Below are 112126 nucleotides of genomic sequence, written 5' to 3' on the forward strand. Positions count from 1 at the left end.
TGCTGGTCATGGACCCGTTCAACGGCGGGCGCCCGCTGGACATCGACGAGTTGCGCCTGCGGGCGGCGGCGCATCTGGGCGGGATACCGCCCGACGACGACGCACTGGCCGCGCTGCTGCGCCCGGCCACGGCACGCGCGACGGTGATGCGGGTCCTGCGCAATCTGCATGCGGGCTATCGCGAGGCGGGCGACTGGGCACGTGCGGCGCGTTGCGCCGATCGACTGCTGACCCTGCATCCAGGCACGTGCGATGCACTGCGCGATCGCGGACTCGCCTATCTGGCCCTGGGACACGTGCCGGGGGCGCGCGAGGACCTGACGCGCTACCTGCAGGCGGCCCCCGAGGCCGAGGACGCCGATGTGATCCGCGAACGGCTGGTCGAGGCGGGCCTGCGTCGCCATCGCGCGCACTGACCGGCCGCGAACGTGTGGCCGGCATGCCGCTGTGCGGTTCAGAGCACCATCATCTCGAAGTCATCCTTGGTGACGCCGCAGTCGGGACAGGTCCAGGTCTCGGGCACATCCTCCCAGCGCGTCCCCGGCGCGATGCCTTCGTCGGGCAGGCCTGCGGCCTCGTCGTAAAGGAAGCCGCAGACCACACACATCCAGGTGCGGTAGGCGGTCTGCGTCGATGTGTCGTTCATCGGATAATGGCGGCTGCAGCGGTGTCGGTCCGGAGCCGCATTGTCCCATCGCGTCCCGTGGACCGGAACCCATGCCGATGAACGCTTCCCCGACCGAGCCGCCGCGCGGGCTGTACCTGCTCACACCCGACGAGATCGACACTGCGCGGCTGCTGGCGCGCGTCGCCAGCGTGCTGCCGCATGCGACCTGGCTGCAGTACCGCAACAAACGCGCCGACGCGGCGCTGCGCCGGGAGCAGGCCAGCGCATTGTTGGCGCTGTGCCGGGCCACCGGCGTGCCGTTGCTGGTGAACGACGACTGGCGGCTGGCGGCCGAGCTCGGCGCCGACGGTGCGCATCTGGGCGAAGACGACGGCGCGCTCGTCGAGGCACGAACGGCGCTGGGGACGCAGGCGATCCTCGGTGCGTCCTGCTACGACGACGGTGCCCTGGCGGTGCGCGCGGTCGAGGCCGGCGCCAGCTACGTCGCCTTCGGCAGCTTCTACCCCTCGCCCACCAAGCCGGCGGCGCGGCGCGCACGTCCCGCACTGCTGCGCGAGGCCGCCGCGCTGGGCGTGCCGCGGGTGGCGATCGGCGGCATCACCCCGGACAATGCGCGCACGCTCATCGCGGCCGGCGCGGATCTGGTCGCCGTCGTCAGCGGCGTCTTCGATGCGCCGCACCCCGCCGGCGCCGCACGCGCCTACCGCGCCTGCTTCGGGCTCTGAGCCCGCCCCTTCTCTGGAGTCGTCATGGATACCGCCCGTTCGCTAGCCCTGTTCGCCCGCGCCCGCACGCTGCTGCCCGGAGGCGTCAACTCGCCGGTGCGCGCGTTCAAATCCGTGGGCGGCGAGCCGTTCTTCGTGCAGCGCGCCGATGGCCCGTACCTGTTCGACGTCGACGACAACCGCTACATCGACTACGTCGGCTCGTGGGGCCCGATGATCGTCGGCCACAACCACCCGCAGGTGCGGCAGGCGGTCAAGCGCGCGATCGGCGACGGCCTGTCCTTCGGCGCGCCGTGCCCGGCGGAGGTCACGATGGCCGAGCGCATCACCGCGCTGGTGCCCTCCTGCGAGATGGTGCGCATGGTCAACTCGGGCACCGAGGCCACGCTGTCGGCGATCCGTCTGGCGCGCGGGGCGACCGGTCGCAGCTGCATCGTGAAGTTCGAGGGCTGCTACCACGGCCACGGCGATTCGTTCCTGGTCAAGGCCGGCAGCGGCGCGCTGACCTTCGGCGTGCCGACCTCGCCGGGTGTGCCCAAGGCGCTGGCCGACCTCACGCTGACCCTGCCCTACAACGACTTCGACGCCGCCACCGAGTTGTTCGCGCGCGCCGGCGACCAGATCGCCGGGCTGATCATCGAGCCGGTGGTCGGCAACGCCAACTGCCTGCCGCCGCGCGAGGGCTATCTGCAGCACCTGCGCGCGTTATGCACGCAGTACGGTGCGTTGCTGATCTTCGACGAGGTGATGACCGGTTTCCGCGTCGCGCTCGGCGGCGCGCAGGCGCGCTATGGCGTGACGCCGGACCTGAGCACGTTCGGCAAGATCATCGGCGGCGGCATGCCGGTGGGCGCCTACGGCGGCCGGCGCGCGTTGATGGAACAGATCGCGCCTGCCGGCCCGATCTACCAGGCCGGCACACTGAGCGGCAATCCGGTCGCGATGGCGGCCGGGCTGGCAATGCTCGACCTGATTTCCGAGCCGGGCTTCCACGCCGCGCTCGAGGCGGCGACGCACACGCTGTGCGACGGCCTGGAGGCAGCCGCGCGCGAAGCCGGCGTGCCGTTCACGACCACCCGCGTCGGCGCGATGTTCGGCCTGTTCTTCACCGACCAGCCGCGTGTCGACACCTACGCGCAAGCCGTCGCCTGCGACACCGCGGCCTTCAACCGCTTCTTCCACGGCATGCTCGAACGCGGTGTGTTCCTCGCGCCCTCGGCGTTCGAGGCCGGGTTCCTGTCCGCGGCGCACGATGCCGATGTGATCGACGCGACGATCGCCGCGGCCCGGGAGGCGTTCGCCGACATCGCCGCGTGAGCCCGACGCTGCCGCGGCTGGTGCTGTTCGACTTCGACGGCGTGCTCGCACATTACGCGCACGAGGCGCGCCTGCGTGACTTGGCGCGGGTCGCGGGGTGCGCGCCCGCCCGGGTCGCCGCCGCACTGTTCGAGTCGGGCCTGGAGCGCGCCTACGACAGCGGCGCGATCGACACCGCGGCCTACCTGCTGCAGCTCGGCGACGCACTCGATTGCACGATCGACGAGGCGGCGTGGATCGCCTCGCGCGTGGCCTCCAGTCGCGTGGATCCCGCGGTCCTGGCGCTGGTGACGTCGGTCGCGCAGCGCGTGCCGATCGGCGTGCTCAGCAACAACGGTGCGCTGATGGCCGAGGCGATGCGTCACATCGTGACGCCACTGTTCCCGGCGCTCGACGGCCGTGTGCTGTGCAGCGGCGCGTTGCGGGCGCGCAAGCCCGAACGCGCGATTTTCGAACTGGCGCTCGCGCATTTCAGCGTCGCGGCGCGGGATGTGCTGTTCCTCGACGATCTGTTCGCCAACGTGCGCGGCGCCCGCGCCGCCGGGCTGCAGGCCGACACCGTGCACGACGCGCGCTCACTGCGGCGGGTGCTGCGGCGGCATGGGCTGGGCTAGCCGACGAGACGATGCAGGCAGCGCAGCGCACCCCGCCGGTGATCTCACCCCGCCGCGAAGTGATCGACCAGCGCGGCGCGCAGGCGCGCCAGCCCTTCGGCGATATCGCGGTCGGTGATGTTGAGCGCCGGCACGAAGCGCAGCACGTCCGGCCCGGCCTGCAGCAGCAGCAGGCCGTGGTACGCGGCGCGGTCGAGGATCGCGGTGGCCGCTCCGGCGTGCTCGGGCCGCAACACGGCGCCGAGCATCAAGCCGCGGCCGCGCACCTGGGAAAACACCTGGAACTCGGCGTCGAGCGCGGCCAGGCCTTCGCGCAGCGCGCGGGACTGGCGCGCGACGTTCTCGGCAATCTGCTTTGAAGCGAGCTTGCGCAGCGCGACGCGCGCGACCGCAGCGGCCAATGGATTGCCGCCGAAGGTGGTGCCGTGGTCGCCGAACTGCATCGATTCGCTGACCTTGGGGCCGGCCAGCAGCGCACCGATCGGAAAGCCTCCGCCCAGCGCCTTGGCCAAGGTCATGATGTCGGGCGTCGCGCCGTCCTGCTCGAATGCGAACAACGTGCCGGTGCGTCCCATGCCGGACTGGATCTCGTCGAGCACCAGCAACGCGTCGTGGCGGTCGCACAGCGCGCGCACGGCCGCCAGGTAGCCTTCGGCGGCAGGCATGACGCCGCCTTCGCCCTGCACCGGCTCGAGCATCACCGCGGCGACGTCGCCGCCGGCCATCGCGGCTTCGAGCTGCGCGATGTCGTTGAAGTCGACGTAGCGGAAGCCGCCGGGCAGCGGCTCGTAGCCGGCCTGGTACTTGGGCTGCGCGGTCGCGGTGACGGTGGCCAGGGTGCGGCCGTGGAAGCTGCCACGACAGGTGACGATCACCCGGCGATCGGGGCTGCGGCCCTGCGCCGCGGCCCACTTGCGCACCAGCTTGATCGCCGCCTCGTTGGCCTCGGCGCCGGAGTTGCACAGGAACGCGCGCGTGGCGAAGCCGCTGGCCTCGACCAGTTCGGCCGCCAGCTGCAGCGGCGGCGCGCTGTAGAACACATTGCTGGTGTGCCACAGCTTGCCCGCCTGCTCGACCAGGGCGGCCACGAGGTCGGGATCATTGTGGCCAAGGCCGCACACGGCGATGCCCGCCGACAGGTCCACGTACTCGCGGCCGGCGTCGTCCCACAGACGCGAGCCCTGACCGCGTTCGAGCACAAGCGCGCGCGGCCGGTACACCGGCAGGACGTAACGGGCCAAGGACAGGGGGGCGTCGGTCGCGGTGCTCATGCCAGAGGAATCTAGGGGAAGTGGAATCGCGCATTCTCGCGCATTCGGGCGCCGACAGGACCGCCGATGCGCGGGCTCAGCGGGGCGAAGGCGCACGCGTGCGCTTACAGGAACAGGTCGGGCAGCAGGGGCTGGCTGGGATCGAGCGCATAGTGCGAGAAGTCCTCGACCCCCGCCTCGCGCAGCACCTCGTCGTCGATCAGGAACTGCCCGTGGAACCCGGCGGCCGGACGCACCAGGATCGCGTGCGCCGCGTCGCCCATGATCGCCGGGCTGCGGCCGTTGCCGCGTTCGACCCCGGGAATCATGTTCAAGGCATCGGTGCCGATCAGCGTACGGGGCCACAGCGCATTGACCGCGACCCCCTGCGGGCCGAACTCGGCCGCCAGGCCGAGCGTGACGAAGCTCATGCCCATCTTGGCCAGCGTGTAACCGGTGTGTGGCGCCCACCATTTGGGATCGAGCGACGGCGGCGGGCACAGGGTCAGGATGTGCGGATTGGGGGCTGCGAGCAGATGCGGCAGGCAGGCCTGCGCGCACAGGAAGCTGCCGCGGGCGTTGACCTGCTGCATCAGGTCGAAGCGCTTCATCGGTGTTTCAAGGGTGCCGCGCAGCCAGATCGCACTGGCGTTGTTGACCAGGATGTCGATGCCGCCGAAGGCGTCAACAGTGGCGGCGACCGCGGCACGCACCTGGTCCTCGTCGCGGATGTCGCATTTGAGGGCCAAGCCCCGGCCGCCCGCCGCGTTCACCGCCTCGGCCGCGCTGTGGATGGTGCCCGGCAACCTGGGGTTGGGCACCGACGACTTCGCGGCGATCGCAACGTTGGCGCCATCGCGCGCAGCGCGCAGCGCGATCGCCAGACCGATGCCGCGCGAGGCGCCGGTGATGAAAAGTGTCTTGCCGGCGAGTGTGGGCATGTCTGGGGTCCGGTCGATGAGATCGCAGGCATTATGCGCGTGGCGCTGGCCGCATTCAGGCCGCGGCGCGATACTGGCCGGCCCTTCCGCCACAGGTCCTGTCGATGCGCCCCACTATCGCCCTCGCATTGCTCGCACTGTCGCTGGCCGCCTGCGGCGATGCAGCGCCCGATGCCGCCAACCGCGACGTCCCGGTCGCCCGGCCGGCTGCGCAGTCCGCGGCGGAGACCGGGTCGATGCCGGCACCGATGGCGCCCGAAGCGATCGCCGACGGTGATGACCTGGTGGTGGGCCCGGCCTCGGTCTGGCAGGGCGACCTGTCGCCTTGCCGCACCGCCGCGACGGCGATCGACGCCTGCCTGCTGTCGACCATGCAGGCCGGTGACGCCTCACCCGAGGCGTTGGCGGCGACCACCCGCCTGATCGCACTCGGCGACCCCGGCCACGTCAGCGGCTGGCGCTCGGTCGACGGTGTGGGTTACGCGCAGATCACCTATCCGTTCCGCGCCAATACCAACGAGGGCGTGTGGTTGGTCGATGCCGACGGCCACGCGGTGGACGTGGACGAGGCCGTGCTGCCGGCAGGCGCAAGCCGGATGCGCGACGCGCTCAAGCCGTTCCTCGATGCGCATCCCGATGCGATGCCGTTCGCGCCGGCCAAGGCCGCCGGCAGCGAGGCCCTGGCCGACGGCGGCCTGCGGTTGCGTTTCGAGGTACCGATGCGCAACTGCCACGCCTGCGCGGATCTCGGCACGCTGGTGTTGGGCTACGACTTCGACGCCGATCGCCAGTACACCGGTCGCACCCTCGTCGCGGTGCGCGCGGCCGACTGACGGGGCGCGCCAGCCGCCGGCGCGCTCAGGTGTAGGCGCGCACCTGCCGCCGGAGCAGGTGCGGCACGATCAGCCGATGGATCGGCGCGACGGGCTGCATGTACAGACGCCCGAACGCATTGTGGACGTGCACGACCGTTGCCACCTCGAGCATCTCCTCGCCATGCCATTGCACCGCCACTTGCACACGCAGGTGGCGGTCGTCGTCTTCAAGCACGATTGCCGCGTCGCACAGCGCCTGCAACGTGAAGATACCGATGCGCTCGCCCGGCCGCGGCGTACCGGCCGACGGCACCGCGCGCAGCGCGCCCAGGTCCTTCATGCCCAGCAGCCTCAGCCCCCGATTGCGCACCGCCATCAGGCCGTCGAATCAACCCGGCACGGCGGCAGCGAAGTCGCGATAGGCCTGCAAGGCCGTGCGGCCGCCACGTACAGTCTGGACCCGGCTGGCATGGCGGAAATCGGCGCCGGGCAGCTGCGCATACAGCGCAATGCGTGCATCGGGCACGCCGGACACCACACGCGGCTTCAAGGCTTCGGCCCTCGACCCTCGTTATCTTCCCACTTGAGCAGCTTGCGGGTGACCACGCGATAGACCGGCTTGCCGGTGCGGAACCACAGATCGCGCACCCAGGAGCGCCGCCGCAGCAGGCGCTGCTCGACCGGCGTGAGCGCGGCGCGGCAATAGGTGCGCTTGTGCTTGAGCAGGTGACGCAGGTCCTCGCGCGCGAGCAGCCGCATCCAACGCGAACGCGGATCGCCGACGACGGCGAGCTGGAAGTCGATGATCGCCGGGCGGCCATCGTCGAGCACCAGCCAGTTCGCCTCTTTGGCCAGGTCGTTGTGCGCCAGGCCGCGCCGATGCAACGCCTGGAGTTGCCGCCGCGCGTGACGGAAGTACGCCAGATCGCCGTGCGGCGGGCGCTGGTACATCGCCGCGCCAGCCATGTAGCTGCGATCGAGCCGCCGCCCGTCCCAGCGCAGCAGCTGCGGCACATCGGCCATGCCGCGCACGCGGGCCAGTCCGCGCGCCTCGCGACGCGCCAGCCACCACGCCGGCAGCCGCAGCCACAGCGGCACATGGCGCAGGTCCCGGCGCACGAACAGGCTGCCGTCGGCGCCGCGCATCAACGCGATGCGGCCGAAGCTGTCGGACTTGAGCGCATGCAGCTCGATGGCGGGGTCGGCGGACGATGACATGGCCGCATTGTACGGATCGCGCCCGGGTTAACGTCGGCCGACGCGAGGGTGGGGACGCGGCGGGCTGGGCGCGATGCCCTGCCATAATGGCGCGATGCTCAGCGAATTCTTCAATAGCCTCATCGGGTGGGTCGGCGACCACCCGGTCGCGGCCGGCATCGTCGTCTTCCTGATCGCCTTCTGCGACTCAGTCATCGTGCTCGGCGCCATCGTGCCGGCGCTGCCGCTGCTGTTCGCGATCGGCGTGCTGATCGGCCTGGGCGAGATCTCCGGCCCGTACGCGGTCGCCTGCGCCACGCTCGGCGCGATGGCCGGCGACGGGCTGAGCTATTGGGTCGGCCGACGCTGGGGCCACGGGCTGCGGACGGTGTGGCCGTTCCACAAGTTTCCGCAATTGCTCGACCGCGGCGAGAACCTGTTCCGCCGCAATGCCGTCAAGAGCATCCTGATCGCACGCTACGTCGGCGCCATCCGGCCGTTCGTGCCTGCGATCGCCGGCATCGCGAAGATGCCGTTGCGGCGCTACCTGCCGGTCAGCGGCGTGGCCTGCCTGTCATGGGGTGCGCTGTTCTTGGCCCCGGGCTGGCTGTTCGGCGCGTCCTACGATGCGGTCGCCGCGGTCGCCGACCGGCTGGCGATCGTGCTCGGCGCGCTGGTCGCGGTGCTGGCGCTGGCCTGGGCCATCGTGCTCTACACCTATCGCTGGTTCGACGCGCACGCCAACAGCCTGCTCGCCCGCCTGCTCGGCTGGACCCGCCAGCATCCGCGGCTGGGCCGCTACGCGGTGGCGCTGGTCGATCCGCGGCGCCCGGAATCGGCCTCGCTGGCGATCCTGGCGGTCTGCCTGCTGGCGATTGGCTGGGCCTGGTTCGCGCTGCTGGCGACAGTGATCATGCGCGGCGAGCCGCTGCTGCTCGACCAGACCGTGTTCCAGTTCATGTACGAGCTGCGCAACCCGCTGGCCGACCGGCTGATGGCCGGCCTGGCCTCGATCGGCGATGTGCATGTGCTCGGTCCGGCGGTCGCGTTGACGCTCGGCTGGCTGATCTGGCGGCGCCGCTGGCTGGGCGCGGCGCACTGGCTGGCGGCTCTGGCCTTCGGCATGGCGCTGACCGCGCTGCTGGGCGCGGTGATCGACATGCCCAGGCCGCCGACCGCGCACGGCGGCTTTGGCTTCCCCGCGGTCGAGATCACGATGGCGACGATCGTCTTCGGCTTCTTCGCGGTGCTGATCGCACGCGAGCTGCCCGGGCGCTCGCGGGTCTGGCCGTACCTGGTGTCAGGCGCGGTGGTCGCGGTGCTGGGCTTCGCGCGGTTGTACCTGGGCGCGCATTGGCTCAGCGACATCGTCGGCGGCATGCTGCTGGGCATCGTCTGGCTGCTGGTGCTGGGCATCGCCTATCGCCGCCACGTGGACCGCTCATTCTGGATGCGTCCGGTGGCGACGATCTTCTACGTCACCTTCGTGCTGGCCGCGCTGTGGCATGCGCCGCGCGCAGTCGATCCGCTACTGGCACGCTTGGTCGCCGCCCCGCCGGCGCGGACGTTGGCGGTCGGCGACTGGTGGGCGCGCGACTGGGCGCAGCTGCCCGGCCAGCTGCGCGAGCGCGACCCGGCCCACCGCTGGCCGCTGGATCTGCAGGTCGCCGGCCCGCTGGCGCCGCTGCAGGCCCGGCTCCAGGCGCAAGGCTGGCAGGTGCAGCCGCAGGCCGACTGGATGCAGGTGCTCAACCTGCTCGACGACGATGTGCCCGCCGACGACAAGCCGGTGCTGCCGGCCACACTCGACGCCAATGCCGAATCGCTGTTGATGCGTCGGGTCACCGACGAATCCCGGATCGAGGTCCTGCGCCTGTGGCGCGCGCCGGTGCAGCTCGACGATGCCCAACCGCTGTGGCTGGGCACCAGCCAGTCGATGCTGCAGACCCGACCGTTCGGCCTGTTCAGCCTGTGGCAGCCGCAGCCCGATGCGCACGGCGTGCATCGCGGCTTGCGCGATGTGCTGACGGGCTTCGAATGGCGCGAGGACGTGCACCCGCAGTCGGGCGTACCGACCTTGCGGCTGCGCATCGCCGGCGACGGCTCAGTCGTCGACCAGCCGCAGTAGCGTCTCCAGGCGGACGTCGGGATCGTCCTGCTGCAACAGCTGCTGGCGCTGCGCGGCGGCCAGCGGCAGCAGTTCGGCCAACCGCCAGCCGACCCAGGCCGCATCGTCGAACCGTGGCTCGGGGAAGGCGCGGTCGGCGCCGTCGATGCGTTCGAGGATCTTGCGCAGCACCACACCCAGCAGGGCATGTTCGGGCTGCAGCTCGATCTGCGGATCGGGGGCGCACCAGTCGACATCGGCGACCACCAGCCCGTTGTCGCGGACGCGGGTGCGCTCGACGCGGAAGCGTCGCGCGCCGCGCACGCGCAACCGCAGCAGGCCATCGACGCCGGTGTCGAAGTCTTCGATCACCGCCTCGGTGCCGACGCTGGCCGGCGTCGCCGGCCCACCGACCTCCCCGCCCTCGAGAATCAGGCAGATACCGAAGCCGCTGTCGCGTCGACCGCATTCGCGGAGCATGTCGAGATAGCGCGACTCGAACACACGCAGTGCCAGCGACGCGCCGGGCAGCAGCACGGCATCGAGCGGAAACAGCGGCAGCGTCGCGGATGTCGTCATGCCGGCCATCCTAGTGGCTGCACGATGAAATCGTCATCCTGCGTGAGGCGCAGGGCGCGAAGCACCCGCGTGCCGGCCCGTTGCCTGGCCGGCGTGCAAGGTGCTGTGCTTGCGATCAGAAGCTGTACTTGATGTGCGTGTGCACGCGCTGCAGATCGCCTTCCAGGCCGTTCTCCAGGCGACGATCGGCCCAGCTCAGTTCGCCGCCGACATCGAGGTTGCGGGCCGGCGAATAGATCATGTTGACGCGGAACGATTGCGCACGCTCGGTGACGCTGCCGCCGGTCAACAGCGGATCGTTGTCGAGCGAGGCCAGCGAATAGATGACATTGCTGCGCAGCTTGGGCGAGAACGCGTGCCGCCATGCGGCGAAGCCGCCGTAGCCGCGCTGACTGTGCAGGCGGCCGTCGGCGTCGAGCACGGTGTCGCTGCCGAGCGCGAAGCCGAGATACCGGCCGATGCCGTCGCCGCCGCTGACCATGTAGCGGATGTCGTCGTTGGCGCCGAGGTTGAACCGGCCCGAGACGCTCAGCGCCGCGCCCGAGGTGCTGGCATCGCCACTGCGGAAGCGACGCGCCAGCCCGGCGACGGTGAAGTGGCCCCAGTCGCCGCGGGTGATCCAACGCGCGGTGACGTCGGGCAGCCGGTCGTCGCCGCTGTTGAAGCGCGCGGCCCGCGACAGGTACGGCGTCACCGTGGTCTGCGGGTTCTCCACCGAGACCGACCACGGGCCGCGCGTGTAGCGCAACTGCGCCTGGCGGTTGAAGACGGTGCCTTCGGACGGGCCGGTGAAGTCGACCGCGTCGGGCAGCGCCGCGACATCCTGGAAGTTCGACCACGTCTGGCCGGCGAGCCAGCCGTTGTAGCTGACGTAAGCCTGGCGCAGGGTCAGCGCGTAGGTGTTGGTGATCACCTCGTTACCAGCCAACGCGTTGCTGCCGCCGCCGTACATGTCGGCCTCGATGTAGGCCTTGATCGTCTTGCCGCTGTCGGTGACGGTGTCGGCGCCCAGCCAGAAGCGCGAGAACTGCGCGTGTACATCGCTGTAGGTGCTGCTCTGGCCCTGGCCGTCGGCCGCGACCGGGGTGGCGCCGGGGAAGTAGAACAGGCGGCCGGGTGAGCCGTCGGCGATCTGCCCATCGCTGGTGCGCGTGGTCATCGCATCGAACTTGATGAAACCGCCGAACGAGAACGTGGTGCCGGGCGCCGCGCCGGGCATCATCGGGTTGCGGGCGGGCGTCGCGCTGCCCGTAGGCGCGGGCGCCGTGGTCGCAGTGGCGGTCGCGGTCGCGGGCACCGCAGCGGGCGTAGCCGCAGGCGTCGCGGTGCCGCGATGGCTGTCGAGCAGCGCGCGCAGTTCACGCATCTCGCGCTCCATCTGGCCCAGTCGCGCCTCGACCGCCGCGACGTCGACGTCCTGCGCCGACACCGGCGCGATGCAGGCGGCCGCAACGGCCAGGGCGATCGGCGACAGCCATCGCTTCGCGTTGGATCTGGACATGTGGTTCCCTCTCCCAAGCAGCGGCCCGCCCCGGGCTGGGGCGGCGACCGAAAACAGCGGCGCCGGCGCATCAGCCGGCGCGGCGGCTCAGACGAAGCGCAGGCCCGTCGAGCCGAGTCCGTCGATGCGGACCTGGACGTTGTCGCCCGCCTCGACGGCGACGGCGGCGGTGATCGCGCCCGAGAGCACGACGCTGCCGGCCGGCAGCGACTGGCCGCGGGCGTGCAGCATGTCGACCAGCATCGCGACCGCGAGCGCGGGATTGCCCAGCACCGCGGCGCCTGCGCCGACCTCGACGACCTGGCCGTTCTTCTCCAGCACCACACCCGTGGTCTCCAGGTCGAGGCCCTGCGGCGCGGTCGGGCGCGAGCCGATCACGTAGCGCGCGGCCGAGGTGTTGTCGGCGATCACGCTCGGCAGGTCGAAGCGGAAGTTCTCGTAGCGCGAGTCGATGACCTCGATCGCCGGCAGCAGGCACAGCGTCGCGGCCATGACCTGCTCGGGCGTGCAGCCCGGCCCCTGCAATGCATCGCGCATCACGAAGGCGATCTCGGCCTCGACCTTGGGATGGATCAGCCGCGCGGCCTCGATCTCGGCGCCATCATCGACTGCGTTGTCGCTGCCCAGAAAGCCGTAGATCGGCGTCTCGACGCCCATCTGCTGCATCTTGGCGTACGAGGTCAGGCCCATCTTCATGCCGACGCAGCGCACACCGCGCGCCTGCTTGTGCGCGCGCAACGCATCCTGGATGCGGTAGGCGTCCTCGATCGACAGGTCGGGGTGCGCGTCGGTGATCTTGACCGTGTCGCGCACGTCGCGCTCGGCATCGTGCAGCAGGGTCGCCAGCTGCGCGATCGTCTCCGGTGACAGGCTCATGCCGTGGCCTCCCGGCGGGCGTCGGCACTTTCGCGCGCGCGCACCATGTCGAGCGCGACGTCGACGATCATGTCTTCCTGGCCGCCAACCATGCGCCGCTTGCCCAGCTCGACCAGGATGTCGACCGCGCTGATGCCGAAGCGCTCGGCCGCGGCTTCCGCGTGGCGCAGGAAGCTCGAGTACACGCCGGCATAGCCCAGCGCCAGGGTTTCGCGATCGACGCGCACCGGACGCTCCTGCAGCGGGCGAACGATGTCGTCGGCGGCGTCCATCAGCATGCGCAGGTCGCAGCCGTGCCGCCAGCCCAACCGCGAGGCCGCGGCGATGAACACTTCGAGCGGCGCATTGCCGGCGCCTGCGCCCATGCCCGCCAGGCTGGCGTCGATGCGGTCGCAGCCTTCCTCGGCCGCGACGATCGAATTGGCGACGCCGAGCGAGAGGTTGTGGTGGGCGTGGATGCCGGTCTGCGTGCGCGGATCGAGCACGTCCTTGAACGCGCGGAACCGTGCGCGCACGTCCTGCATGCCCAGCGCGCCGCCCGAGTCGACGACATACACGCACGAGGCGCCGTAGCTTTCCATCTTCTTCGCCTGCTCGGCGAGCGCAGCCGGTTCGGCCATGTGGCTCATCATCAGAAAGCCCACCGCATCCATGCCCAGGGCATTGGCCGCCTCGATGTGCTGACGCGAGACGTCGGCCTCGGTGCAGTGGGTGGCCACGCGCACCACGCGGGCGCCGGCGGCATGGGCGTTCTTCAGATCGTGGACCGTGCCGATGCCCGGCAGCAGCAGGGTCGCGACCTTCGCGTGTTGCACGGTCTCGGCGACTGCCTCGATCCATTCGACATCGCTGTGCGCGCCGAAGCCGTAGTTGAACGACGCCCCCTGCAGGCCGTCGCCGTGCGCGACCTCGATCGAATCCACGCCCGCAGCGTCGAGTGCGCCGGCGATCCGGCGCACCTGGTCCAGCGTGTACTGGTGGCGCACCGCGTGCGAGCCGTCGCGCAGGGTGACGTCGGAAATGGTGAGCTTGCGGTCGTTCATCGGGTCGGCTCCGGCTGCGCGGCCGCCAGGCGCGCGGCGATGCGCTCGCCGGTGGCCAGGGCCGCGGAGGTCATGATGTCGAGGTTGCCGGCGTACGCCGGCAGGTAATGCGCGGCACCCTCGACCTCGAGGAACACCGAGGTCTTCAGGCCGGTCGTCGGACCGACCCCCGGCACGTTGCAGGGACGCTCGATGCGTTCGAACTGCACGGCCTGCTTGAGCCGGTAGCCGGGCACGTGGCGCGCCACGTCGGCGACCATCGCCTCGATCGCCGCGGCGATGCGCGCGGTGTCGGCCTCGTCGGACAGCACGTAGACGGTATCGCGCATCAGCAGCGGCGGCTCGGCCGGATTGAGCACGATGATCGCCTTGCCCTTGCGCGCGCCGCCGACCGCTTCGATCGCGCGCGAGGTGGTCTCGGTGAATTCGTCGATGTTGGCTCGCGTGCCCGGTCCTGCGGAGCGGCTGGAGATCGACGCGACGATCTCGGCGTAGTGCACCTTCGCCACGCTGGCGACGGCCGCGACGATCGGGATCGTCGCCTGTCCGCCGCAGGTGACCATGTTGACGTTCGGCGCGTCGATATGCGCGTCGAGGTTGACCGTCGGCACGCAATAGGGACCGATCGCGGCGGGGGTGAGGTCGACGACGCGGATGTCCGGCCGTGCCTGGCGCAACACCGCATCGTTGCGCACGTGCGCGCCGGCGGATGTGGCGTCGAACACCACCTGCACGTCGTCGAACAACGGCGAGGCGACCAGCCCCTCGACGCCCGCGTCGCAGGTCTGCACACCCATCGCACGCGCGCGCGCCAGGCCGTCGGAGGCCGGATCGATGCCGACCAGCGGGCCCATGGCCAGGTGCTGGCCGTGGCGCAGGATCTTGATCATCAGATCGGTGCCGATGTTGCCGGGACCGATCACGGCTGCCTTGACGGGCATGGGGACTCCTCGAAGCGTTGAAACGGACGTGGGGAAGGGCGGACGCGACGGGCGTCGGTCAGTCGAAATGCAGATCCAGCGCGCCGAGGCCGCCGACCCGCAGGCGCAGGTGATCGCCGCGCACGACCGGGGTCAGCGGGACCAGCGCACCGGAGAGCACGGTGTCGCCGGCGCGCAGGCCGTCGCCCAGGCGCCCGAGCTGATTGGCCAGCCAGACCACGCAATTGAGCGGCGAGCCCAGCGCCGCGGCGCCGGCGCCGGTGGACAGCAGCGCGCCGTTCTTCTCGAGCACCATGCCGCAGGTGCCCAGGTCCAGGTCGCGCAGCGCGACCCGCGTGCGCGAAGTGACGAAGGCCGCGGCCGAGGCGTTGTCGGCGACGGTGTCGAGGATGCCGATCTTCCAGTCGCGGATGCGCGAGTCGACGATCTCGAAGCACGCCGACACCGACTCGGTCGCCAGCAGCACGTCATGCAGGCCGATGCCAGGGCCGGCCAGGTCGCGCTTGAGGTGGAATGCGATCTCGCCTTCGGCGCGCGGCGCGATCATGCCGGCCACCGCGACCGCACCGCGGTCGGAGTGATCCATGCGATCGGTCAGCACGCCGAAGTCGGGCTGGTCGACGCCGAGCATGCGCTGCACGGCGGCGCTGGTCAGGCCGATCTTGCGACCGACCACGCGTTCGCCCTCGGCCACGCGCCGGGCGATGCCGGCCTGCGCGATCGCGTAGGCACCGGCGAGGTCCAGGCCCTGCACGCGTCCGGTCAGCGGCGCAATCGGCGCGGCCTCGCGCAACGCGGCGTGCAGCGCATCGGCATGCACGGTCGGATCGGCGCTCATGCCGTCCCCCCGGCGGGCGTCGGCGGATCGCTCTTGAGCGTGGTGCCCACGGCGAAGCGGTTGGCCGGCACTTCGGTGACCATCACGCGGATCGAGGCGAGCGGCGCGTCCAGCGTCTCGCTGGCCACGCGTGCGACCTCGCGGATGCAGCGCTCCACGCGGGCGGTGTCTCGGCCTTCGACCAGGGTGATCTGGATGATGGGCATAGCGTGTCCTTCAGGGGTGTCAGGCGAGCTCGCGACCCTTGGTCTCGGGCAGGAACAGCCAGACGATCAAGCCGGCCAGCGCGAAGAACGCCGCCGTGGTCACCAGGCCGCTGCCGACGCCGTAACGGGTGGAGATGAAGCCGATCAGGAACGGCGCGACCGCCGCGATCGCGCGGCCGCCGTTGTAGACGAAGCCCTGCGCGGTGGCGCGGATCGAGGTCGGGAACAGTTCGGCGAACGTCGGCGCAAAGCCGCTGTAGAAGCCGGTGCCGAAGTAGGCGACCACGATGCCGAACACCATCAGCATGTCGGGCGAGCGGATCGTCGCAAACACCGGCACCACGACTGCCGAGGCCAGGAAGAACAGCAGGAAGGCCTTCTTGCGGCCGATGCGGTCGGCGAAGTATCCGAAGGTGATGAAGCCGGCGGCCGCGCCGACCTGCATGATCACGATCCAGATCGTCGACTTCACCAAGTCCAGTCCCGGGCCGCCGTCGGCCACGGGCGTCGCCAGATAGGTCGGGATCCAGGTGAACAGCCCCCAGTAGCCGCACATCGCCGCGGTCGTGAACGCCAGGCCGATCCAGGTATTGCGGGCGAACGGCCCGCCGAACAGTTCGCGCACGGTCTCACCAAAGCCCAGCCGCCGGGTCTGGTTGCGCCAGATCTCCGGTTCCTCGACGTGGCGGCGCACATAGAACGCCAGCAGCGCCGGCAGCAGGCCGACCGCGAACACCCAGCGCCAGCCACCGACCGGGATCACCAGCGCGGCGACCACCGCGGCGGCGGCGTAGCCGGCCGCGAACGCGCTCTGCACCCAGGCCATGACCTTGCCGCGATGCTTCGCAGGCCAGGTCTCGCTGACCAGCGCCGAGCCGGCCGACCATTCGCCGCCGACGCCCAGGCCGACGATGATCCTAAACAGCATCAGCTGGCCGAGGGTGTCAGCCAGACCGCACAGGGCGGTGCCGATCGAGTAGCAGATGATGCTGAGCATCATCGAGCGCGCCCGGCCGAGCCGGTCGGCGAGGAAGCCGAAGACCAGGCCGCCGGCGGCGGTGGCCATCAACGTCGCCGACATCACCAGGCCGGCCGACGACTTGTCCATGCCCAGGTCGACGATCACGTACTTGATGACCATCGCGAACAGCATGAGATCCATGATGTCGAGCATCCAGCCCAGATAGGCCGAGTTGAACGCGCGCCATTGCTGCTTGCTCGCGCCCTTCCACCAGCGCTCGCCGATCTCCTGCCCCGCACCTGTCGTGTTCTGCGCCATTGCACGCCCTCCCGAGGCGATTGAGGGGGTGTGCCCCCGGCTGCTTGTATCGTTGCTCGATACCCAAGTATCACTATACGATAAGTCTCGACTGAAGAGTCAAGACTTGAATTTTGTATCGATCACCGAAACAAGGAACCGCCATGTCCAGCCTGATGCTGCGCCTGTTCGAAGACGAACTGCCTGCCCACTGCCCGCCGATTTATCTGCCGGCCGCCCCGCGCGCGCTGTACCTGGCGCAGGGCGAGGCCACGGTGGAGGACGCGGTCTCGGGCACCCTGCTGTTGCAGGGCGCGGCCTGGGTCGGCGAGGACGCGCTGACGCTCAACATCGGCGCCGCGCCCGTCCGCATGTGGCGCTGGGAGCTGTCGACCGCCGCCACCGCCGCACCGGGCCTGCCCTCGGCGCCGGCGACCCGCACGGCGCTCAAGCTCGAAGCGCCGGTCGAACTCGATCCGGGCTTCGACTGGCTGATGCGCTGCGACGAAGTGGGCTTCCCGCCCGGCGGCGTCGCGCTGACCCATGTGCACCAGGGCCCCGGCATCCGGATCTGCGCCGAGGGCGAAATCGGGATCGAAACACAGGGCCGGGCGCAACGTCTGGGACCGGGCCAGGCCTGGTTCGAGCTGGGCCCGGCGCCGGTGTTGGCGCCGACCACCGAGCGCGAACCCACGCGTTTCGTGCGCTGCTTCCTGCTGCCGCGCCAGCTCAAGGGCCGCAGTTCGATCCGCTATGTGCGCCAGGAAGACGCCGACGCGCCCAAGGTGCAGACCTATCGGGTTTTCGCGGAGCGATACATCCGTCTACCTCAGTGACATCGCCTCGGGGTACCCTGATGGGCGCGGCCCTGCCGCGTTCATCGGCTTCACCGCACAGGACGACCCCCATGGCCCAGGCCGGCCCCGCCTCCGACGACGCCGCGGACGCGTCGCTTCCCACCGCCATCGTGTCGCTGCAAGTCATCGACGCGCTGTCCAACGCGCCCCAGGGGCTGGGGGTCACCCAGCTGTCGCAGCAGCTGGGCATGCCCAAGGCGCGCGCGCACCGGCATCTGCGTGCGTTGCGCGATCACGGCTACCTGCTGCAGGACCCGGTCACCAACCAGTACCGGGTCGGCTGGAAGCTCTATCTGCTGGGCAAGGCCTGCGTTGGGCGCTTCGACCTGACCACGCTGGCGCGGCCGGCGCTCGAACGCCTGCGCGACGCCGTCGGCCAGACGGTCGTCATCGCCTCCTATGCCGAGCAGGAGGTGGCGGTCATCGACGTGTTGCGCGGCACCTCGCCGTTGGAGATCAGCCTGCGGCCGGGCAGCCGCTTTCCCCACCACGCCAGCGCCCAGGGCAAGCTGGTGCTGGCCTACGGGCCGGCCGCGCTGCGCGAGCAGTATCTGGCGCAGCCGCTCGAGCCCGAGACGCCGCGCACGATCACCACGCATGCGCGCCTGCGCAACGAACTCGACCGGGTCCGCGACTGCGGCTGGGCCGACGCGCCCGAGGAACTGTTCACCGGCATCAACGCGCTCGCCGCGCCGCTGTTGCAGGCGGGCGGTGCGCTGTTCGGCACCTTGGCCATCGTCGGCTCGATCCACTATCTGCCGGCCACGCCCGATCCGGCGCATGTGGACGCTTTGCGCCGGACGGCCGCCGAACTGTCGACGATGATGGGTTACGCCGGCACCTGACCGGGCTGCAGTCCGGCGAGGAAGCGCCGCGGCGCGCCGTCGAAGCCGCCGTTGGACATGAACACCACATGGTCGCCCTCGCGCGCCAGCCCGGTGAGGACCTCCAGCAGTGCATCGGTATCGGGCACCGTGCGCGCCTGCCCGCGGACCGCCTCGACCACGCGCCGCGCGTCCCAGGCCAGTTCCGGCCGGTGCAGAAAGACCACCGCATCGGCGGCGTCGAGCGACGGCGCCAGGGCCTGGGCATGTGCGCCCAGGCGCATCGAATTGCTGCGCGGCTCCATCGCCACGACGATCCGCGCATCACCGACCTTCGCCCGCAGCCCGGCCAGCGTGGTCGAGATCGCGGTGGGGTGGTGCGCAAAGTCGTCGTAGACGGTGACCCCGCGGACGCAGCCGAGCAGTTCGAGCCGGCGCTTGACGCTGCGAAAGCGCGCGAGCGCCGGCAGCACGTCCGCCGGATCGACGCCCACCGCCGCGCAGGCCGCCAGCGCCGCCAGCGCATTGAGCACGTTGTGGTCGCCCAGCAGCGGCCAGTCGACGGTACCCACGTCGACGCCGCGCCGGCGGACCCGGAACGCGCTGCCGTCGGCGACGATGCGTTCGGCGCTCCAGTCGAACGCGGGATCGAAGCCGAAGCGTTCGACCGGCGTCCAGCAGCCCATCGCCAGCACCTCGTCCAGGCGCGCGTCATGGCCGTTGACGATCAGCCGTCCGCGGCCGGGCACGGTGCGCACCAGATGGTGGAACTGGCGCTGGATCGCGGCGACATCAGGGAAGATGTCGGCGTGATCGAATTCGAGGTTGTTGAGGATCGCCACCGTCGGGCGGTAGTGCACGAACTTGCTGCGCTTGTCGAAGAACGCGGTGTCGTACTCGTCGGCCTCCACCACGAACAGCGGTCGCGCCGGCGCCTGTGTGCCTTTGCCCGCCTGTGGGGACGCAGGATCGGCAGGGCCGCCCAACCGCGCGGAGACGCCGAAGTCCTCGGCCACACCACCGATCAGAAAGCCCGGCGCGCGGCCGGCGGCCTCGAGCAGGAAAGCCAAAATCGTCGTCGTCGTGGTCTTGCCGTGAGTGCCGGCGACCGCCAGCACCTCACGTCCGGGCAGCACCTGCTCGCTGAGCCACTGCGCGCCCGAGGTGTAGGCGCGGCCGGCGTCGAGCACGGCCTCGACCGCGGGGTTGCCGCGCGAGAGCGCATTGCCGATCACCACCTGGTCGACGTCCGCGCCGATGTGCGCCGGGTCGTAGCCCTGGCGCAGCGCGATGCCCAACTGCTCGAGCTGGGTCGACATCGGCGGATAGACCGCCTGGTCGCTGCCCTCGACCGCATGGCCGAGTTCGCGCGCGAGCGCCGCGACGCCGCCCATGAAGGTGCCGGCGATGCCGAGAATATGGAGTTTCACGGGCTGGAGGTCCTGGACGGGGCCGCACTGCACCGGGCGGCTGCGGCGCGCGCGGACGACCGACGGCCGCGCCGAAGGAAAGCAGGCACCGTGGCGCGCCGCCACCGGACCCGGCGGCGCGCTCGGCGCGGTTCAGGCTGCGGCGTCGGCCTTGCCGATCGCCGCGACGATGCGCGCAAACACCTCGTCGAGCGGACCGACGCCGTCGACCACCGTCAGCTGGCCGTGGTCGCGGTAGAAGCCGATCACCGGCGCGGTCTGCTGGTCATAGACCTTGAGGCGGTGGCGCACCGATTCGGGACTGTCGTCGGCGCGCCCTTCCGCCTTCGCCCGGCCGGCGAGCCGCTCGACGATCTGCTCGTTGTCGACCTCCAGCTGCACGGCGGCATCGAAGGTCTGGCCCAGCTTGGCCAGCAACGCATCGAGCGCGGCGGCCTGGGCGAGGTTGCGCGGGTAGCCGTCGAGGATGAAGCCGGCGCGGGTGTCCTCGCGCGACAGGCGGTCCTCGAGCATGCCCAGCAGGATCTCGTCGGAGACCAGGTCGCCGCGGTCCATCACCGCCTTGGCCTGAAGACCCAGCGGCGTGCCGGCGGCGACTTCGGCGCGCAGCAGATCGCCGGTGGAGATGTGCGGCACGTGCAGGTGCTCCTTCAGTCGTGCGGCCTGCGTGCCTTTGCCCGAACCGGGCGCTCCGAGAAGAACCAAACGCATCGAACGCTCCTGCAAGTGTGGGGAGCCCTCCGGTCCTGCGACTACACTCGGGCAGGGCGGCGAACGGCCGCATCAGCTTAACGTATCCCGCCACGACCCGAATCGACGAGGCCCTGCGATGCCCTCCGGAACCCTGCTCTACGCCCAGTCGGGCGGCGTCACCGCCGTCATCAACGCCACCGCCTCGGCCGTCCTGCAGGAGGCGCGTGCGCAAGGCGTCCGCGTGCTGGCCGCGCGCAACGGCATCCTCGGCGCGCTGCGAGAGGACCTGGTCGACGCCTCGAAGCTGCCGATCTCCGCGGTCCGGGCGCTGGCGCACACCCCCGGCGGCGCCTTCGGCTCGTGCCGCCACAAGCTCGGCACGCTCGAGGCCGACCGCGCGCGCTACGAGCGCCTGCTGGACGTGCTGCGCGCGCACGATGTGCGCTGGTTCCTCTACAACGGCGGCAACGACTCGGCCGACACCGCGCTCAAGGTCTCGAAGCTGGCGCGGGCCTTCGATTACCCGCTGACCTGCATCGGCGTGCCCAAGACCGTCGACAACGACCTGGCGGTCACCGACTGCTGCCCGGGCTTCGGCTCGGCGGCCAAGTACACCGCGGTGTCGGTGCGCGAGGCCGCGCTCGACGTCGCCGCGATGGCCGACACCTCGACCAAGGTCTTCGTCTACGAGGCCATGGGCCGCCATGCCGGCTGGCTCGCCGCAGCCGCGGGCCTGGCCGGCCAGGGCCCGGACGAGGCGCCGCAGTTGATCCTGTTCCCCGAACGCGCGTTCGACGAGGCCGACTTCCTGGCCAACGTGCGCCGCGTGGTCGAGCGCGTGGGCTGGTGCGTCGTGGTCGCAAGCGAGGGCATCCGCACCGCCGATGGCCGCTTCGTCAGCGACGCCGGCGGCGGCCGCGACGCCTTCGGCCATGCCCAGCTCGGCGGCGTCGCCGCGCATCTGGCCGGTCGGGTCAAGGACGCGCTGGGTCTGAAGGTGCACTGGGCGCTGCCCGATTACCTGCAGCGCTCGGCCCGGCACCTGGCCTCCAAGACCGATGTCGAGCACGCGATGGCGGTCGGTCGCGAGGCGGTGCGCTTCGCGCTCGCCGGCCGCAACGCGACCATGCCGGTGATCCGGCGCACCGCCGACGCGCCGTATCGCTGGAAGATCGAAGCCGCACCGCTGGAGAAGGTCGCCAACCACGAAAAGACCATGCCCGCCGGCTTCATCCGCCGCGACGGCTACGGCATCACCGCGGCCGCCCGCCGTTATCTCGAACCGCTGGTGCGCGGCGAGGCGCCGCCACCCTATGGGCGCGACGGTCTGCCGAAATACGTGACCCCAGCGTTGACCCCGGTGCCGCGCACCCTGGCCGACTGGGACGGCTGACGGCATCGGCGGCCTCGCCGCGCAGGATGACCGAGTCATGACGTGCCATTGAATCGCCGGCACCACCCCCGATCTTGGTCGGCACCCCCGACGCCAGCCGCGCCCGATGCCCGAACTGCCCGAAGTCGAAACCACCCGTGCCGGCCTGGCGCCGCATCTCGAAGGTCGCCGGATCGTGGCGGTCCAGATGCGCCGGCCCGACCTGCGCTGGCCGATCCCGCCGGAAGTGGCTGCACAGTTGCCCGGTCAGCGCATCGACGGCATCCGCCGCCGCGCCAAGTACCTGCTGCTCGACACTGCGGCCGGCAGCGCGCTGCTGCATCTGGGCATGTCGGGCAGCCTGCGCGTACTCACGCCCGAGGTGCCGGTGCGCGCCCACGACCATGTCGACATCGCCTTGGATTCGGGCCGGGTGCTGCGCTTCAACGACCCCCGGCGGTTCGGCTGCCTGCTGTGGCAGGCGCCGGGCCAGACTCATGCGCTGCTGCAGGACCTGGGCCCCGAACCGCTCGGCGACGCCTTCGACGGCGACCATCTGTTCCACGCCAGCCGCGGCCGGCGCGCGCCGGTCAAGGCCATGCTGATGGACCAGCGCATCGTCGTCGGGGTCGGCAACATCTACGCGGCCGAAGCACTGTTCGCGGCCGGCATCTCGCCGCTGCGCGAGGCCGGCAAGATCTCGCGCGCCCGCTACGCGCGCCTGGCCGACGAGGTCCGCCGCATCCTCGCCTATGCGATCCGGCGCGGCGGCACCACGCTGCGCGACTTCATCAGCCCCGACGGCGCGCCGGGCTACTTCGAGCAGGAACTGTCGGCCTACGGCCGCGGCGGCGCGCCGTGCCCGCGCTGCGGCGGCGTGCTGCGCCAGGCCTCGATCGCCCAGCGCGCGACCGTGTGGTGCCCGCGCTGCCAGCGCTGAAGCGCTACAACGGCAGCTCGGGCTGCGCCGGTTCGATCCGGCCTTCGCCGCGCACGATGCGCTTGAACTCGGCCCGGCTCACCGACACGTAGCGTTCGTTGCCGCCGATCTCGACCTGCGGGCCGTCGTGCACGGCGTAGCCGCGCTCGTCCACGCGCACGGTCATCGTCGCCTTCCTGCCGGTGTGGCAGATGGTCTTGATCTCGCTCAGTTCGTCGGCCCAGGCCAGCAGCGCCTGGCTGCCTTCGAACAGCTCGCCGCGGAAATCTGTCCGCAGGCCGTAGCACAGCACCGGAATGCGCAGCGCATCGACGACCTCCGACAGCTGCCAGACCTGGGCGCGGGTCAGGAACTGGGCCTCGTCGACCAACACGCAGTCGATCCTGGGCACATCGTCGCCCGTGCCCAGCGCGCGCACGCAGGCGAGCAGGTCGTCGTCGCGGTCGAACGCGATCGCCTCGGCCGACAGCCCGATCCGCGAGGCCACCCGCCCGACCCCGGCGCGGTCGTCGAGCCGCGGGGTGAGGATCGCCACGCGCATGCCGCGCTCGCGGTAGTTGTGCGCGCTCTGCAGCAGCGTGGTGGTCTTCCCGGCGTTCATCGCCGAATAGTAGAAGTAGAGCTTGGCCATCGCCGGATTCTACCGGCCCAGGGGCCGGCGCCGTCGGCCGGTACACTATGCGTCGCTAGACAGACGCCCCACCCGATGTACGGTCTGAACCCCCAACAAGCCCAGGCTCTCGGCCACGTCGAGGGCCCGCTGCTCGTGCTGGCCGGCGCGGGCAGCGGCAAGACGCGCGTGATCGTGGAGAAGATCGCCCATCTGATCCAGTCCGGGCGCTACCCGGCCAAGCGCATCGCCGCGATCACATTCACCAACAAGTCGGCCAAGGAGATGCGCGAGCGCATCGCCAAGCGCCTGCGCGGCGACGCCGCCGATGGGCTGACGATCTGCACCTTCCACGCCCTGGGCCTGAAGATGCTGCAGATCGAGCACGCCAAGCTGGGGCTGCGTCGCGGGTTTTCGATCTTCGACGCCGACGATGCCGCCGCGCAGATCAAGGACCTGCTGCCCGGCGCCAAGCCCGACGTGGTGCAGGCGATGCAGGGCCTGGTCTCACGCGCCAAGAACGCCGGCCTGTCGCCCGAGCAAGCGCACGCGGCCGCGACCAGCGCGCGCGAATTCGAGGCCGCCGCGCTCTACGCCCGTTACCAGGAGCGTCTGGCGGCGTTCAACGCGGTCGACTTCGACGACCTGATCCGCTTGCCGGTGCAACTGCTCGAATCCGACGAGGACGCGGTGCTGGGCTGGCGCGAGCGCATCGGCTATCTGCTGGTCGACGAGTGCCAGGACACCAACGACGCGCAGTACCGGCTGCTCAAGGCGATCGCCGGGCCCAAAGGCAACTTCACCTGCGTTGGCGACGACGACCAGAGCATTTACGCCTGGCGCGGCGCCAATCCCGAAAATCTGGCCGCCCTGGGGCACGATTACCCGACGCTGCGCATCGTCAAGCTCGAACAGAACTACCGCTGCAGCAACCGCGTCCTGCGCGCGGCCAATGCGCTGATCGCCAACAACCCGCACGAACACCCCAAGACGCTGTGGAGCGCGCAACCAGACGGCGAGCGCATCCGGGTGTGGGAGTGCCGTGACAGCGCGCACGAGGCCGAGAAAGTCGCCGGCGAGATCCACTTCCTGCAGTCCGCGCGCAAGGCCGAGTGGAGCGAGTTCTGCATCCTGTTCCGCAGCAATCACCTTTCGCGGCCGCTGGAAAAAGCGTTGCAACTGCTGCGCGTGCCCTACCACCTGAGCGGCGGCACCGCGTTCCTGGACCGCGGCGAGGTCAAGGACGCGATGTCGTGGCTGCGCGTGCTGGCCAATCCTGACGACGACTCGGCGTTCCTGCGCGCGGTGCAGTCGCCCAGCCGCGGTGTCGGCCAGACGACGCTGGCCAAGCTGGCCGAGCTTTCGCGCAGTGCGCAGATGCCGATGTCGCGGGCGATCGAATCGATGGGGCTGCTCAAGCAGCTGACCCCGCGCGCGGCCAATGCGCTGAGCGAGTTCGCCGACATCCTGCGCGAACTGCGCGACGACGCGCGCCACATGCTGCCGGGCGATCTGGTGCGCAAGCTCAACGAGCGCTCCGGCCTGATCGCGATGCTGCAGGCGCAGTGCAAGAGCGAAGAGCTGTTCCGGATCCGCCGCGGCAATCTCGACGAACTCGCCGACTGGTTCGAAGGCGCGCGCGGCGCGGGGCCGGGCGAACTGGCTTCGCAGCTGGCGCTGCTCACGCATGCCGACAAGGGCGATGCCGGCAACCAGGTGCGGCTGATGAGCATGCACGCCGCCAAGGGTCTGGAGTTCCGCTATGTGTTCATCATCGGTATGGACGACAACACCCTGCCGCACGAATCGAGCATCGACGAGGGCCGCATCGACGAAGAGCGCCGGCTGCTGTACGTGGGCATCACCCGCGCCAAGGAACAGCTGTGGCTGTCGTATCCGCGCGAGACCCAGCGCTGGGGTCAGAAGCTGCGACTGACCCCCAGCCGGTTCTTCGAGGAACTGCCGGCCGCCGAGATCCAGCGCGATGGCGCCGACCCGGTCGCCGACGCGCAGCGCAAGCGCGAGCGCGCCAACCACGGCTTCGCCTCGATCAAGGCGCTGCTCGACAGCTGAGCGACGGCGGCCGCTGCGGCCACCGTCGCGGCGGCATCAGGGCGTGACGTCCCCAGCCGGCGCGAGCGCGGCCAGGGCCTCGCGCAGCGCCGCGACCTCGGCCTCGAGCGCCTCCACGCGCGCCACCAGCGCCTCGTCGCTGCGCGCGGCCTCGCCCCGTGGCTCGGTCATCGGCAGGCTCTCGACATCGACCGGCCCGCACAGCAGATGCGCGAACCGTTCCTCGCGGCGGCCCGCGCCCGGCGGGATGCGCACCAGCAGCGCCTTGGCCGCCATCCGCTCCAGATGGTGGCGCACGTCCTCGATGTCGCCAAAGGCATGCAGCCGCTCGCTGCGCGCCTGCAACTCGTGCGCGGTCTGCACGCCGCGCAGCAGCAGCACGGCGAGCAGCGCGATCTGCGGCGGCGGCAGGTCCAGCACGCTGCCCACGCTGTGCTCGTAGCGCTCGGCGCGCGACGAGAACGACTGCCGCGCCAGCCGATGCTGCTCGAGCTGGCGCAGAGCGTGGTGGGTGTCGCCGAAGCTCAACGCCATCACCGGCTCGCGCGCGGTCTTCTGGTTGGCCGCCGACTGCGCAGCGTTGACGGTCAGCGGATAGACGTCGGGCGTGGTCGCCTGTTTTTCGATCAGGCAGCCGAGCACGCGGGCCTCGGCGGGACTCAGTTCCGGCCAGCGGACGGTCTGGTGCATGTCGGCTCCTGTCGAACGGGGCGGGCATGATCGCCCGAGTGCGCCGGGATGTCATGCCGGCGTGAAGACCTGCGGTTACACTCCCCGGCCGATCGATCCACAGGCGTTCCGCGATGCGCACCACGTTCTCCGCCATGCCCCTGCTCGCCAGCGCGTTGCTGATCGCGGCCTGCAAACCCGTGGCCGCGCCCGCCGACGCCCCCGCGGCCGCGCCGCAAGCCGCCGCGACGCCCGCCACCGACGCCAGCGCGCCCGCCGACAACCTCAATGCGGTGCTCTGGGTGCAGCGTTCGGAGGAATACCGCGCCAACAGCCTGTCGCTGTTCCGCGCCGCCGCCGACCACCTCGATGCGGCCCTCGCCGAGCCGAACTGGGACGCGCTGGTGCCGGCCGAGCGCGAGTTGGCGGGCGACGCACGCGCGCTGCCGCCGGCGGTGATCATGGACATCGACGAAACCGTGCTCGACAACTCGCCCTACCAGGCACGCCTGGTGCACAACGGCCTGGAGTACGACGAGGTCAGCTGGGCGCAATGGGTCGCCGAGAAGAAGGCCCGCCCGGTCCCCGGCGTGCTCGAATTCGCCAAGGCCGCCGAAGCCAAGGGCGTGACCATCCTCTACCTGTCCAACCGCGCGCAACACCTGCAGGAAGCGACGCTCGCCAACCTGCGCGCCGAAGGTCTGCCGGTGAAGAACGACAGTGTGTTCCTGGGACTGGGCACGCACGTGGAAGGCTGCGAACAGCACGGCAGCGAGAAGACCTGCCGCCGCCGCCTGGCCGGACGCCAGTACCGGGTGCTGATGCAGTTCGGCGATCAGCTCGGCGACTTCGTCGAAGTGCTCGCCAACACGGGCGAGGCGCGCACGCAGTTGCTCGACGAGTACGGCGACTGGTTCGGCGAGCGCTGGTGGATGCTGGCCAATCCGACCTACGGCGGCTGGGAACCGGCCCAGTTCAACAACGCCTGGGACCAGCCCGCGTCGGCCAGGCGTGCCGCCAAGCGCGCGGCCCTCGATCTGGCGCCCTGATCGAAGGCGCAAGGCTGCCTCGCCCTCAACCACTTAGGTCGCAAACCTGAAGCATTGCGTCAGCTTGCTGGACCCGTTAAGCTGAACAGGTCAACACCGAGTCCTCCGGCATCGTCCGGTTCAGGGAGACCCCACGGGTCTCCCTTTTTTTGTCCCGCGGTGCCACGCGGCCACGCGCCAGTCCCGACGGATGGCTCTGCACCGCGATCGCGCGATGCGGCACCGTCGCGACAGTGGGTAGATGCAGCGTGCGCCTCGTCTACCTGTCCGCCCCCCTGGGGTTGTCCCCAGGTGTGGGCGTCAAAGCGTTCGGCTACCTTCGGGGGGTCCGGCCTGCACAGCCGACCGGGTCATCCCGAGGCCTCGTCGTGTCGCACTTCGACTCCATCGCAGATCGCGTCTCATCCGACCGGAGCAGAGTTACTGCGCTGCTGAACAACGGGCCGGGCGGACACGGTCTTGATATTGGTCCGCGGTTGGCGAACGCGTTCTCCGACACCATGAAATTGCTGACGGGCCAATTGGCTCAACAACAGTTCCCCGGCGTGAACTTCGTGAACGGGGCTCGCCCCTGGGACGGCGGCGCGCCGGTGGCGGATGCACGTCCGGGCTCCACCACGCTCCCTGGCGGCCTTCCGGTCCCGCCGCCCCCGCCGCTGCCGGCACTTCACGGCGGACAACCCATCCACAATGCCTGGAACGGCGGTCATCTCCACTCCGGTCATCCTTTCGGTCCGAACGTTGCACCCCCTAACGGCATTCCCGCCGGTTCAGGGAACGACCTCGCCCCGGTCGCGCCCCGACCCGAGGGCAGTCATATGCCCCCTCTGCCTGCACCCAGCATCCCGGCACCGCCCCCAAGCCAGACCGGCGTGCTGCCGGCGCTAAGCAACCTGCTCGGCAATGCCCTACAGGCCGTCCACCAGTTGCTATCACCCGGCGCGGTGACGACGCCCACAGTCGTCCAGCCAGGCCTGCCCGGCGGCGGCCCGCTCTCGACGCCGCAGGCCCTGCCGACGCCGATCACATCGGCTGCCAACCAGGTCGTGCGCGCGCTCAGCAATGCAGTGCCGGCCACCCCTCCGCCGACTGCCAGCATCACCACGCCTAACGCCGCGACGACGAACACACCACAGATGGGGGTCCCGAGCCAGGCAACCACCGCGCAGGCGATGCCGGCGCAGCAGGCGACCGCACCCGCACAGACGCTCGCGCAGCAGGCCGCGATTCCGCAGGTGCCGCAGACGACGACCGCACAGCCCGGCCCACCGGCCCCCGGCACGGCGGCGTCGGTGCAGCCAGGGCCGGCGTCGGTGCCCGTGCAGGCGCCGCTTGCCCAGCCGCAGCGTACGGACGCCGCCGTGGTGCCAGTAGGCAACCCAGCCGCCGAGCGCAGCGCAGCGCCGCCGCAGACCGCCCCGCCGTCGCAGCTCGCGATCGCCAATACGCCTGCCGGCACAACGCTCGCCGCCGTACCGGCGGCGGTGATGGCGGCCCAGACACCGCCCGCGCAACAGGTGGCCGGCAATACCCAGATCGCAGGCAATCCCCAGGCAACGACACCGGCCGCCGGCGAACGCGGCGGCCCTTCGCGTGTCGACCTGGTGGCCACCGGCGTTTACACCGCCGACGGCCCGGGCCTGCGCCGCCGCAACTGGCTCAAGGTCGGCCCCGCCGACATCGGCCAGTGGATGCTCGCGCTGGCGCAGGGCCGGCGAGTGCTGATCCGCCCCCAGGACGATCTGCCGGCCGAAATCGCGCGTGCAATGCAGTGGCTGTTCTGGACACTTGCCCTGGTGGCCTACGGCTGCCTGGGCCTGGTGCTGGTCAGCGTTCTGCTGAACGTCAGCGACGTGCCGACTGTCCCTGCGATGCGACGCTGGAGCAGCGAACTCGCGTTCGCGGGCCTGGCGGCCGCCTGCGGTGCATGGTGGCTCGCCCGCCGGCTCAACGCTCCGGCACGCGGCTCGGCCGGCCCGCTCCGGCGATAGACCCGCCAGCCGCGCGACCCGGCGCGCTCCCCGGTCCTGACCGCGCTCAGCGCGCGACCAGGCCGTCGTCGGTCAGTTCGATGCGCTGCAGATCGATGCCACTGCCCTGCAGGCCTTTGCGCGCCGCCGAGGCCAAGGCCGCCAGCGCTTCGCGATTGCCCTGGCGCTTCATCGTCTGGTACGACAGCGCCGAGACCATCGTCAAATAAGCCGTGCGCTCGGCCTGCGCCTGCTTGGCCGCATCGCTCATGCCGGCGATCTGCGGCACGGCGGCCAAGGGACCGATCAACTGACGACGGACCGCGCGCTGTCCCTCCGGTACACGCGCCGAGTCGCGGTCGTTGGCGACCTCCCAGGAGATCAGCAGGTGCGCGGCCAGCACGTCGCCGAGATTGGTCGGGTCGTATCCGTAGCGCCGCAAAATGCCATCGAACTGGCGCAGCAACTCGCCCGAGCCGATCACCTTTTCCAAGTCGGCGACCTGCTGCGGATCGCGCCCGAAGGCCTGGATGGTTTCTTGCTGCACCCGCTCGCTGATGGCGCGATCGCGCCGGAACGATAGGGTCTGGACCGCCTGTGCATCGACCTGCGCGGGCGCCGGTCGCGAGACCGCCTGTTGCAATGCGCGCTGGACAGCCGCGTCGCCATCGGCGCCCTGTCCCGTGGCCGCGGCGAGCAGCATCGCCCCGCACATCAAAAGCCCGGCGACAGCGCGGACACGGGATTTCGAACGATCAAACATCACGAACCTCCCTGCGATGCGGCGTCCTGGCTGGACTGGAAGCCCGCGCCGGTCAATTCGATGGTGGCGAGATCGTTCCCGGTCTGCCGTTGAAAATCCTGCCGGATCGCCTGCGAGAACGCGGCCTGCGCGCGCGCCTGGCCGCGCATGCGATCGACCTGCCGCCCCAGGGCGGCGGCGACCAGTTCGTAAACGCGCTGGCGGTTGGCGAGCGCCTGCGTATCGCGCGCCTGCGCCCCCTGGCGCGCCCAGTGCGCAGCCATCTGCTCACGCAGGCCCGCCGCTTGCGACGGTGTCGCACGCACGCCGTGGAAGGCCTCCCAATGCACGAGAAAGAGCAGCGCATTGGCATCGACGATGTCGGTCCCGGGATAGCCAAGGGCCCGGTATCGTGCCTGCAGCCAGGCGTCCGCATCGCCGGAGTTCACGAACTGGGAGAGATCGTCGATCCGCACACTGCTCAATGCCGGCCATTGCGCGCTGAACGCGGCACCCTCGCCGTCATCGGCAGACGCGGACGAGGTTGCCCCGGCGACACTCTGCACACCAGCGTTGTAGGCCTCGAGAAATGCCTGTTGATCCTGTTCGCCGGCGTCCGCACGCCCCGTGGCCTGGGTGGCTTGCGCCCCGTCCGAGCACGCCGTGACCAGACCGACGACAGCGAAAAGGAGCGGGCAACATGCCAATGCGCGACGTCGCCGCTGCACGCTACCGCTCATGCGCGTCCCGGCGTCCCAGTTCGAACGCCCACGCCCTGGCGCTCTCGACGCCATCCCGTTCCACGCGCTGACGATACTCGCGCGTCAGCGATTGGAGGCGCTGCGCGTCCATCGGTGCTTGGCCACTTGTCGACGCCTCCTCCGAGGCATCGTCCTCGCCACCCTCGCTGGTCACATCCATCGTGTGTTCCAGCGTGGTCTGCGACAACGCAGCCTGCCCATACCCCATGCCCAGGTCGGCCGTGGCGGACGGATCCCATTGCGCGAGGCTGGACAGCGAGAGCGGGAGCGCGACCGCGCCCAGAATCAGACATAACGCTCGCGGCTTGCGAGGCGCGTGCTTGCGAACCGAAGACTTCATCGCACACCTCCTGTCGTCGACAACACGATTGATGGCGGGAACGACTCGACTGTAACGGTTGGACGGCACCGAAAGATGGACGCGGCCCAACGCGCCGATCAGCATCGGGAATGCGCGGTGTCCACCAAGACGAAGGGCGAGTGCCAAGCACTCGCCCTTCGTTGAACCGCGCCTGGCAATTACTGCTTGCGGGCGGCGCTGGTCAGACCTTCACCGATCGACTTGATCGCGGTGCTGATCGTGTTCGACAGCATGCTGAACATCTGCGATTCGGCCTGGAATTCCATCTGCGTCTTGCTGAATTCCTTGGCGTCCTTCTTGCTGTCCAGACCGCCCAGCTTGTCGCTGAGCTCGGTCATCTTCTCGGCCTTCTCGCCGAGCTTGGCACCCATCGCCTTGGCGATCGCCACCAGCCAGCTCTCACCCTTGCCGCCGCTGCTGCCGCTGACGCTGTCCAGGCCGATCTGACCGAGGGAAATGTTGAAATCGAGGTTGACGCTCATGAGCTTCGTCTCCGTAGTTGAAAAAATTACCGAACCAAAAATGCTGGGCGGACAAGGAGAATCGCGTGCGTCCGCATCTATCGTTGGTATCGATGCTGCCGTTCCAACCAGCTTCGAACAACTAGGGGCGACCCTAGCGAAGCGTATTCAGATGACGCCAGAGCGCTGCGCCGCCGTGGCAGTTGCCAACCATTCACGCGCTGCGTCCTCGCCGCGCTCCCTGGAAATCCGCGCGAACTCGAGCGCGCGCTGTACCGAGGGGTTTTCGAAGACCTGAAGTGTGTCGGCAAATGCCCGCTGTACTTCGTCGGCGCCGGAGGCATCGAGCAAGCCGTGTTGCCCGAGCAGTCCGATCGTGTCGTCGAGACTGGCCCGGATCTGATCGGGGTTCGCGTCGGAGGGCGCGGTCATCGTCGCAAGCGTCTGCTCCAGATGCCCGAGCATGCTCTCCCGGCTGGCCGCGTCGATATCCTGCTGCTCGCGCAACTCCGCCTCGAACCGTTCCAGCAATGCGGCGCGCAGCGTTTCAAAATTCTGTTCGGGGGATGTTGACGACATGGACGGGAGCTCCTGCGGGTGGATCGGTGCGGGTGTGCGGTGTGGCCAATGGATTAAACGAAGGGACGCATGACGCTGTCGTTACGATGGCAGCTGGCAACGCCGACGGCAAATACCATACCGGGGCCTATCGGCCCCGGCATGGATCGCACATCGAACATGCATCAAGGCCCGACTTCGATGGTACTCAGCGAGTTGACCATCCGCCTGGCCTCGGCGCCTTCCCGCTCGCCCATTTCGCGAGCCTGTGCCCCCAGCCAGGCGTCGGCGACCTCCCGGCCGTCGCTCGCAGCGCGCCGATCGTACTCGGGGACGAGCGCCTTGAGTTCCTGCTGGACGACGTCGAGACGCTCGTCCATGTGCCGGATCAGCACTGTCTCATCCTCGGCAGAGATCGCGCCCTGTTCACGCAACTGCGCGAGGCCGTCGATCCATGCCTGGCGCTGGGCCTGCTGGTCGTACTGCATGGATCAGTTGCCCACGCCGAAGTTGAAGTTGAAGCCGCCCTTGAAGCCGTCGCTGACGGCGTCCTGCGCCGACTGCGGCAGGCCCATCGACGAGAACAGGCTGTCGAACGCGCCGCTGAAGGCCTGGCCGATCAGATCGCCCAGGATGTTGCCGATAATGCCGCCGAGCGGGCCGCCCAGCGCAGTACCGATGACGGAACCGATGGCGTCGGAAATTCCACCTGACATGATGTGTCTCCTTGTCGACTGATGATTGATGATTGAGAGGTACAACGAAGAATCGTGCGCGTCAGGACCGGTGAAGCGGGGCCGATCGCGGCTGCAGGGCAAGTCTGCGTTGGCATCAAACACCGCGCATCTGGGACGCACCCCATCTAGGGTCCGCCCTAGTTCACATCCCCGGCGTGACAGCTGCCGCATTTAGGTCCGGCGCATTCGCGCTATAACGGCGACCACGATGTCCGCTCACGACGCACACGCCGCGCCCCCGCCCGAAGAGGCGCTGCCGCAGTTCTCCAAGGCCGATCTGCCGGCCAATGGCCGCGACTATCCCGCCGAACTGCAGCTGCGCAGCCGCCGGATGCAACTGTGCGGCTTCGCGTTCCGGCACGTGCTCGAACTGCTGCAGCTCGGTCGCGAGGAGCGGGTGACGCGCCTGCTGCTCGACAACCGCCTCGACACCCTCGACGACGCGATGGGGCTGGTGGTGTGGGCCAATCGTATCTATCGCGAGCGTCCAGGCCTGGGCCTGTGGCGCGCCGCCGATCACTGCGACCGGTTCATCGGCATGTTCTCGCTGGTGCCGCTGGGCACCACGCGCGATGTCTCGATCGGGGTACGTCTGCTGCCGTCGGCTTGGGGACGCGGCTACGCGATCGAAGGCGGCGCGGCCCTGTGCGCGCATGCCTTCGACGGGTTGAGGCTCGAAGACCTCGTGGCGCACTGCGCGCCGGACAATCGGTCGGTGCCGCCCTTGTTGCTTCGGCTGGGGTTTGAAGAGATCGATCGCGGCATGCACTTCGGCAAGCCAGCGCGCCGGTTTCGCCTGCGGCGCGAGGACTGGCACGGCCTGCGTCCGCGTCGGGAGAGCGTGGCCCGAAACGCGCAGCGAGACGCGTCGGTGCCGCCCTTGGCGCCGTGATCCGCGCCGCAACGGCCGGCCCGAGGGCAGGCCAAAGGCGCGGGATCAGCCGTGGAAGTGCGGGTCGATCGTCAGCGTGCCGAGATTGCGCTCGGCAAAGCGGCGGGCCAACTGCGGCCCGGCTTCGCGGATGGCGTCGAAGCTCTCACGCGAACGACTGTCGGCGCGCAGCACCCAGCCCTCGCCCTCCCGCGTGAGCAGCAGGTCGGTGCCCGGGAGCGTGGCATCGGACATGCGCAGCAGCACCTGGCCATCACCGCCGGACTGGCGTGCATCGTGGACCGCGAGCTGGCGGACGTGTCGCTCCATCATGTCGAGCAGTTGGCCCGGATCGGCGGGCGCCGGGGCCGCGGACGGCTGTGGCGCAGCGGCGCCATCGCGCAGCGCCATCTGCGCCTGCAGCATCGCCGCCGATTCGGCGGGCATGGGCTGGGACGACAGCCCGGACTCGTGCTGCTGCCGGAACGTGCGCGCATCGAGGACGTCGGCCAGCGACTGGCCGGTCTTCGCCGCTTCCTGGCGGCTCGCCTGCTCGACCCCCGTGCCGCCGCCTTTGGCCTGCTGCATCAACGAGCGGAACTTGTCGACCTGCTCGCGCGTGGCGACCTCGCGCGGGTCGGCCTTGGCCTGGCGATCGACCTGACGGTTGCGCGCCGACTGATCCGGGGGCCGGGCGCTCGAATCGTTGCGTTGAATGGTCATCGTCGTCTCCTACGGCTTGGCTAGCGGCGCGCCAGATGGCGCGCCTGCATCAGATCCTCGGCAGTCGCCTCTTCCTGGCGCGCCTGCAACCCGCGTTGCTCGCCGCGCCACACGTCGCGCCGCTTCTCCAGCGCATCCTCGCGTGCCTTGGCGCGGAAGAACGCATCGCGCGCGGCCTGCAGGGCCTGCTCGGCCTCGCGCACCGCCTCCTGGGCCTTGGCCAGGCGCGCCTGGGCACCGACGATCTGCTCGCCGATCAGTTCGATGCACAGCTCGCGCTGAGTCAGCGCCGCCGGCCACGGCACGCCGGCCGGTGGTGGGTCGAGCAACCGCGCACGGTGCTGCGCACGCGAGGCGCGCAGGTCGTCGATCTCGCCTTCGATCCGCTGACAGGCCTCCTGGCACTGCTGCAGTGCGCGCTGCCGGTCCAGCACCACGCGCCGCGCCGCCTCGGTGCGATGCGCGCGCAGTTGCAGCAGCGTCTGCAGCGGGTAACGTTTCATGCGAACAGCTTCCGCAAGGCCGCCGACGAGGTATCGAACGGCACCAGTTCGTGTTCGGACTGTTGCAGCAGCGCGCGAATCGCGCCGATCTTCTCGATCGCCAGATCGGCGTCGGGATCGGTGCCGCGCTTGTACTCGCCCAGCTGCACCAGCAGTTCGATGTCCTGGTGCTTGGCCAGCAACTTGCGCAGCTGCCCGGCCGCGCGCAGATGCGGCTGCTCGACGACCCTGGGCATCGTACGGCTGAGGCTGGTGAGCACGTCGATCGCCGGGTAATGGTAGGCGGCGGCGAGCTTGCGCGAGAGCACGATGTGGCCGTCAAGGATCGAGCGCACTTCCTCGACGATCGGGTCGCCGCCGTCCTCGTCCTCGGCCAGCACGGTGTAGAACGCGGTGATCGAGCCCTTGTCGTTGTTGCCTGCGCGCTCGAACAGCTTCGGCAGCTCGCTGAACACCGAGGGCGGAAACCCGCGCCGCGCCGGCGGTTCGCCGACCGCCAGGCCGACATCGCGCAGCGCGCGCGCAAAGCGGGTGACCGAGTCGACCAACAACAGCACGCGCTTGCCCTGGTCGCGAAAGTACTCGGCGACCGCAGTGCCGACCCACGCGGCGCGACTGCGCTCGAGCGCGGGCCGGTCGGAGGTGGCGACGACGATGACCGACTTGGCCAGGCCGGCCGCACCGAGGTTGTCGTTGATGAACTCGTTGACCTCGCGGCCGCGCTCGCCGACCAGCACGACCACGTTGACGTCGGCATCGCCGCCCCGGGCGAGCATGCCCAGCAGCGTGCTCTTGCCGCCGCCGGCCACGGCGAAGATGCCGATGCGCTGGCCCTCGCCTGCGGTCATGACGGTGTCGATCGCACGCACGCCGGTCGAGAACGGACGTTCGATCAGCGCGCGGCGCAGTGGATTGGGCGAGGCGGCGTAGATCGGCGCGTCGACCGTCGGACCGATCGCCCCGAGGCCGTCGATCGGCGTGCCGTGGGCATCGAGAATGCGCCCGAGCAGGCCGTCGCCGACCGGCACCGACGCCTGGCGGCCGGAGGCATAGACCTCGGTCGTCGCGGCAATGCCGTCGAGCGGCCCCAACGGGGTCAGCACAGTGTGCTGACGCGACACACCGACGACCTCGGCCGCCAGCTCGAACCGGCTGTCGCCGGGATTGCGCAGATGGCACAGCTCGCCGATCGCCGCGCGCAGCCCGGTCGCCTTGATCAGCGTGCCGTAGGCTTCGCTGACCCGGCCGACGCGCTCGATCGCCTGGACCTTGCCCAGCGCGTGCAGCAACGGATCGTGCGCCGGCGTCGGTGTGCCGACGGCGTCGAGCGCCGACAGGGCGAGATCGGCGGTCATGGCGCGGCCACGTGCGCGCTCGCCTGCGCCAACGCAGCGCGGATCGCCTCGATCTGCTGGCTGACCCCGGCGCGGACTTCGCCGGCCTCCGAGACCACGATGCAGCTCAAAGGGTCGAGACTTTCGTCATCGACCAGTTCGATCAGGCCGACACCCGGATGCGCCTGGCGCACGGCGCCCAGACCCTCGCCGACACGCTCGCGCACCGAGGGGTGGACGCGGATCATCAGGAACTGTTCGGCCTGGGCCGATTCGACCGCCTGCATCACCAGTGCGGGCACGACCGCAGCGGCGTCGAAGCCCGGGGCCAGCCGCTGCACGATCGCGCAGGCCAGATCGCCGATGCGCCCGGCCGCGTCGGCCAGCACGCGCGCGCGGCGCTCGTTGAGCGACGCGAGCTGCTGGGTCATCTGCTGCTTGGCGCGCTCCAGGCCTTCGGAGAATCCTTCCGCGTAACCCTGCTCGCGCGCCTTCTGGATCTCGGCGCTTGCTTCCTCGTAGAGGGCGTTGACGCGTTCGAGCAGCGCGTCGAGCTCGCCCAGCGATCGCCACTCGGCCGCCCGGACGATTGGCCCGGCGACGCCGCGCTGGAACTGGCGGCGCTCGAAGACAGCGGCGCTGCCCTCGGGTCTGTGGCGCTGGGGAGAAGCGGCGGTCGACATACGCGTTCGAGACTCCGTGGGTCTGCGTCGCTCAGGCGGCGACAGCGCGGTTCTGGTGATGGGTCTGCACCACGAGCACGGGTTTTTCGGGCAAGTGCGCAGGCGGCAGCGTCTCGGGCGCTTCGAGCAACCGCGCCCATTGCGCGAGCGCCGGATCGCGATGGCTGGCCCAGGCCTGGAGTTCGGCCCGGCCTTGGTGTGAGAAGGTGCGCAGCAGCGTCGTCGCGCCGTCGGTCGCGGACAGGGCATGACGCAAGGACTCGGCGAGCCGTGCCTGGGTCTCGGGCTCGACCTTCGCGTCCCACACGCTGCGATCGAGCGCAAGCAGATAGCTGCTGCCCAGCGCCGCCTTGAGTCGACGCACCGGCTCGCGTCCGATCTCCGCCCGGATCGCAGGCGCGTAGGCGAGCACGCCCAGATCGCGGTGAAGCGCATCCAGACGGGCACGGCTCCAGCGCGTGATCAGCGCGCCGGGGCCGTCGGGTGAAGGCGCCAGCAGATGCGAGGCCGGCCCGGCCGCGAGCGAGCTGGCCAACAGCCGACGACCCAGTGCACTGTCGCAGGCGCGGCGCAGCAGGGCGGGATCGAGGCCGCCGTCGCCGGCTTCGTGCCAAGCCGGATGGACCTCGGCCAGCAGCGCCCGCAGCGACACGGTCAGCCCTGCCAGCGCTTCGGTGCGGGCTCTGCAGGCACGGCGCTACGCCCACGCAGACGGCTGCCGAACGCGAGCAGCAGCGCGATGATCACCACCACCGCCGCCGCGATGCCAATCGCCAGCGGGCTCACCGCCGACAGCGCCATCGCGGTGCCGCCGCTCTGGCCGGCCTCCGGCGGTGCCGGCATCGCCACGAACTTGACCGAGACCTGGTTGATGTCGGTCAGGCCTTCGACGCCGTCCTTGACCACGATCTTGATATCGGCCTCACGGTCGCGGACGCTGGCGCCGGGTTGCTCGAAGATCCATACCGCCGCCGAGGTCTTGCCGGTCGAGCCGCCGAGCGGATCGCGCTCGGGCAGTGCGATGTGCACGCGGGCGTTTGCCACGCCCGGCAACATGCTCAGCGTGTGCGAGATTTCCTGCTGCAGACCGTGGATGTAACGGCCGCGCTCGTCGGTCGCCGACGATGCGAAGCCTTCCTTCTTGAAGATGTCGCCGAGGGTCTGATAGTGCTGCCGCGGCAGGCCGCGTGCCTCCAGCACCGCCATCGCCTGCGGGATGTCGCTCTCGGCCACGACGACGTCCCAACCGACCTTGGTCGCCGAGGGCTTCTTCTTGGCCTGGATGCCCGAGCCGATCAACGCGCCCATCATCTCGTTGGCCTGCCGTTCCTCGAGCGCGCTGTACAACGGGCTGCCGCCGCAGCCGGCGAGCACCAGACACGCCAGCAGCAGGGCCACCCAGCTCGACCATCGATTCGGGTTGGAAAGACGCATCCAGGTCACCTCGTCAGGACTGCTGGCGGAACAGCTGCTGGATGCCGTCGGACGTGCGGTTGGCGACGTTCGATGTCATTTCGCACTGGAACAGGAAGTGGTGCGACTTCATCGTCATCTCGATGACCTGGCCGGGCGTCAGCTCCCCGGTGTTCTGGGTCATGGTCTTGGCCAGCGAGTTGATGCTTTCGGCACCGCCGTTGAGGTTGTCGACCGCCGACATCAGCATCCGCATGCCCTGCGACGGCTCGGACACACCGACGCTGGCGACGTCAGGCGTCGCATTGGCGGCCGAAGGACTGCCGCCGGCGCGGTTCATCGCCTCGGCGAACTGGTTGACTTCATAGGCATCGGCGACGGGTTGTCCACCGCCCGGTGCGCCTGCCACCTGCGCCGCGGGTTCGATGCCGACGGCCTGGATTGCGTCCACCATGATGATCTCCTTAGAGCGATTGGCGCGTGTCGTTTACTGCTTGCGACCCAGCGTCTCGAGGGCCTGGCCGACGCTGTTCTGCGAGGTCGAGGCGTTGTTGGACAGGAACTGCATGCGCAGGCTCTCGGCGGTGAGGGCGACCACGTTCGACGGCTGGTCGCCGCCCTGGCCGATCACGTCCGACAGGTTGGTGATGCGCGTGGCCTGCGCGTCGAGGGTCTGGCCCCAAGCGCGCGACATCGCTTCGTACCAGCTGGCGCTGCCGCCGCTGGCGCCACCGGTGCGCGTGCCGCGCAGGGTGTTCTGATCGTTGTGCATCGATGCGCGACCGATGAAGTTGCCGATCGCGTCGTTGGAGATGGTGGTCATGTCGTGGCTCCTGTCGTCTGCAAAAGGGGGTGTTTGTCAGGGGAACGAACGCGGCGCAGTGCGCCTCGGGGTTACTGGGTGGTGGTGTTGGCAGGGCCACCCTGCGCCGCACCGCCGTCGGCGGCCGCGACGACGCCGCGGCTGCCGGCGGTAACGCCGGCAACAACCTGCGTAAAGCGCGGGTCGACCTGCTCTTGGGCCGGTGCCGAGGCGGTCGCGGTGTCGTCGAGCGTGGCCACTGGGCCGGGGGTGATCTTGACCAGGTCGCCGCGCGCATTGAGCACGTGGGCGGACGCGCCGATGGAGATCAGCCGCCCTTTGCCGGGCAGTTCGTCGCCGGGCACGAAACGCCGACCGTCGGACGCGATCAGGTGCGGGTCCTCGCCGCGCACGATCGAGACGATGTGCGGCGGGGGTTCTTCGGGCGCCTGCCCTTGCGACGCGATGCGCGGCACGTGGCCGTCCGGCGTCCGCGGCAGGATGCGCGCGACACCGGAAATCTCGCTGACCGCCCGCGAACGGGCCAGGCGCTCGATCTCGGCGCCGTCTTCGAACTCGCCGACCACTTCGACATCGCCATTGCCGGTGTAACGGGCCTTCACTGGAATACCGTGCCCGCGGAACATCTCGGCCACGTCAGCGGCAATGTTCTCGCCGGTGCGCAACTGCAGCGAGGCGACGATGCCCTCGGCCTGGAGCTGCGCGCGCAGCCGCTCGAGCGTCGCAGCGCTGTCGACCGCGCCGGTCACCGACGGCCGCCCATCGACGCCGTCGGAGATGCCCGGGTTCATCACCCCGTGTTCCTGAAGCAGCGCATCGAGCCGATCGCGCGGATCGACCGTGGCCTGCGACCCCGGTAGCACTGCAGCGAAGATCGCCAGCGAGGCGAGCGACAGCGCGGCGATGCCCGCGATCAGCGGCAGCCGGCGCACGAAGCCCGAGCGTCGCGGCGCAGCGTCATCGGGCGGCGCGAAAACAGTCACAAAGCCGTCCCAGTCCGGGTCGTCCTCGCGGCCGAACGCGATCGCGGCCTCGCCCAGCCGCACCGACTGCACAGTGGCCAGTTCGACCGGATCGCCGGGCTCGACCTGGGTGGCGCCGATCTGGACCGGCGCATCGAGCGCACGCACCAGGAACCGGCCGCCCATCAGGGTCACCAACGCATGGTGGCCGGCGACGCCGTCGTCGGCGAGGACGATGTCGCAGTCCTCACCGCTGCCCACCAGGATCATTTCCTCGTCGCCGAGCACGCGGCTTGCACCGGCGTGCAGGCCATCGACGATGCGCAGCACCTGGTGCACGGGCCGCGTCGGATTGTCGTTGCGTTGCGTCATGAGTGTCCTCGCTTGGCGTACGCTGCGCGCGGCACCGCGAATATCCGTGCGGCCCGGCGGCATGCGCCCAGGTTTGATACGACATGGTCACGCATTGATCTGCCCCGCCTGCACGATGCGCAGATCCGGTGCCAGCTCCTGGTACGAGAGCACCGGCAGGTCGAAGAAATCGACCTCCATGAGCTTGCGCAGATGCCTGCGCACGTCCAGCGAACACAACAGCACCGGTCTGACGCCGGAGGCTTGCCGGCCCAGGTGCGCACGCACCTCGTTGCCGAGCCGTCCGGCCAATTCCGGAGAGATCGCAAGCTGGCTGGCACCACCCGCCACGCGGACCGATTGCCGCAGCTTGTCTTCCAGTTCGGGATGGATCAACAGTACATGCAGCGTGCGCTCGTCGTCTGAATAGCGATCGGCGATTTCGCGCTTGAGCGCAACGCGCACGTATTCAGTCAACAGCACCACGTCCTTTTCGCGGCCACCGACATCGGTGATCGCCTCGAATGCATCGCGCAGGTTGCGGATCGGCACGCCTTCTTCCGACAGCCGCCGCAGCACGTCGGCCACGCGCTGCGGCGCGACCACGCGCAGCATTTCCTTGACCAGGTCCGGATAGTCGCGCTGCATGCGCGCGAACAGGTTCGAGGTCTCCTGGATGCCCAGAAAACCGCCCATGCGCCGACGGATCGCCGCATCGGTGTGGTGGGCGAGCACGTCGATCGGTGCCTGCGCGTCCTCGGTTTGCGCCTGGGTCCACTCGCCGGCGATCACCGCCGGATAGAAGCCCGGTTGCTTCGCCGCACCGGCCGCACTGGCCGGCTGTGGCTGCAACCAGGCGTCGGTGCGCAGGCGCCCGGTTGCGATCCGTGCGCCGAATGCCATCACGCGGTATTCGTCCTCGGCCAGGGCCGGCGCGATGCGTATCGACGGCACCGGCACCGGCACGCCGTACTCTTCGCGCAGCCGCTGCGCGGTCTCGGCAATGCGCACCTCGAGGTTGTGGGTGCCCAGCGTCTGCGCAAGCGCCGGCGAGACCTGCAACTGCAGCGGCGCCGGCGGCGCGAGATCGTCGCGCTCGGTCGTCTGCTGCGCTTCGGCCACGACCTCTTCCTCGCTGACGCGGAAGGCGCGGCGCAGCAGTTCGAACTGGTGGCGGTAGCGCCAGGCACTCAGGGTCAGCAGGCCGACGCCCAGCACCAGGAAGACCGCCCACGGGAAGCCAGGCACCAGGGTCATCAGCAACGCCAGGATGCCGGTGATCAGCAACACGCGCGGCTGGTCCGACACCTGGCGGGTGATCGCATCGCCCAGATGGCGGTCGTCGATTTCGCCGGTGGTGCGGGTGACGACGAGGCCGGCGGCAATCGTCGCCAGAATCGCCGGGATCTGCGAGACCAGGCCATCACCGATGGTCAGGATGCTGTAGACGTGCGTCGCCTCGGCCAGCGGCATGCCTTTCTGCAACACGCCGATGGCCAGACCACCGAGCAGATTGATCAGAATGATGACGATGCCGGCGATCGCATCGCCCTTGACGAACTTCATCGCACCATCGAGCGAGCCGTGCAGCTGGCTCTCGGTCTCGAGCAGGCGGCGCTTGCGGCGTGCCTCGTCCTTGTCGATCAGGCCCGCGCGCAGGTCCGAATCGATCGACAGCTGCTTGCCGGGCATCGCATCGAGGGTGAAGCGCGCAGCGACCTCGGCCACGCGCTCGGCGCCCTTGGCGATCACGATGAACTGCACGACGGTGATGATCAGAAACACCACCAGACCGACGACCAGGTTGCCGCCGGCGACCAGCGTGCCGAAGGTCTCGACGATATGGCCGCCTTCGGCGTGCAGCAGGATCGAACGGGTGATCGCGATCGAGATCGCCAGCCTAAACAGCGTTGTCAGCAGCAGCACGCTGGGGAAGCTGGAGAACGCAACCGGTGTGGGGATGTAGATGCCGAGCAGCAGCAGGCCGAAGCCGATGGAGATGTTCACCGCTACAAGCGTGTCGATGATCACCAGCGGCAGCGGCAGGATCATCACACTGATGATGGTGACCGCCGCGAACGCCAGAATGACGTCGCTGTAGCCGAACTTGCCGCGGGGCGCGGCGCCGGCCGGTGCACCGGTCAGGGTGGCGAACAGAGCCTTCATGCCGCCACTCCTTGGCACCGGAACGCACGCACGCGCCGTAGCGCGGGCACCGCGCAATTCCGCACTCCGCGCAATCTGGACTTCATTCGGCGCATCTGCCCCTGCCCTCGTGCGTCACTTTTTGCCCCTGTACGATACCCTATGGATGTTAGGAAGTGGTCAACCGGATATTGCAAGGGTGTCGCAACGCCGGGCGCATGCAATGTGAAGGCCTCCTCCTGCTAGCAGGCCGGGTGACGCGCGGCGTCACGCAGGCTTAACGATCGCCAGCGATATTGAAGCGCGCGTCTGTGCGCGTGGTCGTCTCGGGGGTCGGGGCGAGGTCGTCCGCCTCCAGATCGGTGACAAACGTCACGGATTGGGCGCCCACGCCGATGGCGAATGCCCGGCCGGCGCGCGATCGCACGACCACCAGCCGTTCCCGGGGACCGACCGGCAGGATCTGCACCACCGTCAACGGCGTATCCCCGCCGGACAACCCATAGCGGCGGCGCAGCAACCGCAGCAGCAAGAGCAGGCCAGCGATGATGAAGACCAGAGGCAGCACGATGGCCAGCATTTCGCCGACGAATGAGTCGCTGGTCGGCGCAACGGGTGCGGCAGGCGCAGCGGCGGCCCATCCCGGCAGCCAGGCGATGGCCAGTAGGCCGGACGCCCGGCGCAGTGCGGAGAAACGGGACGGGCAGGCGGCACGGGTCATGGCATCTGGGCGGGTGCGCACCGGAGCGGTGCCGGCCTACGGTATCAGCGCCGTGCGGGCTGCCGCTGTCGCATGACAAGGGTCCCCGGCCAGGCGCGCGCATCCCGCTCCCGATCGACCGGGGGCGGTGCGCAATCCGAAGCGCTGGCCGCCGTGCTGACAGCCGTGCCGTTCGCGTGCGCGGCGTTCGACCGGCGCAGCGGCGCGCTGGTGGCTGCCAATCCGCGTTTCTCGGCCGACCTGGGCGCGCTGCCCGGCCACGGCCAGCGCGATGCGCTGCTGGCCAGTCTGTATGGCGACCTGACCGGCGAAGCGCGCGGCGAGGAAGTCCGCGCGCCGCACAGCGGCCGTTGGTATGCACTGCATTGGCGCGATCTCGACTGCGGCGGCCAAGCGTTGTCGCTGCTGACCGCGGTTGACATCAGCGAGCGCATCGAAACCCTGGACTCGCACAAGTCGCAGCAGGAAAAGCTGCTGTTCACCTCGCGGATGATGTCGGTCGGCGAGATGGCCGCCACGCTCGCGCACGAGCTCAACCAGCCGCTGGCGGCGATCGTGAACTACCTCAACGGCAGCCTGCGGCTGGTCGGCCAGGCCGGCGGCCCGGTCCAGGTCGAGCGCGCGCTGCAGGCCGCGCGCACCCAGGCCGAGCATGCGAGCGCGGTGATCGCGCGCGTGCGCGAGTTCGTCCGCGCCCGCGAGCCGCGCCGCGACGCCCAGGAATTGCCGCTGATCGTCGACACCGTGCTCGAGCTGCTGCGGCTGGAAGCCGAGCGTCAGCAGTTGCGCGTGGAACTGGCGCTACCGGCCTCGCTGCCGCCGGTCTATGCCGACCGGGTGATGATCGAGCAGGTGCTGCTGAATCTGGTCAAGAACGCGATCGAGGCGATGCGCGAGGTCCCCGCCGCGCAGCGCGGCCTGCGGATCGAGGCCCGGGTCAACCTGGACGACGAGATCGAGGTCCGGGTCTGCGACCGCGGCCCGGGCCTGAGCCCGGCACAGAGCGAGCAGCTGTTCTCGCCGTTCTACACCACCAAATCCGATGGCCTGGGCATTGGCTTGGCGATCTGCAGGTCGATCATCGAATACCACGAAGGGCGGCTATTCTTCGAGGCCATGGATGGCGGAGGCAGCGTGTTCGGTTTCACGCTGCCCACGCCCGACAGGAGGATCTAGCGATGCCCGGCACGCCTTGCGTCTATCTGGTCGACGACAACGATGGTTTCCGCGACTCCACGGCCTGGCTGCTGGAGACGGCGAACTTCGAAGTGCGGGCGTTCGCATCCGCCGCCGCCTTTTTGACCGTGTTCGACAGCACCCGCCACGGCGACGACGAATGCCTGGTGTCGGACATCCGCATGCCCGAGATGAGCGGCCTGCAGTTGCAGGACGAACTGCTGCGCCGCGGCTCCTCGCTACCGTTGATCTTCGTGACCGCGCACGGCGACGTGCCGCTGGCGGTCGAGGCGATGCGAAAGGGCGCATCGAACTTCCTGGAAAAGCCCTTCAGCGACGAGGCACTGGTCGAGGCGATCGGCCATGCGCTGCGCCGCGAGCGCCGACAGGCGGGGGCGCCCCAGGGCGAGGCGCTGGCGAAACTGAGCCCGCGCGAGCGCCAGGTACTCGACCTGGTCGTGGCCAGCAAGCCCAACAAGATCATCGCCGACATCCTGGGCATCAGCATCAAGACCGTGGAACTGCATCGCGCGAACATGATGAGCAAACTGGGCGTACGCTCGTTGCCCGAACTGATGAAGGTGGCGCTTGGACATGGCTGACTCGGGCGCATCGGCCCACCCCCGCACCGCGACCGCGCTGCGCGAGCGCATCCCCCATCTGACCGCCGCCCAGGCGCAGGCACTGCGCGCGCTGCACCGCCGGCGCCGGCAGTGGCCGTCGCCCGCCGGCACGCTGGTCCTGCGCGAGGGCCGCCCCGGCGATCCGGCAAGCGTGTTCGAGCTCGACGCCGACGGCAGCCGGGTGGGCCTGCGCCTGAGCGCAGCACCGGCGGCCGCCGACGATGATGCGCTACGCTGGCAGGACCACCAGGGACGCGCGCGCGTGCTCGCCTGGAGCCTGACGCACGAGGCCGCGCTGGTGCGGCTGAGCGAGGCGCTGGGCACCTCGCTGCTGCCGCTGCCCGACCCACCGCCGGCACCGGCTGTCGATGAGGTCTGGGTCGACTTCGAGCTGCGTACCGACGACGGCGCGTCGCTGACCGGCAGTCTGCGCGCGAGCGTCGACTGGCTGACCGCCGCGCTCGGCCGCGACGCAGCGACCGATGCCGTGGCCGCCGATACCGGCCACTGGCGCCAATTGCCGGCCGCCGTGTCGCTGGCGCTGGCCGGGCCGCCGCTGACCACCGCCGATCTACGCGATCTGCGTCCCGGCGATGTGGTGATCGTCGGTTCGACCCGCCAGCCGACGCTGCACGCCGATGCCGTCGGCCTGCGCTGGCCGATCCGGCCCGGCGCCGAGGGCTGGCGGATCGACGGCCCCCCGAGCCCCCAACCCCGATTCCAGGAGAGTGCCCCAATGAGCGACACCGACGCGCCCGACGCGCCCGACACCCCCGCCGCCGAGGCGCCCGCGCCCGTCGAGGACCCGGCCAGCCGCCTGCCGGTGGAGGTGGCGTTCGAGCTGGGCAAGGTCGAGCTGCGGCTGGGCGATGTCGCCGGCCTGCAGCCGGGCTACGTGTTCGCGCTGCCTGCGCATCTGGAAGGGGCGAACGTGACGATCCGCGCCAACGGCCGTGTCGCCGGCCAAGGGGAACTGGTCGCTGTCGGCGACACGCTCGGCGTGCGCCTGCTGTCCTGGAGCTGAGGCATGGACTTCAGCACGTTCTCGCCCGCCCTCGTCCTGGTGACGGTGGTCAGCCTGGCGCTGGCGCCGTTCGTGGCGGTGATGGTGACCTCCTTCACCAAGATCGTGGTGGTGCTCAGTCTGTTGCGTAACGCGCTCGGCCTGCAGCAGGTGCCGCCGAACGTGGTCATCAACGGCCTGGCGATCGTGCTGTCGATCTACGTGATGTACCCGGTGATCCTCGACGTCAACGCCGCCGTCGAGGCGCGGCTCGAAGGGCGGCCGCCGCCGGCGTCGGTGCAGCGCCAGATCGAGGCGCGCGCCCAGCAGCAGGCCGTGCGCGAGGGTCGCGCGATCGAAGTCCGGCCCGCGGCCCCAACCACCGCGACGCAGGCCGAGACCGCGACCAGCCCGGCCGCGGCCGACGGCCTGGCCGCCGAAGCGCAGGCCCGCGGCCCGGCGCCCGATCCGATGTTCAGTGCGGTGCGTGGTGGCTCGAGCAACGACCCGCCCGAAGCGCGCGAGCCGGTGCTGCCGGCGCTTGCCGAAGAGATCACCCAGCCGGCCACGCCGAGCGCGGCACCGGCGGTGAGCGGCGCGTTCGACACCAACCGGCTGCTGACGATGATCGACGCTGGCAAGGAACCATTGCGCACATTCCTGATCCAGCACTCCAGCGATGCCGAGCGTGCGTTCTTCCTGCGCAGCGTGCAGCGCATGCTGCCGGCCGAGCGCCGCGGCGACCTGACGCCCGATGACTTCATCGTCGTGGTGCCGGCCTTCACCGTCAGCGAGCTCACCGCCGCGTTCCAGATCGGCTTTCTGATCTTCCTGCCGTTCTTGATCATCGACCTGGTCGTGGCCAACATCCTGCTCGCACTGGGCATGATGATGCTCTCGCCCACGACCGTGTCGCTGCCGTTCAAGCTACTGCTGTTCGTGCTGATCGACGGCTGGGCCAAGCTGGTGCACGGCCTCGTGCTCACTTACGGAACGACCTGATGGGCGACGTCCTGGAGTTCACCAAGGAAGCGCTGTGGCTGGTGCTGCTGCTGTCGGGGCCGCCGATCGCGGCCGCGGCGCTGATCGGCCTGGTGGTCGCGTTCCTGCAAGCGGCCACGCAGCTGCAGGAGCAGACGTTCCCCTACGCGCTGAAGTTTCTGACCGTGGTCATCATGCTGTTTGTGACCGGATCGCTGATCGGCGGCACGCTGTATGTGTTCGCCGACCGCATCTTCCTCGACTTCCCCGGCCTCGTCCGGCGCTGATGTTCGACTTCACGCAGAACCCGTTACTGGCGCTGGCGCTGACGCTGCCGCGCGTGGCCGGGGCGTTTTTGATGCTGCCGCTGCTGACCACCGAGACGGTGCCGGCGATGGTGCGCAACAGCTTCATGGTCAGCCTGGCGATCGTGGCAATCCCGATCGCACTGGCTGGGGCGCCGCCGATCGAGGCCGCCGGCACCGCGCACTGGTCGGCGATCGTGCTCAAGGAAACCTTCATCGGCATCTCGATCGGGTTCTGCTACGGCATCGTGTTCTGGGCGATCAGCTCGGCCGGCGTGATCATCGACACCCAGGTGGGCATGTCGATGGCGCAGATCTTCGATCCGATCCAGGGCCACCAGACCTCGCTGCATGGCGAGTTCCTGTCGCAACTCTCGTCGTGGCTGTTCATGGCCAGTGGCGCATTCCTGGTGTTCCTGGACCTGCTGATGACCAGCTACACGGTGTGGCCGGTCATGAGTTTCTTCCCCGACATCCGGCTCAGTGGCATGGCCTTGTTCGTCGGGCAGTTCAGTTACCTGATGACAGCGATGCTGCTGCTCGCCGCGCCGGCGATGGTGATCCTGCTGGTCATCGACCTGTCGTTCGGCCTGGTCAACCGCTACGCGCCGCAGCTCAACGTGTTCGCGCTGACGATGCCGATCAAGGCCTGGCTGGCGACGGCGATCATCCTGCTGATGCTCGGCGTATTCGTCGAGATCGTGATGCGCCGGCTGGTCGACAACAGCGGACTGGTGAATGCCTTGAAGAACGCGTTCGGCGGTTAGCCGGGCCGAGCGCGCTGTGTGCGGTCAGCGCATCGGATCGCGCGGATCCTCAAACCGCTGAAGGACCGACGGATCGTCGGCCAGCGGCGGCGCGGGCGCAGGCTCGGCCGCCAGGCCGATCTCCTCGCGCATGTCCTCGGGCGGCACGAACTCCGGCGGCTCGGGGCGCGACTCGCCCGAGCGCATGCCTTCGGCCCAGTACAGCACCTGGGCGACGGCCTCGAAGAATTCGTTGCCGATGTAGTCGTCGATCTCCACGCGCGCATTGAGGCCGCGCGCCAGCGGCACGTTCTGCAGGATCGGCACGCCCGATTCCTCGGCCACGCGCCGGATCTCCTCGGCCATGTGCCCTTCGCCCTTGGCCACGACCAGCGGCAGGTCGTCGGTGCCCTGCTCGTACTGCAAAGCGACGGCGATGTGGGTGGGATTGGTCACAACGACGCTCGATCCGCGGACGGCATTGAGCATGTTCTGCTGCGACCACTCCTGGTGCAACTGCTTGCGCCGCTGCTTGACGTACGGGTCGCCCTCGTTCTCCTTGACCTCCTGCTTGATGTCGCGCCGGCTCATGCGCAGCTTCTTGATGTAGGAGTACTTCTGGTAGGAGGCGTCGACCGCGGAGACGAAGAAGAAAACGAAGATCGTCCAGATCCCGATCCACTTGAGCGCATGCCAGATCCCGCTACCGATCGCCGCGGGCTGGGCGAACGGCAGGTTCAGCAGGCTGGGGAGCATGCCCCAGAGCACGAAACCGCCGATGGCGAGCAGCGCCACGCTCTTGAACATCGACTTGATCAGCTCGATGAGATTGTCCATCGAGAACATCTTCTTGATGCCGCTGACCGGGTTCATCTTCGACAGATCGGGCGTGACCTTTTTCATCGTGGCCACCGGCCCGACCTGCAGGAATTCCACCAGCAGGCCCAGCAGCACCGCCATCAACAGCAGCGGCAGCGTCATCGACAGGAATACCTGCGCGGCCAGCGGCACAACGGTGCGCAGCGCGATGTCGAACGGCTGGTTCAAGACCTCGAGGGTCTGATCGAACAGCCCGCGCACGCGCCGGAACATGAAACCCATCAACAGCCAGCCGCCGACCAGCCAGCCCATCACCAGCACGGTGCTGGTCAGTTCCCGGCTCTTGCTGACATTGCCTTCCTTGCGGGCATCCTTGAGCTTCTTGCTGGTCGGCTGTTCAGTCTTGTCGGCGCCTTCGTTCTGCTCTGCCATACGGGCCTGCACCGGCGCATCACGGGGATCTGGAGGCTAGCACGCAGCACGCAGGCATCGCGCAGTGCGCAGACAACGCGGAAGCGGGACACCGGCCATCGTGCATTCATGTTGAGGCCGGCGAGCGCCGGCCACAGCGCGCACCCCTAGGGCCAGCCCGAGATAGCCCGCATGTGGCACCGGCGTTACAGTCGCGCCATCGTCGCCACGAGCGGCATCCACGGACCCCAGCGGACACGGCATGAGCGGTATCTCTTCCAACACCGGCTTCACCGCCGCCAGCCTCGAACGGCTGGGCAGCCAGGTCACATTCGACGACCTGCGCCAGCCCGATGGCAGCGGGCTCGTCGGTCTGGGCGAGGCCGACAACGCGCTCATAGCCCGCGGTCCGCAGGCCGATCCGGGTGAGGACATGCTCAATGCCGTCGCCTGGGCCGATGTTCCGGACGGATCGCGGCTGTTCGCCGGCGATCGCGCGTTCGAAGGCCGGCTCGCCGGCCTGGATCTCGCCGCCGCAGCCGATCACGGCACCGACGCGATCCTCGACGCGCTCGGCTAGGGCAGCGCGCGCACGACGCGCTAGAGTGCCGTCGTCCTTGTTGGCCGCTCTGCGATGAACGCCGTCCCTTCCGCGCACTCCCTGCGTGCCGCCGCCGACCGTCTGGTGTCGACCCTGGCCGCGCATTCCGATCCCGAGTACCGGTTGACCATCCTCAAACGGCTGGCGCGGCGTTTGGGCGAGGACCGCTATCCGCTGTTCCTGCGCCTGCTGGAAGTGGTCGCCGAGAGCGACGACGCCCACGCGCAGCGCCTGATCGCCGACACCTTCGGCACCGCGCTGCGCCGCATGGATCTGCCCGGCGGCGCGCTGAGCTCGTGGGGCGCGACCCGCCTGCCCGATGCCAGCGGGCCGGTCGCGGCCAGTGCGTTCTCCGGCCAGTTCTTCGGCGGCACCCCGCGCCGGCTGCTCGGGCCAGTGGAGTACCTGACGGTCTGGCACCTGCAGCGGACCCAGCGCACCGCATTGTCGGCGCCGACCTTCCGTAAGAGCCTGGCCAGGATGATCGCGCTGCTCAACCGCAGCGAGGATGCGCGCACGTTGTATCCGCAGAAGCTCGCCGCCGATGCCCAGAACGAACTGGAAGGCGCCTACACCCGGGCCACCCGCGAGCGGCTGGCCGCGATCGCCGCGGCCTGGCGCGCCGGGCGCACGCCCGAGGAAATCGCCCAGGCCGCGCTCGATGCCGCGGCGGCCGACACCCCGCGCGGCTGGGTCACGCACGATCTGTGAGCACGGCCCGGTCGGCTCACTTGTCGTGAGCGACCCGGCCATTGCAGGATGGTCGGTCTGAGGGGGCCGAGGAGAATCGCCGGATGCACGCGCACGCGCCGACCCGCCGCCGGTCCCGCCGGCGCCCGCATCGTGCCTGCACGGCGCTGTTGCCGCTGCTGCTGTGGCTGGGCGGCTGCGACCGGCCTGCGCCCGAAGCCGCCCCGACGCCGACCGGCGGCGCGACCCCGGTCGAGGCGGTCACGCGTCTGACCGGCCACCTGCGCGGCGGGGACCTGGCCGCGTTCGCCCGCGATGCGCTGCCGGCCGATCTGGCGCCGGCGCTCGAGCAGGCTTGGCGCGAGGATCGCACCCGGTGGCCACTGTCGGAGTTGCCGCTGTCGGGCCAGATTCCCGCGGCGCTGGCCGCGCTGCACGCGCCGGATGCCGAGCGGGCGCTGCTGGCGACTTTCGATCGGCAGTTCGCCGGCGCCGAGGGCGAGCTGCGCTCGACCGCGCGCGCGCTGGCCGTGTTCGCCACCCAGTACCTGACCCAGTCGCCCGGCTTCAGTGACGACGAGCGCCGGCACTACACCCAACTGGTGGCGGCCACCGGTGAATGGGCGGCCCGGGCGCCGCTGGCCGACCGCGCGCTCGCCCAGCAGACCATCGACGCGCTGGCCACGGCCGTCCGGCGCCAGGCCCTCGACAGCGATGCCGCGCTCGGTCGCGCCGGCATGGCGGCCGGGCTGCGCCGCCTGTCGCCGGTGTTCGAGGTCGGCAAGCAGCAGTTGCGCGCCTATGGCCTGGACCTGGATGCGAGCTTCGACAGCGTCGCGCCGACATTGGCCTCGCAAACCGGCGACCAGGCGCGGGTGCGGCTGCATTACCTGCTCGATGGCCGCTCGATCGATGCCGAGATCGGGGTCGAGCGCGTGGACGGGCGCTGGTACGTGGCGGACTTCCTGCGCCACGCCCGGGCCGCGGCCACGCCCCCGCAGGATCCCTGACGCCCGCCGCGCGAGGCCGCTTGGGCATAATGCCGCCGATGCCCGACCAACCGACCTTCCCCTTTCCCGACGATCCGCGCGCCCCGCGCGACGGCGACGACAGCGCCCGGACGCCCGCCGTGGCGCCGGTCGACGCTGACGCTCATGCCGCGCACGATGCCGCCCGGGCAGACGCTGCGGACCCGGCCCGGACCGCCGAGGCGGCCCCCGCCACGGACGCACGCACGCCCCTCGTGGCGCGCCCTGCGGCCACGCAGCGCCGCGCCGCACGCCGACCCTGGTGGGCCGGCCTGCTCGACCGACTCCTGCGCCCCTGGATCGGGCTGAAGGTCGAACCCCAGGCTCCGGAGACACTGGTCGACCATCGTCCGGTCTGTTACGTGCTCGAGGATTACGGCCTGTCGAACGCGCTGATCCTCGAGCGCGCCTGCCGCGACGCCGGCCTGCCGTCGCCGCTGCAGCCGCTGCCCGGCGATCCGCTGGGGCGCAAGCGCGCCTACGTCGCGCTGTCGCGGCGCAACGCCGGCAGTGCGCTGGCGCTGGCGGCCGGCAAGCCGCCGTCCAAGTCGACGCATTCCGAGTCGCTGTCGCGCCTGCTCGAGGCGCACCGGCTCGATCCCACGCTCGACGTGCAAGTGGTGCCGGTCTCGATCTTCGTGGGTCGCTCGCCCGACAAGGCCAACGGCTGGTTCTCGGTGCTGTTTTCGGAGAACTGGACGATCGTCGGCCGCTTCCGGCGCCTGCTGTCGATCCTGCTCAACGGCCGCGACACGCTGGTGCGTTTCGCCGAGCCGGTCGCGGTGCGACCGCTGCTCGACGAGGACCTGGGCGCCGAACGCACGGTACGCAAGCTCTCGCGCGTGCTGCGCACGCACTTCAACCGCATGCGCGAAGCCATCATCGGCCCCGACCTGTCGACCCGCCGGCTGCTGGTCGACAAGGTGCTGGCTGCGCCGTCGGTCAAGGACGCGATCGCCGACCAGGCGCGGCGCGACAACAGCCGGCCGGAGGACGCGTGGAAGAAGGCGCACGCCTACGCCTACGAGATCGCCGCCGACTACTCGCACCCACTGGTGCGCTCGGCCAGCTTCCTGCTGACCACGGTATGGAACCGGATCTTCCGCGGTGTGCTGGTCCACCACCTGGACCGCTTCAAGGAAGCCGCGCCCGGGCACGAGATCATCTACGTGCCCAGCCACCGCAGCCACATGGACTACCTGCTGCTGTCCTACCTGCTCTACGGCCGCGGCATCGTGCCGCCGCACATCTTCGCCGGCGTCAATCTCAACCTGCCTGTGATCGGCACGCTGCTGCGCAAGGGCGGCGCGTTCTTCGCCCGGCGCAGCTTCCGCGGCAACGCGCTGTATTCGGCGGTGTTCTCCGAGTACATGGCGCAGTTGGTCGGCGGCGGCTATTCGATCGAGTACTTCATCGAGGGCGGTCGCTCGCGCACCGGCCGGCTGCTGCCGCCCAAGGGCGGCGCGCTGGCGATGACGCTGCGCGCCTACCTGCGCGAGCCGCGCAAGCCGGTGCTGTTCCAGCCGGTGTACATCGGCTACGAAAAGCTGATGGAGGGCAGCAGCTACCTCGACGAGCTGTCGGGCAAGGCCAAGAAGAAGGAATCGATCTGGCGGTTGCTGTGGGGCATCCCGCAGGTGCTGCGCAGCAACTACGGCCAGGTGGTGGTGAACTTCGGCGAGCCGATCCATCTCAACGCGGTGCTGGCCGAACTGGCGCCGGACTGGGACGGCCGTGCGGTACCCGAGGACGCGAAGCCGGCCTGGCTGGCGAACACGATCGACGTGCTGGCCCAGCGCATCCACGTCAACATCAACCGCGCCGCCGACGTCAACCCGATCAACCTGCTCTCGCTCGCGCTGCTGTCCACGCCCAAGCACGCAATGGGCGAGGCCGACCTGCTGGCGCAGATCACGCTGTCCAAGCAGTTGCTTGACGACGTGCCGTATTCCGATCGGGTCACGCTGACTCCGCACACGCCGGCCGAGATCGTCGCCCACGGCGAGGAGATCGGCGTGCTCGAACGCGTCGCCCATCCGCTGGGCGATGTGCTGCGGGTCGGCGACGACGAGCAGGCGGTGCTGCTGACCTACTTCCGCAACAACGTCCTGCACCTGTACACGGCCTCGGCGTGGATCGCCTGCTGCTTCCTGCACAACCGTCGCATGAGCCGGCACACGTTGCTGCGCCTGGGGCGCACGATGTATCCGTTCCTGCAGGCCGAACTGTTCCTGCCGTGGACCGAGGACGCCTTCGCCGACCGCATCGAGCGCACGTTGGCCACATTCGTGCGCGAGGGACTGCTCGAACCGCTCGCCGGCGACCAGGACGGCGACGCGGTCTACGGCCGCAACGCCGGGCAGACCGACGAGGTGTTCCGGCTGCGCGCGCTCAGCCACCCGCTGCAGCAGGCGTTCGAGCGTTACTACATCGCGATCTCGGTGCTGGCCAAGAACGGGCCGGGCACGCTCGGCGCCGGCGAGCTGGAAGGTCTGTGCCAGTTGGCCGCGCAGCGCCTGTCGCTGCTGTACGCGCCGGCCGCGCCGGAGTTCTTCGACAAGTCGCTGTTCCGCGGCTTCATTCAGAAGCTGCGCGAACTTGGGCTGGTCAAGCTCGACGGCAACAGCAAGCTGGTGTTCGACGAGCGCCTGACCGCGCTGGCCAAGGACGCGAAGGTGATCCTGGGCCGCGAGCTGCGGCACTCGATCGAGAAGGTCAGCCCCGAAGCGGTGCGGACCGAGTCGGTATCGAACGCGACGACCGAAGCGGCCGACTAACGCGACCGCGCCGCTGTCCGCTCGGCGGACGCGACGTCGCCGGGGCACGCGGCCGACGGCCTCTGCGGCCGGCACTGGCCTGCTCAGGCCGGTTCGTCGGGGATCAGCGACGATTCGAGCTGCGCGATCGCATCGCGCAGCGCCAGCTTGCGCTTCTTCAGGCGCTTGAGCATGACCTCGTCGTGCAGCGGGTCGTGCTGCAGCCGGTCGATCAACGCGTCGAGCTCGCGATGCTCGCCGCGCAGCGCGACAAGACGCTGGGCGGGGGAGTCGTCGGCACGCTCGAAAGCCATGGCGGTGAGCTTACCCGAGCGGTCGCGGCCCCGCTTGGCGCCTGCGCCCGGTCCTGCAAGAATGCGATCGCGCCAGTCGGGGGATGGCGCGTCGCCCATCGTCGATCCGCGGCGCCTCCGGCCGCGTCCGCTCTGGAAGATCACGATGCGAATCCAAGCAAGCTCTCTGTCGATCGCCTGCGCCGCGCTGCTGGTCGCCTGCGCCACCTCCGCCAGCGCCGAGTCCAAGTACGACGGCTACCTGTGCTGCAACCTGCGCAGCGATGGCAGCTGGATCAGCGACAGCAACTACGCCGAGAACGGCAAGCGGGTGATCCCGGCCGGCACCCCGGCCAGCGTCACTGGCCACGGCCGCTACCGCGTCAACGTCCGGATCGACGGCCAGCGCCAGGCGATCGGCAACGACTACAGCCGCGACCTGGATCTGGACACCTTCGCACGCCGCTATGTGGTGACCGAGGACCCGGCGGCGAAGATCGCGACCTGGCCGGCCAAGGTGCAGGAGGCGGTGCGCCGCGCCAAGATCACCCCGGGCATGACCCGCGAGCAGGTCATCACTTCGCTGGGCTATCCGATCAGCAGCGAGAACCCCGACCTCGATGCACCGCTGTGGCGCTATTGGCTCAGCAGCTTCGCCGAGTTCCAGGTGCTGTTCGACGGCTCGGGCCGCGTGCGCGACATCAGCACCGACGCCAACACCCGCAATCTGGTCTGGGTGCCCTGACCCTGCGGCCGGCGCCGGGCACGCCCGGACGCCGGCCTCACAGCGGGTGCAGGCGCAGTCGGTCCGCATCCAGTCGCAGGCCGATGTCGAGCCCGATCGCCTCGAGCAGGTCGGCATCGTGGGACACCACGAGCAGCGCACCGGGCCAGGCGCGGAGCAGCGCGACCAGCGCATCGACGCTGGCCGGATCGAGGTGACTGGCCGGCTCGTCGAGCAATAACAACGGCGCGGCCGGCCTGACCCACGCGGCCGCAGCGATCGCCACGCGCATCCGCTCGCCGCCCGAGAGCGTGCGCATCGGCCGTTCGACATGGTCGCGGCCCAACCCCAGCAACGCGAGCCGGGTCGCGATCGTCGCGCGCACCTGCCCGGGCATCGCCGCCTGCAGCCAGTCCAGCGCCCCCATCTCGCCCGGCAGGCCGTCGAGGTGCTGGTCGAGGGTCTGCGCCGGCACCAGCGCCCGGGCCGAGCCGCTGGCGAGCCTGGCCCGACCGAGCAGCGCGCGCAGCAGGGTGGTCTTGCCGCTGCCGTTGCGGCCGGTCAGCCCGATCCGCACCGGCCCGCTCGCCTGCCAGTCGAGCGCGGCGACCGGGTGGGCGCAGGTCGGATGCGCCTGCGCGAAGGCCAGCACCTGCCGGCCCGGCGGCAAGGCCACGGCCGCCTGCACGAACTGCGGCGCAGCGGGCGCATCGAGCGCATCGAAGGCCGCGCGCACCGCCTGCTCCCCGGCGTCGAGCCGCTGGGTGAGCGCGACCCGGCGGCGCCCCTGGCCGCGCTCGGCATTGTCGGCGAGGCGATCGAGCAGCAGCGGCGACTGGTTGGTGTCGCGATCGGCGCGGCGGCCGCGGGCCTGTCGTCGTTCCAGGCGCTCGCGCTCACGTGCGACCGCCTGCTGGGTCCGTGTCCGCGCGACCCGCGCCTGGTGCAACGCCGCCTCGCCTTGGCGCAGGCGGTCTGCGCGCACGGCGCGCCACGTGGCAAGGCCGCCATCGACACGATGCAGCGCGCCGGCCCGCAGTTCGAACAACCGCGGCATCGCATGCAGCCACGCCGGGTCGTGGCTCGCCACCAGCACCGCGCCACCGCGACGCGCGAACACGTCATGCCAATGCGTCGAGGCCTCGGTATCGAGGAAGGTGCTCGGCTCGTCGAGCAGCAGGATCGGCGCGGCCGAATGCGCGATCGCCAGCAGGCGCAGTTGCTGGCGCTCGCCGCCCGACAGCCGCGCCGGATCCGCGTCCAGGGCGACCCCCGCCAGCCCCAGGGCATCCAGACGCGCGCGCCAGGTCGTCTCCAGCGTCCAGTCCTCGCCGACGCGCACCACATCCTCGGCGCTGCCGTCGCCGGCCAGCAGTCGGCGCAGGGCATCCAGGCGCGGGCCGTCGCCGAGCAGATCGATCACCCGCGCCGGCAACGTCGCCGGCACCTGCGGCAGCCAGGCCAGGTCCGCGGTGCGGTGCACCCGGCCGCCCTCGGTGGATCGGTCGCCGGCGAGTTGCCGCAGCAGGGTCGACTTGCCGCTGCCATTGTCGCCGACCAGCGCGCTCGGCCCGGCGGGCAGGCGTAATTCGAGACCGGCGTAGAGCACCCGCCCGTCGGCGAGCGTCGCCGTCAGGTGGTGGGCATGCAGGAGATCGAAAGGGGCGGCGTCCGACGGGACACCACCGGCCGGGACAGGGCCCGGGAAAGGAACGAAGGACATGACGTGACCTGTGCGCAGACTCGAAGGACGTCCTCGCGCGGAGGACGGCGGATCGGATGTCGGCTCAGCGCTTCACGTCTGCGGGTCTCCCAAGGGCGGCGCGACGGGCGCCGACGGTCGGGCCGCAGTATAGGCACACAGGCCGGCAGCACGCGACACGCGGGCTGAACGCCGGTCGCAGCCGCAGCGACCGCCCCCGTTAGACTATGGACGATGAGCATCGTCCTGCCCCTGCCAGACCCCCTGCCCCGCACACTCGACCCGCGCCGCGCCGCGCACGAGACCCAGAAGCTGGGCAAGCGCCTGCGCCACCAGGTGGGACGCGCGATCGCCGACTTCGGCATGATCGAGGACGGCGACAAGGTGATGGTCTGCCTGTCGGGCGGCAAGGACAGCTACACGCTGCTCGACATCCTGCTGCAGTTGCAGGCCAAGGCGCCGGTGTCGTTTTCGATCACTGCGGTCAACCTGGACCAGAAGCAGCCCGGTTTTCCCGAGCACATCCTGCCCGAGTACCTGCGCACGCTCGGCGTGGATTTCCACATCATCGAGCAGGACACCTATTCGGTCGTCTCGCGGGTCGTGCCCGAAGGCAAGACGATGTGCTCGCTGTGTTCGCGGCTGCGTCGTGGCGCGCTGTACACCTACGCCGAGGCCAACGGTTTCACCAAGATCGCGCTGGGCCACCACCGCGACGACCTGGTGGCCACGTTTTTCCTCAACATGTTCTTCCACGCCAAGCTCAGCGGCATGCCGCCCAAGCTGCGCAGCGACGACGGCAAGCACGTGGTGATCCGCCCGCTGGCTTATGTCGCCGAGGCCGACATCGTCGCCTATGCCGACGCCAAGGCCTTCCCGATCATCCCGTGCAACCTATGCGGCTCGCAGGAGAATCTGCAGCGCAAGCAGGTCGGGCTGATGATGGCGCAGTGGGAGAAGGCGCACCCCGGTCGCATCGAAACCATCGCGCGCGCGCTCGGCGACATCCGCCCCTCGCAGCTCAGCGATCCGAAGCTGTTCGACTTCCTGTCGCTGGGCAGCCGCGGCGCGGCCTTGCCCGATGCGCACGATTGGCTGGCCGGCGCGCCGCACGACGCCCGCGACTGAGCCGCGCCGCCGCCGCGTCCGATAACGTGGCGGCGGGCCGCGCACGCGATGGCGGGCGCCACGGCTTTTTTTTCCTTTTTTTTAATCCCCCATCCCCAATCACGGCCTTTCGATGTTCTTCAAGAATCTGACCCTGTTCCGCTTCCCCACCTCCGTCGATGTGTCCGAACTGGAGACCCAGGTCGGCGAGTTCCGTCTGCGCGACGTCGGCCCGCTGGAGATGTCCACGCACGGCTTCGTGCCGGCGCTGGGCCGCGAGGCCGATGCACTGACCCACCGCATGGAGGATGGCATCTGGCTGGCCGTCGGCGGCCAGGAGAAGATCCTGCCCGGCGCGGTGGTCAACGAGTTCCTGGCCGTGCGCATTGAGGAGTACGAGGAGAAGAACGCGCGCAAACCCGGCGGCAAGATGCGCAAGCAGATGAAGGACGACATCCTGCAGGAGCTGCTGCCGCGCGCGTTCGTGCGCCCGGTGCGGTCGGATGCGTTGATCGACCTGGAACTGGGCGTGATCGCGGTCAACACCTCCAGCCGCAAGAGCGCCGAGAACGTGGTCAGTCAGGTGCGCACCGCGATGGGCAGCTTCCCAGCGCTGCCGCTCAATGCCGAGACCTCGCCGCGCGCGGTGATGACCGGCTGGATCGCCGGCGAGCCGCTGCCCGACGGTCTGGCACTGGGTGAGGAATGCGAGCTCAAGGACCCGTCCGACCAGGGCGCGATCGTCAAATGCCAGCGCCAGGACCTGCAGTGCGAGGAGATCACTCGCCATCTCGACGCCGGCAAGCAGGTGACCAAGCTGGCGCTCACGCTCGACGACCAGATCGAGTTCGTGCTCGGCGAGGATCTGATCGTGCGCAAGTTCAAGTTGCTCGACGGCGCACTCGATACGCTCGAGCACACCGATGCCGACGACCGCCAGGCCGAACTCGATGCGCGGTTTGCGCTGATGCGCGGCGAGTTCAAGCGCTTGTTCAAGGTGCTCGAGGGCGCGTTCAAGCTGTCGAAGGTCGAATGAGCGCAGGCGCGCGCTGCGCGCGCCGTACACTGCACGCATGCCGCCGTCCTCGCGCCTGATCGCTTCGTCCCTGACCGCCGCATCGGTGCGTCGCGACACGCTCGAAGTCCAGCTCGACGATGGCCGCCGGATCGAGGTGCTGCGCGTGCGCGATCCGCGTGCGCGCCGCATCCGTCTGAGCGTCAGCGAGCGCGGCGCGCGCCTGACGTTGCCGCTGCGCGCCAGTCTGGCGTCCGGTGAGGCCTTCGTGCAGCAGCATCGCGCCTGGCTCGCCCAGCAGCTGGCCGAACACGGCGAGGCGCCGCCGCTGCGCCGCGACCTGACCACGCACTTGCCGCTGCGCGGCGCGCTGCTGGCGGTGGATTGGCAACCCGGCCGCTTCGCGCACGTCCGCGCGGAGGACGCGCATCTGGTGTTCGCAGCGCCCGCCCAGGCCGGACCGGCGGCGCTGCAGCGCGCGCTGCGCGAGTTCTACGAAGCCCAGGCACGCGCCGATGTCGCGCGCTGGTTGCCCGGCTATCTGCCGGGCCTGCCGCGCACGCCGTCGCGGATCCGCATCCGGCCGATGTCATCGCAATGGGGCTCGCTGGCGCCCGACGGCACACTCGCGCTCGACCTGGCGCTGGTGCTCGGCGCACCGTCGGCGTTCGAGTACGTGCTGGTCCACGAGCTCTGCCATCTGGTACATGCCGACCACTCGCGCGCGTTCTGGCGCGAAGTCGAGGCGCGTTGTCCCGACTGGCGCCGGGCGCGCGACTATTTCCGCAGCGAAGGGCGACGGCTCAAGGGCACGCTGCATGCGCTGCTGACGGGCTGAGCGCCGGTCGACACGCGCCGCGGCGAACTCAACGCCGGAGGAAATCCCCGATCGCCGCGGCGACCGCATCGGGCTGCTCCATGTGCAGGTGGTGCCCGCCCGGGAGAACGACCAGGTCGCCCTCGGGCAGCAGGCGCGCACGGCGGCTGCGATCGGGCTCGGGCAGGTAGTCCTGCGGCGGGTCGGCGTAAATCACCCGGGTCGGGCATTCGATGCCGGCCACCAACGCATCGACCTGGCCGGGCGTCATACGCACCGCAGTCGGCACAGTCAGCCGCGGATCGCTGCACCACACGTAGCCGCCGTCGACCTTCTGCACGCCGCGCTCGACCAACCCACGCGCCGAACCTTCCGACAGTGCGTTGACGCGCATGCGCGTACGGACCGGTGCATCGAGATTGGGGAACACCCGCAAGGGCCGCTCGCCCAGCCCGCGCGCCGACGTCACCGCTTCGCGCAGACGCACGACGGTGTTGTCCTCGGTCTCGGGCAAGGCCCCGAGCGCTTCGATCGCAACCAGCCGCTCGATCCGCGCCGGGCACGCGGCGGCAACCAGGCTGGCGATGCCCGCCCCCATCGAATGGCCCAGCAATGCAAAGCGATCCCACTGCAGCGCATCGGCGATGTCGAGCACCTGGTGCACTGCGCCGACGAAGGTGTAGTCGGTGCCCTCGGGCATGTGCGCGCTGCGGCCGTGCCCGGGCAGGTCGGGCGCGACCAGCTCGATCCCATCAAGATATCCGGCCAGTGGAGCGAAGCTCGCGGCGTTGTCGAGCCAGCCGTGCAACGCCAGCACCCGACGCGCGCCCGGCGTGCCGTAACGCAGGCCGCGCACGGTGCCGATGCCGATCTCCAGCGCGAAGTCCACACCGCTCATGCCCATGCATCCAGTTCGCGGCGCAGCAGCGCGGCCATCGCGTTGGCATGCGCGGGGGCGTCGTTGAGGCAGGGGATGTAACGCAGCCGCGTGCCGCCATTGGCGACGAACAGCTCGGCGTTCTGCATCGCGATTTCCTCGAGCGTCTCCAGGCAGTCGGCCGGAAAGCCCGGGCACAGCACATCGACCTCGCGCACGCCCGCCTTGGCCATCGCGACCAGGGTCGCGTCGGTCGCCGGCTGCAGCCATTTGCCGGCGCCGAAGCGGGACTGGTAGGCCATGCGGCAATCGCCGGCATCGTGACCCAGCGCGTCCACCAGACCGCGGAATGTCGCCTCGCAGCGCTCGGCGTAGGGATCGCCCTGGTCGACGATCCGCTGCGGAATGCCGTGGAACGAGCACAGCAGCACCTCGCCGCGACCGTGCGCCTGACGGTGCGCGTGCACCGAACCGGCCAGCGCCTGCAGCCAGCCCGGATCGCGGGCGTAGTCCTCGATCATGCGGACCTCGACGCCGTCGATCGGCGTCTGCGCGATGCGGTCGGCGACCGAGGCGGTGGTCGTCGTCGAGTACTGCGGATACAACGGCAGGACCAGGATCCGGCGGATGCCCTCAGCGGCCAACGCGCTCATCGCCTGCGCCAGCGCCGGGCGGCCGTAGCGCATCGCGTGGACCACACGCAGCTCGGGCATCCGCGCATCGACCGCGTCGGCCAGCCGACGCGTGTACACCGCCAGCGGCGAGCCGCCATTGAGCCAGATCTCGGCGTACTTGTGCGCGACCTTCGGCGAGCGCCGCGGCAGGATCACCCAGCGCAGCAACGGCAGCCACAGCCAGCGCGGCAGGCGCACCACGCGCGGATCGGACAGGAACTCGTCCAGATACGCCCGCACCGCATCGGCGGTGGGTGCATCGGGCGTGCCGAGATTGACGATCAACACGGCGGTGGGGACCGGCGCGGCGCCAGACAGAAGCGAGTGAGCGGACATCCGCATAGGATGGCAGGCCGGCCGCTGCAATGCAGCCGACACGCGCGTGCGCTGCGACCGGCCGAACTCATGCACGATTCATGGCATCGTCACTAGCCTGAATCGGCCGCTCCGCGCGGCGTTGCGCGTTCGCCCCTTCTTAGTCTCCGGAGCCCTCCATGCGCCTGTCCCCGCGTCGTTCTCTGCTGGTCGCCGGTCTCGCCGTCGTACTTGTCGCAGGTCCCGCTTTCGCCGGTCCGCAGGAAGAGGCGCGCGCCCGGAATGCGGTGCGCGTGCTCAACGAAATCCAGGCGATCCCCGAGTCCGGCATCCCGGACAAGCTGCTCGACGAGGCCCGCGCGATTATCGTGATCCCCGACACCGTCAAGGCCGGCCTGGTGATCGGCGGCCGTCGTGGCCACGGCCTGCTGTCGGTGCGGACCGCCGACGGCACCTGGTCCAACCCGGCCTTCGTCAAGCTCACCGGCGGCAGCATCGGCCTGCAGGCGGGCGTGCAGTCCTCGGACGTGGTGCTGGTGTTCCGCAACGAACGCAGCCTCGAATCGATCGTCAACGGCAAGTTCACGCTCGGCGCCGATGCCGGCGTTGCCGCCGGCCCGGTGGGCCGCAATGCGGCGGCTCTGACCGACGGCCAGCTCAAGGCCGAGATCTGGTCGTGGTCGCGCGCGCGCGGCCTGTTCGCCGGCGTCGCGCTCGATGGTGCGGTGCTGTCGATCGACGACGAGGCCAATGTCGCGGTCTACGGCAATACCACCACGCCGCGCGCGATCCTCGAAAACCGCCCCGGCCAGGAACCGTCGGGCCCGATCGTCGATTTCCGCGATCGCCTGGAAGAAGCCAGCGCCACCGCGCGTGTGGCCCGCGGCGGCGCCGCGGTCGCCCCCCGCGCCGCGCAGCCGGCGCCGCCTATCCACAACGTGCCCGAAGCGACCACGGTGCCGGTGCAGTCGCACGATCCGGCCCCGCAGCCCTTCGAAACGGTCAACGACCAGCCCGCCCAGGTCGAGCAACTGCCGTAACCCAGCGGAGGGGCCGGCGACGAGGAGACGCGTGAGGCCGGCAGGTGTGGCCGGTGCGCTATCCTAGCCGTCCACTCGAATCAGACTGGTCCCGCCATGGGCAGTTTCAGCATCTGGCATTGGCTCATCGTCCTGCTCGTCGTGCTGCTGGTGTTCGGCACCAAGCGGCTGCGCGGCGCCGGGCGCGACCTCGGCGAGGCGGTCAAGGGCTTCAAGAAGGGCATGCACGACGACGACGTGCCGCCCGAGCGTCTCGATGACCAGTCGCGCGAGTCGGAGTCGGCCGCCGACCGCGCACGACGCGAAGACCACACCCCGCGCTGATCGCGGGATCGACGCGCGCGACGATGTTCGGGATCGGGTCCGGCGAACTGCTGATCATCGCGGTGGTCGCGTTGATCGTGCTCGGCCCGGAGCGATTGCCCAAGGCCGCGCGTTTCGCCGGGCTGTGGGTGCGCCGCGCGCGCACCCAGTGGCATTCGGTCAAGGCCGAACTGGAACGCGAACTCGAGGCCGAGGAGCTCAAGCGCAGTGTCCAGGACGCGCAGCGGTCGATCGCGGATGTCGGCACCCAGTTGCGCGATGCCCAGAGCAAGGTACGTGACGAGTTCGACGCCGTGCGTCGCGGCGCCGACGAACTCGCCGACGAAGCCCGCCGCGTGCCGGACACGCCGGCCGTGACCGAGGCGCCGCTCTCGCCCCCGCCCGCCGACGAGGCCGAGATGCCTGCCCTGCCGCCGGGCGCGATCGCCGCCGATCCGACCACGCCCCCGCGCGTCCCCCAGGAGGCCGGCGATGGCGCGGCACGCTGACGACGACGCAGGTGAGGGCAGCCTGGTCGATCATCTGATCGAGCTGCGCATGCGGCTGATGCGCGGCCTGGCCGGCACCGGCATCGTGCTGCTGGCCTTGCTGCCGTTCGCCAATCGCCTGTATGGCCTGCTGGCCCAGCCGCTGCTCGACAAACTGCCCGACGGCGCGCATCTGATCGCGGTCGAGGTCGCCTCGCCGTTCTTCGCGCCGCTCAAACTCGCCTTTTTCACCGCACTGGTGGTGACCATGCCCTGGCTGCTGTACCAGGCCTGGGCGTTCGTCGCGCCGGGTCTGTACAAGCGCGAGAAGCGCCTGGCGCTGCCACTGCTGGCCTCGGCGGTCGGGCTGTTCTACATCGGCTGCGCGTTCGCCTTCTTTTTCGTGCTGCCTTCGGTGTTCCGGTTCCTGACCCTGGTCACCCCCGATGGCGTGGCGATGATGACCGACATCAACGCCTACCTGAACTTTGTGCTGGTGATCTTCCTGGCGTTTGGCCTGAGCTTCGAGCTGCCGGTGGCACTGGTGATCCTGGTGCTGCTGGGCTGGGTGACCACCGACCAGTTGCGCGAGGCGCGCGGCTACGCAGTGGTCGGCGTGTTCATCCTGGCGGCGGTGATCACGCCGCCCGACGTGGTCTCCCAGCTGATGCTGGCCGTGCCGATGTGCCTGCTCTACGAGGCCGGCATCATCGCGGCGCGGTTGCTGGCGCCCAAGCCCGGCCCGCTGCAAGACCGCGCATGAGCGCGGGCGCGCCGACGTCGCTGCCGCGCCGCTATGCGGCCTGGTCGCTGGACGCGGCCGCAATCACGGTGGTCGTCGTCGCGTTGTTGCATCGCCGCCTGTGCGCGGGCCTGGCCGCCTGCGGCGAGGCGCTCGACGCACTGAGCCTCGCGATGGCCGGCACGATGGCCGACGCCGCCGACCGCGGCATCGCGCCGGCGGCGCTGGCGCGGACCTGGTTCACCGATCCTGCGCTGCACGCCGCGGTCGGCCAGTTGTCGTTCGCGGTCAGCGCTTGGCTGCTGCCGCCGATGCTGGCGTTCGCGCTGCTCGCGCTGGTCTGGTTCGCGGGATTCGAAGGCTCGCGCTGGCAGGCGACCCCGGGCAAGCGCCTGCTGGGCCTGCGCGTGGTCGACGACGACGGCCTACCGCCCAGTCCGGCGCGCGCGGCGCTGCGTCAGGCCGCGGGCCTGCTGTCGTGGGCCAGCCTCAACATCGGTCACGCGTTGGCCGGGCTCGCCCCACGCCACCAGGCGCTGCACGACCGCATCGCCGGCACCCACGTGGTGCGCATCGATGCGCGGCCGATGGCCCTGCCCGTGCGGCTGTGGCTGGCGCTGCAGTTGCCGGCCTGCTTCCTGCTGCTGGCCTGGCTGATGCACGCCGTCGACCGCAGTGTGACCGCCGCGCTGGACGCGACGCTGGGGCTGTAGCCGCCCGCGCCTGGCTACAGCTCGATCGTTGAGCCCGGGGCCGGTCCGGCGGGCGCCGCGGCATCGCCGCAGATGTCGCGCCACATGAAGTACATCGCGCCGAACATCACCACGTACAGCACCAGCAGCAGCACCAGGTACATGGGCAGCACCAGGAACGCGCCCAGCGCCGGATGCAGCAGCCCGGCGACGATCGTCACCAGCGACGCCACCACGCCGAACACCAGGACCAGCGCAACGCCACCGGCCATCGCCAGCGCAGCGATCACCAGCACCGGCAGCACGTTCTTGAGCGTGGCCATCACGCCGTCGCCGAACGCGGCGAACACGCTGCGCCCGCCGAGCGCGACCTGGCCCAGACCGATCGCATAGATCGTCGCATAGAGCATGCCGAACAGCAGGCCCAGCGCCATTAACGGGCCGATGCCCGCCGGCGGCATCGGCAGCTCGGGCGGCGCCGACGGCGGGCTCTGGCTGGCGCCCATCTCCTGGGTGATCGTCATGATCTCCATGTACCACTCCGGCACGCCTTCACCGAACAGGCTGACCAACGCATAGAACGTGGCGATGTAGAGCGCGCCCATCAGCAGGCCGAACCCGACCAGGCGCCCGGCGCCGATCGAGAACACCGAGAACAGATCGCCGGGTCGTGCCGGCCGGCCCTGCTCGACGGCATCGATGACCCGCAACACGCCGCCGATCAGCAGCGGATAGACCAGGATCGAGAGCAGCGAGATCGCGCCGATCACCATCAGTTGCGACTGCGCGTCGAGCCCGAACGCGAGCTGTAGAACCAACTGCAGCACGCTGGGCAGCAGCGCCAACAGCGACACAATGGCCACTGCGCCGTACACCGCCCGGGGATTGCCGCGGCCGACGTTGACCGCCTGCACCAGCCACTGCCAGCCGTGGCCCGCTCCCACGCTCCGAATCGTCATCCCACTGCTTCCCATTCCGCACATGGCGTCATGCCACAAGGCCGGTCATCGTACTGCAGTGCCGATGCACGCGGCGCGCAGACGGCGCGGCGGCGGGCAGCGCCGCTACCCGGCCGGTGGCCCCGGCAGCCGGCCGCAAACGGCCGCAAAACGTCGCAGCACCGTGCGCGCATGCGGCGCGGCCCGCACCGCGGCCAGCATCACCGCCGGATCGGCGCCCTCCTCGCGCAGCGACTGCGCCCGGGCGCGGATGTAGCCGCGCATATGTGTGGCACTGAACTCGGGATGGAACTGCACGCCCCAGACCCGCTCGCCCCAGCGGAAGGCATGGTGCGGCTCGAGCGCCGAGCGGGCGAGCGGCACCGCGCCGGCGGGCAGCGTCAGCACGCTCTGCAGGTGCGTGGCCTGCGCGGTGAACCGCGACGGCAGCCCCCTGAACAGCGGATCGTCGCGGACGGCGGCCAGCGTTTCGATCTCCACCGTGCCCATCTCGCGCCCGTGGGGATTGGCGCCGACCTCGCCGCCGAGCGCATGGGCGATCAACTGGTGGCCATAGCAGATGCCCAGCAGCGGCCTGCCCGCCTGCGCGGCATCGCGCAGCCAGGCCGCACTGCGCTCGCTCCAGTCGGCGCGGTCGGTGACCATTGCGCCCGAGCCGGTGACGATCGTCGCCCGCACCGCGTCGATCGGCGGCAACGACGCACCGCCTTCGACATCGACCACCGCGACCTGGTCGCACGTCAGCCCGGCGGCCACCCGGATCCAGTGCGCGAAACCGCCGTAGCGGCGCATCGACGGAACGGGCCGTCCGGTTTGCAGAATCAGAATGGGGAGATCGGGCGCCATCGTGCAGTGGGGACGTGGGAGAGGCCGCAAGCGTAGCGACTCGGCGCGGGAAAGCGGCCCCGCGCCCAGCGTCCACCCGTCCAGACCGCCATGCACCGTTCACGAGGGACGGGGCGATGCGGCGTGAGGGCGGCACGAACCGCAACGCCTACTCGCGTGGCGGCAGCACCGTCATCACTTCCTCGACCGTCGTCAGCCCCTGCGCGATCTTCTCCGCGCCGGCCAGGCGCAATGTGCGCAGGCCGGCGCCGACCGCCGCGTGGGCGAAGCCGGCCAGCGACATCTCCGGCTGGATCAGTGCGCGCAGCGCCGGCGTCACCGGCATCAGTTCGTAGAGACCGACGCGCCCCAGGTAGCCGGTGTTGCGGCATTCCAGGCAGCCGACCGGACCGCAGGCCTGCGACGGCGGTGGCGGGCCGTCGGGGCCGACCAGCGCGTGCCAGCCGTCCGGGTCGACTGCGCGCGCGGTCCGGCAGTGCGGGCACAGCGTGCGCACCAGGCGCTGGGCGAGCACGCCGTTGAGCGTGGACGCGATCAGATAGTGCGGCAGGCCCAGGTCGAGCAGTCGCGTCACCGCCGACGGCGCGTCGTTGGTGTGCAGCGTGGAGAGCACCAAGTGGCCGGTCAGCGCGGCCTGCACCGCCATCTGCGCGGTGTCGAGATCGCGGATCTCGCCGATCATGATGATGTCCGGGTCCTGGCGCAGCAGCGTGCGCACGCCCTGGGCGAACGTGAGGTCGATCGCGGCGTGCACCTGCATCTGGTTGAGTTCGACGGCGACCATCTCGATCGGGTCCTCGACCGTGCACACGTTGACGTCGGGCGTGGCCAGCGCTCGCAGTGTCGAGTACAGCGTCGTGGTCTTGCCCGAGCCGGTGGGCCCGGTGACGAGCACGATGCCGTGTGGGCGCTGCACCAGGTCGTTCCAGGCCGTCTCCTCCCCCGCGTCGAAGCCCAGCTGCGCGATCGTCTTGAACGCGGTATCGGGATCGAAGATGCGCATCACGCACTTCTCGCCGAAGGCGGTCGGCATCGTCGACAGGCGCATCTCCACCTCGCGCCCACCCGGCGAGCGGGTCTTGATGCGGCCGTCCTGCGGCCGTCGGCGCTCGGCCAGGTCCATGCGCCCAAGTACCTTGATGCGGCTGACCGCTGCGGTCATCACCGGCGGCGGCATTTCGAACACCTTGTGCAGCACGCCGTCGATGCGGAAACGCACGCGGCCGACGTCGCGGCGCGGCTCGAGGTGGATGTCCGAGGCGCGCTGCTCGTAGGCGTACTGCAGCAGCCAATCGACGATGTGCACGATGTGCTGGTCGTCGGCGTTGACGTCGCCCGAGCGGCCGAGTTCGACTAGTTGTTCGAACGACGGCGCACTCCCGCCGCCGTCGCGCAGGTCGCGCGCGCCGCGCACTGAGCGCGTGACGCCGAAGAACTCCATCGTGTAGCGGTGCAGGTCGAGCGGGTTGGCGACGACCAGGTCGATGTCCCGCCGCAGCAGACGCTGCAGATCGGGCAACCAGTCGAGCGCCAGCGGTTCGCTGGTCGCGATGCGGGCATGCTGGGGCGTGACCTCGACCGGCAGGATGCGGTGCCGGCGGGCGTAGGCGTGCGAGACCAGATCGGTCACGTCAGCCACGACGATCTTCGTCGGATCGATGCGCAGATAGGCGTGCCCGGTGCGCTGCGCCAGCCATTGCGTCAAGGCCTCCAGGCCCAGCTCGCGCCCGGGGCGCAGCGCCGAAGGCAGCTTGAGATTGGCCAGCAGCACCAGCGGATGCACCGCCTCCAGGCCGCGGGTCGCGCGCCCGCCCACGCGCGCGCGCTCGGCGTCGGCCGGTGCCAGCAGGCCGTCGGCGACCAGCGCGGCGACGACCGGCTCGAACGTCAACCGCCCGATCGGCAACCGCGCGACGGGCGCGCCGGCCTTGTGGCCTGCGGGCGGCGGCGGCATCCGGGGTTCGTTCAAGCCTGTTCCCTCCGTGGCCGCAGCCGCCTGGCGCGGCGGGCGGCATGGCGTGGACCGCTATACTAGCGCGCCGCCGCCACGCCCTATTTTCGATGACCGGACCGACGTTCCAGGAGCTGATCCTCACGCTCAACGCCTACTGGGCCCGTCAGGGCTGCGTGCTGATCCAGCCGCTGGACCTGGAGGTCGGCGCGGGCACCTTCCACCCGGCGACGTTCCTGCAGGCGCTGGGCCCCGAGCCGTGGAACGCGGCGTACGTGCAGCCCTGCCGCCGCCCCACCGACGGCCGCTACGGCGACAATCCCAACCGCCTGCAGCGCTATTACCAGTACCAGGTCGCGCTCAAGCCCAATCCCGACAACATCGTCGAGCTGTACTTCGGCTCGCTGCGCGAGCTGGGCATCGACCCGCAGGTGCACGACCTGCGGCTGGTCGAGGACAACTGGGAATCGCCGACGCTCGGCGCCTGGGGCCTGGGCTGGGAAGTCTGGCTCAACGGCATGGAGGTGACCCAGTTCACCTATTTCCAGCAGGCCGGCGGACTGGAATGCCGTCCGGTGCTGGGCGAGATCACCTACGGTCTCGAGCGGCTTTGCATGTATCTGCAGAACGTCGACAACGTGTTCGACATCGTATGGACCCATGGCCCGGACGGCACGCCGGTCACTTACCGCGACGTCTACCACCAGAACGAAGTCGAGCAGAGCACCTACAACTTCGAGCACGCCGACGTCGCCGAGCTGTTCCATCGCTTCGACCACTGCGAGGCCGAGGCGCTCAAGCTCGTCGAGCTCGGGCTGCCGCTGCCGGCCTACGAGCAGGTGTGCAAGGCCAGCCACAGCTTCAACCTGCTCGACGCGCGCCGCGCCATCAGCGTCACCGAACGCCAGCGCTACATCCTGCGCGTGCGCACGCTGGCCCAGGCGGTCGCCAAGGCCTATTACGCGCAGCGCGAGAAGCTCGGCTTCCCGCGGCTCAAGCGCGACCCCGCGCCCGCGGACGCCGCGGCCTGAGCCTGCCCCCGATCCGCTGCGCATCACGACGTTCCATGATCCGCCGTCCGGCGGTCGACACGGCCCTCCCCCGCACCGCGGGCACGGCGGGCGAAGAGAAAAAGGGTCCTTCCGCATGACCGACACCAAGCCCCTGCTGATCGAACTGGGCACCGAAGAACTGCCGGTCAAGGCCTTGCCCGGCCTGGCCCAGGCGTTCTTCGACGGCGTGATCGCGGCGCTGGACAAGCGCGGCATCAAAGTGGTCCGCGGCGATGCGAAGCCGCTGTACACGCCGCGGCGCCTGGCGGTGCTGCTGCCCGGCGTCGCCGCCGAGCAGCCCGAACAGCGTGGCGAAGTGCTGGGGCCGTATCTCAACATCGCGCTCGATGCCGACGGCCAGCCGACGAAAGCCCTGCAGGGCTTCGCCGCAAAGGTCGGGGTCGACTGGACCCAACTGGAGAAGACCGCCGACGCCAAGGGCGAGCGCTTCGTGCACCGCACCGCAAGCGCTGGCGCAACCACCGCCGCGCTGCTGCCCGAGGTGCTGCGCGAGGCGATCGCGGCGATGCCGATCCCCAAGCCGATGCGCTGGGGCGCGCATGCGTACGCGTTCGCACGCCCGGTGCACTGGCTGGTGGCGCTGCACGGCGATGCGGTCGTGGAGGCCGAACTGTTCGGCGCACGCGCCGGTCGCGACAGCCGCGGTCACCGCTTCATGCACGATGCGCCGGTGGCCATCACCGCCCCCGGCGACTACGTCGAGGCGCTGCGCGCAGCCTCGGTGCTGGTCGATCCCGATGTCCGGCGCCGGGCGATTGCCGATGCGGTCGACGCCGCGGCGCGCGCGGTTGGCGGCCAGGCGCGCATCGAGGCCGACAATCTCGAGCAGGTGAATTGCCTGGTCGAATGGCCGAGCGCAGTGGCCTGCACGTTCGAGGCCGAGTTCCTGGCCGTGCCGCAGGAGGCACTGATCGCGACGATGGAAGCGAACCAGAAGTTCTTCCCGGTGCTGCGCGACGGCCGGCTGACCGAGTACTTCATCGGCATCGCCAACATCGTCTCCAAGGACCCGGCGGAGGTCGCCAAGGGCTACGAGCGGGTGATCCGTCCGCGCTTCGCCGATGCCAAGTTCTTCTTCGACGAAGATCTCAAGCAGGGCCTGTCGGCGATGAACGAGGGGCTGCGGACGGTGACCTACCAGGCCAAGCTCGGCAGCATCGCCGACAAGGTGGCGCGGGTGGCCGCGCTGGCCCAGGTCATCGCGCCGCAGGTCAGCGTCGACGCCGCACTCGCGCAGCGCGCGGCGGCGCTGTCGAAGGCCGATCTGCAATCGCGGATGGTCGGCGAGTTCCCGGAACTGCAGGGCATCGCCGGCCGCTACTACGCCCGGCACGACCCGGCGCTGGCCGGCCTGTCGGACGACGACCGCAGCGCGTTGGCGGACGCGCTCGACGAGGCCTGGCAGCCGCGCTTTGCCGGCGACGACATCCCGCTTTCGGCGCTGGGCAAGGTGCTGGCGATCGCCGAACGCCTGGACACCCTGGCCGGCGGTTTCGCCGCAGGCCTCAAGCCGACCGGCAACAAGGACCCGTTCGCGCTGCGCCGCACCGCGCTGGGACTGGCGCGCACACTGATCGAGAGCGGCTTCGATCTCGACCTGCACCAGCTGCTCGCCGCTGCGGTCGAGCGCGTCGGCGCGCTGCCGACCGGCAAGGACGGCGCCACCGCGTCGGCCGATGCGGGCGAACTGTATGACTTCGTGCTCGAGCGTCTGAAGGGCTACTACGCCGACCGCGGTGTGCCGGCCGCGCACCTGGCCGCGGTCGCCGCGCTGCGCCCGGGCTCGCTGTACGACCTCGACCGGCGCATCGATGCGATCGGCACGTTCGCGCAGTTGCCCGAAGCCGCCGCGCTTGCCGCCGCCGACAAGCGCATCCGCAACATCCTGCGCAAGGCCGACGACGCGATTCCCGGCGCCGTGGACGCGGCGCTGCTGCGCGAACCGGCCGAAGCGGCGCTGGCCGAAGCGGTCGCGGCCGCGCACGGCGAGACCGGGCCGGCGTTGGCCCAGGGCGACTACGTCGCGGCGCTGACGCGGCTGGCGCGGCTGCGTCCGCAGGTCGATGCGTTCTTCGACGCGGTGATGGTGAACGCCGACGACCCGGCGCTGCGCGGCAACCGCCTGGCGCTGTTGCAGGGGCTCGCCGACCGGCTGGGCAGCGTCGCGGCGATCGGCCACCTGTCGGCCTGAGTACCACGCGAACGGGGTCGCAGCGTTAATCGACTCTTGACACGTACCGGGTATCCTCGCCGGATGCCCCGCCTTCCGTTGTGCCTCGCCGCCGTCGTCTTCGTCTTCTCGTCGGCCGCGGCGCAGGCCGCGCGTGTCGATCGTGTCGATATCTCGGGCCTCGATGAGGAAATGACCGAGAACGTGCGCGTCTCGCTGGCCCTGCACGATGCGATCGGCAAGGACGTGTCCGGGCGGCGCATGGCCTATCTGATCCGCGAAGCCGAATCGCAGACGCGCAAGGCGCTCGAGCCGTTCGGCTACTACTCGCCGACGATCGACGTACAGCGCGAGCGCAAGGACGACGTCTTCTCGGTGCGCATCGTCGTCGATCCCGGCCAGCCGGTGCGCGTGCGCAATCGCGATATCGCGATCATCGGTCCCGGCGGCCAGGACCGCTACCTGGCGCGCGACCTGGCGAGCTTCGTGCCCGGCGAAGGCGGCGTGTTCAACCACGCCGACTACGACGGCAGCCGCAACCGGCTCAGCCGCCGCCTCAGCGAGCGCGGCTACTTCGACGCCGAGTTCGCATCGCGCCGGGTCGAGATCACCCGCGCCGACCACGCCGCCGATATCGACCTGGTGTGGACCAGCGGCGAGCGCTACAACATGGGCCCGACGACCTTCAAACAATCGCCCGAGCCGGTGGTCAACGACGCGCTGCTCGAGCGCTTGGTCTACTGGGACGAAGGCAGCTACTACCACCAGGGTCGCCTCGACCGCCTGCGCACGTCGCTCTCGCGTCTCGACTACTTCTCCACGATCGACATCGAGCCGAAGGTCGAGGACGCCAACGCCGAGCGCGAAGTGCCGATCGAGGTGTCGCTGACGCCGGCCAAGCGCAGCATCTACACCTCCGGCGTGAGCTACGGCACCGACAGCGGGGCGGGTATCCGGCTTGGCGTCGAGCGCCGCTACGTCAATATGCGCGGCCACAAGGCGCTGGCGCAGCTCGACTATGCGCAGCGTCGCAAGACCCTGACGCTGCAGTACCGCATCCCCGCGTTCGCCTGGCTCGACGGCTGGTACACCGCCAGCCTGCAGGCCGCCGACGAGCAGACCGACTATATCGACAGCCGCCGCGTCGAACTGGTCGGCAGTCGCAGCGGCCAGTACAACGACCGTCTGAACCTGATCGCCTCGCTGCATCTGTTGCGCGAGCGCTGGGCGTACGCGCCCGAGGAAGATCCCAACGCCCCGGTCGATCCGGACGACGAGTTCGCCGGCGCGCTGTACCGCTATGCCACCTTCGCCTACCCGTCGCTGCGCGCCGAGTACATCGACGTCGACGACCGGTTGTTCCCGACCGCGGGCATCGGCGGCTCGGTGATGCTGCGCGGTGGCATCGAGGGCGCGGCGTCGGATGCGACGTTCACCCAATTGCATGCGCGCGCGAGCTGGTTCCACGGCATCGGCGAATCGAGTCGGTTGATCGTGCGCGGCGAACTCGGCCACACCTTCACCAATGCGCTGGTCGCGATGCCGCCCAGCCTGCGTTTCTACGCCGGCGGCGACCGCAGCATCCGCGGTTACGACTGGCGCGAGGTCGGACCCCGCATCCCCGCGCGCGACGGTCGCAAGGCCTATGCACTGGGCGCCAAGAACGTGATCACCGCCAGCGTCGAGTTCGAGCGCTATTTCACCGAGACGATCGGCGCGGCGGTGTTCGTCGACAGCGGTGATGCGTTCGACGGCAGTTCGCCGAACTGGCGCACCGGCGTGGGCATTGGCGCGCGCTACAAGTCGCCGGTCGGCCCGTTGAAGCTCGACATCGGTCGCGGCCTCGACAATCCCGATTCGGCGTTCACGATCGGCCTGAGCATCGGCGCGGAGTTCTAGAGATGGCTTTCCGGCGCGACCGTCTGCCCGACGACCTGACCCCCGAAGCGCGCGAGGCGCGCATCGCCGAACTGCGCGAGCGCCGACGCGCACGCAGGCGCAAGCTGGCGATCCGCAGTGCGATCGGTTTCGCCGTGCTGACGGTGCTGGTGGTCGGCCTGGTGTGGTGGCTGCTGACCACATTCGGCGGACGCGACTTCCTGTTGCATCAGATCGCATCGCGCCTGCCGGCTGGCACTGAACTGACCTGGCGGGCGGCCGAGGGCCCCGCGTCGGGGCCGCTGACGATGTACGACGTGCGCTACGTGCAGCGCAGCTGCCCGGACGTCGAGGAACAGCCGGTGCCCTACGGACAGTGCGACGAGCCGCGGGTGCTGACCTTCGCCGCCAAACGCGTGACCATCGACCCTGCACTGATGCCGCTGATCGGCCGGCGCTTGCGCCTGGATGTGCTCGATGTCGACCAGGCCGTGCTGGAACTGCCGGCGCCGGTCGACACGCCGTTCGAGCTGCCGCGCTGGCCAGATTCGCTGCCGCGCATCGACCTGCCGCTGTCGCTGCAGGCCGACACCATCCGCGTCGACGGCTTCCGGGTCACGCGCCTGGGCGAGCCGATGATCGACGTGCGCACGCTGCGCGGCGGGCTCGATGCGCAGCAGGGCGAGTTGCGATTGACCGGGATCGTCGTCGACAGCGATCGCGGCCGGTTCACCGCCGACGGCGTCTACGCGCCCGACGACGACTACCGCATGGATCTGACCGCCAGTGCGCTGATGCCGGCACCGCCCGGGCGCACGCGGCCGCGCATCGGGCTGGTCGCGCGCGGCGATCTGGCGCATCTGGACATCGCGGCGATCGGTCATGCACCCGCGCCGCTGCGCGCGCTGATCACACTGCGCGGCCGTGACGATCCGGGCTGGGCGCTACGCGCCGACACCACGCGGCTCGACCCGTCGCTACTGGTCGGCAACGGCGAGCCGGGCACGCCGCTGGCGTTCGACCTGCGCGCCGACGGCACCGGTGGCGCAGCGACGCTGCAAGGCAAGCTCGCGATCGGCGAGCCCGACGCCGCACCGCTGGCAGTCGTGCTGCAGCCCTCCAAGCTCCGGCTGGAGGACCAGCGCCTGGACATCGAACGGCTGGTCGTCGACACCTTCGACGGGCAGGTGACCCTGCGCGGCCACGCCGATGTCGCCGAGCCCGGCGACGTGCGGTTCCGCTTCGCGGTCAACGCCCGCGGCGTGCAGTTCGGGGCCGACCCCGACAGCGCCGACCCTGCCCCGCCGATCGTCGCCGATGCGGACCTCGGCATCGCCGGCAGCACCGCGGCGTGGGCGGCGATCGGCAAAGCGGGGATCGAACGCGACGGCCTGCGCGCACGCGTCGACTTCGACGGCCGCGGCGACGCACAGCGCATGCGGCTGCACACCGCGCATGTGGAGATGCCGACCGGCACGCTCGATGCGACCGGCGACGTGGTCTGGGCACCGGCCTTGCGATGGGACATCGCCGCGACCCTGGCCGGCTTCGATCCGGGTTACTTCGCCCGCGACTGGAAGGGCGCGGTCGACGGACGCCTCACCACGACCGGCACTACCCGCGACGACGGCGGCCTGGAAGTCGCGGTCGAGGCCGACCAGCTCGGCGGCACGCTGCGCGCACGACGGCTCGACGGCCGCGCGACGTTTGCGATGCACGGGCCAGCCCGCGACGCCGGCGAAGCCGGACGCAGCGATTTCGACGGTGAGGTCGCGCTGACGCTCGGCGGCAGCCGCGTGGATGCGCGCGCCAAGGTCGCTGACACGCTGGACATCGACGCCAACCTGGCGCCGCTGCAGCTGGCCGATTTCCTGCCGCAGGGCGGTGGCACGCTGCAAGGCACGCTGCGGGTGACCGGTGCACGCACCGCGCCTGACATCACGGCGGACCTGACCGGCACCGCGCTGCGTTTCGGCGACTACGCCGCGGCCAGCGCACGGATCGACGGCCGTCTGCCGTGGCGCAGCGATGCCGGCACGCTGGAGGTCTCCGCCAGTGGCGTGCAGGCCGGCGTCGCCCTGGACACGGTGCAGGTATCGGCACGCGGCGCGATCACTGCGCTGCAGCTGCAGGCCGAGGCGCGCGGCGAGATCGGCACGTTAGCGCTGTCGGGCGAGGCGTCCCAGCGCAACGACGGCTGGCAGGGCACGCTTGCCACGCTGCGGCTGGCGCCGACGACCGGCGCGAGCTGGGCGCTGCAGGGCCCAGCGAACTTCGCCCAGGCCGGTACGCGCATCACGCTGTCGGAGAGTTGCTTTGCCTCCAGCGGCGGCGGCTCGCTGTGCGCCAGCGCGGACTGGCCGCGCCAGGGCGTCAGCGTGCGCGGCGAGCGTCTGCCGCTCGCGCTCGCCACGCCTTATCTGCCCGAACAGGACGGCGGACAGGCGTTCGTGCTGCGCGGCGAGATCGCGCTCGAAGGCCACGCGCGCCCGGCGGGCAACGGCTTTGCGGGCAGCGCCAACGTGCGTTCGGCCAGCGGCGGCGTGCGTACCTCCGAGCGCGCGCGCAACGACGTGATCACCTACAACGATCTCGCGCTCGATGCCGAGTTCGACGCCAACCGGCTCAACGCGCGGCTGTCGACGACGCTCAACGAGGCCGGTCGCGTGCAGGCGCAGGTCACCAACGGCTGGGATGCGTACTCGCCGCTGTCGGGCTCGCTGGTCGCCCATGTCGAGGATCTGACCTTCGTCGAGCTGTTCTCGCCCGACATCGTCGAGCCCAAGGGTCGCCTGACCGCCGACATCCAACTGGGCGGCACCCGCGCGCAGCCGACGATCGGCGGCCAGGCGCGGCTGAGCGACTTCATGACCGAGATCCCTTCGCTGGCGATCGCGCTCGAAGACGGCAACGTCGGCCTGGATGCGCTGCCCGATGGCACCGCCCGCATCAGCGGCAATGTGCGCTCGGGCAAGGGCACACTCGACATCGACGGCCAGCTGGACTGGCGCGGCGAGGCGACACCGCTGGAGCTCAACCTGCGCGGGACCGATGTGCTGGCCGCCGACACCAGCGAGATGCACATCATCGCCTCGCCCGACATCACCGTGCGCTATGCGGCGCAGCAACCGCTCAACGTCACCGGCAAGGTCTTCGTCGATGTCGCGCTGCTCGATCTCGAGCGCCTGAGCGAAGGCGTATCGGCCTCGCCCGACGTGGTCGTGCTCGACCCGATCGATCCTGACGACAGCGGCACCGCCTCGTCGCTGGCGCTGGACCTGACGGTAGGCGTGGGCGAGAACGTCGGCCTGCGCGGCTTCGGCTTCGATGGCCGCATGCGCGGCGAACTGCGCGTGCGCGCAGTCCCGGGGCGCGAGATGACCGGCAATGGTCGCCTGTCGGTCGATGGGCGCTACAAGGCCTACGGGCAGGAACTGAAGGTGACCCGCGGCAATCTGGTCTTCAACAACAGCCCAGTGGCCGACCCGGTACTCGATGTCCGCGCCGAGCGGCGCATCGATGCTGAGGACATCACCGCCGGCATCGACGTCAGCGGCCGCGCCTCCGCGCCGCAGGTCAACGTCTGGACCAACCCGTCCAGCGACGATTCCCAGGCGCTGTCCTACCTGGTGCTGGGCCGTTCGGCGTCCAGCCTGACCAACGCCGAGGGCCAGCAGCTCGATGCCGCCGCCGCCGCGCTCAATGCCGGCGGCGATCTGATCGCCGGCCAACTCGGCAGCAAGATCGGACTCGACAACGCCGGCATCAGCCAGTCGCGTGCGCTCGGCGGCAGCGTGCTGGGCGTGGGCAAGCAACTCTCGCCGCGGCTGTACGTCGGCTTCGGCGTGTCGCTGCTGGGCACCGGCCAGGTGCTGACGCTCAAATACCTGCTCAGCCGCGGCTTCGATGTCGAGATCGAGTCGAGCACGCTGGAAAACCGTGGCTCGGTGAACTGGCGGCACGAGCGCTGATCCGCGCCCGGCCGCCTCCGCGGCGCTGGCCGGCGGTCAGCGCACGAGCCGCGCGCCCTGCAGTTGCGGCGCGCCGTCGATGACGTCGGTCCAGACCACGTAAGCCTGGCCGCCGAGCACCTGCAACTGCGGGAAACCGGTCGCGCGGCCGCGCCCTTGCAGGCGGGCGAGCTCGATGCGCTCGTACTCGGTCGCCAGGTCCGGACTGCGGCGCGAGAGCCACAGCGACTGGCCGCCGGCGTCATCCTCGCGTAGCCACACCGCCCAGGCCTGGACCTGATCGAACGCGACGGCGACGCGCCCCTGCACCGCCGGGCCACTGTCGAGCACCACCGGATCGGCAAACGCATCGCCGGCATCGTCGCTGCGCGCCAACTGCACGCGCGGGGTGTCGCCGGCGGCGGTGTACCAGCCCACCAACACCGCATCGCCCTGCGCCGCGACCGACGGTCCGTTCACCGGACAGGCGGGCATCGTCCAGTCGTCGGCGTGCACCCGCGCCGGCGCGCGCCACGCGCCGTTCTCCAGGCGCGTCAGCATGACGTCGCGGACTTCGGCCTCGGTACGGCCGCGATAGACGACCACCGGACCGCGCCCGGTGACCGCGGCGGCGGTCTGGCAGCAGTCGCAGACGCGGGCATCGATCTCGTGCTCGACCGTGCGTTGCAGATTGGCGTCGAACACGGCCGCGCGCAGGGTCATCGGCGCACCGGCGTGCGCCGCGTGGTCGCCGCCGTCGGCGTCGGCCTGGCCACCGCCGGTGTTGCGGCCGTCGAGCCAGGCCAAGCCCAGGCCGCCGCCCTGCGCCCACATCGACACGAAGCCGTGCTCGGTGGCGGTGCCGTCGTCATGCGCGGGGATCGGCGCGCTCCAGTTGGCGCCACCGTCTCGCGAGCGCGCGAGCACCACGTCGTAGGCGTAGGGCGCATCGCCGCGCGTCTGCAGCCAGTGCGCCCACAGCGCGCCGTCGGGCGTCGGCAGCACGTGCGGGGTGTCGGCCCAGTTGACGAACATGCGGTTGCCGATCGCGATCGTGGTCGGCGCGTTGCGCCAGCGCTGCGCGGCCGGGTCGAAGCGCGAGTACTGAAACGCGTGACGGCGCCCCTGCCGCGAGTTGATCCAACTCAGCACCAGCAGGCCGTCGGGTCCGGCGACGAGGTCGGGCGCGCTCGAACCCGGCCCGGTGGCCGGCAACGGCCAGTCCAGGCGCTGGCTCGGCGCATCGACCGGGGTGTTGTCGGTGGGCGCGGCCGGGGGCGCCTCCTGGCCGCCGCATCCGGCGAACGCGAGCGCGAGCAGGCTGGGAAGGACGATGCGCGGAGCGCGGAGCGGACGGGACATGCGCGGCCTCGGCGTGAGAACGTGTTCAGTGCGCAAGGGTACTCTTTGGCCGTGTTTACCGCCGTCGCCATCCGATGACCGTCATCGTCGCCCGCTACACCGATCCGCTCGAGGCGCAGCTCGTCTGCGGCCGCCTGCAGGCCGAGGGCATCGACGCCTTCGTCGGCGACGCGCACATGGCGCTGGCGAACTGGGAATGGCGGCTGGCGATCGGCGGGGTCAAGGTGCACGTGCCCGATGCCGAGCTTTCGCGTGCCAGCGCAATCGTCGCCGAGCTCGATGCCGGCGCCTACACGCTGTCGGACGAGGTCACACGCGAACCGGGGCCGGTGCCGGTCGATCGCGAGAGCTGGTCGAGCCGTCTGGCCTGGGTGGCGCTGGTGGTGTTGCAGCTGCCGCTGCCTTGGCGCCGTCGGCGCCGGTAGCGGGCGGGACCTGCGCGCGGCGGCCTTGTCAACGGGTTCCGCTGCCGCGACCCGGGGGCCACAATCCGCCCGCGGTGCCGCTGCCGCGACAGCTTTCGGAACCGATGTACCAGCCCGACGCCGCTCTTGCCCGCAGAATCGCCGAGACCATCGCCGCCGAGATCGGCGCCCAGCCCGCCCAGGCGATCAGCGCGATCGCGCTGCTCGACGAAGGCGCGACCGTGCCGTTCATCGCGCGCTACCGCAAGGAAGTCACCGGCGGCCTGGACGACACCCAGCTGCGTAATCTCGAAGTCCGCCTGGGCTACCTGCGCGAGCTCGAAGAGCGGCGCGCCGCGATCCTGGCGAGCATCGACGAGCAGGGCAAGCTCACGCCCGAACTGCGCGGCGACATCGAGGCCGCCGACAGCAAGGCGCGGCTCGAGGACCTGTACCTGCCGTACAAGCCCAAGCGCCGCACGCGCGCACAGATCGCCCGCGAGGCCGGGCTCGAGCCGCTGGCCGACGGCCTGCTGGCCGACCCGACCCAGGTGCCCGAGGACGTCGCCGCCGGCTTCGTCGATGCCGACAAGGGCGTGGCCGACGTCAAGGCCGCGCTCGAGGGCGCACGCGCGATCCTGATCGAGCGCTGGGGCGAGGACGCGGCGCTGATCGGCGAACTGCGCACCTGGCTCGACGCGAACGGCGTGATCCGGGCGAAGGTCGTCGAGGGCAAGGAAGCGGCCGGCGAGAAGTTCCGCGACTATTTCGATCATGCCGAGTCGCTGGCGAAGATTCCCTCGCACCGCCTGCTGGCGCTGCTGCGCGGCCGCCGCGAGGAATTCCTGACCCTCGAACTCGACCCGGGCACCGATGCCGAACAGGGCAACGCCTATGCCGAGGGCCGCATCGCGCTGCATGCCGGCATCGCCGAGCGCGGCCGCCCGGCCGACGCCTGGCTGCGCAACGCCTGCCGGCTGGCCTGGCGCGCGAAGATCCACCTACACCTGATGATCGACCTGCTGGGCAAGGCGCGCGAGAAGGCCGAGGGCGAGGCGATCGAGGTTTTCGGCGACAACCTCAAGGATCTGCTGCTGGCCGCACCGGCCGGCCCCAAGACCGTGCTCGGGCTCGACCCGGGCATCCGCACCGGCTGCAAGATCGCAGTGGTCGATGCGACCGGCAAGCTGGTCGCCACCGAGACCATCTACCCGCACGAGCCGCGCCGGCAGTGGGACCAGTCGCTGCACGTGCTGCAGGCGCTGTGTGCGCGGCACGGCGTGCAGCTGGTCGCGATCGGCAACGGCACCGCCTCGCGCGAGACCGACCGCCTGGTCGCCGATCTGATCAAACGCGCGCCGGAACTGAAACTGCAGAAGATCGTCGTCAGCGAGGCCGGCGCGTCGGTGTACTCGGCCTCCGAGACGGCCGCGCGCGAATTCCCGCAACTCGATGTCTCGCTGCGCGGCGCGGTCTCGATCGCGCGGCGCCTGCAGGACCCGCTGGCCGAACTGGTGAAGATCGAACCCAAGGCGATCGGCGTGGGCCAGTACCAGCACGATGTCGACCAGTACCGGCTGGCGCGCGCGCTCGATGCCAAGGTCGAGGACTGCGTCAACGCGGTCGGCGTGTTCGTCAACACCGCGTCCAGCGCACTGCTGGCGCGCGTGTCCGGGCTGTCGGCCGGGGTGGCGGAGAACATCGTCGTGCATCGCGACGCCAACGGGCCGTTCAAGCGCCGCCGCGACCTGCTCAAGGTGCCGCGCCTGGGCGAGAAGACGTTCGAGCAGTGCGCGGGCTTTCTGCGCATCGCCGACGGCGACGAGCCGCTCGACGCCTCGTCGGTGCATCCCGAGGCCTATCCGGTGGTCGAACGCATCGTCGCGGCCACCGGTCGCCCGATCGCCTCGCTGATCGGCGACGGCGGCTTCGTGCGCGGGCTCAAGCCGGCGCAGTTCACCGACGCGCGCTTCGGCGAGCCCACCGTGCGCGACATCCTCAAGGAGCTGGAGAAGCCCGGCCGCGACCCGCGTCCGGAGTTCAAGGCCGCGCAGTTCGCCGAGGGCGTGGAGGACATCAAGGACCTGCGCGAGGGCATGATCCTCGAGGGCGTGGTCAGCAACGTCGCCGCGTTCGGCGCGTTCGTCGACATCGGCGTGCACCAGGACGGTCTGGTGCACATCTCGGCGCTGTCGGACACCTTCGTCAAGGACCCGCGCGACGTGGTCAAGGCCGGCGACATCGTCAAGGTCAAGGTGCTGGAGGTCGACGTGGCGCGCAAGCGCATCGCGCTGACCCGACGCCTGGACGATACCCCCGCACCGCGCGAGGCGCGCGGCCAGCGCGACGCCGCGCCGCGCGATCCGCGCGGGCCCGGCCGCGGTGGCCGCCCGGGCGGCGGCGCGCCCAAGCCGAGTGCACCGCCGGCCAACAACGCGCTCGCCGACGCCTTCGCACGCGCCCGCCGCAGCTGATTCCACCTGCGTCGCCGCGTGCCGGACAAGCACGCGGCCGGCGCCGCGTCATTGCGTCCGATCAAGGCCGGTCCCCGGATCGCCGCCCAAGATGCTCTGCAACCAGAGGGATGTGGGGCGCGGACGATGTCGGTAGTGGTATGGCGGGACGAGCTGGACACGGGCATCGATGTGATCGATGGCCAGCACCGGCGGATCGTCGAGATGATCAACCAGCTCGAACTCGCGCGGCACGGGCACTCGCGCGAAGCCGTCAGCGAGGTGCTCGACGAACTGGTCGACTACACGCTCTCGCATTTCGCGTTCGAAGAGGCGCTGATGGAGGACGCCGGCTATGCCTTCTGCGCCGCCCATCGCCGTGTGCACGAACTGTTTGCGCGCCGCGTCCAGGAGTATCGGCTGCGCTTCCAGGCCGGCGAGGACATGCTCGATGAGCTGCGCGCGATGCTCGTGCGCTGGTTGTTCAACCACATCCGCAGCGACGACAAAGCCTACTCACCGACCGTCAAGCAGCATCTCAACGGCTTCGCCAGTACCCACGAGAATGGCGGCTGGCTGCGTCGCACCCTGCTGCGCTTCTTCCGCTGAAGCCGGGCTGGCGCGGCGGCGCCGGGCTCAAGCGCCGGTTGCCGCGCGCAGGGCCTCGCGGCAGCGCCGGCTGCACGGCACCACGGTGCCGTCGTCGAGATGGAGCCGCGCATCGCCGCTGTCGAGCGGCTCGATCGAAGCGATGCGCGTGACGTTCACCAGATGGCTGCGATGCACGCGCACGAAGCGCGCCGGGTCGAGCCGGGTCTGCAGGTCGGCCAGCGTGCTGCGCAAGGGATACACCTTGCCGCGCACGTGCAGGTTGGCGTAGTTGCCCGAGGCCTGCACCCATTCGATGTCGCCGGCGGCGACCAGGAACTCGCGGCCGAGCTTGCGCACCAGGAAGCGCTCGGGCCGCTCCACCGGTTCCACGGGGGCGGCGCCGTCGTCGGGCGCGGCGAGCAGCGAAGCCTCGCCCTGCAGGCGCCTGAGCAGCAGCCGGTAGCCGTGCAGCACCACTACGATGCCCAGGAACGTACGCACGTCCTTGAGGTACTCGTAGAGATAGGCATCGTCGAAGCTGTACTGGGCGCCATGCAGCGCATAGACCGCCTTGCGGATGCCGACCATCAGGCCCACGTGCAGCAGCGACCAGACCACGCTCGCCAGCGCGTACAGCGGCAGTCGCCGCCACCAGGTGTCCAGGTGCACCGGCCAGCGCGCGGTGAACCACACCGTGGCCGGGACCAGGGCCAGCAGCGCCAGCGCGCTGCCCGCTTCCCAGCTCACCACCTCCCACTGCGCGCTCCCAAGGCCCGCGCGCTGCACGTCGATCCAGACGGTCGCGCTGTTGCCCACCGCCGACAGCAGGCAAGTGATCAGCCAGTAGCCGACCTCGAGCGGGCGGCGGATGGCCAGATAGCGTTCGGCCGCGGACGGGGGTGAGGACATCGCGGCATTGTAGGCAGCCGGCCCGCGGACGCGTGCCGCGCCGCCCCGCGGGGCCAGCTGTTCGTCCCCGGGGGCTGTCGTCTCGGCCCTTGCCGTGCCGGCGGCGGGCCGCCGAGGCCGACGATGGCGCTCCCTTTCCATGCGCAGCTCCCATGTCCCGACGCCACGACATCGACGCCCTGCGGGTGATCGCCTTCGGCCTGTTGATCCTCTACCACGTGGGCATGGTCTACGTGGTCGACTGGGGCTTCCACATCAAGAGCCCGACCCTGCTGTCCTGGGTCGAGTGGCCGATGATCGCGATCAATCGCTGGCGCATGTCGCTGCTGTTCCTGATCTCGGGCCTGGCGCTCGGCCTGGTGCTGGCCCGGCGCGCGCCCGCTGCGCTGGCAGCGCGCCGCAGCTGGCGTCTGCTGCTGCCGCTGGCCTTCGGCATCGTCGCGATCGTGCCGGTCCAGGCCTACTGCGAGGCGCGCATGCTGGACACGATCGAGCCCGGCTACGGTGCCTTCCTGCTGCGCTATCTGCAGTTCCGGCCCTGGCCGGCCGGCACGTTCACCGGCGCCGAGTACGGCTTCACCTGGAACCACCTGTGGTACCTGCCCTACCTGTGGGCCTACACGCTGCTGACATTGGCAGCACGGCCGCTGCTGCGCCGGCTCGGCGGCGCCCGGGCGCGCGACTGGCTGACCACGCGTGGGCACTGGCTGCTGTGGCTGCTGCCGCCGGCCTGGTACTTGTTCGCGCTGCTCGTACTCGATCCTCGCTTCCCGTCGACGCATGCCCTGGTCGACGACTGGTTCAACCACGCCCGCTACTTCGTGGCCTTCGCCTTCGGTGTGCTAATCGCGGGCAGCGACGTGGTCTGGGCCCGGCTGCGGGCGGTGCGCTGGCCGCTGCTCGCGCTGGCACTGTGCGCCGGCGGGATCAACGCGGGCTTGCGGGTGGTGGGCCATCTGATCGATGCCGGCGCGCTGTCGCGTGCGCCGTTCCTCGCGGTGATGCCCGAGGCCGGATGGCAGGGCGTGTCGATCGTGGCGCTGGCGATCTACTGGTGGACCGCCCTGCTCGGACTGCTGGCCTGGGGCATCCATGCGCTCAACCGGCCATGGCCGGGCCTGACCTACGCCAGCGAGGCGGTGTATCCCTGGTACATCCTGCACCAGAGCCTGATCGTGCTGGCCGCGTACTGGTTGATTCCGTTGGGGCTGGGCCCGGTCTGGGAACCGCTGGGGGTGCTGGCGATCACCGTGGCCGGCTGCGTTCTCATCCACGAACTGCTGATCCGGCGTGTGCGCTGGCTGCGACCGCTGTTCGGACTGGCGGGAGGCCCGGACCGGCGCGCGCCTGCGGCCGCGCCTCCCGCCATGGCTCAGAAGTCCACGCCCAGCCGTGCGTAGACGAAGCGGCCGGGCAGGTCGTAGGTCGAGGCGTCGTAGCCGTTGAGGCTGCAGCTCAGGCACACCGGCGGCGTCTTGCCGGTGACATTGTTGACGCCGACGCTCACCCGCGTGCCTTCGAGCCACGCGGTACTGCGCCAGGACAGCTGGAGGTCGTGATAGGTCGTCGCGCCGAGCGTGTTGCGGTCGTTGGCGCTGTCCTCACAGATCGCAAAGCCGATCGCGCCGCCGCACGACTCGACCAGCCGGTCGATGTAGCGCATGGTCCAGGCCAGCGACCACGGCCCGCGCGTCCAGTCGGTGATCAGGGTGCCGGTCCACTCGGGAATCGCGCTGTTGTTGACCTCGACGCCGGGCCGCCGCGGCTCGGCTTCGCCCGACTCGTTGACCAGTTCGTAGCGGCCGACCCAGGTCGCCTTCGCATCGAAGCGCAGGCGGCCCCAGTTCTGGTCGGGCAGCGTCCAGGCGGCGGTGAAGTCCCAGCCGTCGGTCTTGATCGTGCCGAGGTTGGCGAGGATGTCGTCGAAACGCACGATCTGGCCGCGCTCGCTGCGGTCGTACGAGGCGCAGGCCAGCGGATCGCGGGTGGCGATGCAGCGCTCGAGGATCGCCTGCGCGTCCGGGGCCTGGATCGCGCCGTCGATGTGGTGGCGATAGAACGTCACGCCCAGGTCCAGGCGGTCCGACCACGCCACGCTGTCAGCGAACGACGGGCTCCAGACCGCGCCGACCATCAGGCTGCGGCTGTGCTCGGGCTCGAGCTCGGCATTGCCCGAGGTCACCACCGAGATCTGCGAATTGGTCTGCTCATAGCCCGCCGGCACGCCGTCGGCGGCGCAGGCCGGCGACGACGAGGCGGCGCCCGAGCACGGATCGACGAGCGTCGCGTCGAAGCGGCTGAGCGTGCCGTAGAGCTCGCCGATCGACGGCGCTCGGAAGCCCTCCGCATAGCTCATGCGCAGCAGGAACTCGTCGGCCGGCTGCCAGCGCAAGCCCACCTTGCCGGTGGTCTCGCCGCCGAAGGTCGAGTAGTCCGAATAGCGTCCGGCGATGCTCAGATCGAGGCTGTCGCCGAACCACGAGTCGCGCAACAGCGGCACGTTGAACTCGGCGTAGGCCTCGTTGACGTCGTAGTCGCCCGAGGTCGCGCCCGAGGGCACGCCGTTGTACTCGCCGGCGATCGTGATCGGATCGGGCGTGTAGCTGCCCTCGTAGCGGCGATGCTCCAGGCCGGCCGCGAACGACAGCGCCCCGGCCGGCAACCGCGCGAGATCGCCGGTGACGTTGGCCGAGGCCAGGGTCAGGGTGTTGCGGCTGGCATCGCGCACCACCGGCTGGATGAAGGCGAGCATCTCCTGGGTGATCGTGCCCGGACCACCGAACACGTTCAGCGGCACGCAGCCGGCGATCGCGGCGCACGCATCGGGGTCGCCCAGCGCTTCGTTGATGCGGCGCACGTTGTAGCTGCCGGTGTTGACCTGCTCGGCGCGGCTCTGGCTGCGAACGAGGTTGAGGTCCCAGTTCCAGGTGCGATCGCCGACGCCGAAGAGGCCTTCCAGGCCCGCGGCGACATACCAGGTCTTGACGTCCTGGGTGTAGCGGCGCGGCCCGCCCTCGACCGGGCGACGGCCGAGCAGGAACAGGTTGGCGTCCTCGCCCACCGTGGTCAGGTCGAAGCCGAACGGGTTGTAGGGATTGCGCGCGGAGATCGTCAGCCGCTGCTCGGCCCAGGGGTTGTAGACGCCGGCATCGGTGCCGAGGAAGAACGGCTCGGGCGCGGCCTGGTTGGCCGAAGTGCGCGTGTTGTAGAGCACGCGGGTATAGCCCGACAGCTGCGGGCTGAACTCGAAGCGCACCTGGCCGAACACCGACTTGCGCTCCGACGGCGTCAGCAGCAGGTTGTTGGGGGCGAAGTTGTAACGGTCGGCGGTGCCGAAGCAATGGAAGTCGTCGGTCCGCGTGCAGCCGGTCTGGCTGGGGTCGTAGACCGGTGAGGTCGCGCCATCGTTGGGCGTGAGGTCGAAATCCTCACCGGTGTTGGGATCGCGGAACACGAAGCGACCCGAGGGTGTTGCCGAACTGCCGTTGGCCAACCCCGTGCCCGGCACCGGCACGCTGGCGTTGTCGAACTTGGTCGAGGCGATCTGCCGCTGCTTGTAGTACGACGCGCCGAAGAACCATTGCGCGCGTTCGCTGTGCCCGCCCCAGCCCAGGTCCGCGCCCCAGGTCGCGCCACCCAAGTCGTCGTACTCGCCGTAGTGCAGGTCGAGGCTGCCGCCGTCGGCATCGCGGCGGGTGATGATGTTGACCACACCGGCGATCGCGTCGGAGCCGTAGATCGACGAGGCGCCGTCCTCAAGCACCTCGATACGCTCGATCAGCGACAGCGGGATGGTGTTGAGGTCGACCGCCGAGCCGACGCCCGACGCCGAGGATTCGTTGACCCAGCGGATGCCGTCGACCAGCACCAGCACGCGCTTGGCGCCCAGGTGCCGCAGGTCGACCGTCGCGGCGCCGGCGCCGACGCCGCCGCCATCGGGCGGAAAGCCGAAGTTGCCGCTGGAATTGAACTTGGTATTGAGCGCGGCGCCGCTGGCGGTGAGGTTCTGCACGATGTCGGCGACGGAGGTGAACCCGCTGCGCTGGATGTCCTCACGTGTGAGCACCTGGACCGGGACCGCGGTCTCCATCTCTGCCTTGCGGATGCGCGTGCCGGTGACCTGCACGGTGTCGAGCGTGCGCGCCTGCGGCGCGGGGGCCGGCGGCTGCTGGGCGGCGGCAGCGAGCGGAAGCACGGCGAGCAGGGACGACGAGAGGGCTGCGGCCAGTCGGTGGCGGCGGATCGGCATCATGCGGGCTCCTGTGGCGAGGGTCGCCGACCTCCTGCCGGCACTTTGGTTGTAACGAATATTTAACCTGACCGCACCTGGGGTTTGCCCCAGGTTGACGTTCCGTTCACCCTCTGATTTCACAGCCGCCCAGGTCGCGCTGTGCTGCGCAATGCCCTACCAAGCGTCGACACGCGCAAGGGTATGGCCGCAGGCTCGATGGCGGGGCAAGTCACGCGAGGATGCGGCGGTGCCCGCTAGGCTGGTACCCAGTCCTCCTCGGGAGTTGTCCCATGCGTCTGCCCTCGATCCTGCTTTGCACTGCCCTGCTGGCGGCTTGTTCGCAGCCGGCCCCGCCGCCGGCCGCTGCGACCTCCGACGCCCGCCCCTCGCCGGAGGCCGCCGCAGCCCCCGCGGCTGTCGATACCGTCCCTGGAGACGAATCGGCGCACGATGTCCGCCAGCGCATCGGCCAATTGCTGGGCGAGGTCGCGCCTTACGAAACGGTGTTCGCGGCGCTGCAGAAAGGCGTGGCCGCCCACGATGCGAAGGCCGTGGCCACGCTGCCGATCTATCCGCTGCACATCAACGTAGCGGGCCAGAAACGCGAGATCGCCGATGCAGCCACGTTCGAGCGCGAGTACGACCGCATCATCACGGCCGATATCGCCCAGGCCGTCACCGCGCAGACGTTCGACACCCTGTTCGTGAACGCGCAGGGCGTGATGCTGGGCAATGGCCAGGTGTGGATCGGCAGCGTCTGCGCCGACGCCACCTGCGCCGACCCGCAGGTGGGCATCACCGCCATCCAGAACTGACGACGCGGGCACCGGTCGCCGTCCGCCCACCGCGCACGCCCAGCGGGCTGGGCGTGCGTTGGCCCTAGCCGCCCGCCTGATCGCGGACCGCGTCGGCCAACGGCGGCAGTTCGGCGCCGGTGTCGGCGCTGCCGCGGATCGCGGCATCGGCCGCGTCCATATCGAAGCCCTGCGCGGCGATCCAGTCGGGGCTGTAGTAGCTGTGCGCGTAGCGCTCGCCGCCATCGCACAGGATAGTGACGATCGCGCCGCTACGGCCGGCCGCGCGCATGATCTCGGCAACCCGCAGTACGCCGACAAAGTTGGTGCCGGTCGAGCCGCCGACGCGCCGACCCAGGCGCGCATTGACGTAGCGCATGCCCGCCAGGCTCAGCGCATCGGGGACGCGCACCATCGCATCGACGCAGCCGGGAATGAAGCTGGGCTCGGCACGCGGCCGGCCGATGCCCTCGATGCGCGAGGCCGGCGTCGGCGCGAGGTCCTCGGGCGCAGGCTCGCGGCGCAGGCTGCGCGCGTAGTGGTCGAAGAACGCCGAGTGCTCGGGATCGGCGCACAGCACCCGGGTATCGAAACCACGGTAGCGGGCATAACGCCCGATCGTCGCGCTGGTGCCACCGGTGCCGGCGCTGCAGACGATCCACGTCGGCACCGGATGCACTTCCTGCGCCATCTGCTTGAAGATCGACTCGGCGATGTTGTTGTTGGCCCGCCAATCGGTCGCGCGCTCGGCGTAGGTGAACTGGTCCATGAAATGGCCGCCGCACTCGCGCGCCAGCTGCGTAGAAGCCCCGGCGATGTCGCAGGCGTTCTGCACCAGGTGGCAGCGCCCGCCCTGGAACTCGATCGCGGCGATCTTCTCCGGCGACGTCGAGGCCGGCATCACTGCGACGAACGGCAGGCCGAGCAATCGCGCGAAATAGGCCTCCGATACCGCGGTCGAGCCGCTGGAGGCCTCGACCACCGTGCTGCCCGCGCGCAGCCAGCCGTTGGCCAGCGCGTACAGGAACAGCGAACGCGCCAGCCGGTGCTTCAGGCTGCCGGTCGGATGGCTGGACTCGTCCTTGAAATAGACGTCGATGCCGGGAAAGCCCGGCAGCGCGAGCGGGATCAGATGGGTGTCGGCCGAGCGGTTGAAATCGGCCTCGATCTTGCGGATGGCCTGCGCCACCCAGTCGCGGTTGGGCATGGGGCACTCGAGGGGACGCCGCGTACTGCGGCGACGCGCCGACAGCTTAAGCCCTGGCCGCGCCGGCGGCGAATGCGGCCGGCGCGGGGCGCCGCAGGCTCAACCCAGGCGCCGGCGCACGATGCGGTCGAACACCGCGACGGCGACCGGCAACAGCGCGTCGTCGAAGCGGAACGTCGGGTGGTGGCACATCGCGCTGTCGATGCCCAGAAACAGGTAGGCGCCCGGCCACTGTTCGAGCATGTAGGAGAAATCGTCGGAAAACGGATAGGCGCGCGCGTCGGTGTCGACGTGCTCCGGGCCGAGCACGTCGGCGAGCGCCGACGCCGCCAGCGCGGCCTGCTCGGGCGCGTTGACGCACGGCGGGCAGGCATGCGGCAGATGCAGCTGCACGCGGCAGCCGGAGATCGCGGCATGGCCGTCGCACAACGCGCGCAAGCGTTGCAGCAGCGCCTCGTGCACGTCCTTGGATAACGCCCGCAGCGTGCCGCTGAGCGTGGCGGTCGCCGGAATGATGTTGTGCGTGGTGCCGGCCTGCAGCGAGCCGACATTGATCAGCGCGGTTTCCATCGGATCGATATGGCGACCGACGATCGCCGGGATCTCGACCGCCAACCGCGCGGCGACCTGCAGCGGGTCGTTGGCCTTGTGCGGCGCGGCGGCGTGGCCGCCGACACCCTCGACCGTGATTTCGAACACCGCCAGCGACTGCAGCGTCGCGCCGATGCGCACGCTGGCCCGGCCCATGCCCAGCAGCGGCATGTTGTGGAAGGCGTAGACCTCGTCGCAGGCGAACCGCGTGAACAGCCCGTCCTCGATCATCCGGATCGCGCCGCGCCCGCCCTCCTCGGCCGGCTGGAAGATCAGCACCACGCGCCCGCTGGCCGGCGGGTGCGCGACCAGATGGCGGGCCACGCCCAGCAGCGCCGCGGTGTGGCCGTCGTGGCCGCAGGTGTGGGCCACGCCCGGACGCTGCGAGCGGAACGGCAGGTCGCTGTCCTCGTCCATCGGCAGCGCGTCCATGTCCGCACGCAGGCCGATCGACAGGCCCGGCTTGCCGCTGTCGACGACCGCGACCACACCGGTGCCGCCCAGGCCGGTATGCGCCTGAAGGCCGAGCGCGCGCAGGGTGTCGGCGACCAGCGCCGAGGTCCGCTGCTCCTCGAAACCCAGTTCGGGCCAGGCATGGATCGCCCGGCGCCAGTCGGTCATGGTCGGCGCCAGCGCGTGGATCGCCTCGGGCACGACAGGGGAAGACACGGTCATCGCAACACTCCATCGGCGGCGCGGCGCGCCGGTTCGTAATCCAGGGAAACGCGGGCGCCGATGGCGCGGCGGCTCACCACAACAACAGGCTGGCGCCGATGCAGTACATGAAGATCGCGAACACCTGCTTGAGCGCAGGCCCGCTGATCGCATGGGCGAGCCGTGTACCCAGCGGCGCGACCAGCACCGAGGCCAGCGCGATGCCGATCGCGGCCGGCAGATAGACATAGCCCCAGGCCATCGACGGCAGCACATCGCCAGGCGCCTGCAGCGCGTAGCCTGACGCGCTCGCCAGGGCGATGAACACACCGCAGGCCGCCGAGGTGCCGACCGCGCGCACCGGCTGCACGCCGCGCCAGACCAGCAGGGGCACGGTCATGCTGCCGCCGCCGATGCCCACCAGCGACGAGGCGATGCCGATACCGACACCGGCGCCGGTCATGCCTGCGCCGGTCGGTACGACCGCCATTCCGGTGTCGGGCGGCGAGCGCGACAGCAGCATCTGAGTGCCGGCGATCGCGCAGTAGGCGATCACGCCGTACTTGAGCACTTCGCCGTCGAGCCCGATCGCCAGCCGCGCGCCCACCCAGCCGCCCAGCAGCATGCCCGGCACCAGCCAGGCGACCGACGGCCACAGCACGCTGCCGCGGCGATGGTGCGCACGGGCCGACGACACGCCGGTCAGCACGATGCTCGCCAGCGAGGTCGCAAGCGCGGCATGCATCGCGGCGTCCTTCGGGATGCCGTAAACCGGCAGCAGCCAGACCAGCGCGGTCACCAGCACCAGGCCGCCGCCAATCCCCAGCAGGCCGGCCAGGATCCCTGCGACTGCGCCCAGGACCGGGAACAGCAGCATCGACAGGCTCAGCACGACCGGCGGCCTGCGACAGCGGGCAGCGGCAGCACGGCGCTCACTTGAGCTCGATCGTAATCGCCGCCGCCGCATCGCGCGCGGTGGCCCGCGCGGCCTCGACATCCTCGCCGCGCGCCAGGGTCACGCCGACCCGGCGCTGACCCGCCACCGACGGCTTGCCAAACAGGCGCAGCGCGCTGTGCGGCGCCTGCAATGCGGCGGCGATGCCCGAGAACGCGGGCACGCCGTGGCCCTGCGCCAGCAATGCACAGGATGCGCCCGGCCCGGCGAGCAGCACCGTGTCGTCGGCGTCGACCGGGATCGGCAGGCCGAGGATCGCGCGCGCATGCAATGCGAACTCGCTCAGGTCCTGCGAGGCCAGGGTGACCAGGCCGGTGTCGTGTGGACGCGGCGAGACCTCGCTGAACCAGACCTCGTCGCCGCGCACGAACAGTTCGACGCCGAACACCCCGCGCCCGCCCAGATCGTCGGTCACCGCCCGGGCGATCTCGCGGGCCCGCGCCAGCGCGCGCGGCGACATCGCCTGCGGCTGCCAGCTCTCGCGATAGTCGCCGGCGATCTGCACATGGCCGATCGGCGCACAGAACGCGGTACCGTCGGCATGACGCACGGTCAGCAGCGTGATCTCGTATTCGAAATCGACGAAGCCCTCGACGATGCAGCGCCCGGCGCCGGCGCGGCCGCCGGTCTGCGCGTAATCCCAGGCCGCATCGATATCGGCCTCCGTGCGCACCGTGCTCTGGCCCTTGCCCGACGAGGACATCACCGGCTTGACCACGCAGGGCAGGCCGATCGCCGCGATCGCCTCGCGGTACTGCGCATGGGTGTCGACGAAGCGGTACGGCGAGGTCGGCAGGCCGAGCGTCTCGGCCGCGAGCCGGCGGATGCCCTCGCGGTCCATCGTCAGCCGGGTCGCGCGCGCGGTCGGCACGACCTGCAGCCCGGCCTCGCGCTCGAGCGCGACCAGCGTGTCGGTGTGGATCGCCTCGATCTCGGGCACCACCAGATGCGGGCGCTCGGCCGCGATCAGCGCGCGCAGCGCGGACGGATCGAGCATGTCGAGTACGTGGCTGCGATGCGCGACCTGCATCGCCGGTGCATCGGCGTAGCGATCGGCGGCGATCACTTCGACGCCGAACCGCTGCAGCTCGATCGCGACCTCCTTGCCGAGTTCCCCCGAGCCGAGCAGCAGCACGCGGATGGCGGACGGGGACAGCGGCGTGCCGAAGGTGGTCATGGGGGGCGGTTTCCGGGAAAGGCGGCGGGAAGACCGGGAATTCTAATCGCCCGGCGCCGGCCGCCCCAGCCGGGCCACGCGCAGCGGCATCCGCAGGCCGCAGCGGCATGTAAGGGTTTCAAGTGCGGGGATGGAAGTTCCACTCCGGATGCGCAGCCGCCTGCCAGCCGGAAGCCCCTCTCCCCTCGGTCAAGGCCGCTTCGCGGTCCGGCCACGCGAAGCACGCGCGGCGTTCGCATGGATGCGCGGCAATGCCGCGCACGCCATCCATGCTCACCCTGCCTTGACTCGGGCGCGCACCATCCATGGCGCGCTCGACGCGGCCTCCGGCCGTCAGTCCGCTGCCGTGTGATTTGCCACCCTGACCTCGGCACATGCGAAGTCGCACGATTGGAAGAAGGCGCGCACTGTCGGCCTCAGTGCGTCGTGCCGGTCGGGGATTGCGATAGCGGGCCAAGGATGGCCCCGCGGCGGCGAGTCAGCCATGGGTGAGTGCGGGCTGCTCGCGCGGCATGCCGCGCAGCCCACACGAACGCCCGGCGTGTTTCGCCGGGCCGGACCGCGGAGCGGGCTGACCGAGCCGGGGAGCAGTCCCCGGCCGGCGCGACGCGCGTTCCGGAGAAGAACGCCCTGCTCGATCGAGCAGAAGCAGAATTCCCCTGATTTCGACGAAGAGCCAAGAAAAAAACCCCGCCGAAGCGGGGTTTTCCGGGTCACGCCCGATGCGGGATCAGAAGCGGTACTGCGCCGACACGCCGAACAGGTTGGCGTCGCCGTCGAAGTCGCCGTAGACGCGCGCGCCGCCGCTCGTGGTGTCGATTCGCGGATTGCGCGGCTCGATCCGGGTGTAGGCCAGGTTGACGTCGAACGCGTCGTTGAGCTTCCAGGTCGCACCGATCGAATAGAACATGCGATTGGCATCGGGCAGGCGCGGGGTGCGGTGCTCGAGGCTGGTCGGCGTCTCGTCGTAGGCCACGCCGCCGCGCAGCGTCCAGGCGTCGTTGAGCTGGAACTCGGCGCCCAGCGAGTAGAAGTCGCTGTCCTTCCACTCGAACGGCTCGACCGAATCCGGATCCGGATTCTCGAACTGGATGCGGACCTCACGCAGCGATTCCCAGCCCGTGCGGGCATAGGTCGCGGCCAGCATGAACCGATCGGAGACCTGCCAGGTCGCGCCGACGTTGAGGATCGACGGCGTGGTCAGCTCGGCGTAGGCATTGCCGTCGACGAACAGCGGACGGGTCGTCGGGCTGCTGTCGAACACCGCACGTGCGCTCTGCGGCACAGTCCAGTCGACGGTGCCGGTCAGCTCGTAGTCGATTTCCGAACGGTAGCTCACGCCGATCGACACCGTATCGGTCGGACGGAAATGCGCGCCGATCAGCCAGCCGAAGCCGTTGTCGTCGCCCTTCACCTCGGCCGTGCCGTCGGCGCCCTGCGGGCGGGCGAACGGCAGCGGGCGGGTCGCGGGATTGGAGAACAGCAGCGCGCCGAAATCGACGCCCTTCGACAGGGTGACATCGGCGCGCGAGGCGATGATGCCCAGGCCGACCGAGAAGCGGTCGCCCAGGTCCACCGCGCCCGCCAGCGTCAGGTCGATGATCTCCACTTCCGAGGTCAGCGCGGCGTAGCGGCCGACCCAACCCGGGTCGTATTCGGTCTTCAGGCCGAACGGCGCGCTGACCATCGCGCCCAGCGCGGTGCCGTTGTCGAACTTGTGCACGACCGACAGCGCCGGGACCGGCGTCACGTCGCCGGCGTTGCCGCCCTTGCTGCCGGACATCGGACGGCCGAGCGCGTCGGTGCCGGTGCCCTGGAACTCGTAGTTGAGGTCGACGGCGGTGACATCGACCTGCATGGTCGTGCCCTCGAACTGGGTCATCACCGCCGGGTTGTTGGTGACCACCGAGCTGTCGCCAGTCTTGGCGGCGGTGCCAGCGAACGCGGCGCCCAGCGACTTGACACTGTTTTCCTTGAGCTGGAAGCCGGCGGCGTGCGCCTGGCCTGCGAATGCCAGGACGCCGGCAATGCCGAGCGCCAACGCGGTGCATTGAATGATGCGGGGGTGGGTCGCCATGATCGCCTCTCTCTCGAAGGTACTTGATGGTCCGGGCCCGGTTCGCAGAAGCGCGAACTTGGAAGGCCTCGTCTTGGCTGTCCGTTCGCCTTCGGAAAACCCCTCCCGACGCGCTCGGCGGGCGCACTATACCGTACCTAACCGTCTGGAGCCGTGCTGCATTGCGGCATGGCGGACACCGCCGCGGCGCGCTTTACCCGGGCCTGCCGCCCCTCGACAATGCGTGCGCCCATGTTCGTCTCGATCCCCAACCGTCGCGCCAAGGCCCCGCTGCGCTGGGCCGTGCCGATGCTGTTCGTGCTGCTGTGGGTGACGTTCCTGTGGGCGAGCACGCGTTCGGCCAACGAGTACTACGCCCTGCTGCTGGACTGGGGCGCGCTGTACGGCGAGCCGGTCGGCACCGATGGCGTATTGGTCAACTGGCTCGACCCCGGCCCGTGGCTGCGCTTGGTGACGGCTCTGTTCCTGCATGCCGACTGGGCGCACCTGCTGGGCAACCTGGTGTTCCTGCTGATCTTCGGCCTGCCGGCCGAACGGCTGATGGGCGCCTGGCGGCTACTGGTGCTGTTCGTGCTGGGCGGGGCAGTGGCAAACCTGGCTGCGGTGCTGGCGATCGGCGCGCCGGACCGGTTGATCATCGGCGCCAGCGGCGCTGTGTCCTCGCTGATCGGCGCGTACCTGGCGCTGTTCCCACGCGCCCGGCTGGGCGTGGTCGTGCCGCTGGGCCTGTTTCTGGAGTTCGTCCGCGCGCCTGCCTCACTGTTGATCGGGGTGTGGGCCCTGCTACAGGTGTTCTTCGCCTACATCGGCCCGGCGTTCGGCGCCGTCGCCTGGGCCGCGCATCTGGCCGGCTTTCTGGTCGGCGTCGTCTTCGCGCTGGTCTCGCGCCGCGCGATCGGCCAGCGGCTGCGGCGGCTCAAGGGCTATTGAAGTCCGGAATCGGCACGTCGGCCCGGGATCGGACGCGCGGGCCGGCCACGGCGTCGCCCTCCCCGACGCCGGCTCTTATACTTTCGCGATGACCGCCAAGACGCTCTACAAGATCACCTTTCTTACCCACGGCAAGGTCTACGAGCTGTACGCGCAGCGCGTGGAGAGTGGGCGGCTGTGGGGCTTTGTCGAGGTCTCGGACCTGGTGTTCGATGTGCACGAGGGCCTGGTCGTCGATCCGACCGAAGAACGCCTGCAGGCCGAATTCGGCCACACCCGCACGCTGCATCTACCGATGCAGAGCGTGCTGCGGGTCGAGGAAGTGGAGAAGAAGGGGCAGTCGGCGATCCGCGATGCGACCTCCGGCGAGAAGGTCGTCACGCCGTTCCCGCTGCCTGCCAAGCCGCGCTGAGCAGCCCGCGCAAGACGGCGCGCTACACTTGCGCGCTGCGGCCACGCCGCCATCGCATGCAGGTTGCGATGCTGTCCGACGGACGCTTCCATCACCCAGGCACCCGCCCAAGGCAACGATGACGACACCTCAGGAATTGCTGCAGACCCACGGCCCGCGCGAATCGATGGAGTACGACGTGGTCGTCGTCGGGGCCGGTCCCGGTGGACTGTCGACCGCGATCCGGCTCAAGCAGTTGGCCGCCGAGGCCGGGCGCGAGGTGTCGGTCTGCGTGCTGGAGAAAGGCTCCGAACCCGGCGCACACATTCTTTCGGGCGCGATCGTCGACCCGCGTGCACTGACCGAACTGATTCCCGACTGGCAGGCCAAGGGCGCGCCGCTGACACAGGCGGTCACGCGCGATGCGTTCCTGTTCCTGGACGAGACCGGCGCGAAGGCCACGCCGGATTTTCTGCTGCCCGACTGCTTCAAGAATCACGGTAATTACATCATCAGCCTCGGCGCGGTCACGCGCTGGTTGGCGACGCAGGCCGAAGGCCTGGGCGTGGAGATCTTCCCCGGCTTCGCTGCGGCCGAAGTGCTCTACACCGAAGACGGCGCAGTGCGCGGGGTGGCGACCGGCAACCTGGGCGTCGGCAAGGACGGTCAGCCGACCGCCGAGTTCCAGTTGGGCATGGAACTGCATGCCAAGTACACGATCTTCGCCGAAGGCTCGCGCGGGCAACTGGGTCGCGAGCTGATCGCGCGCTTCGCGCTCGACGACGGCCGCGACCCGCAGAGCTATGGCCTGGGCATCAAGGAGCTGTGGCAGGTCGACCCGGCCAAGCACGAGCCGGGCCTGGTGGTGCACACCGCCGGCTGGCCGTTGAGCGACGACACCTACGGCGGCTCGTTCGTCTATCACGCCGAGGACGGCAAGGTCGCGATCGGCTTGGTCGTCGGTCTGGACTACCGCAACCCGTGGCTGAGTCCATTCGAGGAATTCCAGCGCTTCAAGACGCACCCGGAGATCCGCAAGTACCTGGAGGGCGGCAAGCGCATCGGCTACGGCGCCCGCTCGATCACCGCCGGCGGCCTGCTGTCGATTCCGAAGCTGGTGTTCCCGGGCGGCGCATTCGTCGGCTGCGAGGCCGGCACGCTCAACGCCAGCCGGATCAAGGGCAGCCATGCGGCGATCAAGACCGGCATGCTGGCCGCCGAGGCTGCCTTCGCGGCGCTGGGCGAGGGCCGCGGCGGCGACGAACTGGCCGCCTACCCGGCCGCGTTCGAATCGAGCTGGCTGCATGCCGAACTTTCCCAGGCCAAGAACTTCAAGCAATGGTTCAAGAAGGGCCGCACGACCGCGACGCTGATGACCGGCGTCGAGCAGTGGTTGCTGCCCAAGCTCGGCATCCGTACGCCGCCTTGGACACTGCACCGCGACCGCCCAGACCATGCCTGCCTGGAACCGGCCGCGCAGCACACCAGAATCGCGTATCCCAAGCCCGACGGGGTGTTGACCTTCGACCGTCTGAGCTCGGTGTACCTGTCGAGCACCAACCATGACGAGGATCAGCCCGCGCATCTGACGCTCAAGGATCCGCGCGTGCCGGTGGACGTGAACCTGGCGACTTACGGCGGGCCGGAAGCGCGCTATTGCCCGGCGGCGGTCTACGAGTTCGTCGAAGGACCCGACGGCCCGCGCTTGCAGATCAACGCGCAGAACTGCGTGCACTGCAAGACCTGCGACATCAAGGACCCGACGCAGAACATCGTCTGGGTCGCCCCGCAAGGGGGCGGCGGTCCGAACTACGCGGGGATGTGAGGACACGGACGCGGCGCGCGTCGATGCTGCGCCGCCGCGACGGAACGCCGCAGGCATTTTCGCCGACCTGGCCGTATACTCGCCGACAGCTGTGGTCCGCGGACCATGTCGCCAAAGCCAAGGGTGCTTCGTGCGCAACTACGATCTCGAATTCCTCAAGCGCTTCTCGATGGTGCTGGTGTTTCTGACCATCGTCACACTGGGCCTGATCGCCGGCGCCTGGTTCCTGCAGCGTTCGGTGCCGACCGAAGTTCCGCCCAATGTCGCCCAGCGCACCGAGGCGCGCATCGCGCCGGTGGGCGCGGTCTACGCCGGCGCCACCGGTGCCGCCGCGCAGGCGGCCGCATCGGCTGCTGCGGCAGCAGCGGCGACTTCGCAGGCCGCCTACGGCGGCACGCTCGAAGGCTCGGTGATCTTCGAGAACCTGTGCGCGGGCTGCCACACCTCCGGCGCCGGCGGCGCGCCGACGCTCGACCACGCGCACTGGGATGCGCGCCTGGCCCAGGGCAAGGACACGCTGTACAAGCATTCGATTGAAGGCTTCACCGGCGCGGCCGGTGTGATGCCCGCGCGCGGCGGCAACCCGGCGCTGACCGACGAGCAGATGCATGCCGTCGTCGACTGGATGGTCGACAACCTGAAGTAAGCTGCGGCGCGCCGGCATGCCCGGTGCTGCCCGACGCTCGCGACGCCGCCTCCGGGCGGCGTCGTTGTTTTGGCCCCGCCCGCCTGGAGTCCCCGTGATGCGCTTGCGCTTCGCCCTGCCGCTCTGCCTGTTGCTCGCCGCCTGCCAGGCGGGCGGCCCTGTCCACGAGACCGTGCCCGGCCGCGCCGATGCGGCGACGCCCGCGCCGGTGACCCTGTCCGCCGCGCCGGCCGACTGGACGCCACTGGTGGGCCAGCGGGTCCGCATCGACGCACCGCTGACGGTCAGCGGCCAGCACCGACTGGCCCGCGACGGCACGCTGGTGGCGAGTTTCGACGGGCGTCTGTTCGCCCCGACCGAGATCGCCCGGCCCGGGCCCGACGCCGCGACCGTCGCCGCAGACAACCGCGCACGGCGCATCGTGCTCGACGACGGCCGCGACGATCTGCCCGAAGGCGGCATGCCGTGGTATCTGCCCGAACACGCGCGGGCATTGCGCACCGGCAGCGTGCTGACCGGCGTGGAAGGCATCGTGGAACGCAGCGACGAGGGCTGGCGGCTACGCGCGACCGCCAGGCCCACGGTGGCGCTGGCGCCACGCCCGGCAGCGCCGCAGGTGGGTGGCGACGTGCGCATCGCCGCCTTCAACCTGCAGAACCTGTTCAACGGCGACGGTCGCGGCGGCGGCTTTCCGACCGCGCGCGGCGCGAAGTCGCCCGAGGCGCTGGCGCGTCAGGTCGCCGGGCTGGTCGCGACGATCGCCGCGCTCGACGCCGACATCGCCGCGGTCATGGAACTGGAGAACGACGGCTACGACGCCGACGCGAGCATCGCCCAGCTGGTGGCCGCGCTCAATGCCGCCGGCCCCGCACGCGACTGGCGCTTCGTCGACGCCGGCCAGGGACCGGGCGACAACGCGATCCGGGTCGGCCTGCTCTATCGCGGCACGCGCGTGCGGCCGCAAGGGGCGCCGGCGATGCTCGAAGGCGGCCCGTTCGTCGCCCATAGCCGTGTCCCGCTCGCGCAAGCGTTCGTGCCGCTGCGCGACGGCCGCGATGCAGGGGCGACGTTCTCGGTCGTCGCGGTGCATCTGAAGTCGAAAGGCTGTCGCGACGCCGAGGGCGCGGATCGCGACCAGGGCGACGGCCAGGCGTGCTGGAACGCCACCCGGACCGAGTCCGCGCGCCGGCTGCTGGCATGGCTGGCGAGCGATCCCACCGGCAGCAGTGACCGGGTCGCTGTGGTCGGCGATTTCAACGCCTATGCGATGGAGGATCCGGTCCGCGCATTCGTCGACGCCGGCTGGCGCGACCCCTTCGATGCCGAGCCGGCGCAGACGCGCTACAGCTTCGTCTTCGATGCACAGTCCGGTCGTCTCGACCATCTGCTGCTGAGCCCGGCGCTGTCGACGCGCGTGCACGGCGCGGCGAAGTGGCACAACAATGCCGACGAGCCGGCACTGGACACGCCCGACGGCACGCCGTGGCGCAGTTCCGATCACGATCCCCTGGTCGTGGGCCTGCGCCTGCGCGGCGAGTGAACGCGCGGGCGTTTATCATCGCGGCATGATGTCCCCCACCTTTCCCACGCAATCGGGCCCGCTGACGCTGGCCGGTCCAGTCGGCGCGCTCGAGGCCGCCATTGATCTGCCCGAGGCCGACGTCCCCGCGCTGCCGCTGGTGGCGGTGGTCTGCCATCCGCTGCCCACCGAGGGCGGCACGATGCACAACAAGGTCGTGACGATGGTCGCGCGCTCGCTGCGCGAACTCGGCGCGACGACCCTGCGCTTCAATTTCCGCGGTACCGGTGCCTCCGAGGGTCAGTTCGACCGCGGCGACGGCGAGACCGACGACCTGACCGCCGTGGTCGAATGGGTGCGCCGGGAACGGCCCGGCGATGCCCTGTGGCTGGCCGGTTTCAGCTTCGGCGCCTACGTGTCGCTGCGTGCCAGCGCTGCCTTGAAGCCCGATCTGCTGATCTCGGTCGCTCCGCCCGCCGGCCGCTGGGATTTCGACCGCATCGTGCTGCCCGATTGCCCGTGGCTGGTGATCCAGGGCGAGTCCGATGAAATCGTCGATCCCGAGGCGGTCTACCGCTGGCTCGAAGAACGCGACGCCCAGGCCGAACTGGTGCGCATGCCCGACACCGGCCATTTTTTCCACCGCCGGATGATCGACTTGCGCGGCGTGGTCAAGAACGGCGTGCGCAGCTACCTGCCCCCAGCGCGATGAGCCCGGCCCGCCATGCCCGGCCCGGCGACGCACTGATGCGGGGCCGGCGATGAGCCTGCCGCCGCTGCCCTCCGAGCGTTACGCCGCGGGCGTCGCGCGCGGCGACTGGCAGCACGACCCGGCGCAGCAACCGGCGCTGGTCGAGCTCGACCGCTTGCATCGCGCGTTGCACACACCGCCACCGCGCCGAGGCCTGCTCGGCCGGCTGTTCGGCGGTGAGGGCCACAGCGACGACATCCCCGGGCTGTACCTGTGGGGCGGCGTGGGGCGCGGCAAGACCTTCATGATCGATCTGTTCCACGACGGCCTGGCGCTGCGGACGCTCAAGGGCGAGGCGCGCGCCGATGCGCCAGCGCCTGCCGCGCCGCGCGACCCCGAGCGCAGCCCCGAGCCCGATCCGCGGCTGGGCGGCAAGCGGCGCACGCACTTCCACCGCTTCATGCGCGAGGTGCATACCGCGCTGCGCGCGCATGCCGGCGAGCGCGATCCGCTGGCCGCGATCGTGCGCGGCTGGCGCGACGCCGGCCTGCGCGTGCTCGTGCTCGACGAGTTCTTCGTCAGCGACATCGGCGATGCGATGCTGCTGGCCCGGCTGCTCGAACGCATGGTCGCCGACGGCATTGTGCTGGTGACCAGTTCCAATGCCGCGCCCGGCGACCTGTACAAGGACGGCCTGCAGCGCGCGCGCTTCCTGCCGGCGATCGCCCTGATCGAGCGCCACTGCCACGTGGTCTACCTGGAGAGCGACACCGACTACCGCATGCGCGCGCTGACCCGCTCGCCGGTCTACCGCGCGCCGCTCGATGCAGGCGCCGATGCCTGGCTGGAGACGCGCTGGCGCGAGTTGGGCGGCGACGATGCGCATCGCGACGCCGGCATCGAGCTCGACGGCCGCCGCATCCCCGTGCGTGCGCGCTGCACCGGCATGGCCTGGTTCGACTTCGACGCGCTGTGCGACGGCCCGCGCGGCGCCAGCGACTACATCCAGATCGCGACCGAGTTCCACACCGTGCTGCTCGGCGGCATCCCGACGATGGACGGCCGCCGCGACGACGCCGCGCGCCGGTTCGTCACGCTGATCGACGAGCTCTACGACCGCAACGTCAATCTGGTGTGCACCGCCGATGCCGAACCGCCCCAGCTCTACGCCGGCGAGCGGCTGTCGGCGGCCTTCGAGCGCACCGCCTCGCGTCTGATCGAGATGCGCAGCGCCGAATACCTGCTGCGGGCGCATCGGGCGTAGTCGACGCAGCCGCGCGACGTCCGGCATCCCGCGCCGGAAACCTGCTCTCGCGTTGCCTGCGATCTGCAGGCCGGCATCGCGACGTCTGGATAGTCCAAAACGCCATATCGCCAGTCCGGATCACCATTTCTGTCCGTTTCGCGCGCATGGCCCACTGCCTGCCCCTCCATATTGCAGTGCAGCAGATGTCCAGTCCCGCGCGCCTCGCGTCCGCCCTCTTGGCGGCGCTGTCCCTCCCCACCCTCGCCGCCGCACGGGATACGGATGGTCATGCAGACGCAGGCGCGCGCACGCTGGGCACGGTGACCGTGACCGGCTCCCACATCCGCCGTGCGGACGCCGAAACGGCGAACCCGGTGCAGGTCATCGACCGGCAGGCGCTCGAGACCTCGGGCAAGGTCACCGTCGCCGACGTGCTGCGCTCGATCTCGGCCAACACCGGCAATGCCGCCAACGAGACCAGCAACAGTGGTTGGGCGTCGGGCTCGGCCGGCATCGGCCTGCGCGGCCTGTCGCAGAAGAACACGCTGGTGCTGCTCAACGGCCGCCGGCTGGCCAATTACGGCTTCCCGGCCGGCGGGCTGTCGGACACCTTCGTCAACCTCAATGCGCTGCCGCTGGTCGCGGTCGAACGCATCGAGGTGCTCAAGGACGGCGCCTCGGCCGTCTACGGATCAGACGCGGTCGCCGGCGTGGTCAACATCATCACCCGCCAGAACTTCCAGGGCCTGGAAGTGGGCGGCAGCCTGGGCACCTCCGATCAAGGCGGGCTGGACACGCAGCGTGCGCGGCTGGTCGGCGGCGTCGGCGACCTCGACACCGACGGCTACAACCTGCTCTTCAGCCTGGAGGCCTATGATCGCGACCGGCTCGACCAGGACCAGCGCGCGCTCACGCGCTCTGGCATCTACACCGACAAGCCCGGCGGCCGCTGGAACGGCTGGTCGGCCAAGGGCGCACGCTTCCTGGTCAACGGCGCGTCGGTGCCACTGCTCGATGCCGCGGGCCACTGCCCGCAGGGCATGGTGCTGACCGCGAGCGCGCCGATCGACGGGCTCGCCGGCGACACCTGCGCGATCAACCTCGCGCCCTACACGACGCTGATTCCCGCGACCGAGCGCTACCAGGGCTATGTCAACGGCACCGTTCGCCTGGGCGAGACCACCGAGGCGTTCGGCGAACTGGTGGTGAGCCGCATCCGCGGCGCGTCGCTGTTCGGCTCCAGCCCGTACTTCACGCTCGAGGGCGGGCGCTTCGCACTCAACGCGCAGACCGGGTTGGCCGAGCCGGTGTCCAACCTGCTGCCGGCCGGCAACCCCTACAACCCCTACGGCGTCGCCACGCCGATCGAGTACACGTTCTTCGACCTGGGCCAGTCGCTCAAGACCAACCGCTCGACCGCCTACCGGGTGCTGGGCGGCGTGCGCGGCCGGTTCTCCGACACCTGGGACTGGGAGGCCGCGGCGTTCGCGGCGCGCAGCAACGAGGAAGAAACCGTTGCCGGCGGCTTCGCCAACCGCTGGACGCTGGCGCAGGCCCTCGCCGACGGCAGCCTGAACCTGCATGCGCCGTCGACGACGCCGCAGGCCGTGCTCGACGCGATCGCGCTGAGCACGCTGCGGCCGGCCGACTCTCGGCTGACCGGCGTCGACTTCAAGGTCTCGGGCAGCCTGTTCGAGCTGCCGGCCGGCACCGTGGGCTTCGCGGCCGGCGCCGAGTGGCGCCACGAGTCGCTGGTCTCGCGCAACCCGTGGCAGATCGACGCCGGCCTGCAGGTGCGCCCGGCGATCGCCGCGGTCGACGGCGACCGTGATGTCGCCGCGGTCTACGCCGAGGTCAATGTGCCGGTGACCCCAACGCTGGAACTGCAACTGGCTGGACGCGGCGATCACTACAGCGACTTCGGCAGCGCGTTCTCGCCCAAGGCCGGACTGCGCTGGCAGCCGCTCGATGCGCTGCTGGTGCGGGCCTCGGCCTCGCGCGGCTTCCGCGCGCCATCGCTGTCGGAGAACTCGGCCTCAACCAGCATCGCCTACGGCTCGGTCGTCGATCCCTTCGATCCCGATGTCCCCGATTCGCGCCAGACCCCGACGTTCTTCACTGTCGGCAACACCGACCTCGATCCCGAACGCACGCGCAGCTACAACCTGGGCGTTGTCGTCTCGCCGTGGGCCGACACCAGCCTGAGCCTGGACTGGTACCGGGTGGAGCTCGACAACCTGGTGGGCACCGGCAACACCGCCACGATCGTGCAGACCAACGACCCGGCCGATGTCGTACGCGACGCACGCGGCAAGCTGGTGGCCGTCTACAACCGCTACCAGAACTTGAGCGAACTGCAGACTTCGGGCCTGGATGCCGAACTGCGCCAGCGCTGGCACACCGGCAATGCGGGCAGCTTCGGGCTGTCGAGTGTGTTCACCCACGTGCTCGCCTACAAGCGCCCGCAAACGATCGGCGGTCCGCTGGTCGACTACGCCGGCAGCAACCTCGGCCCGTCGCTGCCGCGCAATAAGGCGACGACGACGCTGGACTGGAAGATCGGCGATTTCGACACCGGCCTGACCTGGTACCGCATCGGCGGTTACGACCAGAAGGCCAGTGCCGCGGCAAGCGCCGCGCAGTCGCGGGTGGACGCCTATGACCAGTTCGATCTCTACCTCGCCTGGTCGGGCATCGAGAAGCTGACGCTCTACGCCAAGGTCGAGAACATCGCCGACGAAACGCCGCCGCACGACGCGTCCTTCCCCGGCATCCGCGCGCCCTACGATTTCAGCCAGTACGACTTGCGCGGGCGCTACTTCCAGGTGGGCTTCGACTACCGGTTCTGACCGGCCCGTCCGCCGCCGTCTCCTCGCACCCGATCCCCGCGCCCTCAGCGGCGCTTCTGCAACGACGCGCATCCGCGCGTTTGCGCAGGCGCCGCCTCTCACCGGATACGCCGATGCCCGACGCTCCTCTCTACCGCGCCTCCGGGCGCGGCCACCTGTTCCGCAGCGCGCCGATGCGGCTGCTGCTGGCCTTGCTCGCGCTGCTGCCGCTGGTCGCGATCGCGCAGAACGCTTATTACTTTCCCCAGGCCCAGGCCGCGGACTTCGACCCCGACGTGCCCACGCCCGAGCAGTTCCTTGGCTATCCGCTGGGGACCCACTACACGCGGCACGACCGCATCGTCGACTATTTCCGCGAACTGGCGCGCGTGTCCGACCGGATCACGCTGCAGCAGACCGGGCGCAGCTACGAGGAGCGCCCGCTGGTCACGGCCATCGTCACCTCGGCCGCCAACCACGGCCGGCTCGAGGCGCTGCGCGCCGCGCACGCCACCCAGCGCGATCCCGCGGCGGCCGTGCCCCCGCAATTGCCGGTCGTCGTCGGCCTGTACTACAGCGTGCACGGCAACGAGACCTCGAGCGGCGAGGCCGCGCTGCTGACCGCCTACTACCTGGCCGCGCACCGCGGCGCACAGACCACGCGCTGGCTCGACGAGGCGATCGTGCTGATCGACCCGGCACAGAACCCCGACGGCCGCGACCGCGCGGCGAACTGGCACAACGCGTGGAAGTCGAACCCGCCGGTCGCCGACCCGCTGGACAAGGAGCACGTCGAGCCGTTCCCGATGGGGCGCACCAACCACTACTTCACCGACCTCAACCGCGACTGGCTCGCGGTCACCCAGCGCGAGACCCGGCCCAAGATCGACCTGTTCCACCAGTGGACGCCGAACGTGCAGATCGACTTCCACGAAATGGGCGCCGGCAGCACGTACTACTTCGAGCCGTCGCCGTCGAGCATGCACAGCCCGCTGCTGCCGCAGGCCTCCTACGATTTCAACGTCACGCTGGCGCGCTACCATGCCCAGGGCCTCGATGCGCTCGGCTCGCTGTACTACACGAAGGAGAACTTCGACAACTTCTCGCCGGTCTACGGCTCGACCTATCCCGACTTCCACGGCGGGGTCGGCGTCACTGTCGAGCAGGGCAGTTCGCGCGGCCTGGTGCAGGACACCGCCGGCGGCCCGCTGGAATTCCGCTTCACGATTCGCAACCAGGTCGCGACCGGGCTGGCGACGGTGCGCGGCGCGGTCGCCGAGAAGCCTGGATTGCTGGCGCTGCAGAAAGACTTCTTCCGCTCGGCGCTCAGCCAGGGCCGGCGCCACGACGCGGCCGCGTTCGTATTCGGCGACGCGCACGACCCGTCGCTGACCCGGCGCCTGCTCGACCTGCTGCTGCTCCACCGCATCGAGGTCCATGCGCTGGCGCGCGAGACGACGATCGACGGCACCACGTTCTCGCCCGGAAGCGCCTACGTCGTGCCGTCGGCGCAGCCGCAGTTCCGGCTGGTGCATTCGATCTTCGAGACCACGCCCGAGGTGAAGGAGAGCGTCTACGGCAGCACCTCGTACGCGATCGCGCACGCCTATGGCATCGCATTCGCACGCGCGCGCCGCGCACCGGCATTGGGCGAGCGGGTGCAGGCGTTGCCGCCGGCCGAGGCCGGCATCGTCGGTGGCCAGGCGCGCTACGCCTACGCGATCGACTGGCGCGACCAGGCCGCACCGCGCGTGCTCGCCGCGCTGCTGGCACAGGACATCCGCGTGCGCAGCGCATTCCAGCCGTTCACCGCGCGCACCGCGGACGGCGAAATCGCGTTCTCCTACGGCACGCTGGTGGTGCCGGTCGCCGGCCAGACGCTGGCGGCCGAGGCGCTGCATGCGGCGGTCGATGCCGCCACGCGCGAGGCCGGGGTGCGCGCGCATGCGTTGTCGACCGGGCAGAGCGTGGCCGGCATCGACCTGGGCAGCGACAGCGTGCGTCCGCTGCGCAAGCCCAGGGTCGCGCTGGTCATGGGCCAGGGCGTCAACGCGACCGAGATCGGCTCGACCTGGTTCGCGCTGAGCGAGCAGTTGCGCTGGCCGGCGACCCGGCTCGACCCGACCCAGCTCGCGCGCGCGCCGCTGGGCAACTACACCAGCCTCGTGCTGGCCGGCGGCAACTACGAGGACTGGAGCGAGGCGACGGTCGAGGCGCTGCGCGGCTGGGTCCGTGCCGGCGGTTCGCTGGTGACCTTCGGCAGCGCCTCGCAGTGGGCGATCGATCACAAGCTCGCCGACGGCCTGGGCCAGGCCCCGGCCCGCGACGAGGACGACACCGCGCGCGCGGACTTCGGCGACCGCCGCGACCTGCTGGCCGAGGACCGCATCTCCGGCAACCTGGTCTCGGCCGATGCCGACATCAGCCATCCGCTGGCCTTCGGCGTGCCGCGCCGCGCGCTCTTCGTCAACAAGGAGAGCGCGGTGGTCCTGCCACCGGCGCGCGACCGCTTCTCCACGGTCGTGCGCATCGACGACGCGCCGTTGGTCAACGGCTATGTCTCGGTGCGCAACCGCGCCCGGCTCGGCGGCGCGCCGTGGGCGGTCGTCGCCGCGACCGGGCGCGGGAACGTCGTGCTGTTCGCCGACGACCCGGCGCACCGCAAGTACTGGCACGGCACCGAACGGCTGTTGCTCAACGCGTTGCTGCTGTCCGACCAGTTGGTGCCGGCCGGGCGTCGCTAGCCGCCGACGATGGCCGCGACCTGGCTGCGTCGCCGGATCGCGGCACACAGTGTTGTCGCCCGCGGGACATGCCGGTCGCGTCCGTGGGCGACCATGCGCTGCCACGACATTCCCGCCGTCGGCACGGGCCTGGCCATGACCCTCACCCAACTGCGCAGCTTCGTCGCCATCGTCGAATGCGGCCACAACATCACCCTGGCCGCCCGCCGCCTGCACGCGACGCAGTCGGGCCTGTCCAAACAGCTCGCGCAATTGGAGAACTCGCTCGGCTTCCTGCTGTTCACCCGCCGCCAGCGCGCGCTCGCCGCGCTGACCGACGAGGGCCGGCAGGTGCTCGCGCACGCCCGCCGCCTGCTGGCCGAGGCCGGCAACATCCAGGCGCTGGCCGACAACCTGCGCCGCGAGGCGCAGGGCCTGCTGCGCATCGCCACCACCCACACCCAGGCCCGCCACGCGCTGCCGCCGGCGCTGCAGGCGCTCAAAAACGACTGGCCCGAGGTCGCGGTGCACGTGGTGCCTGGGGGCGATGCCGAGTCGCTGCGGCTGCTGGCCGAACACCATGCCGACCTGGCGATCCTCAGCGGCACCGGCGCCCCACCGCCGGGCCTGGTGGCGATTCCGCTGTACCGGTGGGGCCGGCGGGTGCTGGTGCCGGCCGGCCACCCGCTGACGGCATTGCCGCGCCCGATCGGCCTGCGCGACCTGGCCGGCGTGCCGCTGGTGAGCTACGAATCGAGCCGGCAGCCCGCCTCGTCGCTGCAACGCGCGTTCGCCGCTGCCGACCTGCGCGCCGACCTCGCGGTGACCGCGCGCGACGGCGCGCTGATCCGGACCTACGTCCACGCCGGCCTGGGGGTCGGGATCGTCGACGAGATGGGCGCCGACCTCGACGACGGCCTGGTCGCGCCGCCGGTCGAGGACGGCCTGCTGCCCGAATGCATCACCTGGGTGCTGCTGCGCCGCGACCGGGTCCTGCGCGACTTCGGCTTCGCGTTGGTCCAGGCGCTGGCGCCGCATTACGCTGCGGTCGATCTGCGCCGACTGCTCGACCACGACCAGCCGCTGCCGATTCCGGCCCCCGACTGGCGCCGCTGGTCGCGTGCGACCGCCGCTGTCCAGCGCGCGCGGACGGCGGTCGCCGTAGCTGAATAGGCGTCTGGCGGGGTTGCCTGGCGCAGCCGGATCTGCATCGCCCCGCACCCGGCGGCCGCCCGAGGCCGCACGATTCCCGGCCTGACGCGGCTCCGGGTGCCCGCCCCACATTTAGCGTTGACGCTGCCCGACCACCCCACTATCTTGGGCCCGTCGGTTCCGCAGCCACAACGTCTGTGGATGAAAAACGGGACACCGGTGACGCCCCACGCCAGTCCGGTGCTGCCCCGCAGCGGTAATTGGGAACGTCCCACCCGCCACCGGAGCGATTCGGTACGCGGCGGGACGAAGGCGCCGCCTTCGCCCATGAGTCCGTACCCTGCCGACAGCCGCGCGAAAGCACGACGCGCGGTTTGCGGCTGTGGACGCTCCGTACAGGGGCGGGTCGTCCGCAGCCACCGGACCCGACGCGGGCGGGCCGGGGCGTGCGCGAATGCACTGGACACCAAAAGAAGAGAGAGGACGCATGACCAGCCACGACACCATCTCGACCGCCCCTTCGACGCCCGCAGACGCGCCCCCGACCCCGATCGCCTCCCCCACCCCTGTGGCGCCGTCCGCCGTCGACGCCGACGACGTGGTGCCGCCGCCCCCGAGCGCTGCCATGCATACCGCAACTGCTGAAACCCCTGACGTCGACACCGACGTCTCCACCTGGATCACCAAGGAAGCCGGCAACCGCCGGATCCCGTACGACCGCGCGCGCCTGGAGCGCAGCATCGACCGCGTCCACGGCGAGTTCCCGCAACTCGATATCGTCGACTACAAGCGCAGCGTGTTCGGTTTCGTCGAACGCAAGGACGCGGTCAACGCCGACGACCTGGTTGACCACCTGATCCGCGAGGCCGAGGCCCGCGTCGACGTCACCGCACCGGAGTGGGAGTTCTTCGCCGCTCGCCTGTACCTCCACCGCCTGTACAAGCGCGCCAGCCGCAACCGCTTCTACGACGCCGAGCAGAAGTACGGCTCCTATGTCGGCCTGCAGGAGTCGCTGGCCGACCGCAATATCTATTCCAACGACATCCTGCGCGCCTACTCCAAGGAGGAACTGCAGGAAGCCGGACGCATGATCGAGCCCGAGCGCGACAAGCTGTTCGCCTACAACGGCCTGTATCTGCTGGCCACGCGCTATCTGGCCACCGACACCTCGCGCGCCGTGTTCGAACTGCCGCAGGAGCGCTGGCTCACCATCGCGCTGTATCTGATGCAGAACGAGACCCGCGGCGGCCGCGAGCGCCGCATGCAGCTCGTCGGCGAGGCCTACTGGGCGCTGTCGAATCTGTACATGACCGTGGCGACGCCGACGCTGCAGAACGCCGGCAAGGTCGGCGGCCAGCTGTCGTCGTGCTTCATCGACACCGTCGACGACTCGCTGCAGGGCATCTATGACTCCAACACCGACATCGCCCGCGTCTCCAAGGGCGGCGGCGGCGTCGGTGCGTACCTGGGCTATGTGCGCTCGTCGGGCTCGGCCATCCGCGGCGTGCCCAATTCTTCGGGCGGCGTGGTGCCGTGGATCAAGCAGCTCAACAACACCGCCGTGTCGGTCGACCAGCTGGGCCAGCGCAAGGGCGCGGTCGCGGTGTACCTGGACGTGTGGCACCGCGACATCGAGGCGTTCCTGGATCTGCGCCTGAACAACGGCGATCAGCGCCTGCGCGCCCATGACGTGTTCACCTCGGTGTGCATCCCCGACGTGTTCATGGAGGCGGTCGAGCGCCGCGGCGACTGGTACCTGTTCGATCCGCACGAGGTCCATCGCGTCAAGGGCTGGTACCTGCAGGACTTCTTCGACGAAAAGAAGGGCGAGGGCACGTTCCGTAAGAAGTACGAGGAAGTCGTCCGTGACGAGCGCATCTCGCGCAAGACCGTCAAGGCGATCGAGATCTTCAAGCGGATCATGGTGTCGCAGCTCGAGACCGGCAACCCGTTCATGTTCTACCGCGATGAAGTGAACCGGAAGAACCCGAACAAGCACGTCGGCCGTGTCTATTCGTCGAACCTGTGCACCGAGATCCTGCAGAACATGAGCCCGACGAAGATGATGCAGGAGATCATCTCCGGCAATCAGATCGTTACCACCAAGCAGGCCGGCGACTTCGTCGTGTGCAACCTGTCGTCGGTGAACCTGGGTCGGGCGATCGTGCCGCAGGAAGGCCAGGGCGACTTGATCACCGACGTGCTCGAGCGGCTGATCCCGATCCAGGTGCGGATGCTCGACAACGTCATCGACCTCAACCAGCTGCCCGTCCCGCAGGCCACGATCACCAACCAGAAGTACCGCGCGATCGGCCTGGGCACGTTCGGCTGGCATCACCTGCTGGCGCAGAAGGGCATCCACTGGAACACGCCCGAGGCCGAGGACTTCAGCGACACGCTGTATGAGCGCATCAACTTCCTGACCGTACAGGCGAGCATGGAACTGGCCAAGGAAAAGGGCGCCTACTCGGTGTTCGCCGGCAGCGACTGGCACACTGGTGCCTACTTCCGCGACCGCGACTACAACTCGCCCGCGTGGCTGG

The 112126-nt window shown here is 70.2% G+C and carries 103 protein-coding genes, 1 pseudogene and 1 riboswitch (2 of these 105 cut by a window edge); of the genes and pseudogenes, 53 read left to right on the forward strand and 51 right to left on the reverse strand.

Going from position 1 to position 112126, the window contains the following annotated elements:
* Nucleotides 1-416: the 3' portion of a tetratricopeptide repeat protein gene (locus MNO14_RS15240; RefSeq protein WP_241946362.1), read on the forward strand. 385 nt of this gene lie to the left of the window's left edge; only the last 416 of its 801 coding nucleotides appear in the window; the start codon falls outside the window, past its left edge; it ends in the stop codon at nt 414-416.
* A 38-nt stretch (nt 417-454) separates the two neighbouring features.
* Here MNO14_RS15240 and MNO14_RS15245 read toward each other — a convergent pair whose 3' ends face one another.
* Entirely contained in the window at nt 455-646 is a 192-nt protein-coding gene (locus MNO14_RS15245; RefSeq protein ID WP_183425332.1) for a rubredoxin, read from the reverse strand.
* Between the two features lie 77 nt (nt 647-723).
* On the opposite strand from MNO14_RS15245, the gene thiE reads away from it, so the two are divergent.
* From thiE to MNO14_RS15260, 3 genes are read left to right on the forward strand one after another with little or no spacing between them, the layout of a single operon-like run.
* The gene (gene thiE / locus MNO14_RS15250) at nt 724-1353 is read left to right on the forward strand and encodes a thiamine phosphate synthase (RefSeq protein ID WP_241944527.1); all 630 of its coding nucleotides are present in this window, start codon (nt 724-726) and stop codon (nt 1351-1353) included.
* Nucleotides 1354-1377: 24 nt separating this feature from the next.
* Complete coding sequence (gene hemL, locus MNO14_RS15255; protein WP_241944528.1) at nt 1378-2670, forward strand: glutamate-1-semialdehyde 2,1-aminomutase; 1293 nt, start codon at nt 1378-1380, stop codon at nt 2668-2670.
* On the forward strand, nt 2667-3284 hold the full coding sequence (locus MNO14_RS15260) for an HAD-IA family hydrolase (RefSeq protein ID WP_241944529.1): 618 nt from the start codon (nt 2667-2669) through the stop codon (nt 3282-3284). The genes hemL and MNO14_RS15260 overlap by 4 nt, the downstream gene beginning before the upstream one ends.
* A 44-nt stretch (nt 3285-3328) precedes the next feature.
* Here MNO14_RS15260 and MNO14_RS15265 read toward each other — a convergent pair whose 3' ends face one another.
* On the reverse strand, nt 3329-4555 hold the full coding sequence (locus MNO14_RS15265) for an acetylornithine transaminase (protein WP_241944530.1): 1227 nt from the start codon (nt 4553-4555) through the stop codon (nt 3329-3331).
* 104 nt (nt 4556-4659) lie between these two features.
* The gene (locus MNO14_RS15270) at nt 4660-5475 is read right to left on the reverse strand and encodes an NAD(P)-dependent oxidoreductase (protein ID WP_241944531.1); all 816 of its coding nucleotides are present in this window, start codon (nt 5473-5475) and stop codon (nt 4660-4662) included.
* 104 nt (nt 5476-5579) lie between these two features.
* Between MNO14_RS15270 and MNO14_RS15275 the strand changes: the two genes are divergently transcribed.
* A complete protein-coding gene (locus MNO14_RS15275) occupies nt 5580-6308 on the forward strand; it encodes a hypothetical protein (RefSeq protein ID WP_241944532.1) in 729 nt (242 codons plus the stop codon).
* A gap of 25 nt (nt 6309-6333) precedes the next feature.
* On the opposite strand, the pseudogene MNO14_RS15280 reads toward MNO14_RS15275, so the two are convergent.
* Nucleotides 6334-6840 (reverse strand): annotated as a pseudogene (locus tag MNO14_RS15280) (DUF2867 domain-containing protein).
* Nucleotides 6837-7508 (reverse strand): serine/threonine protein kinase, encoded by a 672-nt coding sequence (locus MNO14_RS15285; RefSeq protein WP_241944533.1) that lies wholly within the window; start codon nt 7506-7508, stop codon nt 6837-6839. Before MNO14_RS15285 ends, MNO14_RS15280 begins: the two are co-directional and overlap by 4 nt.
* 94 nt (nt 7509-7602) lie before the next feature.
* Between MNO14_RS15285 and MNO14_RS15290 the strand changes: the two genes are divergently transcribed.
* Nucleotides 7603-9615, forward strand: a complete 2013-nt coding sequence (locus tag MNO14_RS15290; protein ID WP_241944534.1) for a bifunctional DedA family/phosphatase PAP2 family protein — start codon at nt 7603-7605, stop codon at nt 9613-9615.
* On the opposite strand, the gene MNO14_RS15295 is transcribed toward MNO14_RS15290, so the two are convergent.
* The 8 genes from MNO14_RS15295 to MNO14_RS15330 form a co-directional block, all read right to left on the reverse strand.
* Entirely contained in the window at nt 9592-10182 is a 591-nt protein-coding gene (locus MNO14_RS15295; RefSeq protein WP_241944535.1) for an LON peptidase substrate-binding domain-containing protein, read from the reverse strand. The genes MNO14_RS15290 and MNO14_RS15295 overlap by 24 nt on opposite strands.
* A 106-nt stretch (nt 10183-10288) precedes the next feature.
* Nucleotides 10289-11674, reverse strand: a complete 1386-nt coding sequence (locus MNO14_RS15300; protein ID WP_241944536.1) for a DcaP family trimeric outer membrane transporter — start codon at nt 11672-11674, stop codon at nt 10289-10291.
* 87 nt (nt 11675-11761) lie between these two features.
* Nucleotides 11762-12550 (reverse strand): 2-oxo-3-hexenedioate decarboxylase, encoded by a 789-nt coding sequence (gene dmpH, locus MNO14_RS15305; RefSeq protein WP_241944537.1) that lies wholly within the window; start codon nt 12548-12550, stop codon nt 11762-11764.
* Nucleotides 12547-13593 carry a 4-hydroxy-2-oxovalerate aldolase gene (dmpG, locus tag MNO14_RS15310; RefSeq protein WP_241944538.1) on the reverse strand — a complete coding sequence of 349 codons (1047 nt, stop codon included), beginning with the start codon at nt 13591-13593 and terminating at the stop codon, nt 12547-12549. The genes dmpH and dmpG overlap by 4 nt, the downstream gene beginning before the upstream one ends.
* Nucleotides 13590-14534 (reverse strand): acetaldehyde dehydrogenase (acetylating), encoded by a 945-nt coding sequence (locus tag MNO14_RS15315; protein WP_241944539.1) that lies wholly within the window; start codon nt 14532-14534, stop codon nt 13590-13592. Before MNO14_RS15315 ends, dmpG begins: the two co-directional genes overlap by 4 nt.
* A 58-nt stretch (nt 14535-14592) precedes the next feature.
* Nucleotides 14593-15372 (reverse strand): fumarylacetoacetate hydrolase family protein, encoded by a 780-nt coding sequence (locus MNO14_RS15320; RefSeq protein ID WP_241944540.1) that lies wholly within the window; start codon nt 15370-15372, stop codon nt 14593-14595.
* Nucleotides 15369-15578, reverse strand: coding sequence for a tautomerase family protein (locus MNO14_RS15325; RefSeq protein ID WP_241944541.1), 210 nt, complete (start codon nt 15576-15578; stop codon nt 15369-15371). Before MNO14_RS15325 ends, MNO14_RS15320 begins: the two co-directional genes overlap by 4 nt.
* 19 nt (nt 15579-15597) lie before the next feature.
* Nucleotides 15598-16857 carry an MFS transporter gene (locus MNO14_RS15330; RefSeq protein ID WP_241944542.1) on the reverse strand — a complete coding sequence of 420 codons (1260 nt, stop codon included), beginning with the start codon at nt 16855-16857 and terminating at the stop codon, nt 15598-15600.
* A 143-nt stretch (nt 16858-17000) separates the two neighbouring features.
* On the opposite strand from MNO14_RS15330, the gene MNO14_RS15335 reads away from it, so the two are divergent.
* Both MNO14_RS15335 and MNO14_RS15340 read left to right on the forward strand, forming a co-directional pair.
* Nucleotides 17001-17672 (forward strand): hypothetical protein, encoded by a 672-nt coding sequence (locus tag MNO14_RS15335; RefSeq protein ID WP_241944543.1) that lies wholly within the window; start codon nt 17001-17003, stop codon nt 17670-17672.
* 71 nt (nt 17673-17743) lie between these two features.
* Entirely contained in the window at nt 17744-18538 is a 795-nt protein-coding gene (locus MNO14_RS15340) for an IclR family transcriptional regulator (RefSeq protein WP_241944544.1), read from the forward strand.
* Here MNO14_RS15340 and mpl read toward each other — a convergent pair.
* Both mpl and MNO14_RS15350 read right to left on the reverse strand, forming a co-directional pair.
* Nucleotides 18523-19911, reverse strand: a complete 1389-nt coding sequence (gene mpl, locus MNO14_RS15345; RefSeq protein ID WP_241946363.1) for a UDP-N-acetylmuramate:L-alanyl-gamma-D-glutamyl-meso-diaminopimelate ligase — start codon at nt 19909-19911, stop codon at nt 18523-18525. The genes MNO14_RS15340 and mpl overlap by 16 nt on opposite strands.
* Nucleotides 19912-20079: 168 nt before the next feature.
* The gene (locus tag MNO14_RS15350; RefSeq protein WP_241944545.1) at nt 20080-20658 is read right to left on the reverse strand and encodes an adenylate kinase; all 579 of its coding nucleotides are present in this window, start codon (nt 20656-20658) and stop codon (nt 20080-20082) included.
* A 118-nt stretch (nt 20659-20776) separates the two neighbouring features.
* Here MNO14_RS15350 and MNO14_RS15355 point away from each other — a divergent pair, with 118 nt between their 5' ends.
* Nucleotides 20777-22033, forward strand: coding sequence for a 6-phosphofructokinase (locus MNO14_RS15355; protein ID WP_241944546.1), 1257 nt, complete (start codon nt 20777-20779; stop codon nt 22031-22033).
* Nucleotides 22034-22139: 106 nt separating this feature from the next.
* Entirely contained in the window at nt 22140-22952 is an 813-nt protein-coding gene (gene mutM, locus MNO14_RS15360) for a bifunctional DNA-formamidopyrimidine glycosylase/DNA-(apurinic or apyrimidinic site) lyase (RefSeq protein WP_241944547.1), read from the forward strand.
* Between the two features lie 4 nt (nt 22953-22956).
* Here the strand turns inward: mutM and MNO14_RS15365 are convergent, their stop codons facing one another.
* Nucleotides 22957-23583 carry a thymidine kinase gene (locus tag MNO14_RS15365; RefSeq protein ID WP_241944548.1) on the reverse strand — a complete coding sequence of 209 codons (627 nt, stop codon included), beginning with the start codon at nt 23581-23583 and terminating at the stop codon, nt 22957-22959.
* Between the two features lie 75 nt (nt 23584-23658).
* On the opposite strand from MNO14_RS15365, the gene MNO14_RS15370 reads away from it, so the two are divergent.
* Nucleotides 23659-25635 (forward strand): UvrD-helicase domain-containing protein, encoded by a 1977-nt coding sequence (locus tag MNO14_RS15370; protein ID WP_241944549.1) that lies wholly within the window; start codon nt 23659-23661, stop codon nt 25633-25635.
* 36 nt (nt 25636-25671) lie between these two features.
* On the opposite strand, the gene MNO14_RS15375 is transcribed toward MNO14_RS15370, so the two are convergent.
* Nucleotides 25672-26325: a DUF480 domain-containing protein gene (locus MNO14_RS15375; RefSeq protein ID WP_241944550.1), complete on the reverse strand. Its 654-nt coding sequence runs from the start codon at nt 26323-26325 to the stop codon at nt 25672-25674.
* Nucleotides 26326-26438: 113 nt separating this feature from the next.
* On the opposite strand from MNO14_RS15375, the gene MNO14_RS15380 reads away from it, so the two are divergent.
* Together MNO14_RS15380 and MNO14_RS15385 are read left to right on the forward strand one after the other, a co-directional pair.
* On the forward strand, nt 26439-27353 hold the full coding sequence (locus MNO14_RS15380; RefSeq protein WP_241944551.1) for an HAD family acid phosphatase: 915 nt from the start codon (nt 26439-26441) through the stop codon (nt 27351-27353).
* Nucleotides 27354-27721: 368 nt separating this feature from the next.
* The gene (locus MNO14_RS15385; protein ID WP_241944552.1) at nt 27722-29344 is read left to right on the forward strand and encodes a hypothetical protein; all 1623 of its coding nucleotides are present in this window, start codon (nt 27722-27724) and stop codon (nt 29342-29344) included.
* A gap of 46 nt (nt 29345-29390) precedes the next feature.
* Here the strand turns inward: MNO14_RS15385 and MNO14_RS15390 are convergent, their stop codons facing one another.
* The 7 genes from MNO14_RS15390 to MNO14_RS15420 all read right to left on the reverse strand — a co-directional run bounded on the left by MNO14_RS15390 (nt 29391) and on the right by MNO14_RS15420 (nt 32922).
* Complete coding sequence (locus MNO14_RS15390) at nt 29391-30086, reverse strand: DUF6683 family protein (RefSeq protein WP_241944553.1); 696 nt, start codon at nt 30084-30086, stop codon at nt 29391-29393.
* On the reverse strand, nt 30086-30805 hold the full coding sequence (locus tag MNO14_RS15395; protein ID WP_241944554.1) for a hypothetical protein: 720 nt from the start codon (nt 30803-30805) through the stop codon (nt 30086-30088). The genes MNO14_RS15390 and MNO14_RS15395 overlap by 1 nt, the downstream gene beginning before the upstream one ends.
* Complete coding sequence (locus MNO14_RS15400; protein ID WP_241944555.1) at nt 30795-31271, reverse strand: hypothetical protein; 477 nt, start codon at nt 31269-31271, stop codon at nt 30795-30797. Before MNO14_RS15400 ends, MNO14_RS15395 begins: the two co-directional genes overlap by 11 nt.
* A 74-nt stretch (nt 31272-31345) precedes the next feature.
* Nucleotides 31346-31669, reverse strand: a complete 324-nt coding sequence (locus MNO14_RS15405) for a hypothetical protein (protein ID WP_241944556.1) — start codon at nt 31667-31669, stop codon at nt 31346-31348.
* Nucleotides 31670-31816: 147 nt separating this feature from the next.
* Nucleotides 31817-32227 (reverse strand): hypothetical protein, encoded by a 411-nt coding sequence (locus MNO14_RS15410; protein ID WP_241944557.1) that lies wholly within the window; start codon nt 32225-32227, stop codon nt 31817-31819.
* Between the two features lie 164 nt (nt 32228-32391).
* Nucleotides 32392-32694, reverse strand: coding sequence for a hypothetical protein (locus tag MNO14_RS15415; protein ID WP_241944558.1), 303 nt, complete (start codon nt 32692-32694; stop codon nt 32392-32394).
* Nucleotides 32695-32697: 3 nt separating this feature from the next.
* Nucleotides 32698-32922 carry a hypothetical protein gene (locus tag MNO14_RS15420; protein ID WP_241944559.1) on the reverse strand — a complete coding sequence of 75 codons (225 nt, stop codon included), beginning with the start codon at nt 32920-32922 and terminating at the stop codon, nt 32698-32700.
* A 229-nt stretch (nt 32923-33151) separates the two neighbouring features.
* Here MNO14_RS15420 and MNO14_RS15425 point away from each other — a divergent pair, with 229 nt between their 5' ends.
* Nucleotides 33152-33835: a GNAT family N-acetyltransferase gene (locus tag MNO14_RS15425; protein WP_241944560.1), complete on the forward strand. Its 684-nt coding sequence runs from the start codon at nt 33152-33154 to the stop codon at nt 33833-33835.
* Nucleotides 33836-33880: 45 nt separating this feature from the next.
* On the opposite strand, the gene MNO14_RS15430 is transcribed toward MNO14_RS15425, so the two are convergent.
* The 11 genes from MNO14_RS15430 to MNO14_RS15480 all read right to left on the reverse strand — a co-directional run bounded on the left by MNO14_RS15430 (nt 33881) and on the right by MNO14_RS15480 (nt 43472).
* A complete protein-coding gene (locus MNO14_RS15430) occupies nt 33881-34537 on the reverse strand; it encodes a hypothetical protein (protein WP_241944561.1) in 657 nt (218 codons plus the stop codon).
* 20 nt (nt 34538-34557) lie between these two features.
* Nucleotides 34558-35040, reverse strand: a complete 483-nt coding sequence (locus MNO14_RS15435) for a hypothetical protein (protein ID WP_241944562.1) — start codon at nt 35038-35040, stop codon at nt 34558-34560.
* On the reverse strand, nt 35037-36395 hold the full coding sequence (locus tag MNO14_RS15440; RefSeq protein ID WP_241944563.1) for a FliI/YscN family ATPase: 1359 nt from the start codon (nt 36393-36395) through the stop codon (nt 35037-35039). The genes MNO14_RS15435 and MNO14_RS15440 overlap by 4 nt, the downstream gene beginning before the upstream one ends.
* Entirely contained in the window at nt 36392-37057 is a 666-nt protein-coding gene (locus tag MNO14_RS15445; RefSeq protein ID WP_241944564.1) for a FliH/SctL family protein, read from the reverse strand. Before MNO14_RS15445 ends, MNO14_RS15440 begins: the two co-directional genes overlap by 4 nt.
* 31 nt (nt 37058-37088) lie before the next feature.
* Nucleotides 37089-37709, reverse strand: coding sequence for a hypothetical protein (locus MNO14_RS15450; RefSeq protein ID WP_241944565.1), 621 nt, complete (start codon nt 37707-37709; stop codon nt 37089-37091).
* 2 nt (nt 37710-37711) lie between these two features.
* Nucleotides 37712-38491 carry an EscJ/YscJ/HrcJ family type III secretion inner membrane ring protein gene (locus MNO14_RS15455; RefSeq protein ID WP_241944566.1) on the reverse strand — a complete coding sequence of 260 codons (780 nt, stop codon included), beginning with the start codon at nt 38489-38491 and terminating at the stop codon, nt 37712-37714.
* A gap of 13 nt (nt 38492-38504) precedes the next feature.
* Complete coding sequence (locus tag MNO14_RS15460; protein WP_241944567.1) at nt 38505-38924, reverse strand: hypothetical protein; 420 nt, start codon at nt 38922-38924, stop codon at nt 38505-38507.
* A 33-nt stretch (nt 38925-38957) separates the two neighbouring features.
* The gene (locus MNO14_RS15465) at nt 38958-39293 is read right to left on the reverse strand and encodes a hypothetical protein (protein WP_241944568.1); all 336 of its coding nucleotides are present in this window, start codon (nt 39291-39293) and stop codon (nt 38958-38960) included.
* A 71-nt stretch (nt 39294-39364) separates the two neighbouring features.
* Nucleotides 39365-40627 carry an FHA domain-containing protein gene (locus MNO14_RS15470; RefSeq protein ID WP_241944569.1) on the reverse strand — a complete coding sequence of 421 codons (1263 nt, stop codon included), beginning with the start codon at nt 40625-40627 and terminating at the stop codon, nt 39365-39367.
* 87 nt (nt 40628-40714) lie between these two features.
* Entirely contained in the window at nt 40715-42772 is a 2058-nt protein-coding gene (sctV, locus tag MNO14_RS15475) for a type III secretion system export apparatus subunit SctV (RefSeq protein ID WP_241944570.1), read from the reverse strand.
* 256 nt (nt 42773-43028) lie between these two features.
* Nucleotides 43029-43472, reverse strand: coding sequence for a flagellar biosynthetic protein FliO (locus MNO14_RS15480; RefSeq protein WP_241944571.1), 444 nt, complete (start codon nt 43470-43472; stop codon nt 43029-43031).
* A 153-nt stretch (nt 43473-43625) separates the two neighbouring features.
* Between MNO14_RS15480 and MNO14_RS15485 the strand changes: the two genes are divergently transcribed.
* The 6 genes from MNO14_RS15485 to sctT are packed head-to-tail and all read left to right on the forward strand — an operon-like array spanning nt 43626 to nt 48327.
* On the forward strand, nt 43626-44648 hold the full coding sequence (locus tag MNO14_RS15485; protein ID WP_241944572.1) for an ATP-binding protein: 1023 nt from the start codon (nt 43626-43628) through the stop codon (nt 44646-44648).
* Nucleotides 44649-44650: 2 nt separating this feature from the next.
* Nucleotides 44651-45250: a response regulator gene (locus MNO14_RS15490; RefSeq protein WP_183425283.1), complete on the forward strand. Its 600-nt coding sequence runs from the start codon at nt 44651-44653 to the stop codon at nt 45248-45250.
* Entirely contained in the window at nt 45243-46295 is a 1053-nt protein-coding gene (gene sctQ / locus MNO14_RS15495; RefSeq protein ID WP_241944573.1) for a type III secretion system cytoplasmic ring protein SctQ, read from the forward strand. Before MNO14_RS15490 ends, sctQ begins: the two co-directional genes overlap by 8 nt.
* Nucleotides 46296-46298: 3 nt before the next feature.
* Entirely contained in the window at nt 46299-47276 is a 978-nt protein-coding gene (locus MNO14_RS16670; RefSeq protein ID WP_305879404.1) for an EscR/YscR/HrcR family type III secretion system export apparatus protein, read from the forward strand.
* Nucleotides 47276-47542, forward strand: a complete 267-nt coding sequence (sctS, locus tag MNO14_RS15510) for a type III secretion system export apparatus subunit SctS (protein ID WP_241944574.1) — start codon at nt 47276-47278, stop codon at nt 47540-47542. The genes MNO14_RS16670 and sctS overlap by 1 nt, the downstream gene beginning before the upstream one ends.
* The gene (sctT, locus tag MNO14_RS15515) at nt 47542-48327 is read left to right on the forward strand and encodes a type III secretion system export apparatus subunit SctT (protein ID WP_241944575.1); all 786 of its coding nucleotides are present in this window, start codon (nt 47542-47544) and stop codon (nt 48325-48327) included. Before sctS ends, sctT begins: the two co-directional genes overlap by 1 nt.
* 24 nt (nt 48328-48351) lie before the next feature.
* Here sctT and sctU read toward each other — a convergent pair whose 3' ends face one another.
* Nucleotides 48352-49557 (reverse strand): type III secretion system export apparatus subunit SctU, encoded by a 1206-nt coding sequence (sctU, locus tag MNO14_RS15520; RefSeq protein WP_241944576.1) that lies wholly within the window; start codon nt 49555-49557, stop codon nt 48352-48354.
* Nucleotides 49558-49798: 241 nt separating this feature from the next.
* Here sctU and MNO14_RS15525 point away from each other — a divergent pair, with 241 nt between their 5' ends.
* The 4 genes from MNO14_RS15525 (at nt 49799) to plsB (ending at nt 54632) form a co-directional block, all read left to right on the forward strand.
* Complete coding sequence (locus tag MNO14_RS15525) at nt 49799-50116, forward strand: hypothetical protein (RefSeq protein WP_241944577.1); 318 nt, start codon at nt 49799-49801, stop codon at nt 50114-50116.
* A gap of 54 nt (nt 50117-50170) precedes the next feature.
* Nucleotides 50171-50848: a hypothetical protein gene (locus MNO14_RS15530; protein WP_241944578.1), complete on the forward strand. Its 678-nt coding sequence runs from the start codon at nt 50171-50173 to the stop codon at nt 50846-50848.
* 83 nt (nt 50849-50931) lie between these two features.
* Nucleotides 50932-51837, forward strand: coding sequence for a hypothetical protein (locus MNO14_RS15535; RefSeq protein WP_241944579.1), 906 nt, complete (start codon nt 50932-50934; stop codon nt 51835-51837).
* A gap of 29 nt (nt 51838-51866) precedes the next feature.
* Complete coding sequence (gene plsB, locus MNO14_RS15540) at nt 51867-54632, forward strand: glycerol-3-phosphate 1-O-acyltransferase PlsB (RefSeq protein ID WP_241944580.1); 2766 nt, start codon at nt 51867-51869, stop codon at nt 54630-54632.
* An 83-nt stretch (nt 54633-54715) separates the two neighbouring features.
* On the opposite strand, the gene MNO14_RS15545 is transcribed toward plsB, so the two are convergent.
* Complete coding sequence (locus tag MNO14_RS15545; protein ID WP_241944581.1) at nt 54716-54925, reverse strand: YdcH family protein; 210 nt, start codon at nt 54923-54925, stop codon at nt 54716-54718.
* 145 nt (nt 54926-55070) lie between these two features.
* Here MNO14_RS15545 and bamE point away from each other — a divergent pair, with 145 nt between their 5' ends.
* On the forward strand, nt 55071-55649 hold the full coding sequence (gene bamE, locus MNO14_RS15550; RefSeq protein ID WP_241944582.1) for an outer membrane protein assembly factor BamE: 579 nt from the start codon (nt 55071-55073) through the stop codon (nt 55647-55649).
* A 37-nt stretch (nt 55650-55686) separates the two neighbouring features.
* On the opposite strand, the gene MNO14_RS15555 is transcribed toward bamE, so the two are convergent.
* On the reverse strand, nt 55687-57351 hold the full coding sequence (locus MNO14_RS15555) for an ATP-binding cassette domain-containing protein (RefSeq protein ID WP_241944583.1): 1665 nt from the start codon (nt 57349-57351) through the stop codon (nt 55687-55689).
* 213 nt (nt 57352-57564) lie between these two features.
* On the opposite strand from MNO14_RS15555, the gene ttcA reads away from it, so the two are divergent.
* From ttcA to MNO14_RS15570, 3 genes are all read left to right on the forward strand, one after another.
* Nucleotides 57565-58458 (forward strand): tRNA 2-thiocytidine(32) synthetase TtcA, encoded by an 894-nt coding sequence (gene ttcA, locus MNO14_RS15560; RefSeq protein ID WP_241944584.1) that lies wholly within the window; start codon nt 57565-57567, stop codon nt 58456-58458.
* A gap of 112 nt (nt 58459-58570) precedes the next feature.
* Nucleotides 58571-59473, forward strand: coding sequence for a recombination-associated protein RdgC (locus MNO14_RS15565; RefSeq protein WP_183425268.1), 903 nt, complete (start codon nt 58571-58573; stop codon nt 59471-59473).
* Nucleotides 59474-59510: 37 nt separating this feature from the next.
* Nucleotides 59511-60290 carry a SprT family zinc-dependent metalloprotease gene (locus MNO14_RS15570; protein ID WP_241944585.1) on the forward strand — a complete coding sequence of 260 codons (780 nt, stop codon included), beginning with the start codon at nt 59511-59513 and terminating at the stop codon, nt 60288-60290.
* A gap of 28 nt (nt 60291-60318) precedes the next feature.
* Here MNO14_RS15570 and MNO14_RS15575 read toward each other — a convergent pair whose 3' ends face one another.
* Complete coding sequence (locus MNO14_RS15575) at nt 60319-61167, reverse strand: alpha/beta hydrolase (RefSeq protein WP_241944586.1); 849 nt, start codon at nt 61165-61167, stop codon at nt 60319-60321.
* Entirely contained in the window at nt 61164-62156 is a 993-nt protein-coding gene (hemH, locus tag MNO14_RS15580; RefSeq protein ID WP_241944587.1) for a ferrochelatase, read from the reverse strand. The genes MNO14_RS15575 and hemH overlap by 4 nt, the downstream gene beginning before the upstream one ends.
* Before the next feature lie 158 nt (nt 62157-62314).
* On the opposite strand from hemH, the gene MNO14_RS15585 reads away from it, so the two are divergent.
* From MNO14_RS15585 to MNO14_RS15605, 5 genes are all read left to right on the forward strand, one after another.
* Nucleotides 62315-63175 (forward strand): lipid-binding SYLF domain-containing protein, encoded by an 861-nt coding sequence (locus MNO14_RS15585; protein WP_241944588.1) that lies wholly within the window; start codon nt 62315-62317, stop codon nt 63173-63175.
* A 96-nt stretch (nt 63176-63271) separates the two neighbouring features.
* On the forward strand, nt 63272-63499 hold the full coding sequence (tatA, locus tag MNO14_RS15590; protein WP_241944589.1) for a Sec-independent protein translocase subunit TatA: 228 nt from the start codon (nt 63272-63274) through the stop codon (nt 63497-63499).
* Nucleotides 63500-63522: 23 nt separating this feature from the next.
* Nucleotides 63523-63987 carry a Sec-independent protein translocase protein TatB gene (gene tatB / locus MNO14_RS15595; RefSeq protein WP_241944590.1) on the forward strand — a complete coding sequence of 155 codons (465 nt, stop codon included), beginning with the start codon at nt 63523-63525 and terminating at the stop codon, nt 63985-63987.
* Nucleotides 63971-64729 (forward strand): twin-arginine translocase subunit TatC, encoded by a 759-nt coding sequence (tatC, locus tag MNO14_RS15600; RefSeq protein WP_241944591.1) that lies wholly within the window; start codon nt 63971-63973, stop codon nt 64727-64729. The genes tatB and tatC overlap by 17 nt, the downstream gene beginning before the upstream one ends.
* Nucleotides 64726-65421 (forward strand): RDD family protein, encoded by a 696-nt coding sequence (locus MNO14_RS15605; RefSeq protein WP_241944592.1) that lies wholly within the window; start codon nt 64726-64728, stop codon nt 65419-65421. The genes tatC and MNO14_RS15605 overlap by 4 nt, the downstream gene beginning before the upstream one ends.
* Nucleotides 65422-65435: 14 nt before the next feature.
* Here the strand turns inward: MNO14_RS15605 and MNO14_RS15610 are convergent, their stop codons facing one another.
* The 3 genes from MNO14_RS15610 to MNO14_RS15620 all read right to left on the reverse strand — a co-directional run bounded on the left by MNO14_RS15610 (nt 65436) and on the right by MNO14_RS15620 (nt 69159).
* A complete protein-coding gene (locus MNO14_RS15610; RefSeq protein ID WP_241944593.1) occupies nt 65436-66344 on the reverse strand; it encodes a hypothetical protein in 909 nt (302 codons plus the stop codon).
* A 120-nt stretch (nt 66345-66464) separates the two neighbouring features.
* The gene (locus MNO14_RS15615) at nt 66465-67205 is read right to left on the reverse strand and encodes a glutamine amidotransferase (RefSeq protein WP_241944594.1); all 741 of its coding nucleotides are present in this window, start codon (nt 67203-67205) and stop codon (nt 66465-66467) included.
* A gap of 148 nt (nt 67206-67353) precedes the next feature.
* Complete coding sequence (locus MNO14_RS15620; protein ID WP_241946365.1) at nt 67354-69159, reverse strand: GspE/PulE family protein; 1806 nt, start codon at nt 69157-69159, stop codon at nt 67354-67356.
* A gap of 107 nt (nt 69160-69266) precedes the next feature.
* Between MNO14_RS15620 and glyQ the strand changes: the two genes are divergently transcribed.
* The 4 genes from glyQ to MNO14_RS15640 all read left to right on the forward strand — a co-directional run bounded on the left by glyQ (nt 69267) and on the right by MNO14_RS15640 (nt 78248).
* The gene (glyQ, locus tag MNO14_RS15625) at nt 69267-70187 is read left to right on the forward strand and encodes a glycine--tRNA ligase subunit alpha (RefSeq protein ID WP_241944595.1); all 921 of its coding nucleotides are present in this window, start codon (nt 69267-69269) and stop codon (nt 70185-70187) included.
* A 115-nt stretch (nt 70188-70302) separates the two neighbouring features.
* The gene (glyS, locus tag MNO14_RS15630) at nt 70303-72420 is read left to right on the forward strand and encodes a glycine--tRNA ligase subunit beta (RefSeq protein ID WP_241944596.1); all 2118 of its coding nucleotides are present in this window, start codon (nt 70303-70305) and stop codon (nt 72418-72420) included.
* A 63-nt stretch (nt 72421-72483) separates the two neighbouring features.
* A complete protein-coding gene (locus MNO14_RS15635) occupies nt 72484-74298 on the forward strand; it encodes an autotransporter assembly complex family protein (RefSeq protein ID WP_241944597.1) in 1815 nt (604 codons plus the stop codon).
* Nucleotides 74299-74300: 2 nt separating this feature from the next.
* Nucleotides 74301-78248 carry a translocation/assembly module TamB domain-containing protein gene (locus MNO14_RS15640; protein ID WP_241944598.1) on the forward strand — a complete coding sequence of 1316 codons (3948 nt, stop codon included), beginning with the start codon at nt 74301-74303 and terminating at the stop codon, nt 78246-78248.
* A 36-nt stretch (nt 78249-78284) separates the two neighbouring features.
* Here MNO14_RS15640 and MNO14_RS15645 read toward each other — a convergent pair whose 3' ends face one another.
* Nucleotides 78285-79589 (reverse strand): sialidase family protein, encoded by a 1305-nt coding sequence (locus MNO14_RS15645; protein ID WP_241944599.1) that lies wholly within the window; start codon nt 79587-79589, stop codon nt 78285-78287.
* Nucleotides 79590-79663: 74 nt separating this feature from the next.
* On the opposite strand from MNO14_RS15645, the gene MNO14_RS15650 reads away from it, so the two are divergent.
* The 3 genes from MNO14_RS15650 to MNO14_RS15660 all read left to right on the forward strand — a co-directional run bounded on the left by MNO14_RS15650 (nt 79664) and on the right by MNO14_RS15660 (nt 83055).
* The gene (locus MNO14_RS15650) at nt 79664-80014 is read left to right on the forward strand and encodes a DUF2007 domain-containing protein (protein ID WP_241944600.1); all 351 of its coding nucleotides are present in this window, start codon (nt 79664-79666) and stop codon (nt 80012-80014) included.
* A 104-nt stretch (nt 80015-80118) separates the two neighbouring features.
* Nucleotides 80119-82467 (forward strand): Tex family protein, encoded by a 2349-nt coding sequence (locus MNO14_RS15655; protein WP_241944601.1) that lies wholly within the window; start codon nt 80119-80121, stop codon nt 82465-82467.
* 126 nt (nt 82468-82593) lie between these two features.
* Nucleotides 82594-83055 (forward strand): bacteriohemerythrin, encoded by a 462-nt coding sequence (locus MNO14_RS15660; RefSeq protein WP_241944602.1) that lies wholly within the window; start codon nt 82594-82596, stop codon nt 83053-83055.
* Between the two features lie 27 nt (nt 83056-83082).
* Here MNO14_RS15660 and MNO14_RS15665 read toward each other — a convergent pair whose 3' ends face one another.
* Entirely contained in the window at nt 83083-83946 is an 864-nt protein-coding gene (locus tag MNO14_RS15665; RefSeq protein WP_241944603.1) for a LytTR family DNA-binding domain-containing protein, read from the reverse strand.
* A gap of 152 nt (nt 83947-84098) precedes the next feature.
* Between MNO14_RS15665 and MNO14_RS15670 the strand changes: the two genes are divergently transcribed.
* Complete coding sequence (locus MNO14_RS15670) at nt 84099-85346, forward strand: acyltransferase family protein (protein ID WP_241944604.1); 1248 nt, start codon at nt 84099-84101, stop codon at nt 85344-85346.
* Here the strand turns inward: MNO14_RS15670 and MNO14_RS15675 are convergent.
* Complete coding sequence (locus tag MNO14_RS15675) at nt 85319-88198, reverse strand: TonB-dependent receptor (protein WP_241944605.1); 2880 nt, start codon at nt 88196-88198, stop codon at nt 85319-85321. The genes MNO14_RS15670 and MNO14_RS15675 overlap by 28 nt on opposite strands.
* A 269-nt stretch (nt 88199-88467) precedes the next feature.
* Here MNO14_RS15675 and MNO14_RS15680 point away from each other — a divergent pair, with 269 nt between their 5' ends.
* The gene (locus tag MNO14_RS15680) at nt 88468-88992 is read left to right on the forward strand and encodes a hypothetical protein (RefSeq protein WP_241944606.1); all 525 of its coding nucleotides are present in this window, start codon (nt 88468-88470) and stop codon (nt 88990-88992) included.
* A 64-nt stretch (nt 88993-89056) separates the two neighbouring features.
* On the opposite strand, the gene MNO14_RS15685 is transcribed toward MNO14_RS15680, so the two are convergent.
* From MNO14_RS15685 to MNO14_RS15705, 5 genes are all read right to left on the reverse strand, one after another.
* Nucleotides 89057-90178 (reverse strand): PLP-dependent cysteine synthase family protein, encoded by a 1122-nt coding sequence (locus MNO14_RS15685; protein ID WP_241944607.1) that lies wholly within the window; start codon nt 90176-90178, stop codon nt 89057-89059.
* A 99-nt stretch (nt 90179-90277) separates the two neighbouring features.
* Nucleotides 90278-91444 carry an amidohydrolase gene (locus tag MNO14_RS15690; protein WP_241944608.1) on the reverse strand — a complete coding sequence of 389 codons (1167 nt, stop codon included), beginning with the start codon at nt 91442-91444 and terminating at the stop codon, nt 90278-90280.
* Between the two features lie 73 nt (nt 91445-91517).
* Nucleotides 91518-92300 (reverse strand): sulfite exporter TauE/SafE family protein, encoded by a 783-nt coding sequence (locus MNO14_RS15695; RefSeq protein ID WP_241944609.1) that lies wholly within the window; start codon nt 92298-92300, stop codon nt 91518-91520.
* Nucleotides 92301-92355: 55 nt separating this feature from the next.
* Nucleotides 92356-93555 carry a formate-dependent phosphoribosylglycinamide formyltransferase gene (gene purT / locus MNO14_RS15700; RefSeq protein ID WP_241944610.1) on the reverse strand — a complete coding sequence of 400 codons (1200 nt, stop codon included), beginning with the start codon at nt 93553-93555 and terminating at the stop codon, nt 92356-92358.
* A 730-nt stretch (nt 93556-94285) separates the two neighbouring features.
* A complete protein-coding gene (locus MNO14_RS15705) occupies nt 94286-95632 on the reverse strand; it encodes an outer membrane protein transport protein (protein WP_241944611.1) in 1347 nt (448 codons plus the stop codon).
* 231 nt (nt 95633-95863) lie between these two features.
* Here MNO14_RS15705 and MNO14_RS15710 point away from each other — a divergent pair, with 231 nt between their 5' ends.
* From MNO14_RS15710 to MNO14_RS15760, 11 genes are all read left to right on the forward strand, one after another.
* Nucleotides 95864-96562 (forward strand): rhomboid family intramembrane serine protease, encoded by a 699-nt coding sequence (locus tag MNO14_RS15710; protein ID WP_241944612.1) that lies wholly within the window; start codon nt 95864-95866, stop codon nt 96560-96562.
* An 88-nt stretch (nt 96563-96650) separates the two neighbouring features.
* Nucleotides 96651-96974 carry a DUF1820 family protein gene (locus MNO14_RS15715; RefSeq protein WP_241944613.1) on the forward strand — a complete coding sequence of 108 codons (324 nt, stop codon included), beginning with the start codon at nt 96651-96653 and terminating at the stop codon, nt 96972-96974.
* Between the two features lie 118 nt (nt 96975-97092).
* A complete protein-coding gene (locus tag MNO14_RS15720; RefSeq protein WP_241944614.1) occupies nt 97093-98778 on the forward strand; it encodes an electron transfer flavoprotein-ubiquinone oxidoreductase in 1686 nt (561 codons plus the stop codon).
* Nucleotides 98779-98908: 130 nt separating this feature from the next.
* The gene (locus tag MNO14_RS15725) at nt 98909-99424 is read left to right on the forward strand and encodes a c-type cytochrome (protein WP_241944615.1); all 516 of its coding nucleotides are present in this window, start codon (nt 98909-98911) and stop codon (nt 99422-99424) included.
* A 97-nt stretch (nt 99425-99521) separates the two neighbouring features.
* On the forward strand, nt 99522-100964 hold the full coding sequence (locus MNO14_RS15730) for an ExeM/NucH family extracellular endonuclease (protein ID WP_241944616.1): 1443 nt from the start codon (nt 99522-99524) through the stop codon (nt 100962-100964).
* 25 nt (nt 100965-100989) lie between these two features.
* Nucleotides 100990-101655, forward strand: coding sequence for an alpha/beta fold hydrolase (locus MNO14_RS15735; RefSeq protein WP_241944617.1), 666 nt, complete (start codon nt 100990-100992; stop codon nt 101653-101655).
* Nucleotides 101656-101704: 49 nt separating this feature from the next.
* A complete protein-coding gene (gene zapE / locus MNO14_RS15740) occupies nt 101705-102898 on the forward strand; it encodes a cell division protein ZapE (protein WP_241944618.1) in 1194 nt (397 codons plus the stop codon).
* Between the two features lie 185 nt (nt 102899-103083).
* The gene (locus tag MNO14_RS15745) at nt 103084-105729 is read left to right on the forward strand and encodes a TonB-dependent receptor (RefSeq protein WP_343226402.1); all 2646 of its coding nucleotides are present in this window, start codon (nt 103084-103086) and stop codon (nt 105727-105729) included.
* Between the two features lie 113 nt (nt 105730-105842).
* Nucleotides 105843-108452 carry a M14 family zinc carboxypeptidase gene (locus MNO14_RS15750; RefSeq protein WP_241944620.1) on the forward strand — a complete coding sequence of 870 codons (2610 nt, stop codon included), beginning with the start codon at nt 105843-105845 and terminating at the stop codon, nt 108450-108452.
* A 135-nt stretch (nt 108453-108587) separates the two neighbouring features.
* On the forward strand, nt 108588-109604 hold the full coding sequence (locus tag MNO14_RS15755) for a LysR substrate-binding domain-containing protein (RefSeq protein ID WP_241944621.1): 1017 nt from the start codon (nt 108588-108590) through the stop codon (nt 109602-109604).
* Between the two features lie 137 nt (nt 109605-109741).
* Nucleotides 109742-109946: riboswitch (cobalamin riboswitch) on the forward strand.
* Between the two features lie 124 nt (nt 109947-110070).
* Nucleotides 110071-112126, forward strand: partial view of a ribonucleoside-diphosphate reductase subunit alpha gene (locus MNO14_RS15760; protein WP_241944622.1) — the 5' portion only. 428 nt of this gene lie beyond the right edge of the window; only the first 2056 of its 2484 coding nucleotides appear in the window; it begins with the start codon at nt 110071-110073; its stop codon lies beyond the right edge, outside the window.

It is taken from the genome of Luteimonas sp. S4-F44 (assembly GCF_022637415.1).
Taxonomy (GTDB): Bacteria; Pseudomonadota; Gammaproteobacteria; order Xanthomonadales; family Xanthomonadaceae; genus Luteimonas.

Excerpts from the sequence above, each read along its gene's own strand:
- MNO14_RS15245 (WP_183425332.1), bottom strand. The coding sequence starts at position 646 with ATGAACGACACATCGACGCAGACCGCCTACCGCACCTGGATGTGTGTG.
- thiE (WP_241944527.1), top strand. The coding sequence starts at position 724 with ATGAACGCTTCCCCGACCGAGCCGCCGCGCGGGCTGTACCTGCTCACA.
- hemL (WP_241944528.1), top strand. The coding sequence starts at position 1,378 with ATGGATACCGCCCGTTCGCTAGCCCTGTTCGCCCGCGCCCGCACGCTG.
- MNO14_RS15265 (WP_241944530.1), bottom strand. The coding sequence starts at position 4,555 with ATGAGCACCGCGACCGACGCCCCCCTGTCCTTGGCCCGTTACGTCCTG.
- MNO14_RS15270 (WP_241944531.1), bottom strand. The coding sequence starts at position 5,475 with ATGCCCACACTCGCCGGCAAGACACTTTTCATCACCGGCGCCTCGCGC.
- MNO14_RS15275 (WP_241944532.1), top strand. The coding sequence starts at position 5,580 with ATGCGCCCCACTATCGCCCTCGCATTGCTCGCACTGTCGCTGGCCGCC.
- MNO14_RS15285 (WP_241944533.1), bottom strand. The coding sequence starts at position 7,508 with ATGTCATCGTCCGCCGACCCCGCCATCGAGCTGCATGCGCTCAAGTCC.
- MNO14_RS15290 (WP_241944534.1), top strand. The coding sequence starts at position 7,603 with ATGCTCAGCGAATTCTTCAATAGCCTCATCGGGTGGGTCGGCGACCAC.
- MNO14_RS15295 (WP_241944535.1), bottom strand. The coding sequence starts at position 10,182 with ATGGCCGGCATGACGACATCCGCGACGCTGCCGCTGTTTCCGCTCGAT.
- MNO14_RS15300 (WP_241944536.1), bottom strand. The coding sequence starts at position 11,674 with ATGTCCAGATCCAACGCGAAGCGATGGCTGTCGCCGATCGCCCTGGCC.
- dmpH (WP_241944537.1), bottom strand. The coding sequence starts at position 12,550 with ATGAGCCTGTCACCGGAGACGATCGCGCAGCTGGCGACCCTGCTGCAC.
- dmpG (WP_241944538.1), bottom strand. The coding sequence starts at position 13,593 with ATGAACGACCGCAAGCTCACCATTTCCGACGTCACCCTGCGCGACGGC.
- MNO14_RS15315 (WP_241944539.1), bottom strand. The coding sequence starts at position 14,534 with ATGCCCGTCAAGGCAGCCGTGATCGGTCCCGGCAACATCGGCACCGAT.
- MNO14_RS15320 (WP_241944540.1), bottom strand. The coding sequence starts at position 15,372 with ATGAGCGCCGATCCGACCGTGCATGCCGATGCGCTGCACGCCGCGTTG.
- MNO14_RS15325 (WP_241944541.1), bottom strand. The coding sequence starts at position 15,578 with ATGCCCATCATCCAGATCACCCTGGTCGAAGGCCGAGACACCGCCCGC.
- MNO14_RS15330 (WP_241944542.1), bottom strand. The coding sequence starts at position 16,857 with ATGGCGCAGAACACGACAGGTGCGGGGCAGGAGATCGGCGAGCGCTGG.
- MNO14_RS15335 (WP_241944543.1), top strand. The coding sequence starts at position 17,001 with ATGTCCAGCCTGATGCTGCGCCTGTTCGAAGACGAACTGCCTGCCCAC.
- MNO14_RS15340 (WP_241944544.1), top strand. The coding sequence starts at position 17,744 with ATGGCCCAGGCCGGCCCCGCCTCCGACGACGCCGCGGACGCGTCGCTT.
- mpl (WP_241946363.1), bottom strand. The coding sequence starts at position 19,911 with ATGGGCGGCGTCGCGGCGCTCGCGCGCGAACTCGGCCATGCGGTCGAG.
- MNO14_RS15350 (WP_241944545.1), bottom strand. The coding sequence starts at position 20,658 with ATGCGTTTGGTTCTTCTCGGAGCGCCCGGTTCGGGCAAAGGCACGCAG.
- MNO14_RS15355 (WP_241944546.1), top strand. The coding sequence starts at position 20,777 with ATGCCCTCCGGAACCCTGCTCTACGCCCAGTCGGGCGGCGTCACCGCC.
- mutM (WP_241944547.1), top strand. The coding sequence starts at position 22,140 with ATGCCCGAACTGCCCGAAGTCGAAACCACCCGTGCCGGCCTGGCGCCG.
- MNO14_RS15365 (WP_241944548.1), bottom strand. The coding sequence starts at position 23,583 with ATGGCCAAGCTCTACTTCTACTATTCGGCGATGAACGCCGGGAAGACC.
- MNO14_RS15370 (WP_241944549.1), top strand. The coding sequence starts at position 23,659 with ATGTACGGTCTGAACCCCCAACAAGCCCAGGCTCTCGGCCACGTCGAG.
- MNO14_RS15375 (WP_241944550.1), bottom strand. The coding sequence starts at position 26,325 with ATGCACCAGACCGTCCGCTGGCCGGAACTGAGTCCCGCCGAGGCCCGC.
- MNO14_RS15380 (WP_241944551.1), top strand. The coding sequence starts at position 26,439 with ATGCGCACCACGTTCTCCGCCATGCCCCTGCTCGCCAGCGCGTTGCTG.
- MNO14_RS15390 (WP_241944553.1), bottom strand. The coding sequence starts at position 30,086 with ATGTTTGATCGTTCGAAATCCCGTGTCCGCGCTGTCGCCGGGCTTTTG.
- MNO14_RS15395 (WP_241944554.1), bottom strand. The coding sequence starts at position 30,805 with ATGAGCGGTAGCGTGCAGCGGCGACGTCGCGCATTGGCATGTTGCCCG.
- MNO14_RS15400 (WP_241944555.1), bottom strand. The coding sequence starts at position 31,271 with ATGCTGATCGGCGCGTTGGGCCGCGTCCATCTTTCGGTGCCGTCCAAC.
- MNO14_RS15405 (WP_241944556.1), bottom strand. The coding sequence starts at position 31,669 with ATGAGCGTCAACCTCGATTTCAACATTTCCCTCGGTCAGATCGGCCTG.
- MNO14_RS15410 (WP_241944557.1), bottom strand. The coding sequence starts at position 32,227 with ATGTCGTCAACATCCCCCGAACAGAATTTTGAAACGCTGCGCGCCGCA.
- MNO14_RS15415 (WP_241944558.1), bottom strand. The coding sequence starts at position 32,694 with ATGCAGTACGACCAGCAGGCCCAGCGCCAGGCATGGATCGACGGCCTC.
- MNO14_RS15420 (WP_241944559.1), bottom strand. The coding sequence starts at position 32,922 with ATGTCAGGTGGAATTTCCGACGCCATCGGTTCCGTCATCGGTACTGCG.
- MNO14_RS15425 (WP_241944560.1), top strand. The coding sequence starts at position 33,152 with ATGTCCGCTCACGACGCACACGCCGCGCCCCCGCCCGAAGAGGCGCTG.
- MNO14_RS15430 (WP_241944561.1), bottom strand. The coding sequence starts at position 34,537 with ATGACCATTCAACGCAACGATTCGAGCGCCCGGCCCCCGGATCAGTCG.
- MNO14_RS15435 (WP_241944562.1), bottom strand. The coding sequence starts at position 35,040 with ATGAAACGTTACCCGCTGCAGACGCTGCTGCAACTGCGCGCGCATCGC.
- MNO14_RS15440 (WP_241944563.1), bottom strand. The coding sequence starts at position 36,395 with ATGACCGCCGATCTCGCCCTGTCGGCGCTCGACGCCGTCGGCACACCG.
- MNO14_RS15445 (WP_241944564.1), bottom strand. The coding sequence starts at position 37,057 with ATGTCGACCGCCGCTTCTCCCCAGCGCCACAGACCCGAGGGCAGCGCC.
- MNO14_RS15455 (WP_241944566.1), bottom strand. The coding sequence starts at position 38,491 with ATGCGTCTTTCCAACCCGAATCGATGGTCGAGCTGGGTGGCCCTGCTG.
- MNO14_RS15460 (WP_241944567.1), bottom strand. The coding sequence starts at position 38,924 with ATGGTGGACGCAATCCAGGCCGTCGGCATCGAACCCGCGGCGCAGGTG.
- MNO14_RS15465 (WP_241944568.1), bottom strand. The coding sequence starts at position 39,293 with ATGACCACCATCTCCAACGACGCGATCGGCAACTTCATCGGTCGCGCA.
- MNO14_RS15470 (WP_241944569.1), bottom strand. The coding sequence starts at position 40,627 with ATGACGCAACGCAACGACAATCCGACGCGGCCCGTGCACCAGGTGCTG.
- sctV (WP_241944570.1), bottom strand. The coding sequence starts at position 42,772 with ATGAAGGCTCTGTTCGCCACCCTGACCGGTGCACCGGCCGGCGCCGCG.
- MNO14_RS15480 (WP_241944571.1), bottom strand. The coding sequence starts at position 43,472 with ATGACCCGTGCCGCCTGCCCGTCCCGTTTCTCCGCACTGCGCCGGGCG.
- MNO14_RS15490 (WP_183425283.1), top strand. The coding sequence starts at position 44,651 with ATGCCCGGCACGCCTTGCGTCTATCTGGTCGACGACAACGATGGTTTC.
- sctQ (WP_241944573.1), top strand. The coding sequence starts at position 45,243 with ATGGCTGACTCGGGCGCATCGGCCCACCCCCGCACCGCGACCGCGCTG.
- MNO14_RS16670 (WP_305879404.1), top strand. The coding sequence starts at position 46,299 with ATGGACTTCAGCACGTTCTCGCCCGCCCTCGTCCTGGTGACGGTGGTC.
- sctS (WP_241944574.1), top strand. The coding sequence starts at position 47,276 with ATGGGCGACGTCCTGGAGTTCACCAAGGAAGCGCTGTGGCTGGTGCTG.
- sctT (WP_241944575.1), top strand. The coding sequence starts at position 47,542 with ATGTTCGACTTCACGCAGAACCCGTTACTGGCGCTGGCGCTGACGCTG.
- sctU (WP_241944576.1), bottom strand. The coding sequence starts at position 49,557 with ATGGCAGAGCAGAACGAAGGCGCCGACAAGACTGAACAGCCGACCAGC.
- MNO14_RS15525 (WP_241944577.1), top strand. The coding sequence starts at position 49,799 with ATGAGCGGTATCTCTTCCAACACCGGCTTCACCGCCGCCAGCCTCGAA.
- MNO14_RS15530 (WP_241944578.1), top strand. The coding sequence starts at position 50,171 with ATGAACGCCGTCCCTTCCGCGCACTCCCTGCGTGCCGCCGCCGACCGT.
- MNO14_RS15535 (WP_241944579.1), top strand. The coding sequence starts at position 50,932 with ATGCACGCGCACGCGCCGACCCGCCGCCGGTCCCGCCGGCGCCCGCAT.
- plsB (WP_241944580.1), top strand. The coding sequence starts at position 51,867 with ATGCCGCCGATGCCCGACCAACCGACCTTCCCCTTTCCCGACGATCCG.
- MNO14_RS15545 (WP_241944581.1), bottom strand. The coding sequence starts at position 54,925 with ATGGCTTTCGAGCGTGCCGACGACTCCCCCGCCCAGCGTCTTGTCGCG.
- bamE (WP_241944582.1), top strand. The coding sequence starts at position 55,071 with ATGCGAATCCAAGCAAGCTCTCTGTCGATCGCCTGCGCCGCGCTGCTG.
- MNO14_RS15555 (WP_241944583.1), bottom strand. The coding sequence starts at position 57,351 with ATGTCCTTCGTTCCTTTCCCGGGCCCTGTCCCGGCCGGTGGTGTCCCG.
- ttcA (WP_241944584.1), top strand. The coding sequence starts at position 57,565 with ATGAGCATCGTCCTGCCCCTGCCAGACCCCCTGCCCCGCACACTCGAC.
- MNO14_RS15565 (WP_183425268.1), top strand. The coding sequence starts at position 58,571 with ATGTTCTTCAAGAATCTGACCCTGTTCCGCTTCCCCACCTCCGTCGAT.
- MNO14_RS15570 (WP_241944585.1), top strand. The coding sequence starts at position 59,511 with ATGCCGCCGTCCTCGCGCCTGATCGCTTCGTCCCTGACCGCCGCATCG.
- MNO14_RS15575 (WP_241944586.1), bottom strand. The coding sequence starts at position 61,167 with ATGAGCGGTGTGGACTTCGCGCTGGAGATCGGCATCGGCACCGTGCGC.
- hemH (WP_241944587.1), bottom strand. The coding sequence starts at position 62,156 with ATGTCCGCTCACTCGCTTCTGTCTGGCGCCGCGCCGGTCCCCACCGCC.
- MNO14_RS15585 (WP_241944588.1), top strand. The coding sequence starts at position 62,315 with ATGCGCCTGTCCCCGCGTCGTTCTCTGCTGGTCGCCGGTCTCGCCGTC.
- tatA (WP_241944589.1), top strand. The coding sequence starts at position 63,272 with ATGGGCAGTTTCAGCATCTGGCATTGGCTCATCGTCCTGCTCGTCGTG.
- tatB (WP_241944590.1), top strand. The coding sequence starts at position 63,523 with ATGTTCGGGATCGGGTCCGGCGAACTGCTGATCATCGCGGTGGTCGCG.
- tatC (WP_241944591.1), top strand. The coding sequence starts at position 63,971 with ATGGCGCGGCACGCTGACGACGACGCAGGTGAGGGCAGCCTGGTCGAT.
- MNO14_RS15605 (WP_241944592.1), top strand. The coding sequence starts at position 64,726 with ATGAGCGCGGGCGCGCCGACGTCGCTGCCGCGCCGCTATGCGGCCTGG.
- MNO14_RS15615 (WP_241944594.1), bottom strand. The coding sequence starts at position 67,205 with ATGGCGCCCGATCTCCCCATTCTGATTCTGCAAACCGGACGGCCCGTT.
- MNO14_RS15620 (WP_241946365.1), bottom strand. The coding sequence starts at position 69,159 with ATGCCGCCGCCGCCCGCAGGCCACAAGGCCGGCGCGCCCGTCGCGCGG.
- glyQ (WP_241944595.1), top strand. The coding sequence starts at position 69,267 with ATGACCGGACCGACGTTCCAGGAGCTGATCCTCACGCTCAACGCCTAC.
- glyS (WP_241944596.1), top strand. The coding sequence starts at position 70,303 with ATGACCGACACCAAGCCCCTGCTGATCGAACTGGGCACCGAAGAACTG.
- MNO14_RS15635 (WP_241944597.1), top strand. The coding sequence starts at position 72,484 with ATGCCCCGCCTTCCGTTGTGCCTCGCCGCCGTCGTCTTCGTCTTCTCG.
- MNO14_RS15640 (WP_241944598.1), top strand. The coding sequence starts at position 74,301 with ATGGCTTTCCGGCGCGACCGTCTGCCCGACGACCTGACCCCCGAAGCG.
- MNO14_RS15645 (WP_241944599.1), bottom strand. The coding sequence starts at position 79,589 with ATGTCCCGTCCGCTCCGCGCTCCGCGCATCGTCCTTCCCAGCCTGCTC.
- MNO14_RS15650 (WP_241944600.1), top strand. The coding sequence starts at position 79,664 with ATGACCGTCATCGTCGCCCGCTACACCGATCCGCTCGAGGCGCAGCTC.
- MNO14_RS15655 (WP_241944601.1), top strand. The coding sequence starts at position 80,119 with ATGTACCAGCCCGACGCCGCTCTTGCCCGCAGAATCGCCGAGACCATC.
- MNO14_RS15660 (WP_241944602.1), top strand. The coding sequence starts at position 82,594 with ATGTCGGTAGTGGTATGGCGGGACGAGCTGGACACGGGCATCGATGTG.
- MNO14_RS15665 (WP_241944603.1), bottom strand. The coding sequence starts at position 83,946 with ATGTCCTCACCCCCGTCCGCGGCCGAACGCTATCTGGCCATCCGCCGC.
- MNO14_RS15670 (WP_241944604.1), top strand. The coding sequence starts at position 84,099 with ATGTCCCGACGCCACGACATCGACGCCCTGCGGGTGATCGCCTTCGGC.
- MNO14_RS15675 (WP_241944605.1), bottom strand. The coding sequence starts at position 88,198 with ATGATGCCGATCCGCCGCCACCGACTGGCCGCAGCCCTCTCGTCGTCC.
- MNO14_RS15680 (WP_241944606.1), top strand. The coding sequence starts at position 88,468 with ATGCGTCTGCCCTCGATCCTGCTTTGCACTGCCCTGCTGGCGGCTTGT.
- MNO14_RS15685 (WP_241944607.1), bottom strand. The coding sequence starts at position 90,178 with ATGCCCAACCGCGACTGGGTGGCGCAGGCCATCCGCAAGATCGAGGCC.
- MNO14_RS15690 (WP_241944608.1), bottom strand. The coding sequence starts at position 91,444 with ATGACCGTGTCTTCCCCTGTCGTGCCCGAGGCGATCCACGCGCTGGCG.
- MNO14_RS15695 (WP_241944609.1), bottom strand. The coding sequence starts at position 92,300 with ATGCTGCTGTTCCCGGTCCTGGGCGCAGTCGCAGGGATCCTGGCCGGC.
- purT (WP_241944610.1), bottom strand. The coding sequence starts at position 93,555 with ATGACCACCTTCGGCACGCCGCTGTCCCCGTCCGCCATCCGCGTGCTG.
- MNO14_RS15705 (WP_241944611.1), bottom strand. The coding sequence starts at position 95,632 with ATGGCGACCCACCCCCGCATCATTCAATGCACCGCGTTGGCGCTCGGC.
- MNO14_RS15710 (WP_241944612.1), top strand. The coding sequence starts at position 95,864 with ATGTTCGTCTCGATCCCCAACCGTCGCGCCAAGGCCCCGCTGCGCTGG.
- MNO14_RS15715 (WP_241944613.1), top strand. The coding sequence starts at position 96,651 with ATGACCGCCAAGACGCTCTACAAGATCACCTTTCTTACCCACGGCAAG.
- MNO14_RS15720 (WP_241944614.1), top strand. The coding sequence starts at position 97,093 with ATGACGACACCTCAGGAATTGCTGCAGACCCACGGCCCGCGCGAATCG.
- MNO14_RS15730 (WP_241944616.1), top strand. The coding sequence starts at position 99,522 with ATGCGCTTGCGCTTCGCCCTGCCGCTCTGCCTGTTGCTCGCCGCCTGC.
- MNO14_RS15735 (WP_241944617.1), top strand. The coding sequence starts at position 100,990 with ATGATGTCCCCCACCTTTCCCACGCAATCGGGCCCGCTGACGCTGGCC.
- zapE (WP_241944618.1), top strand. The coding sequence starts at position 101,705 with ATGAGCCTGCCGCCGCTGCCCTCCGAGCGTTACGCCGCGGGCGTCGCG.
- MNO14_RS15745 (WP_343226402.1), top strand. The coding sequence starts at position 103,084 with ATGTCCAGTCCCGCGCGCCTCGCGTCCGCCCTCTTGGCGGCGCTGTCC.
- MNO14_RS15750 (WP_241944620.1), top strand. The coding sequence starts at position 105,843 with ATGCCCGACGCTCCTCTCTACCGCGCCTCCGGGCGCGGCCACCTGTTC.
- MNO14_RS15755 (WP_241944621.1), top strand. The coding sequence starts at position 108,588 with ATGACCCTCACCCAACTGCGCAGCTTCGTCGCCATCGTCGAATGCGGC.